This window comes from Pseudomonas sp. NY15181 (genome assembly GCF_048068055.1).
GTDB lineage: Bacteria > Pseudomonadota > Gammaproteobacteria > Pseudomonadales > Pseudomonadaceae > Pseudomonas.
Genome location: NZ_JBLUPT010000016.1, coordinates 1 through 85,198, shown reverse-complemented (window position 1 = coordinate 85,198; position 85,198 = coordinate 1). Strand labels below are relative to the sequence as shown.

Annotated in this window: 62 protein-coding genes, 2 pseudogenes and 1 riboswitch; of the genes and pseudogenes, 31 read left to right on the top strand and 33 right to left on the bottom strand. The window is 66.7% G+C overall.

Annotation, left to right across the window (positions count from 1 at the left end; translation table 11 throughout):
- The 8 genes from ACNFBT_RS26055 to pcaC all read left to right on the top strand — a co-directional run.
- Positions 1–151 (top strand): muconolactone Delta-isomerase family protein (locus ACNFBT_RS26055; RefSeq protein ID WP_416753124.1); only part of this gene is annotated, 151 nt, incomplete at its 5' end.
- A gap of 42 nt (positions 152–193) precedes the next feature.
- Positions 194–1,126: a catechol 1,2-dioxygenase gene (gene catA, locus ACNFBT_RS26050; RefSeq protein WP_416753619.1), complete on the top strand. Its 933-nt coding sequence runs from the start codon at positions 194–196 to the stop codon at positions 1,124–1,126.
- 309 nt (positions 1,127–1,435) lie between these two features.
- A complete protein-coding gene (locus ACNFBT_RS26045; RefSeq protein WP_416753617.1) occupies positions 1,436–2,284 on the top strand; it encodes a CoA transferase subunit A in 849 nt (282 codons plus the stop codon).
- Complete coding sequence (locus ACNFBT_RS26040) at positions 2,284–3,066, top strand: CoA-transferase subunit beta (protein WP_416753616.1); 783 nt, start codon at positions 2,284–2,286, stop codon at positions 3,064–3,066. Before ACNFBT_RS26045 ends, ACNFBT_RS26040 begins: the two co-directional genes overlap by 1 nt.
- Entirely contained in the window at positions 3,063–4,268 is a 1,206-nt protein-coding gene (gene pcaF / locus ACNFBT_RS26035) for a 3-oxoadipyl-CoA thiolase (protein WP_416753615.1), read from the top strand. The genes ACNFBT_RS26040 and pcaF overlap by 4 nt, the downstream gene beginning before the upstream one ends.
- Positions 4,269–4,479: 211 nt before the next feature.
- Entirely contained in the window at positions 4,480–5,838 is a 1,359-nt protein-coding gene (locus ACNFBT_RS26030; protein WP_416753614.1) for a 3-carboxy-cis,cis-muconate cycloisomerase, read from the top strand.
- Between the two features lie 21 nt (positions 5,839–5,859).
- Positions 5,860–6,648: a 3-oxoadipate enol-lactonase gene (pcaD, locus tag ACNFBT_RS26025; RefSeq protein ID WP_416753613.1), complete on the top strand. Its 789-nt coding sequence runs from the start codon at positions 5,860–5,862 to the stop codon at positions 6,646–6,648.
- Between the two features lie 182 nt (positions 6,649–6,830).
- Positions 6,831–7,229 (top strand): 4-carboxymuconolactone decarboxylase, encoded by a 399-nt coding sequence (gene pcaC, locus ACNFBT_RS26020; RefSeq protein WP_371228371.1) that lies wholly within the window; start codon positions 6,831–6,833, stop codon positions 7,227–7,229.
- 363 nt (positions 7,230–7,592) lie between these two features.
- Here pcaC and ACNFBT_RS26015 read toward each other — a convergent pair whose 3' ends face one another.
- The 11 genes and pseudogenes from ACNFBT_RS26015 to ACNFBT_RS25965 all read right to left on the bottom strand — a co-directional run bounded on the left by ACNFBT_RS26015 (position 7,593) and on the right by ACNFBT_RS25965 (position 22,322).
- Complete coding sequence (locus ACNFBT_RS26015) at positions 7,593–9,548, bottom strand: acetoacetate--CoA ligase (protein WP_416753612.1); 1,956 nt, start codon at positions 9,546–9,548, stop codon at positions 7,593–7,595.
- Between the two features lie 95 nt (positions 9,549–9,643).
- Positions 9,644–10,414, bottom strand: coding sequence for a 3-hydroxybutyrate dehydrogenase (locus tag ACNFBT_RS26010; protein WP_416753611.1), 771 nt, complete (start codon positions 10,412–10,414; stop codon positions 9,644–9,646).
- A gap of 58 nt (positions 10,415–10,472) precedes the next feature.
- The gene (locus tag ACNFBT_RS26005; protein WP_416753610.1) at positions 10,473–11,864 is read right to left on the bottom strand and encodes a GntP family permease; all 1,392 of its coding nucleotides are present in this window, start codon (positions 11,862–11,864) and stop codon (positions 10,473–10,475) included.
- 94 nt (positions 11,865–11,958) lie between these two features.
- Positions 11,959–13,209 carry an OprD family porin gene (locus tag ACNFBT_RS26000; RefSeq protein ID WP_416753609.1) on the bottom strand — a complete coding sequence of 417 codons (1,251 nt, stop codon included), beginning with the start codon at positions 13,207–13,209 and terminating at the stop codon, positions 11,959–11,961.
- A gap of 273 nt (positions 13,210–13,482) precedes the next feature.
- Positions 13,483–14,938: pseudogene (locus ACNFBT_RS25995) on the bottom strand (sigma-54 interaction domain-containing protein); the annotation flags it as partial.
- Between the two features lie 177 nt (positions 14,939–15,115).
- Positions 15,116–16,018, bottom strand: coding sequence for a hydroxymethylglutaryl-CoA lyase (locus ACNFBT_RS25990; RefSeq protein WP_416753607.1), 903 nt, complete (start codon positions 16,016–16,018; stop codon positions 15,116–15,118).
- 141 nt (positions 16,019–16,159) lie between these two features.
- Positions 16,160–18,121 carry an acetyl/propionyl/methylcrotonyl-CoA carboxylase subunit alpha gene (locus ACNFBT_RS25985; protein WP_416753606.1) on the bottom strand — a complete coding sequence of 654 codons (1,962 nt, stop codon included), beginning with the start codon at positions 18,119–18,121 and terminating at the stop codon, positions 16,160–16,162.
- Entirely contained in the window at positions 18,121–18,918 is a 798-nt protein-coding gene (locus ACNFBT_RS25980; protein ID WP_416753604.1) for a gamma-carboxygeranoyl-CoA hydratase, read from the bottom strand. Before ACNFBT_RS25980 ends, ACNFBT_RS25985 begins: the two co-directional genes overlap by 1 nt.
- 10 nt (positions 18,919–18,928) lie before the next feature.
- Positions 18,929–20,536, bottom strand: coding sequence for a carboxyl transferase domain-containing protein (locus ACNFBT_RS25975; protein WP_416753603.1), 1,608 nt, complete (start codon positions 20,534–20,536; stop codon positions 18,929–18,931).
- Positions 20,537–20,698: 162 nt separating this feature from the next.
- Positions 20,699–21,862 carry an isovaleryl-CoA dehydrogenase gene (locus tag ACNFBT_RS25970; RefSeq protein ID WP_024765596.1) on the bottom strand — a complete coding sequence of 388 codons (1,164 nt, stop codon included), beginning with the start codon at positions 21,860–21,862 and terminating at the stop codon, positions 20,699–20,701.
- Positions 21,863–21,917: 55 nt separating this feature from the next.
- On the bottom strand, positions 21,918–22,322 hold the full coding sequence (locus ACNFBT_RS25965) for a MerR family transcriptional regulator (RefSeq protein ID WP_416753602.1): 405 nt from the start codon (positions 22,320–22,322) through the stop codon (positions 21,918–21,920).
- A 251-nt stretch (positions 22,323–22,573) separates the two neighbouring features.
- Here ACNFBT_RS25965 and ACNFBT_RS25960 point away from each other — a divergent pair, with 251 nt between their 5' ends.
- The 5 genes from ACNFBT_RS25960 (at position 22,574) to ACNFBT_RS25940 (ending at position 29,035) form a co-directional block, all read left to right on the top strand.
- Complete coding sequence (locus ACNFBT_RS25960; RefSeq protein ID WP_416753601.1) at positions 22,574–24,472, top strand: sigma-54-dependent Fis family transcriptional regulator; 1,899 nt, start codon at positions 22,574–22,576, stop codon at positions 24,470–24,472.
- On the top strand, positions 24,472–26,199 hold the full coding sequence (locus ACNFBT_RS25955; RefSeq protein WP_416753600.1) for an ABC transporter ATP-binding protein: 1,728 nt from the start codon (positions 24,472–24,474) through the stop codon (positions 26,197–26,199). Before ACNFBT_RS25960 ends, ACNFBT_RS25955 begins: the two co-directional genes overlap by 1 nt.
- Complete coding sequence (locus ACNFBT_RS25950; protein WP_416753599.1) at positions 26,189–26,860, top strand: S8 family peptidase; 672 nt, start codon at positions 26,189–26,191, stop codon at positions 26,858–26,860. The genes ACNFBT_RS25955 and ACNFBT_RS25950 overlap by 11 nt, the downstream gene beginning before the upstream one ends.
- 226 nt (positions 26,861–27,086) lie before the next feature.
- Positions 27,087–28,403, top strand: a complete 1,317-nt coding sequence (locus ACNFBT_RS25945) for an NAD(P)/FAD-dependent oxidoreductase (RefSeq protein WP_416753598.1) — start codon at positions 27,087–27,089, stop codon at positions 28,401–28,403.
- 101 nt (positions 28,404–28,504) lie between these two features.
- Complete coding sequence (locus tag ACNFBT_RS25940; protein WP_416753597.1) at positions 28,505–29,035, top strand: DUF3828 domain-containing protein; 531 nt, start codon at positions 28,505–28,507, stop codon at positions 29,033–29,035.
- A gap of 103 nt (positions 29,036–29,138) precedes the next feature.
- Here the strand turns inward: ACNFBT_RS25940 and ACNFBT_RS25935 are convergent, their stop codons facing one another.
- Positions 29,139–29,846 carry a glutathione binding-like protein gene (locus ACNFBT_RS25935; protein ID WP_416753596.1) on the bottom strand — a complete coding sequence of 236 codons (708 nt, stop codon included), beginning with the start codon at positions 29,844–29,846 and terminating at the stop codon, positions 29,139–29,141.
- Between the two features lie 94 nt (positions 29,847–29,940).
- Complete coding sequence (locus ACNFBT_RS25930) at positions 29,941–31,326, bottom strand: NAD-dependent succinate-semialdehyde dehydrogenase (RefSeq protein ID WP_416753595.1); 1,386 nt, start codon at positions 31,324–31,326, stop codon at positions 29,941–29,943.
- A 142-nt stretch (positions 31,327–31,468) separates the two neighbouring features.
- On the opposite strand from ACNFBT_RS25930, the gene ptrR reads away from it, so the two are divergent.
- Together ptrR and ACNFBT_RS25920 are read left to right on the top strand one after the other, a co-directional pair.
- Positions 31,469–32,347, top strand: coding sequence for a putrescine utilization regulator PtrR (ptrR, locus tag ACNFBT_RS25925; RefSeq protein WP_416753594.1), 879 nt, complete (start codon positions 31,469–31,471; stop codon positions 32,345–32,347).
- A 194-nt stretch (positions 32,348–32,541) separates the two neighbouring features.
- Positions 32,542–33,456, top strand: a complete 915-nt coding sequence (locus tag ACNFBT_RS25920; RefSeq protein ID WP_416753593.1) for a hypothetical protein — start codon at positions 32,542–32,544, stop codon at positions 33,454–33,456.
- Between the two features lie 170 nt (positions 33,457–33,626).
- Here the strand turns inward: ACNFBT_RS25920 and ACNFBT_RS25915 are convergent, their stop codons facing one another.
- The 3 genes from ACNFBT_RS25915 to ACNFBT_RS25905 all read right to left on the bottom strand — a co-directional run bounded on the left by ACNFBT_RS25915 (position 33,627) and on the right by ACNFBT_RS25905 (position 36,539).
- The gene (locus ACNFBT_RS25915) at positions 33,627–35,168 is read right to left on the bottom strand and encodes a nucleobase:cation symporter-2 family protein (protein WP_416753592.1); all 1,542 of its coding nucleotides are present in this window, start codon (positions 35,166–35,168) and stop codon (positions 33,627–33,629) included.
- Positions 35,169–35,829: 661 nt separating this feature from the next.
- Positions 35,830–36,261 (bottom strand): hypothetical protein, encoded by a 432-nt coding sequence (locus tag ACNFBT_RS25910; RefSeq protein ID WP_416753591.1) that lies wholly within the window; start codon positions 36,259–36,261, stop codon positions 35,830–35,832.
- Positions 36,258–36,539, bottom strand: coding sequence for a hypothetical protein (locus ACNFBT_RS25905; protein ID WP_416753590.1), 282 nt, complete (start codon positions 36,537–36,539; stop codon positions 36,258–36,260). Before ACNFBT_RS25905 ends, ACNFBT_RS25910 begins: the two co-directional genes overlap by 4 nt.
- Before the next feature lie 560 nt (positions 36,540–37,099).
- On the opposite strand from ACNFBT_RS25905, the gene ACNFBT_RS25900 reads away from it, so the two are divergent.
- The 3 genes from ACNFBT_RS25900 to ACNFBT_RS25890 all read left to right on the top strand — a co-directional run bounded on the left by ACNFBT_RS25900 (position 37,100) and on the right by ACNFBT_RS25890 (position 40,415).
- Complete coding sequence (locus ACNFBT_RS25900; RefSeq protein ID WP_416753589.1) at positions 37,100–37,405, top strand: DUF1214 domain-containing protein; 306 nt, start codon at positions 37,100–37,102, stop codon at positions 37,403–37,405.
- A 437-nt stretch (positions 37,406–37,842) separates the two neighbouring features.
- On the top strand, positions 37,843–38,346 hold the full coding sequence (locus ACNFBT_RS25895; RefSeq protein ID WP_416753588.1) for a porin family protein: 504 nt from the start codon (positions 37,843–37,845) through the stop codon (positions 38,344–38,346).
- A 374-nt stretch (positions 38,347–38,720) separates the two neighbouring features.
- Positions 38,721–40,415 carry an amidase gene (locus ACNFBT_RS25890; protein WP_416753586.1) on the top strand — a complete coding sequence of 565 codons (1,695 nt, stop codon included), beginning with the start codon at positions 38,721–38,723 and terminating at the stop codon, positions 40,413–40,415.
- A gap of 220 nt (positions 40,416–40,635) precedes the next feature.
- Here the strand turns inward: ACNFBT_RS25890 and ACNFBT_RS25885 are convergent, their stop codons facing one another.
- The 5 genes from ACNFBT_RS25885 to ACNFBT_RS25865 all read right to left on the bottom strand — a co-directional run bounded on the left by ACNFBT_RS25885 (position 40,636) and on the right by ACNFBT_RS25865 (position 50,684).
- Positions 40,636–41,634: a GlxA family transcriptional regulator gene (locus ACNFBT_RS25885; protein WP_416753584.1), complete on the bottom strand. Its 999-nt coding sequence runs from the start codon at positions 41,632–41,634 to the stop codon at positions 40,636–40,638.
- Positions 41,635–41,712: 78 nt separating this feature from the next.
- Positions 41,713–43,134, bottom strand: coding sequence for a GABA permease (gene gabP, locus ACNFBT_RS25880; protein ID WP_416753583.1), 1,422 nt, complete (start codon positions 43,132–43,134; stop codon positions 41,713–41,715).
- A 378-nt stretch (positions 43,135–43,512) separates the two neighbouring features.
- Positions 43,513–45,006: an aldehyde dehydrogenase family protein gene (locus tag ACNFBT_RS25875; protein WP_416753581.1), complete on the bottom strand. Its 1,494-nt coding sequence runs from the start codon at positions 45,004–45,006 to the stop codon at positions 43,513–43,515.
- A gap of 229 nt (positions 45,007–45,235) precedes the next feature.
- On the bottom strand, positions 45,236–48,694 hold the full coding sequence (locus tag ACNFBT_RS25870; RefSeq protein ID WP_416753580.1) for an alkaline phosphatase family protein: 3,459 nt from the start codon (positions 48,692–48,694) through the stop codon (positions 45,236–45,238).
- A gap of 313 nt (positions 48,695–49,007) precedes the next feature.
- The gene (locus tag ACNFBT_RS25865) at positions 49,008–50,684 is read right to left on the bottom strand and encodes an MFS transporter (RefSeq protein ID WP_416753578.1); all 1,677 of its coding nucleotides are present in this window, start codon (positions 50,682–50,684) and stop codon (positions 49,008–49,010) included.
- 492 nt (positions 50,685–51,176) lie between these two features.
- Here ACNFBT_RS25865 and ccsA point away from each other — a divergent pair, with 492 nt between their 5' ends.
- The 5 genes from ccsA (at position 51,177) to peaD (ending at position 58,133) form a co-directional block, all read left to right on the top strand.
- Complete coding sequence (ccsA, locus tag ACNFBT_RS25860; protein WP_416753576.1) at positions 51,177–53,363, top strand: cytochrome c biogenesis protein CcsA; 2,187 nt, start codon at positions 51,177–51,179, stop codon at positions 53,361–53,363.
- 206 nt (positions 53,364–53,569) lie between these two features.
- Positions 53,570–55,138 (top strand): quinohemoprotein amine dehydrogenase subunit alpha, encoded by a 1,569-nt coding sequence (gene peaA, locus ACNFBT_RS25855; RefSeq protein WP_416753575.1) that lies wholly within the window; start codon positions 53,570–53,572, stop codon positions 55,136–55,138.
- Positions 55,139–55,214: 76 nt separating this feature from the next.
- Complete coding sequence (gene peaB / locus ACNFBT_RS25850) at positions 55,215–56,645, top strand: quinohemoprotein amine dehydrogenase maturation protein (RefSeq protein ID WP_416753574.1); 1,431 nt, start codon at positions 55,215–55,217, stop codon at positions 56,643–56,645.
- A gap of 1 nt (position 56,646) precedes the next feature.
- Positions 56,647–56,970, top strand: a complete 324-nt coding sequence (gene qhpC, locus ACNFBT_RS25845; RefSeq protein WP_152223974.1) for a quinohemoprotein amine dehydrogenase subunit gamma — start codon at positions 56,647–56,649, stop codon at positions 56,968–56,970.
- A gap of 29 nt (positions 56,971–56,999) precedes the next feature.
- Positions 57,000–58,133 (top strand): quinohemoprotein amine dehydrogenase subunit beta, encoded by a 1,134-nt coding sequence (gene peaD, locus ACNFBT_RS25840; protein WP_416753572.1) that lies wholly within the window; start codon positions 57,000–57,002, stop codon positions 58,131–58,133.
- A 67-nt stretch (positions 58,134–58,200) separates the two neighbouring features.
- On the opposite strand, the gene ACNFBT_RS25835 is transcribed toward peaD, so the two are convergent.
- Positions 58,201–58,368 (bottom strand): PSPA7_2676 family Cys-rich small protein, encoded by a 168-nt coding sequence (locus ACNFBT_RS25835; protein WP_416753571.1) that lies wholly within the window; start codon positions 58,366–58,368, stop codon positions 58,201–58,203.
- A gap of 341 nt (positions 58,369–58,709) precedes the next feature.
- Here ACNFBT_RS25835 and ACNFBT_RS25830 point away from each other — a divergent pair, with 341 nt between their 5' ends.
- Genes ACNFBT_RS25830 through ACNFBT_RS25815 form a run of 4 tightly spaced genes read left to right on the top strand, consistent with a single transcriptional unit; the run spans position 58,710 to position 64,595 of the window.
- Positions 58,710–60,104, top strand: a complete 1,395-nt coding sequence (locus ACNFBT_RS25830) for a diguanylate cyclase domain-containing protein (protein WP_416753570.1) — start codon at positions 58,710–58,712, stop codon at positions 60,102–60,104.
- Between the two features lie 3 nt (positions 60,105–60,107).
- A complete protein-coding gene (locus tag ACNFBT_RS25825) occupies positions 60,108–61,436 on the top strand; it encodes a glycosyltransferase family 2 protein (protein WP_416753568.1) in 1,329 nt (442 codons plus the stop codon).
- Positions 61,437–61,441: 5 nt separating this feature from the next.
- A complete protein-coding gene (locus ACNFBT_RS25820; RefSeq protein WP_416753566.1) occupies positions 61,442–63,547 on the top strand; it encodes a TolC family protein in 2,106 nt (701 codons plus the stop codon).
- 7 nt (positions 63,548–63,554) lie between these two features.
- Positions 63,555–64,595 (top strand): efflux RND transporter periplasmic adaptor subunit, encoded by a 1,041-nt coding sequence (locus tag ACNFBT_RS25815; protein ID WP_416753564.1) that lies wholly within the window; start codon positions 63,555–63,557, stop codon positions 64,593–64,595.
- A 99-nt stretch (positions 64,596–64,694) separates the two neighbouring features.
- Here the strand turns inward: ACNFBT_RS25815 and atzF are convergent, their stop codons facing one another.
- From atzF to ACNFBT_RS25780, 7 genes and pseudogenes are all read right to left on the bottom strand, one after another.
- Entirely contained in the window at positions 64,695–66,503 is a 1,809-nt protein-coding gene (gene atzF / locus ACNFBT_RS25810; protein WP_416753562.1) for an allophanate hydrolase, read from the bottom strand.
- 245 nt (positions 66,504–66,748) lie between these two features.
- Positions 66,749–70,543 carry a 5-oxoprolinase/urea amidolyase family protein gene (locus tag ACNFBT_RS25805; RefSeq protein WP_416753560.1) on the bottom strand — a complete coding sequence of 1,265 codons (3,795 nt, stop codon included), beginning with the start codon at positions 70,541–70,543 and terminating at the stop codon, positions 66,749–66,751.
- A gap of 261 nt (positions 70,544–70,804) precedes the next feature.
- The gene (locus tag ACNFBT_RS25800; protein WP_416753558.1) at positions 70,805–71,440 is read right to left on the bottom strand and encodes an urea amidolyase associated protein UAAP2; all 636 of its coding nucleotides are present in this window, start codon (positions 71,438–71,440) and stop codon (positions 70,805–70,807) included.
- Between the two features lie 12 nt (positions 71,441–71,452).
- Positions 71,453–72,172: an urea amidolyase associated protein UAAP1 gene (locus ACNFBT_RS25795; RefSeq protein WP_416753556.1), complete on the bottom strand. Its 720-nt coding sequence runs from the start codon at positions 72,170–72,172 to the stop codon at positions 71,453–71,455.
- 10 nt (positions 72,173–72,182) lie between these two features.
- Positions 72,183–72,989: an ABC transporter ATP-binding protein gene (locus ACNFBT_RS25790; RefSeq protein WP_416753554.1), complete on the bottom strand. Its 807-nt coding sequence runs from the start codon at positions 72,987–72,989 to the stop codon at positions 72,183–72,185.
- Positions 72,986–73,801: an ABC transporter permease gene (locus ACNFBT_RS25785; protein ID WP_416753551.1), complete on the bottom strand. Its 816-nt coding sequence runs from the start codon at positions 73,799–73,801 to the stop codon at positions 72,986–72,988. The genes ACNFBT_RS25790 and ACNFBT_RS25785 overlap by 4 nt, the downstream gene beginning before the upstream one ends.
- Positions 73,802–73,929: 128 nt before the next feature.
- Positions 73,930–74,991: pseudogene (locus tag ACNFBT_RS25780) on the bottom strand (putative urea ABC transporter substrate-binding protein).
- A 60-nt stretch (positions 74,992–75,051) separates the two neighbouring features.
- Positions 75,052–75,150, bottom strand: a riboswitch (guanidine-I (ykkC/yxkD leader).
- A 508-nt stretch (positions 75,151–75,658) separates the two neighbouring features.
- Here ACNFBT_RS25780 and ACNFBT_RS25775 point away from each other — a divergent pair.
- Positions 75,659–76,465, top strand: a complete 807-nt coding sequence (locus ACNFBT_RS25775) for an SDR family NAD(P)-dependent oxidoreductase (protein WP_416753549.1) — start codon at positions 75,659–75,661, stop codon at positions 76,463–76,465.
- A gap of 320 nt (positions 76,466–76,785) precedes the next feature.
- Here ACNFBT_RS25775 and ACNFBT_RS25770 read toward each other — a convergent pair whose 3' ends face one another.
- The 4 genes from ACNFBT_RS25770 to pbpG form a co-directional block, all read right to left on the bottom strand.
- Positions 76,786–77,352 carry a TetR/AcrR family transcriptional regulator gene (locus tag ACNFBT_RS25770; protein WP_416753548.1) on the bottom strand — a complete coding sequence of 189 codons (567 nt, stop codon included), beginning with the start codon at positions 77,350–77,352 and terminating at the stop codon, positions 76,786–76,788.
- Positions 77,353–77,612: 260 nt separating this feature from the next.
- A complete protein-coding gene (locus tag ACNFBT_RS25765) occupies positions 77,613–78,746 on the bottom strand; it encodes a thiolase family protein (protein WP_416753547.1) in 1,134 nt (377 codons plus the stop codon).
- Between the two features lie 27 nt (positions 78,747–78,773).
- Positions 78,774–79,307, bottom strand: coding sequence for a PaaI family thioesterase (locus ACNFBT_RS25760; RefSeq protein WP_416753544.1), 534 nt, complete (start codon positions 79,305–79,307; stop codon positions 78,774–78,776).
- 159 nt (positions 79,308–79,466) lie between these two features.
- On the bottom strand, positions 79,467–80,399 hold the full coding sequence (gene pbpG, locus ACNFBT_RS25755; RefSeq protein WP_416753542.1) for a D-alanyl-D-alanine endopeptidase: 933 nt from the start codon (positions 80,397–80,399) through the stop codon (positions 79,467–79,469).
- 551 nt (positions 80,400–80,950) lie between these two features.
- On the opposite strand from pbpG, the gene ACNFBT_RS25750 reads away from it, so the two are divergent.
- The 3 genes from ACNFBT_RS25750 to ACNFBT_RS25740 form a co-directional block, all read left to right on the top strand.
- Positions 80,951–82,630, top strand: a complete 1,680-nt coding sequence (locus ACNFBT_RS25750) for an AMP-binding protein (protein ID WP_416753540.1) — start codon at positions 80,951–80,953, stop codon at positions 82,628–82,630.
- A gap of 39 nt (positions 82,631–82,669) precedes the next feature.
- Positions 82,670–83,689 (top strand): AraC family transcriptional regulator, encoded by a 1,020-nt coding sequence (locus ACNFBT_RS25745; RefSeq protein ID WP_416753539.1) that lies wholly within the window; start codon positions 82,670–82,672, stop codon positions 83,687–83,689.
- A gap of 90 nt (positions 83,690–83,779) precedes the next feature.
- Positions 83,780–85,198 (top strand): HAMP domain-containing protein (locus ACNFBT_RS25740; protein ID WP_416753536.1); only part of this gene is annotated, 1,419 nt, incomplete at its 3' end.

The following is an 85,198-nucleotide window of genomic DNA, read 5'->3' as shown; positions in this document are numbered from 1 at the left end:
CGGGCACTACGCCAACTACAGCGTGTTCGACCTGCCCAGTGTCGAGGAGCTGCACGACACCCTGATGCAGCTGCCGCTGTTCCCCTACATGGACATCGAGGTCGACGGGCTGTGCCGCCATCCGTCCTCGATCCATGCCGACGACCGTTGATTCCCCCGTCTCTCACCACAAGAACAAGACCCGAGGTGCACCATGACCGTGAAAATCTCCCACACTGCCGACATCCAGAAGTTCTTCGAAGAAGCCAGCGGCGCCCTGAACGATGCGGGCAATCCGCGCGTGAAGAACCTCGTCCTGCGCATCCTGCAGGACACCGCCCGGCTCATTGAAGACATGAACGTCACCCCCGACGAGTTCTGGAAGGCCGTGGATTACCTCAACCGCCTGGGCGCGCGCCAGGAGGCCGGGCTGGTCGTTGCGGGCCTGGGCATCGAGCATTACCTAGACCTGCTACTGGACGCCCAGGACGCCGAAGCCGGTATCGGTGGCGGCACCCCGCGCACCATCGAAGGCCCGCTGTACGTGGCCGGTGCACCGCTGTCCGAAGGCGAAGCGCGCATGGACGACGGCAAGGACGCCGGCACCGTGATGTTCCTCTCCGGCCGCGTGTTCGACCCGCAGGGCAAGCCGCTGGCCGGCGCGGTAGTGGACCTCTGGCACGCCAACACCAACGGCACCTACTCGTACTTCGACAGCACCCAGTCCGAGTTCAACCTGCGCCGCCGCATCGTCACCGACGCCGAAGGCCGCTACAAGGCGCGCAGCATCGTCCCGAGCGGCTACGGTTGCCCGCCGGACGGCCCGACCCAGGAACTGCTCAATCAACTGGGCCGCCACGGCCAGCGCCCGGCGCACATCCACTTCTTCATCTCGGCGCCGGGTCATCGTCACCTGACCACCCAGATCAACCTGGCCGGTGACCAGTACCTGTGGGATGACTTCGCCTATGCCACCCGTGACGGGCTGATCGGCGAGGTGCGTTTCGTCGAGGACGCGGAGGCGGCCAAGGCGCGCGGTGTGGAAGGGCGCTTCGCCGAGATCGAGTTCGACTTCCAGCTGCAGCAGGCCGTCAGTGCCGACGCGGAAGACCGCAGCAATCGTCCCCGCGCACTGCAAAGCGCCTAACGCCAAACCTGTAGGAGCGAGCTTGCTCGCGAACCGAGTTACCTGGCCGCTCCAGTGCTGGGCGAGTTCGCGAGCAAGCTCGCTCCTACACGCCCACCCCGAATTACCACTGTAGGAGCGGGCCATGCCCGCCTTTCGCGGACAAGGTCCGCTCCTACGAAAGCGCGTTGCATCGAGTGCAAGACAGACGCTTAGTCCCCTAAGAGAAGTGTTCGATATTCGCACCAATAGTCGATTATCGCATTGTTCCCCCATCCCCCCGACGGTACTGTTTTCCCATCGGCACAGACCCCCAGAACGAGACCGAAAATGGCTGAACTCCTGACTCTCCGCGAAGCGGTCGAGCGCTTCGTCCACGACGGCGACACCGTCGCCCTCGAAGGCTTCACTCACCTGATCCCGACCGCTGCCTCCCACGAGCTGATCCGCCAGGGCAAGAAAGACCTGCACCTGGTGCGCATGACCCCCGACCTGGTCTACGACCTGCTGATCGGCGCCGGCTGCGTGCGCAAGCTGACCTTCTCCTGGGGCGGCAACCCCGGCGTCGGGTCGCTGCACCGCCTGCGTGACGCGGTGGAGAAGGGCTGGCCGCGCGAGCTTGAGATCGACGAGCACAGCCACGCCGACCTCGCCAACTCCTACGTGGCCGGCGCCTCGGGCCTGCCGTTCGCGGTGCTGCGCGCCTACGCCGGTTCCGACCTGCCGAAGGTCAACCCGAACATCAAGTTCATCAATTGCCCGTTCACCGGCGAACAACTGGCCGCCGTGCCTTCGGTTCGCCCGGACGTCACCGTGATCCACGCACAGAAGGCCGACCGCAAGGGCAACGTGCTGCTGTGGGGCATCCTCGGCGTGCAGAAGGAAGCCGCCCTGGCCGCCAAGCGCTGCATCGTCACCGTGGAAGAGATCGTCGACGACCTGAACGCGCCGATGAACTCCTGCGTGCTGCCGACCTGGGCGCTGTCCGCCGTCTGCCTGGTGCCCGGTGGTTCGCACCCGTCCTACGCCCACGGCTACTCCGAGCGCGACAACCGCTTCTACCAGGCCTGGGACCCGATCGCCCGCGACCGCGATACCTTCAACGCCTGGATCGATACCTACATCCGCGGCACGAAAGACTTCTCTGAGTTCAAAGCCAAACTCGCGGAGGCCAAGTAATGAGCGCCTACAGCACCAATGAAATGATGACCGTGGCCGCCGCCCGCCGCCTGAAGAACGGCGCCGTCTGCTTCGTCGGCATCGGCCTGCCGTCCAAGGCCGCCAACCTCGCGCGCCTGACCGCATCGCCGGACGTGGTCCTGATCTACGAATCCGGCCCCATCGGCGCCAAGCCCAGCGTGCTGCCACTGTCCATCGGCGACGGCGAGCTGGCCGAGACCGCCGACACCGTGGTGCCCACCGGCGAGATCTTCCGTTACTGGCTGCAGGGCGGGCGCATCGACGTCGGCTTCCTCGGCGCCGCCCAGGTCGACCGCTTCGGCAACATCAACACCACCGTCATCGGCGACTACCACAAGCCGAAAGTGCGCCTGCCCGGCGCCGGCGGCGCGCCGGAGATCGCCGGTTCCGCCAAGGAAGTGCTGATCATCCTCAAGCAGTCCCACCGCACCTTCGTCGACAAGCTGGCCTTCATCACCTCGGTCGGTTTCGGCGAGGGCGGCGACCATCGCAAACAGCTCGGCCTGCCAGGCAAAGGCCCGGTGGCGATCATCACCGACCTCTGCATCATGGAGCCGGAAGCGGGCAGCAACGAGTTCATCGTCACCGCGCTGCACCCGGGCGTGACCCGCGAGCAGGTGGTCGAAAATACCGGCTGGGCGATTCGTTTCGCCGAGCAGGTAGCCGAGACCGTCGCGCCGACCGAAGTCGAACTGGAAGCCCTGCGCGCCCTGGAAGCCCGCACCGCCGCCGCCCACGGCCAGCTGGGAGGTGAGGAATGAGCCGCGACGTCTTCATCTGCGATGCCGTGCGCACGCCCATCGGCCGCTTCGGCGGCTCGCTGTCCGGCGTGCGCGCCGACGACCTCGCCGCCGTGCCGGTGAAGGCGCTGGTGGAGCGTAACCCGCAGGTCGACTGGGCCGCGCTGGACGAGGTGTATCTCGGCTGCGCCAACCAGGCCGGCGAGGACAACCGCAACGTGGCGCGCATGGCGCTGCTGCTGGCCGGCCTGCCGGAAAGCGTGCCGGGCGTGACCCTCAACCGTCTCTGCGCCTCGGGCCTGGACGCGGTGGGCACCGCCTTCCGCGCCATCGCCAGCGGCGAGGCCGAACTGGTCATCGCCGGCGGCGTGGAGTCCATGTCCCGCGCGCCTTACGTGATGGGCAAGGCCGACAGCGCCTTCGGCCGTGGGCAGAAGATCGAGGACACCACCATCGGCTGGCGCTTCATCAACCCGCTGATGAAGACGCAGTACGGCGTGGACACCATGCCGGAAACCGCCGACAACGTGGCGGACGAGTACCAGGTGAGTCGCGCCGACCAGGACGCCTTCTCCCTGCGCAGCCAGCAGCGCGCTGGCGTTGCCCAGGCTTCCGGGTACTTCGCCGAGGAAATCGTCCCGGTGGTGATCAAGGGTCGCAAGGGCGAGACCGTTGTCGATACCGACGAACACCCGCGCCCGGACACCACGCTGGACGCGCTGGCCAAACTGAAGCCGGTCAACGGCGAAGGCAAGACCGTCACCGCCGGCAATGCCTCGGGCGTGAATGACGGCGCCGTCGCGCTGATCCTCGCCAGCGCCGAAGCGGTGAAGAAACACGGCCTGACGCCGCGCGCGAAAGTGCTCGGCTTGGCCAGCGCCGGCGTCGCACCGCGCGTGATGGGCATCGGCCCGGTACCGGCGGTACGCAAGCTGCTGGAGCGCCTGAACCTGTCGGTCAGCCAGTTCGACGTCATTGAGCTGAACGAAGCCTTCGCCGCGCAGGGCCTGGCGGTGACCCGCGAACTCGGCATCGCCGATGACGACGCGCGGGTGAACCCCAACGGCGGCGCCATCGCCCTTGGCCATCCGCTGGGTGCGAGTGGCGCGCGACTGGTGCTGACGGCAGTGCACCAGTTGCAGAAGACTGGCGGCAAGCTCGGCCTGTGCACCATGTGCGTGGGTGTCGGGCAGGGCGTGGCGTTGGTGGTCGAGCGCGTGTGATCAAGAGCCCCTCACCCTAACCCTCTCCCGGAGGGAGAGGGGACCGTTCGGCGTGGCGACAAGCGCGTGCACATCCTGAAGCTTCAGGATGCATGTCGGAATATCCTCTCGCAGCGGACGGCTCCCTCTCCCTCCGGGAGAGGGCTGGGGTGAGGGCAGCCCAACGCGCCATACTATCCCGACCAAACCGCCGATCTCCGGAGTCACCTGAGTGAGCACCAACCACCTGTTCGACGCCTACTTCACCCAGCCCGCCATGCGCGCCATCTTCAGCGACCAGGGCCGGGTACAGGGCATGCTCGACTTCGAGGCCGCATTGGCCCGTGCCGAGGCCCGCGCGGGCGTGATCCCGGCAAGCGCCGTGGCGCCCATCGCCGCCGCCTGCCGCGCCGAACTCTACGATTTCGATGCACTGGCCCAGGCCATCTGCAGTGCCGGCAATTCCGCGATTCCGCTGGTGAAGGCGCTGGGCAAGCGCATCGCCAGCGAAGACGCCGAAGCCGAGCGCTACGTCCATCTGGGCGCCACCAGCCAGGATGCGATGGACAGCGGATTGGTCCTGCAACTGCGCGCCGCCATCGAGTTGCTGGAAAGCGATCTCGCTCAACTGGCTGACGTACTCGCTATTCAGGCACAAACCCACGCCGGCACGCCTATGGTCGGCCGCACCTGGCTGCAGCACGCCACGCCCGTCACCCTCGGGATGAAGATCGCCGGCTGGCTGGGCGCGATCACCCGCCATCGCCAGCGCCTGAACGAACTCAAGCCGCGCCTGCTGTGCCTGCAGTTCGGCGGCGCCTCCGGCAGCCTCGCCGCCCTGGGCGAGCAGGGCTTTGCCGTGGCCGAAGCGCTGGCCGAAGAACTAAACCTGCAACTGCCCGAGCAACCCTGGCACACCCAGCGCGACCGCCTGGTGGAATTCGCCAGCCTGCTCGGCCTGATCGCCGGCAGCCTCGGCAAGCTAGGCCGCGACCTCAGCCTGCTGATGCAGACCGAGGCCGGCGAAGTCTTCGAGCCTTCCGCACCGGGCAAGGGTGGTTCGTCCACCATGCCGCACAAGCGCAACCCGGTGGGCGCTGCCGTGCTGATCGGCGCGGCCACTCGTGCGCCGGGACTGGTCTCGACGCTATTCGCCGCCATGCCCCAGGAGCACGAGCGCAGCCTCGGCCTTTGGCATGCCGAATGGGAAAGCCTGCCGGAGCTGTGTTGCCTCGTCTCCGGTTCCCTGCAACAGGCGCTGCTATTGGTGCCGGGCCTGGAAGTGGATGGTCAGCGCATGCTCGACAATCTTGACCTCACTCGCGGTCTGGTACTGGCCGAAGCGGTGAGCATCGCCCTGGCCCAGCGCATCGGCCGCGATGCCGCGCACCATCTGGTGGAGCAGTGCTGCAAGCAGGCGGTGAAGGAGGGCGCGCACCTGCGCGAGGTGCTGGGCGCGAATGCCGAGGTTGCCGCACAGCTCAATGCCGAGGAACTGGATCGCCTGCTCGATCCCGCACATTACCTGGGCCAGGCGCGCCGCTGGGTGGAGCGCGCATTGGCCGAACACCAAGAATTGTCTTTGCGATAACAGTCGCGATAGGAGCTTTGCATGCCTGCCGTACGTCTCGCCGATGGCGACCTGAATTACCTGCTGGAAGGGCCCGCCGGCGCGCCGGTGCTGGTGCTGTCCAACTCCCTGGGCACCAACCTGCACATGTGGGACGCGCAGATCCCAGCCTTCACCGAGCACTTCCGCGTGCTGCGCTATGACACCCGTGGCCATGGCGCCTCGCTGGTCACTCCCGGCCCGTACAGCATCGAGCAGAACGGCCGCGACGTGCTGGCCCTGCTGGACGCGCTGGACATCCCGCGCGCCAATTTCTGTGGCCTGTCCATGGGCGGGCTGATCGGCCAGTGGCTGGGCATCCATGCGCCGGAGCGCCTCTCGCGCCTGGTGCTGTGCAACACGGCTGCCAAGATCGGCACCCCGGAAGTCTGGAATCCGCGCATCGACAGCGTGCTCAGTGGCGGCGCACAAGCCATGCGCAACCTGCGCGATGCCTCGATCTCACGCTGGTTCACCGCCGACTTCGCGGAAGGCTATCCGGCCAAGGTCGAGCCCATCGTCGGCATGTTGGCGCAGACGTCGCCGGAAGGTTACGCGGCCAACTGCGCCGCCGTGCGCGATGCCGATTTCCGCGGCGAGATCGGTGCGATCACCGCGCCGACCCTGGTGGTTTGCGGCGGCGCCGACCCGGTGACCACTACCGAAGACGGCCGCTTCCTGCAGGCGCGCATTCCCGGTGCGGAGCTGGTGGAGCTTCGCGCCGCGCACCTGTCCAACGTGCAGGCCGGCGATGACTTCAGCCAGCGCGTACTGGCCTTCCTGCGCGGCTGATGACGCTCTTCCCGTAGAAACAACTACCTATTGGGCTCCCGCATTCGCGGGAGTGACGAGGGAGAGCATGTGCCTCACTCGTCATCCCCGCGAACGCGGGGACCCAGAAACAATGTAGGAGCGGACCTTGTCCGCGATCCGCGCCCATGGGGCGCTGCCACAGACTCACCCTGGAGTTTGATATGGACGAAAAAGAACGCTACGAAGCCGGCATGCAGGTCCGCCGCGCGGTACTGGGCGATGCCCACGTCGACCGCAGCCTGCAGAATCGCACCGCCTTCAACGAGGAATTCCAGGAAATGATCACCCGCCACGCCTGGGGTGACATCTGGACCCGCCCGGGCCTGCCGCGTCACACCCGCAGCCTGATCACCATCGCCATGCTGATCGGCATGAACCGCGAGGGCGAGCTCAAGCTGCACCTGCGCGCCGCGCGCAACAACGGCGTGACCCGCGAGGAGATCAAGGAAGTGCTGCTGCAGAGCGCGATCTACTGCGGCATTCCCGCTGCCAATGCCACTTTCCACCTCGCCGAGGCGGTGTGGGATGAGCTGGGTACCGAGTCGCTGGACGACGCCTGATCGTCGGCGTGGGCGCCGCCCGGACCACGCATCCGGGCGGTGCCTGACCTTTTGTCGGTGCAGGGTTCGCGAGCAAGCTCGCTCCTACGAAGAGCACGCCGGCGCAGACCTTAGGAGCGAGCTTGCTCGCGAACAGAGGCCGGCACGATGGTGCGGCCTGGAAACGATCGCGGACGGAGTCCGCTCCTACGAGATCAAGAGCCCCTCACCCTAACCCTGGCTGCGCGCCCCGCTCCTCCAGCGGGAGAGGGGACCGTCCGGTGCAGTGAGCGGCCATGGCGTCAGCCGGCACGATCTACCCCCTCTCCCTCCGGGAGAGGGCTGGGGTGAGGGGGAAGCACTGGCACCCATTTCCGGCGAACCTCAGCTCTCCAGCTCCTTCCGATCCCTGAACAACTCCAGCGCCTGCGGATTGGCCAGCGCATCGGTGTTCTTCACCGGTCGGCCGTGCACCACGTTGCGCACCGCCAGCTCGACGATCTTGCCGCTCAATGTGCGTGGAATGTCCGCCACTTCGAGGATCTTCGCCGGCACGTGGCGCGGGGTGGTGTTGCTGCGGATGGTCTGGCGGATGCGCTCCTGCAGGGTTTCGTCCAGCTCCACGCCTTCGCGCAGGCGCACGAACAACACCACGCGCACGTCACCCTGCCAGTCCTGGCCGATGGCGATGGACTCCAGCACCTGCTCGATCTTCTCCACCTGGCGGTAGATTTCCGCCGTGCCGATGCGCACGCCGCCGGGGTTGAGCACGGCATCCGAGCGGCCATGGATCACCAGGCCGCCGTGCTCGGTTTCCTCGGCGTAGTCGCCGTGGGCCCAGACGCCGGGGAAGGTGGCGAAGTAGGCATCGAGGAATTTCTCGTTGTTCTCGTCGTTCCAGAAACCCACCGGGATTGACGGGAAATGCCGCACGCAGACCAGCTCGCCTTTCTCTCCCCGCACCGGCTTGCCGGTGTCGTCCCAGACCTCGACCGCCATGCCCAGACCCTTGCACTGCAACTCGCCACGCCACACCGGCGCGCTCGGGTTGCCCAGGGCGAAGCAGGAGACGATGTCGGTGCCGCCGGAAATCGACGACAGGCAGAGGTCGGGTTTGATGTCGCGGTAGATGTAGTCGAAGCTCTCGTGGGCCAGCGGCGAGCCGGTGGAGAGGATGGCCTTCAGGCGCTCCAGCGAGTGGGTCTGGCGCGGCCGCACGTTGGCCTTCTCCAGCGCGGCGATGTACTTGGCGCTCGTGCCGAAGACGCTGATGCCCTCGGCGTCGATCAGGTCGATCAGCCGCTCCGGGCCGGGGTGGAAGGGCGAGCCGTCGTAGAGCACCAGGCTGGCGCCCTGGGCCAGGCCGGAGACCAGCCAGTTCCACATCATCCAGCCGCAGGTGGTGTAGTAGAACAGCGTATCCGAGCGGCCCAGGTCGGCGTGCAGGCCGTGTTCCTTCAGGTGCTGCAGCAGCACGCCGCCGGTGCCGTGGACAATGCACTTGGGCACGCCGGTGGTGCCGGAGGAGTAGAGGATGTACAGCGGGTGGTCGAAGGGCACCGGGGTGAACACCGGTTCGCCGCCGGGTTGGTAGAAGTCCTGCCAGAGGTCGACCCGCGCCAGGGTCAGGTAATCGCCTGCTCGTGCGTCGGGACGGGCGTAGGGGACGATCACCAGCTGCTCCAGGCTGTGCAGCTGGGCGAGGATTTCGTTGAGCTTGGTGGTCAGGTCCAGGGTCTTGCCGGCGTAGCGGTAGCCGGCGCAGGCGATCAGCACCTTCGGTTCGATCTGGCCGAAGCGGTCGATCACGCCCTGGGTGCCGAAGTCCGGAGAACAGCTCGACCAGGTGGCGCCCAGGCTGGTGGTGGCGAGCATGCCAACCACGGTTTGCCAGGTGTTGGGCATGAAGGCCGCGACGCGGTCGCCGACGCCCACGCCGGCCTCGCGCAGGGCGAGCTGCAGGCCGGCGACCTGGGCGGCCAGGTCGGCGTGGCTGAGCACCTCGCGGCGCTCGTCTTCGCTGATGGCGATCAGCGCGGGGTGGTGATCCCGGCGGCGCAGCAGGTGTTCGGCGAAGTTCAGCGTGGCGCCAGGGAACCAGTGCGCATCGGGCATCTCCGGGCCTTCCTCGAGCACCGCCGTGGGTGCTTCATGGAACTGCACGCCGAAGGTATCGACGATAGCCAGCCAGAAGGCTTCGCGCTCGGCGATGCTCCAGGCGTGCAACGCGGCATAGTCGGGCAGGTCGAGCCCGTGCTCCTGCGCCACCTTGCGGCGGAAGGCGTCCATCCGGGTGGCGGCGACGCGTTCGGGGGATGGGGTCCAGAGCGCCTGGTTCATCGACTACGACTCCAACTGTTCCAAGGGGGAGGGGACGCCGCCGACGAACGGCGTCCGGTCATCATGACGCGAGGTACTTTGGCAGACGCCGGGCGTTATTGCGCAACCCAGCCACCATCCATGTTCCAGGCTGCGCCCCGGACCTGCGCGGCGGCTTCACTACACAAGAATAGTGCCAGTTCGCCGAGCTGGTCAGCGGTGACGAACTCCAGCGATGGCTGCTTTTCCGCCAGCAGGTCGTGGCGTGCCTGCTCCGGGCTGGCGCCGGCCGCGACGCGCGCATCGATCTGCTGCTGGACGAGCGGTGTCAGCACCCAGCCGGGGCAGATGGCATTGCAGGTGATGGCGGTGGTGGCGGTTTCCAGGGCAGTGGTCTTGGTCAGGCCGATCACGCCGTGCTTGGCCGCCACGTAGGCGCTCTTGCCGGTGGAGGCGACCAGGCCGTGGGTCGAGGCGATATTGAGGATGCGTCCCCAGCCGCGCTGGCGCATGCCCGGCAGCGCCAGGCGCGTGGTGTGGAAGACCGACGAGAGGTTGATGGCGATGATCGCGTTCCAGCGCTCCACGGGGAAGTCCTCCAGCGCCGCGACGTGCTGGATGCCGGCGTTGTTGACCAGGATGTCGAGGCCGCCGAACTCGCGCTCGACGTAGGCGATCATCTCGGCGATCTGCTCCGGCTGCGCCATGTCCGCGCCGTGGTGGCCGATGCGGGTGCCGTGCAGCGACAGTTCGCGCACGGCCGCGTCGATGTCGCCGAAGCCGTTGACCACCACGTTGGCGCCCGCCGCCGCGAGCCGCTCGGCGATGCCCAGACCGATGCCGCTGGTGGAGCCGGTGACCAGTGCGGTCTTGCCTTTGAGTGTCATGCAAATCTCCTTTGAAACAGGGCGGCTGTACTCGTACGGCCGCCTGGAAGCGCCGGGATCAGACGATGCCGGTGGCGTAGAAGGTCCCGATCACCACGAACACCGCGAGGGTCTTGATCAGGGTGATGGCGAAGATGTCCTTGTAGGCCTCGCGGTGGGTCAGCCCGGTGACCGCGAGCAGGGTGATGACCGCGCCGTTGTGCGGCAGGGTGTCCATGCCGCCGGAGGCCATGGCGGCGACCCGGTGCAACACCTCCAGCGGGATGTTGGCGGCGTGGGCGGCTGCGATGAACTGCTCGGACATGGCCGCCAGGGCGATGCTCATGCCTCCCGACGCCGAGCCCGTAATGCCGGCCAGGCTGGTGACGGTGATGGCCTCGTTGACCAGTGGATCGGGGATCTTCTTCAGCGCATCGGCCAGCACCAGGAAGCCCGGCAAAGAGGCGATCACTGCGCCGAAGCCGTATTCCGACGCGGTGTTCATGGCCGCCAGCAGCGCGCCGGAAACGGCGGTCTTGCTGCCTTCGGCGATCTTGCTGCGAATGACCCGGAAGCTGCTCACCAGCACCAGCAGGATGCCCAGCAGCAGCGCCGCCTGCACCGCCCAGATGCCGGTCAGCTTGGCCACGTCGCTGGCCACCGGCGCGGCCATGCCGGCCAGCTGCAGGCTGTGGGTCTTGCCGTAGACCTGGGGAATCCAGTGGGTGAACAGCAGGTTGGCCACGCCCACCAGCACCAGCGGCGACAGCGCCAGCAGCGGGTTGGGCAGCCTGATGTCGTCGGCGGTCTCCGGCTCGTTGCGCAGCTCGCTGCCGTAGCCTTCGCCAGCGGCGCGCGCCTTGCCGGCCTGGCGGCGCAGGAACAGCATGCCGACGGTGAACACGAACAGGCTGCCGATAAGTCCCAGCCAGGGCGCGGCCCAGCCGGTGGTGTTGAAGAAGGCGGTGGGGATGATGTTCTGGATCTGCGGGGTGCCGGGCAGGGCGTCCATGGTGAAGCTGAACGCGCCCAGGGCGATGGTCGCCGGGATCAGCCGCTTGGGGATATTGCTCTGGCGGAACATCTCGGCGGCGAAGGGGTAGACCGCGAACACCACCACGAACAGCGACACGCCGCCGTAGGTGAGCAGGGCGCAGACCAGCACGATCACCAGCATCGCCTGGCTCGTGCCCAGCAGGCGGATGGCGGCGGCGACGATGGAGCGCGAGAAGCCCGACAGCTCGATCAGCTTGCCGAACACGGCGCCGAGCAGGAACACCGGGAAGTAGAGTTTGACGAAGCCGACCATCTTTTCCATGAATACGCCGGTGAAGGCCGGCGCCACGGCGGACGGGTCGGTCAGCAGCACCGCCAGCAGCGCCGCGATGGGGGCAAAGAGGATCACGCTGTAGCCGCGGTAGGCCGCGAGCATCAGCAGGGCAAGGGCAGCGAGGGCAATGACCACGCTCATGGGCGAATCTCCAGGTTGCGCGCGGCGGATGGCCGCGCGCTGTTTTTATTTGAGTGATGCTTGTTGTAGTGGCTGTCGATGACGAATGAAGCGCTTACCAGAGCGGCAGCACGTAGCTGAGGATCAGGCGATTCTCGTCCAGGTCATTTCCGAAATGACTTGAGCGCACGGTTGCGTTGCGCCATTTCACCCCGACGTTCTTCAACGGCCCGCTCTGCACCACGTAGCCGATGTCGGTGTCGCGTTCCCATTCCTCGCCTTCGGGTCTATTCGCGCCCAGGTCGATGTTGTCGCCGGACAGGTAGCGCGTCATGAAGGTCAGGCCGGGGATGCCGAGGGCTGCGAAATCGTAGTCGTAGCGCGCCTGCCAGGACTTCTCGTCGCGGTTGGCGAAGTCGCCGATCTGCACGAAGTTGACCAGGAAGGCGTCGGTGCCGCCGATGTAGGCAAAGCCGGTGTCGCCGCTCATGGACTGGTAACCGGCACCGAAGCCGTGGCCGCCGAGGGTGTAGGTGAGCATGGCGCCGAAGGCGCGGTTATCGACGTTGCTATGGCCGTCGTCGTCGGAGCGGGCGTAGCGCAGGTCGGTCTTCAGCGCTTGGCCGGCGGCGATGGGCAGCACGTGCACCAGGTTGACGATGTGCTGGTCGTAGAGGCCGTCGAGCTTGGCGTAGCTGTAGCCGGTGGTCAGTTGCGGCGTCCACTTGTAGCTCAGGCCGGCGAAGTCGAACTGGTCGCTGGTGTCGGTGGAGACGATGCCGCGGGCATTGCCTTTGGTGACGCTCATGTCCTCGCGGTTGGACGAGTCGCGCTGGCTCACCTGGCGCAGGCGGCCGCCATCGAAGGTCAGGCCGGCGAACTCGGTGGAATTCAGGTGCACGCCGTCGAAGGTCTGCGGCAGCAGGCGCGAATCGTTGGCCAGCACGGTGGGCAGCTTGGGCAGCAGGGTGCCGATCTTCAGCACGCTTTTCGAGGCGCGCAGCTTGGCGGTCAGGCCCAGTTCGCTGTAGTCGTCGGGGGCTCCGTTGACCTTTTCCTTGTCGCGCGGCAGCAGGCCGGAGCCGGCGCGGTCAGGGCTGGAGTCCAGCTTCACGCCGAGTAGACCCAGGGCATCGACGCCAACGCCGATGGTGCCTTCGGTGTAGCCGGATTCGTAGCGCAGCAGGAAGCCCTGGGCCCATTCGTCCTGCTTGGACTGCGGAGCGTTGTCCTGGCGGAAATCGCGGTTGAAGTAGAAGTTGCGCAGCTCGACGCTGGCCTTGCTGCCTGCTAGGAACTCGGCGAAGGCATGAGGCGAAAGAGCGAGGGTGGAACCCAGCGTGGCGAAAATGACGGCACGGCTCATCGGTGATCTCCTGGCGCGGCGCCGTGTGCGAAGCGGGACCAGCCGTGGTGTCCGCTTGGATGGGTTCGCGTTCGGGCAGCGTTGATTGTTGTTATGTCGGCTGTGCGGCCGGGGCCGCGACAGACGCTATAGCCAGGACTGTGCCAAGAATGTAACTAATTGATTTACAAGTCTTATTTTGAGATTTGCGGGAAGTGGTGCGGGCGCTGTTTCTCTATTTGGAGACTTTGGCGGTGGCCAATGGTGGCTACTGGCCGATTTCGTGACCTGTGGGGTTGTCTCTATTATGAGATTTGTCTCTATTTCAGGACGAGAGGCCCAGGGACGCCATCTTCTTGTACAGCGTCGAGCGCCCCAGGCCCAGGCGCTGCGCGGCCGCGTCGACGTTGCCGGCGTGCTCGGCCAGGGTGTTGGCGATCAGCTCGCGCTCGAAGGTGTCCCGCGCGGCGTAGAAGTCCTGTCCTTCGGCCAGCTTGGCTGGTGGCGCTGTCGAGGTGGCCGGCAGCGGTTGTAGCTCGCCCAGCGCCAAACGCAGGGCGGCGGCGTCGATCTGCGGGCGGTCGCCCAGCAGCACGGTGCGCTCCAGCAGGTTGCGCAGCTCACGCACGTTGCCCGGCCAGGCGTGCCGGGCCAGCAGGGCGAGGCCGCTGGCGTCCAGCTCAAAGAGCGCCTGGCGGTCGTGGCGCAGGTCGTCGAGAATGGCTTCGCACAGCGCCGGCAAATCCTCCAGGCGTTCGCGCAGCGGCGGAATCTCGATGGGCAGGACGTTGATGCGGTAGAACAGGTCGGCGCGGAAACGTCCCTCGCGCACGGCGGCGTCGAGGTCGATGGAGGTGGCAGCGATCAGGCGGATGTCGCTGCGCAGCACTTCGTTGGAGCCTACGGGCTCGAACTCCTTTTCCTGCAGCACGCGCAGCAGCTTGCTCTGCAAGGTCAGCGGCATGTCGCCGATCTCGTCGAGGAACAGCGTGCCGCCCTGGGCGATCTGCAGCTTCCCGGCGCGGCCCTTGCGGTCAGCGCCGGTGAAGGCACCCGGCGCGGTGCCGAAGAATTCGGCTTCCAGCAGGGTTTCGGGAATCGCCGCGGCGTTGATGCTGACGAAGGGCTTGTCGGCGCGCGGCGAGGAGGCGTGGATGGCGTGGGCCAACAGTTCCTTGCCGGTGCCGGTTTCGCCCAGCAGCAGGATCGGCGCTTCGCTGGCGGCGCCACGGCGGGCGCGGCGCTTCACTTCCAGGCTGGCCGGGCTGGTGCCGATGAAGTGGCCGAAGCTGTACTTGGCCTGGCGTGCCTGCAGCAGTGAGCGGGTGGAGGCCAGCTCGGCCTGCATGCGCTGGTAGCGGGTGAGCAGCGGCGAGAGCGCGCGCAGTTCGTCGAACAGGGCGAAGCCGATGCCGCCGATGACCGCGCCGGCGTCGTCGCGGATCGGTACGCGCATCACCACCAGCGGGTCCTTGGCCATGTCGAGGATGTCCAGCAGCATCGGCCGGCCGCTGCTGACCACTTCGCGCATCAGGCTGCCGGGAATCACCTGCTCCACCGGGCGGCCGATGGCCTGCTCGGCGCCGTCCAGGCCGAAGCGCTGGGCGTAGCGTTGGTTTATCCAGACAATGCGCGCCTCGCGGTCGACGATCAGCGTGCCTTCGCTGAACTGCTCGAAGATCTCGAACAGCGAGCGGATCGCCTGTTGGCGGACGCTGGGGTAGTCCTTGAGGCTGTCGGTGTCGGTCATGGGCGGGCCGTGCGCGAGGAGGGCAGAGGGCGCACTGTACCGGGATGTTGCGGATGGGTCAGCAGCGGGTCATGGGGGATTGCTTTTCGTAGGAGCGAGCTTGCTCGCGAACCGGGCCCGCAACGGGTTTTGTTCGCGAGCAAGCTCGCTCCTACAGGTTGTGATCGGCGCGCGCCATCAGCGTTTGGACAACTGCGCCTTGGCCACCCGCGAGCCGTTGGGCTTGTCGAGCACGGCGCAGATGCGCGCGCCGGCGTCGATCAGCTTGTCCAGGTCGATGCCGGTGTGGATGCCCAGGCCATTGAGCAGGTAGAGCACGTCCTCGGTGGCGACGTTGCCGGTGGCGCCCTTGGCGTAGGGGCAGCCGCCGAGGCCGGCGACCGAGCTGTCGAACACCGCGATGCCTTCCAGGAGGCTTGCATAGATGTTCGCGGTGGCCTGGCCATAGGTGTCATGGAAATGTCCGGCCAGTTGCGCGCGCGGCACGCGCTGGCCGACGACTTCGAACATGTGCCGGGTGGCGCCGGCGGTGCCGACGCCGATGGTGTCGCCCAGGGAGACTTCGTAGCAGCCCATGGCGTGCAGTTCCGCGGCGACGGCGGCGACCTGTGCCGCGTCCACCTCACCCTGGTAGGGGCAGCCGAGCACGCAGGAGACGTAGCCGCGCACACGCACACCGTGATGGCGCGCCGCTTCCATCACCGGGACGAAGCGCTCCAGGCTCTCCTTGATCGAGCAGTTGATGTTCTTCTGCGAGAAGGCTTCGGAGGCGGCGGCGAACACCGCGACTTCCTTGACCTGGGATTCCAGCGCGGCCTCGAAGCCCATCAGGTTCGGCGCCAGCGCGGCGTAGGTGACGCCGGCTTTCTGCTGGATACCGGCGAAGACTTCGGCTGAGCCGGCCATCTGCGGCACCCACTTGGGCGAGACGAAGCTGCCGACTTCGATGTAGGTCAGGCCGGCGGCGGTGAGGTCGTCCACCAGGCGTACCTTGTCGGCGACGGCGATGGGCTGTTTCTCGTTCTGCAGGCCGTCGCGCGGGCCGACTTCGACCAGGCGGACGGATTGGGGCAGGGTCATGGATTGTCCTCGTTGGGTTCGGGCGAAAGGCGGCTTTGGCTCTTCGTAGGAGCGAGCTTGCTCGCGAACGCATGGCACCCTGAATTACCGGAGTGCTGCGGGTTCGCGAGCAAGCTCGCTCCTGCAAGGGCGGCATCGGCGTCAGGCCGACGCTTCTTCCAGCTCCACCAGTGCCGTACCTTCCGACACCAGCTCGCCTTCGCTGCAATACAGCGATTTCACCACGCCGGCGTGCGGCGCGCGAATGCTGTGTTCCATCTTCATGGCTTCGAGCACCACCAGGGCGGCGCCGGCTTCGACGCTCTGGCCGGGTTCGACCAGGATGCGCACGATGCTGCCGTTCATCGGCGCGCCCAGGCCGCCGTGGTGGGCGTGGGCGGCTTCGGCCTCGGCAATCGGGTCGAAGCGCTGCACGCTGACCAGTTCGCCGTTCCATTCCAGGTAGAGGCTGTCGCCCCGGCGGATCACCTGATGCCGGCGGCGGATCTCGCCGTCCTTCACGTCCAGCCACTGGCCGTCGAGCCTGGCGATGCGCTGGCCGTCGGCATGGCGCAGGCGCACCACGTGGGATTCGCCCTTGGCCAGCAAGTGCAGGTCAGTTTCCCCCGGCAGGCCACTGCGCCAGCCGCTCTGGGCGGACCAGGGCGAATGGGCGTCGTCGCCGCGCACGCGGGCGGCTTCGCTCTGCACCCAGGCTTCTGCAGCGAGCTGCCAGAAACGCTCGGGCAGCGCGGCAGGGGCGGGCAGCAGGGTGTCCTGGTAGCGGCCGATGAAGCCGGTATCCAGCTCGCCTTCGGCGAAGGCTGGATGGGCCAGCACGCGGCGCAGGAACGCGAGGTTGGTCTTGAAGCCGCCGACGGCGGTTTCCGCCAGCATCGACAGCAGGCGCTGGCGGGCTTCCTCGCGGTTCTCGCCCCAGGCGATCAGCTTGGCCAGCATCGGGTCGTAGAACGGCGAGATGTCGTCACCTTCGCGGATGCCGCTGTCCGTCCGGCGGCCAGGGCCGGCGGCGGGTTCGCGGTACAGCGCGAGGTGGCCGCTGGCGGGCAGGAAACCGCCTTCGGGGTCTTCGGCGTAGAGGCGTACTTCGATGGCGTGGCCGTTCAGCGGCACCTGTTCCTGGCTGATCGGCAGCGGCTCGCCACGGGCGACGCGGATCTGCCAGGCCACAAGGTCGAGGCCGGTGATGGCTTCGGTGACCGGGTGTTCCACCTGCAGGCGGGTGTTCATCTCCATGAAGAAGAACTGGCCGCTGCCTTCGTCGTAGAGGAACTCCACGGTGCCGGCGCCGACGTAGCCGATGGCCTGGGCGGCGCGCACGGCGGCTTCGCCCATGCCCTGGCGCAGTTCGACGGAGAGGCCCGGCGCCGGTGCTTCCTCCACCACTTTCTGGTGGCGGCGCTGGATCGAGCAGTCGCGTTCGTTGAGGTACAGGCAGTTGCCGTGCTTGTCGGCGAACACCTGGATTTCCACGTGGCGCGGCTTGGTCAGGTATTTTTCCACCAGCATGCGCGAGTCGCCGAAACCGGACTGCGCTTCACGCTGGGCGGATTCCAGCGCTTCGGCCAGTTCGGCCTCGCGCTCGACCACCTTCATGCCCTTGCCGCCACCGCCGGCGGCGGCCTTGAGCAGCACCGGGTAGCCGATGCGCTGTGCCTCGCGCTGGAAGGTGGCGTAGTCCTGGGCTTCGCCGTGGTAGCCGGGCACCAGGGGCACGCCAGCGGTTTCCATCAGCGCCTTGGCGGCGGACTTGCTGCCCATGGCGTCGATGGCGCTGGCCGGCGGGCCGAGGAATACCAGCCCGGCCTCTTCGCAGGCGCGGGCGAAGCCGGCGTTCTCCGAGAGGAAGCCATAGCCGGGGTGGATGGCCTGGGCGCCGGCGGCTTTGGCGGCGGCCAGCACGGCGTCGGCGCGCAGGTAGCTTTCAGCGGGCTTGGCGCCGCCCAGGTCGATGGCGATGTCCGCCTCTTCGACATGGCGGGCGTTGCGGTCGGTGGCGCTGTGCACGGCCACGGTGGTGAGGCCCAGGGCCTTGGCGGTGCGCATCACGCGGCAGGCGATTTCGCCGCGGTTGGCCACCAGCAGGGTATCGATCTTGCTCATCAGACTTGCTCCTGCCAGGCCGGTTTGCGTTTTTCCAGGAAGGCGCGCAGGCCTTCCTGCCCCTCGGGGCTGATGCGGATGCGGGCAATCGCCGCTTCGGTGTAGCGGCGCAGTTCGGGGGCGAGTTCGCCGGCGCCGATTTCGTGGAACAGCGCCTTGCAGGCCACCAGCGCCGCCGGACTGTTGTTCAGCAGGTTGGCGATCCAGGCGTCGGCCTTCTCGCCCAGCTCGGCGGCCGGGAAGTGCTCGTCCACCAGCCCCAGCTCACGGGCGCGCACGCCGCTGAAGCGTTCGGCGGTCATGGCGTAGCGGGTGGCGGCGCGCTGGCCGATGGCCTTGGTGACGAACGGGCCGATGGTGGCCGGGATCAGGCCGATGCGCACTTCGGACAGGCAGAACTGCGCGTCCTCGGCAGCCAGCGCCATGTCGCAGCAGGCCACCAGTCCGACGCCGCCGCCAAAGGCCGCGCCCTGCACGATGGCCAGGGTCGGCTTCTTCAGCTGGTGCAGGTTGTAGAGCAGTTCGGCGAGCTGCTGGGCGTCGTTCAGGTTGCCCTGGTAGTCCAGCTGCACGGATTCCTGCATCCAGGAAAGGTCCGCGCCGCCGCAGAAGTGCTTGCCGCGCCCGCGCAGCACCAGCAGGCGCACGCGGTCGTCGCCAGCGACGATGTCGAGCGCGTGGATCAGCTCGGCAATGGTCTGGGCGTTGAAGGCATTGTTCTTGTCCGGGCGGTTCAACCAGAGGTTGGCGACGCCGCGCGGGTCGATGTCGAGCTGGATGTTCTGGAAGTCGGTCATGGCGGCGGCCTTACATGCGGAAGACGCCGAAGCGGGTCGCTTCGATGGGCGCGTTGAGCGAGGCGGAGAGGGCCAGGCCGAGCACGTCGCGGGTCTGGGCCGGGTCGATCACGCCGTCGTCCCACAGGCGCGCGCTGGAATAGTAGGGGTGACCCTGGCGCTCGTACTGTTCGAGGATCGGCGCCTTGATCTTCGCCTCGTCTTCGGCGGACAGCGCGTGGCCGGCACGTTCGGCCTGCTCGCGCTTGACCTGGGCGAGAACGCCGGCGGCCTGTTCGCCGCCCATCACGCCGATCCGCGCGTTGGGCCACATCCACAGGAAGCGCGGGTCGTAGGCGCGGCCGCACATGCCGTAGTTACCGGCGCCGAAACTGCCGCCGATGATCACGGTGAACTTCGGCACCTGGGCGCAGGCGACAGCCGTCACCAGCTTGGCGCCGTGCTTGGCGATGCCGCCGGCCTCGTACTTCTGACCGACCATGAAGCCGGTGATGTTCTGCAGGAACACCAGCGGGATGCCACGCTGGCAGGCCAGTTCGATGAAGTGCGCGCCTTTCTGCGCGGCTTCGGCGAAGAGGATGCCGTTGTTGGCGAGGATCGCCACCGGGTAGCCGTGCAGGTGGGCGAAGCCGCACACCAGGGTGGTGCCGAACAGCGCCTTGAACTCGTCGAATTCGCTGCCGTCCACCAGGCGCGCGATGATCTCGCGCACGTCGAAGGGCTGCTTGCTGTCCACCGGGATCACCCCGTACAGCTCGTCGCTGGCGTACAGCGGCGCGCGCGGGGCGAGGGTGTTGAGCTTGCCCTGCTTGGTCCAGTTGAGGTTGGCGATGCAGCGGCGGGCGATGGCCAGGGCGTGCTCGTCGTCCTCGGCGTAGTGGTCGGCAACGCCGGATGTCTTGCAGTGCACGTCGGCGCCGCCCAGGTCCTCGGCGCTCACCACTTCGCCGGTGGCGGCCTTCACCAGCGGCGGGCCGGCGAGGAAGATGGTGGCCTGGTTGCGCACCATGATGGTCTCGTCGCTCATCGCCGGCACGTAGGCGCCGCCGGCGGTGCAGGAGCCCATCACCACGGCGATCTGCGGGATGCCCTGGGCGCTCATGTTGGCCTGGTTGAAGAAGATGCGGCCGAAGTGCTCGCGGTCGGGGAACACCTCGTCCTGGCGCGGCAGGTTGGCGCCGCCCGAGTCCACCAGGTAGATGCACGGCAGGCGGTTCTGCTGGGCGATGGTCTGGGCGCGGATGTGTTTCTTCACGGTCAGCGGGTAGTAGCTGCCGCCTTTCACCGTGGCGTCGTTGCCGACGATCATGCATTCCACGCCTTCCACGCGTCCGATGCCGGCGACCACGCCAGCGGCGGCGACGTCTTCACCGTACACGCCATGGGCGGCCAGGGCGGAGACTTCGAGGAAGGGGGAGCCTGCGTCGAGCAGGCGGTTGATGCGCTCGCGCACCAAAAGCTTGCCGCGTGCGGTGTGCTTGGCCTGGGCGGCGGCGCCGCCGCCTTCGTGGACGCGGCCGAGCAGGGCGCGCAGGTCCTGGACGTTCTCCAGCATGGTCGCGGCGTTGGCGGCGAAGTCAGGAGAACGCGGGTTGATCTGGGTATGCAGGATGGCCATGGGTGGCTCCATCAGGTTGAGCTGGGCGCGGGGGCTTTCCCCTCACCCCGACCCTCTCCCGGAGGGAGAGGGGGCGCAATCGGAACGCTGGTGTTTCAGCCGGCACCGCCCGGTTCCCTCTCCCCCTGGGAGAGGGCTAGGGTGAGGGTGCCCTCAGGCCGCTCAGCGGGTCTCGTTGAACAGCTCGCGGCCGATCAGCATGCGGCGGATTTCGCTGGTGCCGGCGCCGATCTCGTAGAGCTTGGCGTCGCGCAGCAGGCGGCCGGTGGGGAACTCGTTGATGTAGCCGTTGCCGCCGAGGATCTGGATGGCGTCCAGGGCCATTTGCGTGGCACGTTCGGCGGTGTAGAGGATCACCCCGGCGGCGTCCTTGCGGGTGGTCTCGCCACGGTCGCAGGCCTGGGCCACGGCATAGAGGTAGGCGCGGCTGGCGTTGAGCTGGGTGTACATGTCGGCCACCTTGCCCTGGATCAGCTGGAACTCGCCGATGCTCTGGCCGAACTGCTTGCGGTCGTGGATGTAGGGGACGATCACGTCCATGCACGCCTGCATGATGCCGATCGGGCCGCCGGCAAGGACCACGCGCTCGTAGTCCAGGCCGCTCATCAGCACCTTCACGCCGCCGTTGACCGCGCCCAGCACGTTCTCTTCCGGTACTTCCACGTCATCGAAGAACAGCTCGCAGGTGTTGGAACCGCGCATGCCCAGCTTGTCGAACTTGCTGCCACGGCTGAAGCCCTTCCAGTCGCGCTCGACGATGAACGCGGTGATGCCGTGGGCGCCTTTTTCCGGCTCGGTCTTGGCGTAGATCACGTAGGTGTTGGCGTCCGGGCCGTTGGTGATCCAGGTCTTGCTGCCGTTGAGGACGAAGCGGTCGCCGCGCTTCTCGGCGCGCAGCTTCATCGAGACCACGTCGGAGCCGGCGTTGGGCTCGCTCATGGCCAGGGCGCCGATGTGCTCGCCGCTGATCAGCTTGGGCAGGTACTTGGCTTTCTGCTCGGCATTGCCGTTGCGCTTGATCTGGTTGACGCACAGGTTGGAGTGCGCGCCGTAGGACAGGCCGACCGAGGCCGAGCCACGGCTGATTTCCTCGATGGCGATGACGTGGGCCAGGTAACCCATGTTGGCGCCGCCGTATTCCTCCGCGACGGTGATGCCGAGCAGGCCCATGTCACCGAACTTCTTCCACATGTCCATGGGGAACAGGTTGTCGGCGTCGATCTGCGCGGCGCGCGGGGCGAGTTCGCTGGCGACGAAGCCCTGCACCTGCTCGCGCAGCATGTCGATGGTTTCGCCGAGGCCGAAGTTGAGGGAGGGGTAGCTCATGGGGTCACCTGTTGTACTTGTAATCGGATGAGGGAGAGCGGGCAGGGCGGCGAGATCAGCTCGTGACGCGCTGCTTGCGGGGTTTGTCGGTCTCGGCCATGGCCGCCAGGCAGCGTTCCTCGGCCGTGTCCAGTTCCAGTTTCATCTGCTCGATGTCGAGCAACTGCTGTTCCAGCTGCGCGCGGCGCGCGGTGATCTTGCCGAGGAAGGTTTCCAGCTGTTTGGTGTTGCCACTGCTGGGGTCGTAGAGGTCGATCAGCTCCTTGCACTCGGCCAGCGAGAAGCCGATGCGCTTGCCGCGCAGGATCAGCTTCAGGGCCACCAGGTCCTTCGGGCTGTAGATGCGCTCCTGGCCACGGCGCTCGGGGCTGAGCATGCCCTGTTCCTCGTAGAAGCGGATGGCGCGGGTGGTGACGTCCAGTTCGCGGGCCAGCTCGGAGATGGTGTAGGTCGTGGGCATGGGAATCTTCTTGCTCGGTCGTTTACCTTTACGTTAACGTAAACCTGCCTCGAGTCACTGTCAACACACCTCGAAGGCGGCGTAGGAAGGGTAGATGGCGCAGGAACTGCCTCGCGCTCGCATCTAACCTTTCCGACCGGGGGCTTCCCCTTTACTGACGCCGTCTGCGGGTGTACACAGCCCTGACCAGCCTGCGAGTTCCGCGCCCCGACATCTCTGAAAAGGGGGCACGGAACCAACCGGAGCGATGCATGACCACAAGAACAATAAGCAGCGACCTGCTGCGCGAAGCCCACCTGGCCCGTGAACGCCTGCAACAGGAGGGCGAAGTGCCCAGCGGCGTGTTGCGCGAGGAAATCGACGCCTCCTGGCGGCGTAGCGTGGACCACGGCCTGGACTGTGCCAGCGGCACTGAGCAGGGCCTCGACACGCGCATCAAGCCGGACGTACTGCTGGCCGGTAACCGCCTGCTGCTCGACGCCGCCACCCCTGAACTCGACTATCTGCAGCAGCGCCAGGGCCACGACGGCGTGATCATCCTGGCCAATGCCGATGCCACCATTCTTTCCGTCGAAGGCGCCCGCGATCACATGCAGAGCAAGGGCCTGGCCGACATCGTCCAGGGCGCCTGCTGGAGCGAAGCCGCCCGTGGCACCAACGCCCTCGGCACCGCCCTGGTGGAAAAGCGCGCCACCCAGATCGACTGCGGCGAACACTTCCTCGACCGCCTGAGCCGTTTTTCCTGCACCTCGGTGCCCATCGAAGGGCCGCAGGGCAACTTCCTCGGCGTGCTCGACATGACCCGCGAAGGCCCGCTCTCCGGCCCGCGGGAAAGTCTCTCGCTGCTCAGCCTCGCGGTGTTCCAGATCGAGGCGCGGCTGTTCGCCGTCAGCCATCCGGGGCAGGTAGTGATCGCCTTCCATTACCGCCGCCAGTACCTGGATTCCGCCTGGCAGGGCCTGCTGGCGCTGAGCCTGGACGGCAAGGTGCTGGCCGTCAGCGGCCAGGCCTGCCAACTGCTCGGCGCCAATCGCGAAAGCCTGGTCGGCCGGCGCAGCGAAGACTTCCTCGGCCTGCGCGGCGACCAGCTGCTCGGCCGGCTCTACCAGGGCGGCGTGGGCAGCCTGCAGACGCCCAAGGGCGAGCTGTTCTACAAGACCCTCCAGGCGCCGCTGCGCAGCCACGGGGTGCCGGTCAGCGCCCGCGCACCGCGCCCGGCCACTGGCCCCGACCTCGAAGCCCTGGCCGGCAACCACCCGCGCTACGCCCGCGCCCTGCGCATGGCGCGCCAGGGGCTGGTGAACGAACTGCCGGTGCTGCTGCTGGGCGAAACCGGCAGCGGCAAGGAAGTGGTGGCCCGCGCCCTGCACCAGGCCAGCGCGCGCAGCGACAAACCCTTCGTCGCGGTGAACTGCGCGGCGATTCCCGAAGGGCTGATCGAGTCCGAACTGTTCGGCTACCGCGACGGCGCCTTCACCGGCTCGCGGCGCGGCGGCATGGTCGGCCGCCTGCAACAGGCCCACGGCGGCACACTGTTCCTCGATGAAATCGGCGACATGCCGCTGGCCCTGCAAGCGCGCCTGCTGCGCGTGCTGCAGGAGCGCAAGGTGGCGCCGCTGGGCGCCGGCGAGGAGCAGGACATCGACGTCGCGCTGATCTGCGCCACCCACCGCGACCTCAAGCGCCTGGTGGAGGAGAAGCAGTTCCGCGAGGACCTCTACTACCGCGTCAACGGCATCAGCGTGAAGCTGCCGGCGCTGCGCGAGCGCGACGACCTCGCCGTGCTGGCCGCCGGGCTGCTGGCCCGCCTCGGCGCGCCGAAGGTGAAGCTCTCCGCCGAACTGCTCGGCCTGCTGCGCGAGTACCACTGGCCGGGCAACATCCGCCAGCTGGAGATGGTCCTGCGCACCGCGCTGGCCATGCGCGAGGAGGGCGAAGACGTGCTCGGGCTCGATCATCTGCCTGACAGCACCCTGGACGAACTCAGCGCCGGCGAACGCCCGCAGAGCGGCAGCATCCGCGAGAACGAGCTGGAACTGATCCGCCAGTCGCTGGAGCGCCACCAGGGCAACGTCTCCGCCGCCGCCGACGCGCTGGGCATCAGCCGCGCCACGCTGTACCGCAAGCTCAAACAACTCAAGGTGGGCTGATGTTCTTCACCCGCCTGATCGAGAGCGACGACCCGCAGGCGCTCAAGGCGTCGCTGCGCTGGCTGTACGGTTTCGTGCGCCCGCACAAGCTGGCCATCGCCGGCCTGCTCGGGTTGTCCTTCTGTGCCTCGCTGCTGGTGCTGGCGCAGCCCTGGCTGACCAAGACACTGATCGACGACGGCCTGCTGGCGAAAAACTTCCCGGTCCTGGTGATGGTGGCTGGGGCGATGATCGTCGTCGGCCTGGTCGGCACGGCGCTGTCCGGCCTCAACCGCTTCCTGCACACGCGGCTGTCCGGGCGCATCCTGTTCTCCCTGCGCGATGCGCTTTACCGCCACCTGCAGACGTTGTCGCCGAGTTTCTTCGGCCGCCGCCGCATCGGTGATTTGATGTCCCGGCTGGACGGCGACGTCGCCGAGATTCAGCGCTTCGCCGTGGACTCGCTGTTCTCCGCCGTCTCCAGCGTGATCGGCCTGGTTGGCGCGCTGGTGCTGCTGCTTACCCTGTCGTGGAAACTCTCGCTGCTGGTGGCGCTGCTGATCCCGCTGGACGTGCTCTGGCTGCGCTGGATGCGGCGCAAGGTGGAGCGCGAGGCGCGCGGCCTGCGCGAGCGCTCTGCGGACCTTTCGTCCTTCTTCGTCGAGACGCTGCCGGCGATGAAGTTCATCCAGTCCGCTGGCCAGCAGAACCGCGAAGCCGGGCGCCTGGAAGGGCTGGGGCAGGGCTACCTCGGCCAGTTGCTGCGCCTGCAGCTCACCGAATTCTTCACCCAGGCGGTGCCCGGCACGCTGATGTCGCTGTCCCGCGCCTGCGCCTTCCTGGTCGGCGGTTACTGGGTGGTGCAGGGGACCTGGCAGTTGGGTTCGCTGATCGCGTTTTCCACCTATCTCGGCATGGCCATCGGGCCGGTGCAGAGCCTGCTGGGCCTGTACGTTGCGCTGCAACGGATGACCGTCAGCCTCGGTCGGGTGATGGAGCTGCGCGGCGAGGAAGCCACCATTGTTTCACCCGCTGCGCCACGCCCGGTGCCGTCGATTGGCGAGCTGCGCCTGGAGAACCTGCACTTCGCCTGGCCGGGCCGTGCGCAGCCGGTTCTGCAGGATGTGCAGGCGGTGATTCCCGCTGGCCTCAAGGTCGCGCTCAGTGGCCCGTCCGGCGTCGGCAAGAGCACGCTGATCGACCTGCTGCAACGCTTCTACGACCCCGACCAGGGCCGCATCCTTCTGGACGGAATCGACCTGCGCGAGCTGGACCTGCATGCCCTGCGCCGGCGCGTCGCGGTGGTCAGCCAGGACATCGTGCTGTTCCGTGGCAGCCTGGCCGACAACCTGGCCTACAGCGCCCCCGAGTCCAGCCGCGACGCCATCGAGAAAGCCGCCCGCGCGGCACAGCTCGACAGTCTGGTCGCCAGCCTGCCCGAGGGTTTCGACAGCCCGCTGGGCGAACGGGGTCAGCAACTGTCCGGCGGGCAGAAGCAACGCATCGCCATCGCCCGCGCGCTGTTGCAGGACCCGTTGATCCTGGTGCTCGACGAAGCCACCTCGCAGGTGGACGAAAGCACCGAGCGGGAGGTGATCGCCGCCATCGACCAGCTGTTTGCCGGCCGCACGCGGCTGCTGATCAGCCACCGTACTTCGACGCTGGCCGCCGCCGATCTGCACCTGGAATTGCAGGATGGGCAGATGCGCGTGCGCGAGGCTCAGCCGGTGCAGCGTCATGAAGCCTGAGGTGCGCATTGGCGTGGTCGACAGTGGGCATGCCCATGAACAGGCGCGTTTCGTCGCCGGCGGGCGACGCTTCTGTCTGTCCGATGATGGATTGGACGAACTGCCACTGACGCATGACCTCCTCGGCCATGGCAGCGCCGTCTGCGGAGCGATACTTTCCCGGGCACCCGAGGTGCGCCTGTGCGTCGCCCAGGTCTTCGATCAACGCGGCGTGACCAGCCCGTTGCAGATCGCCGCCGCGTTGCGCTGGCTGGGCGAGCAGGGTGTGCGAGTGATCAACCTGAGCCTCGGCGTGCGGCAGGATCGGCCGATCCTGCACGATGCCGTGGCAGACCTGGTGGCGGCGGGCGTGCTGGTCTGCGCGTCAAGCCCGGCACAGGGGGAACCGGTGTTTCCGGCGAGCTACCCGGGGGTGATCCGGGTGACGGGCGACGCGCGTTGCCGCGAGCGGGAATGGTCCTGGCTGGACAGTTCGCAGGCGGATTTCGGCGCGGCGGTGAACATTGCCGGGCGCTCGGGCGCGAGCCTGGGATGTGCGGCGTTCAGCGGGCACCTGGCGTCGATGCTGACTGAGCAACCGGAGCTGTCGAACGTGGAGCTGATTGAGCAGATGCGCGAGAGGGCTCCTTATCACGGTATCGAGCGGAAGGTGGGGTTATGAGTAAAGGTCGAGCTCCTTACCCTCACCCCAGCCCTCGGCTTTGGCATCCTGCGTCGCCCTACCTCCTGCATCCATGCAGTCGTCTCCCGGAGGGAGAGGGGGCCGTCCTCTGCCGACGTCCAGTTTTGAAACTCTCCGGTAACTATCGGCGGGCTCGAAAATCCCCAAGCACGCCGAACTGTCTCCTCTCCCCCTGGGAGAGGGTCAGGGTGAGGGCCACCGAAGCATGACCGCAGCCCCCATCCTGATCCTCGGCGCCGGTCCAGCGGGAGCCGCCGTCGCTCTCGGCCTGAGCCGCCTCGGCCATCCCGTCACCGTCATCAGCGAATGGCGCCGCTTCGCCGCCGTCGAGGGTGTCTCCCAGCGCGTGCTCGAGGGCTTGCGCAGTGCCGGGCTGAACCACGCCTTGAACTGCGCCGCGCCACCGTCGCAGCGCCGCGTGCACTGGAACGGCGCGGAAAGCGCCCAGAACATCGAATGTATTCTCGACCGTCCGCGTTTCGACGCCGGGCTGCGCGAGGACCTGAAAGCGGCGGGCGTCGAGTTGATCGAAGCCCAGGTGCTGGCCGTGGATGCCGAAGGCCCCGGCTGGCGCGTGAAACTCGAAGGCGGCCGGGAAGTGCGGGGCGCCTTCCTCGTCGAAGCCCGAGGCCGCCAGGCGCCGTTGAACCAGAAGGGGATGAAGGCCCGGCGCGGCCCGGAAACCCTGAGCCTGCTCAACCGCTGGCAGGGCGAACCCGGCCCACTGGCCAGCGCGGTGGAAAGCCTGCCGGACGGCTGGGCCTGGATGGCGCGGCTGGCCGATGGGCGCTGCTATTGGCAACTGACCCTGGATGTTGTCAGCAGCCAGTTGCCGCCGCGTGATCAACTGCTCGACTACTGCCGCGAGCGCCGTGCTGCGTCGAAACGGGTACGGGAATTCTTCGGCACCGTCGAGGAGCGCGAACTGGACCTGCATGCCCGCAGCAGCACGGCGATCCTCTGCCTGGAGGCCTGCGGCGACAACTGGATTCGCGTGGGCGATGCGGCGATGGCGGTGGACCCGCTGTCCGGCAATGGCATCTTCCAGTCGCTGTCCTCGGCGTTGCAGGCGCCGGTGGTGATCAACACCCTGCTGCGTGCACCGGAGCATGCGGAACTGGCCAGGCGTTTCCACCAGCAGCGGGTCGAGCAGCTGTTCCTGCGCTTCGCCCGTGTCGGGCGGGACTTCTACGCCAGCGAAGAACAGTGGGGCGACCAGCCCTTCTGGCAGGCCCGCCGCGCCTGGCCGGATGAGCAGCCGAGCCATCTGCCGGCGGATTTCGCCAGCCTGCGCATCGAGCGCGCGCCGGTGCTGCGCGGGGATTTCGTCGATGAGGCCGAAGTGGTGGTCAGTGCCGATCAGCCGCTGGGCATCTGGCACCTCGACGGGCTGGAGCTGGCGCCCTGGCTGCGGCGTATTCGCGAGGAGCCGGAAGCCCAGGTACTGGGCGACCTGCCGCCGGAGCGGCGCCGGGTGTTCCAGGGGTGGTTGCTGGCGCAGGGGTATCGCCCAGGCTCGTAAACCGACGCAGGAGTCTGGTGCCGTCGGAACCGAAGGGACATGCTTAAACCACATCACCCATCGCCGAGCGATGATGCTCGATCGATCCACGGAGAAAACCCATGGTCTTCCTGCGACACAGTTTTGCGCTGTTGCTGACCCTGCTGACGTTGACCGATGCGTCGATTGCCGCTACCGCTCCCTCCGCGGCTGACAGCGCCAGTGCGGAGCAGTTTCTGCGCCAGGTCTACGCCAGCTACGCCAACGATGGGCCCGGTGTGCCGAACGACAAGCTGCAGGAGTCGGATGTCTATGACGCCTCCCTGATCGCCCTCATGGAGGCGGATCAGGACGCCGCCGATGGCGAGGTCGGCTTCCTTGATGGCGACCCCTTGTGCGATTGCCAGGACTGGGGCGATATCAAGATTCAGTCGCTGGCCTTTACCTCCGTGGAGGGTGACCGGCTGAAGGCCAGTCTGGTGCTCAAGGACGTGGCAACGGGGGAGGGACGCAAGCTCGGCCTGCTGCTGCACCGTACCGCCCAGGGCTGGCGGGTCGAGGATTGCATCAGCGGCCAGGGCAGTCTTGCCGAGAACTTGAAGCTCAATACCCGCAAATTGTTGCAGGAGAAGAAGGACGCGGCGCCGACCTGATCGGCGCGCCATTGAAGTAGGAGCGGACTCTGTCCGCGATGGGCTGTGTGCCGTGATTGATCGCGGACGGAGTCCGCTCCTACGAGAGCTGTCACGGCGCGAATCAGTCGTCCTTGCCCAGGCTCGCCGCCGTCTGCCCGAACAGGATCTTCCTGCCTTCCTCGGTCACCGCGGGCCGCGACTGGAAGGGCTTGCCCTGTTCGTAGGCGCGCAGGGTGGCGGGGCGGGCGGCGATGGTTTCGAACCAGTGCTTGAGGTGCGGGAAGTCGTCGAGGTTCTGCTGCTGGCGCTGCCACGGCACCACCCACGGATAGCTGGCCATGTCGGCGATGCTGTAATGCTCGCCACCGAGGAACGGCACCTTCTTCAGCCGCCGGTCCAGCACGCCGTACAGGCGGTTGGTCTCGTTGACGTAGCGCTGCATGGCATAGGGCAGCTTCTCCGGCGCGTACTGCACGAAGTGGTGGTTCTGCCCGGCCATCGGGCCGAGGCCGCCGACCTGCCAGAACAGCCATTCCAGCACTGTCTTGCGCCCGCGTACGTCGGCCGGCAGGAACTGTCCGGTCTTCTCCGCGAGGTAGACGAGGATGGCGCCGGACTCGAACACCGTGATCGGCTCGCCGCCGTCGGCGGGCGCGGTATCGATGATCGCCGGCATGCGGTTGTTCGGCGAGAAGGCGAGGAAGTCGGGCTTGAACTGGTCGCCGGCGCTGATATCGACCGGGTGGATGCGGTAGTCGAGGCCGGTTTCTTCCAGGAACAGGGTGATCTTGTGGCCGTTGGGAGTGGGCCAGTAGTACAGCTCGATCATGGAACCTCCTTGGGTGGAACGCCCCGACAGGGTGTCGGGGCGTACAACGCCCGCGCCGAGGAGAACGGCGTAGGGCGAGGCGTGAGGATAAGCCTTACTTGCGGTCGATCCAAACGGTCTGCGGGTTGAGGAACTCGCGCAGGCCGAAGTGCGACAGCTCGCGACCGAAGCCGCTCTTCTTCACGCCGCCGATCGGTACGCGGGGATCGGAAGCCGAGAAGCCGTTGATGAACACGCCACCGCTGACCAGGCGACGGGCCATCTGCTGGGCGCGGGTCTTGTCGGCGGTCCAGATGGCGCCGGAGAGACCGAACTCGCTGTCGTTGGCCAGTTCCAGGGCGTGCTCGGCGTCGCGGGCGACGATCAGCGAAGCCACGGGGCCGAAGATTTCCTTCTTGAACGCGGTGTTGCCCGGCTTCACGTCGGCCAGCACGGTCGGCGCATAGTAGTTGCCTTCGCCTTCGAGCTTGTGGCCGCCCAGCAGCAGGGTGGCGCCGTCGGCGATGGCCTGTTGCACCTGGCCGTCCAGTTCCTCGCGCAGGTCGAAGCGGGCCATGGGACCGACGAAGGTGTCGTCCGCCAGCGGGTCGCCGATCTTCAGGGCCTTGACCGCGGCCAGCAGCTTCTCGGTGAAGGCCGGAGCGATGGATTCTTCGAGGATCATGCGCTTGGCGGCGATGCACACCTGGCCGCAGTTGCCGAAGCGGCTGGCGACGGCGGCTTTGACGGCGGCGTCGAGGTCGGCGTCGGCGAGCACGATGAAGGCGTCGGAACCGCCCAGCTCCAGCACGCACTTCTTCAGCGCGGCACCGGCCTGGGAGGCGATGGCGGCGCCTGCGCCGACGCTGCCGGTCACGGCAATGGAGGCGATGCGGTCATCGGCGATGGCCTTGGAGACCAGCGGCGGCTCGACGTTCAGCACTTCGAACACGCCTTCCGGCAGGCCGGCCTGCAGCCAGGCGTCGCGCAGCTGGTAGGCGCAGCCCATGACGTTCGGCGCGTGCTTGAGCACGTAGGTGTTGCCGCCCAGGATGATGCTCACCGCGCCACGCATGACCTGCCAGGTGGGGAAGTTCCACGGCATCACGGCCAGCACCGGGCCCAGCGGCAGGTAGGAGATGTAGGCGCCTTCGATCGGGGTCTTCTCGTCTTCGAGCATGGCCGGGCCGTGTTCGGCGTACCAGTCGCAGAGGTTGGCGCACTTGTTGATCTCGCCACGGGCCTGGGTGATCGGCATGCCCATTTCCTGGGCTTCCATGCGGGCCATCGGCTCGACGTTGGCGCGCAGCACCTCGGCCATCTTGCGCAGCAAGGCGACGCGCTCGGCGATGCTGGTCTCGCGCCACTGGCGGAACGCGGCATCGGTACGGGCCAGCGAGGCTTCCAGCTGGGCGGCGTCTTCGAAGGTGTAGCGGGCCAGTTCCTGGCCGGTGGCGGGGCTGCGGGAGATGGCAGCGGGGATGGCGGCGATCTGGTTCATGGTGAGTCCTGCTTGTTCTGTGAGGCCGCAAGGCCGGTCGTTCGTCCGGGCGCACTGGCTCCGGGATGGAGCAGAAATTAAGATGCGGATTCATTCATGTAAAATGAATAATCAAGAAAGACTCTTTCTCTCGGAGAGAATCATGGACCTCACCCAGCTGGAAATCGTCCGCGCCGTCGCCCAGGAAGGCAGCATCACCGCCGCCGCGGCCCGTCTACATCGCGTGCCCTCGAACCTGACCACGCGGATCAAGCAGCTGGAAGCGGAGCTGGGCGCCGAGCTGTTCATCCGCGAGAAGTTGCGCCTGCGCCTGTCGCCCACCGGGCGCAGCTTCCTGGATTACGTCGAACGCATCCTCGATCTGGTGGAGGAGGCCAGGCAGGTGGCGGTGGGCGCCGAGCCACACGGCAGCTTCTCCCTGGGCTCCATGGAAAGCACCGCCGCCGTGCGCATCCCCGAGATGCTCGCGCGCTACCACCAGCATTGCCCGAAGGTGCAACTGGACCTGTCCACCGGCCCCTCGGGGGAGATGATCGACGGTGTGCTCTCCGGCCGTTTCATCGCCGCTTTCGCCGACGGCCCGGCCAACCACCCGCAACTGGATGGCCAGCCGGCGTTCCACGAGGAGCTGGTGCTGATGAGCGCCAAGTCGCACCCGCCAGTGCGCGACGCGCGGGACGTGGCGGGGGAGACGGTGTTCGCCTTCCGCGTCACCTGCTCCTACCGCAAGCGCCTGGAGGCCTGGTTCGCCGAGCACCGCGTGGTGCCGGGCAAGATCGTCGAGATGGAGTCCTACCACGGCATGCTCGCCTGCATCGCGGCGGGGGGCGGGGTGGCGATCATCCCCAGGGCAATGTTCGACAGCCTCGCCGGCGGTCGCAACGTGGCGATCCATCGCCTGGCGCCGCAGCATGCCGACGCCACCACCTGGCTGTTCTGGCGGCGCGGCACCGATACGCCGGCCCTGCGCGCTTTTATCGGACTACTGGACGAGGCGTCGCCCGAGGCTGAAGTGGCCTGAGGACGGGGCCTTGCGGGCGCTGTTTCAGCGCCGCTACGTATCATCGCGGAGACAGTCGCGAAATACTCGCAATTGCCTCTTGCAGAGCCATTACACTGCGCTAACGTGTCTTTCTCTGTCCGTCGTGCGAAGGCGGCAAACGCTGTTCGCGGCAGGGCGCTTTCCTCCCGTTGGGCCACTGCCCGGAGCGCATGATGGAGATACGCAGCAAGAGCCGCCGCGCCAATTCAATCCAGATCGCTGCCATGGGCGCGGGGTTGGTCTGCCTTGCGCTCCTGCTCGCCTGTCTGCTGGTCAGCCTGTGGCCGCAGTTCTACCCGAAATTCCCGCCGCCGGGCGCGGTCGGCGATCCGGGCGTGCAGTGCCTGGCCGGCTGGTGTCCGGGGCCGGACGCGCGGCTGCTGGCTATGGTCATGGTCGCCGGCGGGCTGGGCAGCATCCTGCACCTCGCCAAGTCCTTCGGCGACTTCGTCGGCAACGAACGCTTCATGGTCAGCTGGATCTGGTGGTACGTGCTCAAGCCCTTCATCGGCATGATCCTCGCGGTGGTCCTCTACCTGTTCATCCGCGGTGTCTTTCTCACCAGCAGCGCCAACGGTGAGCTGAGCAGCGTCAACCTGCATGTGCTGATCGGTATCGCCTGTCTGGCCGGCATGGTCTCCAAGCAGGCCACCGACAAGCTCGCGGAGCTTTTCGACGCCCTGTTCCGAACCCGCCAGGTGGCGGGCGACGCCCGGCGCAAGGACGAACTGGAAAACCCCGTCGCCTGCATCGCCGATGCGCAACCGCCGACCGCCGCCGCTCACTCCACCTACATCTGCCTGCGCGGGGCGGGCTTCGCCCGTGGCGCACAGGTGCAGGTAAACGGCGAGAGCCGCGAGACGACCCTTTCCGACAGCACCCGCCTGGCCTTCCAGCTATTGCCCGACGATGTGCGCGAGGCCGGGACACTGGCCGTGGTGGTGGTCAATCCGCCGCCTGGCGGCGGGCCTTCGGCGCCGCTGATGCTGGCCGTCGACGAGCCCGTGGCGGTGGTCAGCGTCGCGCCCCTGGTGGTCCTGAGGGCGCCGCCCGTCGAAGAGGACATGGTGGCTTACGATCATCGGTAGCACGAACGGCACGGCATCCCCGGACCTGTAGGAGCGAGCTTGCTCGCGAACCGCCCAGCGCCAAAGCCGCGAGTGAATCCGTTCGCGAGCAAGCTCGCCCCTACAAGGATCAACGAGCGGACATGAAAAAAGCCCCGCGGATGCGGGGCTTTTTCGTTTCTCTCGCCAGGTCAGACGTGGCTGTTCGCCGTCTCGCGCACCTGTCGCTTATGACCGGGGGCATGGTGGTCATCGTGATCGTCGTTGACCAGCGGGACCTCCTTGCCGTCGCAGTCATACAGCTTGCCATTCTGGAAGTAGTCACCCTCGTTCAGCGCGGCGATATCCTGGTAGCGCAGGATGCGCTCGCTGGCCGCGACGAACACCGACTGCTGGTCCGAGTTGCCGGTCTTGAGGTGGTTGAACAGCAGGTTCAGGCCGATGGCCATGATGGCCGCCGAGCTGATGCCCGAGTGGAAGATGGTGGCGAACCAGCTCGGGAAGTGCTCGTAGAAGCTCGGTGCGGCGATCGGGATCATGCCGAAGCCGAGGGAGGTGGCGACGATGATCAGGTTCATGTTGTTGCGGTAGTCCACGCTCGACAGGGTACGGATACCGCTGGCCGCCACGGTGCCGAACAGCACGATGCCGGCGCCGCCGAGGACAGGTGTGGGCACCGCAGCGATCACCCGGCCCATCACCGGCAGCAGGCCCAGGGTCACCAGGATCAGGCCGCCGGTAGCCACCACATAGCGGCTCTTCACACCGGTCACGGCCACCAGGCCGACGTTCTGGGCGAAAGCGCTCTGGGTGAAGGAGCCGAAGATCGGCGCGATGACACTGGAGGCCATGTCCGCGCGCAGGCCATTGCCCAGACGCTTGGAGTCGACCTTGGTGCCGATGATCTCACCGACGGCGAGGATGTCCGCCGAGGTTTCCACCAGGGTCACCATGATCACGATCAGCATCGAGATGATGGCGGCGATGTGGAAGGTCGGCATGCCGAAGTGGAAGATCGACGGAATCGCCACCATCGAGCCTTCGGTCACGCGGGAAAAGTCGGTCATGCCCAGTGCGGCGGCGATCAGCGTGCCGATCACCATGGCCAGCAGGATCGACAGGCGCGAAATGGTGGAACTGCCCAGCTTGCTCAGCAGCAGGACGATCACCAGGGTCATGGCCGCTAGGCCGATGTTGGCCATACTGCCGAATTCCGGCGCCTTGGGGTTGCCGCCCATGGCCCAGCGCGCCGCGACCGGCATCAGCGTCAGGCCGATGGTGGTGATCACGATGCCGGTGACCAGCGGTGGGAAGAACCGGGTGATGCGTGAGAACACCGGGGTGATCAGGAAGCCGATGAACGACGCCGCCATCACCGCCCCGAGCACGGCGGGCAGGCCGCCACCCTCATAGCCACTGGAGAGGATGGCGATCATGGTGGCCACACCGGAGAAGGACACGCCTTGCACCAGCGGCAACTGGCAACCGAAGAAGGGCAGGCCAAGGGTTTGCAGGAGGGTGGCCAGGCCACCGGCGAAGAGCGAGGCGGCAATCAGCATGCCGACCTCGCTGGGGGAGAGCCCGGCCGCCTGGCCGAGGATCAGGGGCACGGCGACGATACCGCCGTACATGGTCAGAACGTGTTGCAGGCCGTACGCCAGGTTGGCGCCGATTCCGAGGTTCTCGTCTTCCGGGCGTGCTCCGGATGACGCTACAGCTGAACGATCATTCATGGCTGAGGACTCGCTTGTTTTTGTTGTGCGAGCACTGTAGACAAAATCCGTGGGGAATATCCACTGATTTGTATACATGTTTTTGTCCGGTGGTCCGAAAGCTGACCGATCGGTTATGCGGCGATGAATTGCGGGTGGCTCTGGGGCGGGGTTCTTGCGGGAGTGGCGGTGTCGATTTGTGTGTGCACTATGTTTTTATGTTTTGCGACCAAAATCGAAGTTTTTTGAGTGCAAAATGTGACGGAGGGTGTGAGGGCGACTGTTTTCGGGGCCTGGAGGAGGGGCGGCGTCTCCTGACAGTGTTCCGTTGCGTGATCCGGCCCAGCGTCGCGGAACCTTGTGGTTTCAGCCTGTACCCACCGGGGAGCGACGGTTTCGGCACCCGTAGGGCGTACAACCGTTCGCGGTTGTACGCCGTTACACTTTGGTCTGCCGCTGGCGCCAGAACTCGGCTCGGAGCGCCCTGAACCTGGGCTGATCGGCGTATAACGCGGAGCGTTATACGCCCTACGTACTGTCCCGCGTTCGCGGGAGTGACGGTGTTGTGCACAGACCTCCGCACACGTCATCCCCGCGAACGCGGGGAGCCAGAAAACAGCGCAGGAACGGACTTTGTCCGCGATCTTCTTCCGCCGACGATCAGGGCTGCGCTCAGACGGCTTCAGCCGTCCGTTGGCTGCTCGGCACAGGCCTCGTGCAACAGCTGGAACATCCGCATCACGAAACCGCATTCGAAGCTTTCCCGCTGGTGCCCCTTGCCACGCTGATAGCGCCCGTACAACAACGCATTCCAGGGCGCGACGTCGCCTCCCTCGGCGAAGCTGCGTTCCGCGGCCAGCATGCCCTGGCGTAGTGCCTCGACATGGTTGCGCTGCATTGGCGCTAACGGAATGGCGCGGCAATAAGGCGTTGCCGCTACCGAGGCGCGGGTTACCCGTTGCCGCAGACGTGATTGCCAGAACGCCTGTTCCACATGCCCCCGGACCTCCTCCAACAGCGCCAGTTCGCTTGCCGGCAGGCACTGGCGGACCTGAGCGAGACCCGCCAGCGCCGCCTCGTAGTGCTGTTGTGCGGCGTCGCCGGTGTGCGTCATTGGGCGTGTCTCCGAGCGTCGCGCGCATGCTGGTCCCATGCCAGCTCGTAGAGTTGCCGCGCCTCGCTCACCAGTGGTGCCAGCGCCGAGGCCAGTCGGGCGGTGGCGTGGATCAGGCCGCGGTCGGTGTCATCCTCCATCAGCCGGAGGAGGTCTTCGACGGCGGTCAGCCGCCGCAGCGCGGTTTCGTGAAGGTGGTCGGGCGGCGCCGATGCGTTGACCAACAGCACGTCGTCATAGGGCTGGGTGGCCAGCGGAACGTGGCGGAAGTCAGGCATGGTGCACCGCCGGGCGGAGGTCAGGGGAAAAGCGAAGGAAAGGGTGGTGCACGAGGGTGAAAGGGGGAAAGTGCATCTCCATTGCTCCTTGGACGAGTCAGGAGCCGCAACCCTTCCGTTGCTACACGAAGAGGGAGGCGGGCCGCGCGGAGGTAGCAAACCGGTGTCCAAGGAACCCGGCCCAGACCGAAGTCCGGCTCCGGCGGCCCGCCATAGATACGCGAAGCCCTTGGAATGAAATCCCCAATGCTTCACGGCTACGACGCTACCGCGCCTTGAACAAGTTGCTCGGGTTGCTACGCCCGACCGCAGCAGAACTGCGGCGAGGGGAGACTATCGACGGCGCTCGTAGGCCCACAAGGGTAAAGGATCGTGGGAGATTTCGTATGTATCACCTGGAACCCTTTCTGTACTTGCGCACGAAAATGACGACAGAACAACGCTTCGCCGCGATTAGCGATTTCCTATGAGCGGCGGGAAAGGGCAGTGCCTGAATGAGAGGTGCTTGCAGCTCATTTTGCTGCGTCGCGCTGTGGGCGATCGAAAAGGACGCCAAGCCGATGCAGTTCCCCGACGCCAGCGGCAAGAACCTGAACATGATGTACCCCGTCGACAACACCGACGGCACCATGCGTGAAACCAAACAGTTGCTACCGTCCACCAACGGCTACTACAACATTCCCAAGCAGGCCGATGGCTCAATCGAGATCTGGTTCGCCCCGGAGAAGCCCAAGGAAGTGCCCGGCGCGGCCTTCATCCAAACCATTCCCGGCCGCAACTTCCTGGTCGCCCTGCGCCTCTATGGGACCGAGGATGCGCTCTACGACCAGACCTGGAAACCCGATGACGTCGTCAACGTGAAGTAAGTCCACTCGGTGGGCGGGTTGGGGGGCCGGGAAGGGCCTCGACTCGCCTGTCGGTGCCGCGAAGTTGCCGGGAAATATGTTGTAAAAGTTGGTCGCTTTTCATCTTTGCAGAAGTGATTTAGCTGCGCCGCGCTATTCCCATTCTTGTCTTTTCCCTCCTTATGAAAACTTCCCCAGCTTATAACTGCGATGCAGTCTGGAAGTGAGTATCGAGAATCTACGATAGGCAGCGAATTGCCCCGTTGGATTTAATTGCCCGGCCGCGTGTCGTGGATGAAGAAGTCGATCCAGACGGGTTCTTTCTGTTGCGGATTTTCATTTATTCCACTCTCGGCTGATAACGCGCTGATTCCCGGGTCGGGAAGTTCGTGCCTATCTCAATCTGCTCATTTCAAGTTTGTACTGGGGGTGGTTATTGCCTCTGGTAAGGAGTTTTCATGCGTGTCGCAAAAGTGATTTCCACCCTGTTCCTGCTGTCGGCCCCAGTGCTGGCGTTTGCCGATGACAGAGGTCTGTATGTGGGTGGCGGTGTCACGCAGGGCGAGATCGATGAGTCCCGATTCGACGACAAGGACAACAGCTACAAGTTTTATGCAGGCTATCGCCTGAACAACTACCTGGCGTTCGAAGGCGCGGTCGTCGATTTCGGCGAGATGAGTGACGGCGACAAGAAATTCGAAGGCCAGTCGGTGCAGGCCAACGTGCGTCTGGGCGTCCCGATCGGGGAGCGTATCCGCCTGTTCGGCACCGCCGGTGTGCATGGCTGGCGTTCCGATGACGATGACGTAACCGGCAACTCCGAGGATCTGGACGCCTTGTACGGTTACGGCGCCGAGATGGACGTGCTGGGCGGCCTGGGCGTGCGCCTGGAGCAGGAGACCCTGAAGGTCGGCGATGTCGACCTCGACCAGACCACCCTGTCGGCCTACTTCCGCTTCTGATCCGCAGTACCCGGCAGCGCTCGGCCCAGCGACGCGCTGACCTCCTTCCTCAAGGGCGACCCCCAGGCGCCCGCTTGGCCCGCCGATTCCCCTGTCGGCGGGCGTTTTTTTTAATTTACGCGTGTTGTGTATTCTGATCGGACGTGCCAGTGTGTGCGCCCTGGCGGCCTTATTCGCCTTCGTTGCCATACTTCAGTTCCCGGGCTGTCCTCCGGGCGCCGATGAATGCCGCCGGCCGACGGTACACTCACACCCGTCGCGTAACAGAAGTACAAGAGAATAGAGATGAACACGCATTTTCTGACTTGCGCCGTCTGGGTCCGTCGCGACGCAGACCTCCACCCCTCCAACAACCTTCAGCCGACGGTGACAGCATGATCGAGGTAACCGAAGTTTCCATTGCGCAGCTGCGTGAAGCCCTGGAGTCGGGCCGCACCACCGCGGTCGAACTGGTCAAGGCCTACCTCGCGCGTATCGATGCCTACGATGGCCCGACCAAGCTCAATGCCGTGGTCGTGCGCAACCCCGAGGCCCTGAAGGAAGCCGAAGCCTCCGACGCCCGTCGCGCCCGTGGCGAGACCCTCGGACCGCTGGACGGCATTCCCTACACCGCCAAGGACAGCTACCTGGTGAAGGGCCTGACCGCCGCCTCCGGCAGCCCGGCCTTCAAGGACCTGGTCGCCTACCGCGATGCGTTCACCATCGAGCGCCTGCGCGCCGGCGGGGCCATCTGCCTGGGCAAGACCAATATGCCGCCGATGGCCAATGGCGGCATGCAGCGCGGCGTCTACGGCCGTGCGGAAAGCCCTTACAACCGCAAGTACCTCACCGCGCCGTTCGCCTCCGGCTCCTCCAACGGCGCCGGCACCGCCACCGCCGCGAGCTTCTCCGCCTTTGGCCTGGCCGAGGAAACCTGGTCGAGCGGCCGTGGCCCGGCGTCGAACAATGGCCTGTGCGCCTACACCCCGTCCCGTGGCGTGATCTCGGTACGCGGCAACTGGCCGCTGACCCCGACCATGGACGTGGTGGTGCCCTACGCGCGCACCATGGCTGACCTGCTGGAAGTGCTGGACGTGGTGGTCGCCGAGGACAGCGACAAGCGTGGCGACCTGTGGCGCCTGCAGCCCTGGGTGCCGATCCCTGCCGTCTCCGAGGTGCGCCCGGCGTCCTACCTGGACCTGGCTGCCGGCCCCGACGCCCTGAAAGGCAAGCGCCTGGGCGTGCCGCGCATGTTCATCAACAAGGATGAACTGGCCGGCACCAGCGAGAAGCCCGGCATTGGCGGCCCGACCGGCCAGCGCATCAACACCCGCGCCTCGGTCATCGACCTCTGGGAACAGGCCCGCAAGGCCCTGGAAGCGGCCGGCGCCGAAGTGATCGAAGTGGACTTCCCGCTGGTCTCCAACTGCGAGGGCGACCGTCCCGGCGCGCCGACCGTCTACAACCGTGGCTTCGTCAGCAAGGAATTCCTCCATGACGAGTTGTGGGAGCTGTCGGGCTGGGGCTTCGACGATTTCCTGCGCGCCAACGGCGATCCCAAGCTGAACAAGCTGGCCGATGTCGATGGCCCGCAGATCTTCCCCCACGACCCCGGCACCCTGCCGAACCGTGAGGACGACCTGGTCGCCGGCATGGACGAGTACGTGAACATGGCCAAGCGCGGCCTGAAGACCTGGGACCAGATCGAGACCCTGCCGGACGGCCTGCGCGGCCTGGAGAAGACCCGCAAGCTGGACCTGGAAGACTGGATGGACGGCCTGAAGCTCGACGCCGTGCTGTTCCCCACCGTGGCCGACGTGGGCCCGGCGGATGCGGATGTGAATCCGGAGTCCGCCGACATCGCCTGGAGCAACGGCGTCTGGGTTGCCAACGGCAACCTGGCGATCCGTCACCTGGGCGTGCCGACCGTCACCGTGCCGATGGGCGTGATGGCCGACATCGGCATGCCGGTGGGCCTGACCTTCGCCGGTCGCGCCTATGACGACTCGGCGCTGCTGCGCTTCGCCGCGGCCTTCGAGGCCACCGGCTCCAGGCGCCTGGTGCCGCCGAGCACGCCGCCGCTGGCCTGATCGGTTCGTCGCTGAAGAAAATGCCCGCCTTGTGCGGGCATTTTTTTTGATGGTCCGGGGTGTTTCGGTGCGGGAGTTTGCCCCTCACCCCAGCCCTCTCCCCGAGGAGAGGGGGCCTTACGGTGTTGACGGCCAATACCGAGTCAACCGGCGAGCGTTATCGTTCCCAGGTGCTCGGAACAGTCCCCTCGTTAGGGTGAGGGGGCGAAGCCCGGGACCGTCACTTGGCCGACTTTACATTCCCGTACCGTACTTCCTTGGACGGCGAGTACCCGTAGAACGAGGTGTAGCACTTGCTGAAATGGCTGGGCGAGACAAAGCCGCAGGCCAGCGCCACCTCGTACATCGGCAGGGCGGAATGCTGCAGCAGGCGCCGGCTCTCGGTAATGCGCAGTTCGAGGTAGTAACGCACCGGCGTGGTCCCCAACTGCTCCTGGAACAATCGCTCGATCTGCCGCTTGGATCGGCCGACGTACTGCGACAGCTGGTCCTGGCTCAGGGGTTCCTCGATGTTCGCGCTCATCAGGTTGATCGCCTCGCGCAGCGGCTCGCTGAACTTTTCGTGCAGGGCGGGGCGGGTGCGGCGGAAGCGCGATTCCTCGAAGGCGAGGATGTCGACGATGGCGTCCACCAGTTCGCGGCCGTGGCGTGCGTTGATCCACTCCAGCACCAGGTTGAAGGCGCCGGTGGGGCTGGCGGCGGTCAGGCGGTCGCGGTCGAGCTGGTAGCTCTCGCTGGTGACTTCGCTGTGCCGGGCGATCTCCGCCAGGGCCGCGCGGTGTTCGGGGTGGATGGCGCAGCGGTAGCCGTCCAGCAGCCCGGCCTGGCCGAGGAACCAGGCACCGTTCCACAAGCCGGCGAGGGTGATGCCCCGGTCGGCGGCGATCTGCAGCAGGCGGGTGAGTTCGGGCATGGCGCGCAGCGGCGTGCGCAGGCCACCGCAGATCACCAGCAGGTCCAGCTCCGCGAGTTGCGCCGAGTTCAGCGCGGCGCCGGGGCAGATCACCAGGCCGAGGTCACTGGTGACCGACTCGCCGTCCAGGCTGAAGGTCTGGGTGGCGAAGGTCTCGGCACGGATCAGGTTGGCGGTGACCAGGGTATCCAGCGCCTGGGTGAAGGCCGGCAGGGAAAAGTGTTCGAGCAGCAGAAAACCCACCCGCGCCTGGCGGGTGGGCTCCTTCTGTTGCTCGGCGATGAAGCGCAGGTTGCGTCCCTGCATGGCACCACTGAATTGCCGCCGTTCGACCAATCGCCACCTCGCTCGTCAGTTGCCGCCTCGCGGCGAATCGTGCCCGGATCAGCCGCCGGTCGCGGCGCGCTGGCGGAGCGCCGTTTCGCGCTCGCCGTGGCCCGCCGTGCGGCGGCTGGTCTGGCTCAGGAGGATGATGATAACGGTCAGCGCCAGGGTCGAGCCGACTTCCACGCGGTGTGCCGGCATGATGAACATCACCACCAGGATGAAGCTGATGATGCCGATCACCAGCCAGGTCAACCAGGGGAACAGCCACATGCGGAACACCAGCTGGTGGTTGCGCCGCCGCAGGATGCCGCGCATGCGCAGCTGCGACACGGCGATGGCGAGGTAGACGAGCAGGGCGATGGAGCCGGAGCTGGCGAGCAGGAAGTCGAACAGACGGCCCGGGGCGAAGAAGTTCAGCAGGGTGGTGGCCATGCCGATCAGGGTGCTGGCGATCACCGCCGCGCGCGGCACACCGGCCGCCGAGGTGCGCTGGATGAAGGCCGGCGCGTCGTTGCGCCGGCTCAGCGAATAGATCATCCGCGAGGCGATGTAGATCGAGGAGTTCAGGCAACTGGCCACGGCAACCAGCACCACCAGGTCCATCATCAGCTTGGCGTGGGGGATGTTCATCAGCTCCAGGGCGCGCTGGTAGGAGCCCAGTTCGACCAGCCTCGGGTCGTCCCAGGGCACCACCGAGATGATCACCGCGATCGACAGCAGGTAGAACACGCTGATGCGCCAGATCACCGAGCGGGTGGCCTTGGCGATGTTGCGGCTGGGGTCGCTGGATTCGGCGGCGGCGATGGTCACCGCCTCGGTGCCGATGAAACTGAACAGGGTGGTGATCAGCGCGCTGAAGATCGCCGTCCAGCCGTTGGGCGCGAAGCCGCCGTGCTCACCCATGATCCTCTGCAGGCCGCTGACCTCGTGGCCGGGCAGGATGCCGAGCAGGGCCGCCGCGCCCAGGCCGATGAAGGCCATGATGGCGACCACTTTGAGCATGGCGAACCAGAATTCGAATTCGCCGTACTTGGCAACGCTGAACAGGTTGGTGACGGTGAGCAGGAGCGTCATCGACAGGGCGAAGACCCAGGTCTCGACCTGCGGGAACCAGGTGTTGAGGATCACCCCGGCGGCGATGGCCTCGATGGGGATGACCAGCACCCAGAACCACCAGTACAGCCAGCCGATGGTGAAGCCGGCCCAGCGGCCGATGGCCTGGTCGGCGTAGGCGGAGAAGGAGCCGGTGTCGGGGCTGGCCACGGCCATCTCGCCGAGCATGCGCATCACCAGCACCACCAGCAGCCCGGAGAGGGCGTAGGCCACTATGGCGGCGGGCCCGGCGGCGGCGATCGCAGGGCCGGAGCCGACGAACAGCCCCGCGCCGATGATTCCCGCGATGGAAAGCATGGTTACGTGGCGGGGCTTGAAGCCCTGCACCAGATCGCCGTTGGTGCCTTTCGGACTTGGAGCACTCATGTGTCGGCCTTCTTATTGAAATTGTTCTTATCGAAGTCGCTGGGTCGGGTGCGCAGCCGCGGGTCGGGGCGATGTGGGAGCTTGGGGGCGCCGCGCGGACCGGCCAGCATCATGCGGGGCTCAAGCTATGCCAGATGGGCCTTCCGCCAGTTGTTCAGGATCGCCACGGGGATGACAAAAAACGACATGGCGCGCCGCTGGGTAGTGGCCATGGGCCGCTCTGCGACGGACTTTTTGCCGTGGGAGAAGGTCCATGGGGTGGTCGTTATTGCGGGGCGCACTGCGTTGCAAACGGGCAAAAAAATCCCCCGGCCACTGTGGCAACCGGGGGATGCGAGGACCGGAGCAAGGGATATCCGGTCGAGGTAGACGCAGGTCTTACAGGCGGATCAGCACCGATTTCAGCTCGGTGTAGTGCTCGATGGCGGCGGCGCCCATTTCGCGGCCAAGGCCGGACATCTTGTAGCCGCCGAAGGGCAGCGCCGGGTCCAGCGCGCTGTGGCAGTTGACCCACACCGAGCCGGACTTGATGCGCGGCACCATGCGGTGCACCGCCGCCAGGTCGTTGGACCAGATGCTCGCGCCCAGACCGTAGGGACTGTCGTTGGCCAGACGCAGGGCGTCGTCGATGTCGTCGAAGGGCATGGCGACCAGGACCGGGCCGAAGATCTCCTCCTGCACCAGCGGGTTCTTCTGGTCGACGTCGACGATCACCGTGGGTTTGACGAAGTAGCCGGGGCCGAACTGCTCGCCGCCGCAGGCGATGGTGGCGCCTTTGTCGCGGCCCAGTTCGATGTAGTCGAACACGCGCTTCTGCTGCTTGGCGGAGATCAGCGGGCCCATGTCGATGCTCGGGTCCAGGCCGTTGCCCAGCTTCATGCCGTTGGCGATGCCGGCGATGTCGGCCACCACGTTGTCGAAGTGCTTGCGCTGCACGTACAGGCGCGAGCCGGCGCAGCAGACCTGGCCCTGGTTGAAGAAGATGGCCTGGGCGGCGCCGGCGGCGGCGGTGGCGAGGTCGGCGTCGGCCATGACGATGGTCGGCGACTTGCCGCCCAGCTCCAGGGTCACGCGGGTCATGTTGTCCATGGCCGCCTTGCCGATTTCCTTGCCCACTGGCGTGGAGCCGGTGAAGGTCAGCTTGTCCACCAGCGGGTGGTGGGAGAGGGCGGCGCCGGCGGTGATGCCGGTGCCGGTGACGACGTTGAACACGCCGGCCGGGTAGCCGGCTTCGAGCACCAGCTCGGCGAGTTTCAGGGCGGACAACGGGGTTTCGTCGGCCGGCTTGAGTACCACCGAGCAACCGGTGGCCAGCGCCGGGCCGAGTTTCCAGCAGGCCAGCAGCAGCGGGAAGTTCCAGGCGACGATGGCGCCCACCACGCCGACGGCTTCGCGGCGGATGTAGCCGTGGAAGTCGCCTTCGGGCATCAGCGGCATGGACACGTCCACGGTGCTGCCTTCGATCTTGGTGGCATAGCCGGCCATGTAGCGCAGGAAGTCGATGGCCAACTGCACGTCCATCACGCGGGCGACGGCGGCGCTCTTGCCGTTGTTCAGGCATTCGAGTTCGGCCAGCAGGTCGGCGTCGCGTTCCATCAGGTCGGCGAGCTTCCACAGCAGATTCTGCCGCTCGCGCGGGCGGGTACGGCTCCAGGCCGAGTCGTCGAAGGCCTGGCGCGCGGCGCGCACGGCGCGGTCGACGTCAGCGGCGGTGCCGGCCGGCACCTGGCAGAGTACTTCGCCGGTGGCCGGGTTGCGCAGGTCCATCAGGGCGCCGTCGCTGGCGGAGGTCCAGTCGGCGCCGATCAGCATTTTCGGCGCGCGCTGCAGGAAGGCGCGGGATTCGGGCTTGATGGGCAGGGAAGCGAGCATTGCGATTGCCTCTTGTTGGTCTGTTCATGCTGCTGAGTTACGAGCAGGTTGAGGCGGAGCATCGCAACGGCTGTGCCAAGGCTTGTTTTTTAATTCAACTCTATGAATTTAAAGGATTTATTTTATTCTGGCGGCAATCGCGGGAAGGCTCGCTGTCGCACATTGCGACAGCGAGTGAGACGCGGGCCGGCCCCATGGGGATGGGGTTGCCTCAAGCGCAGCCGCTTCTTCATTCCTCCTGCCTGAGCCACGGGCACGCCGAGTCGCGGACATTGCGCGGCCCCACCAGTTCGGGCGTCTGCCCTGGAGAGCGTGCGGCCAGCGTATTGCCCACGCGGGTTATCAGGTCTTCGAAACTCAGGGTGCTGCCTGCGGCCCTGGCCCCGCGCAGCTGCTCGACCAGCGAATAGGTGAAGGCGCCATAGCTGGCGGTCCCCGCCTCGTATTCGCTGGCCTTCTGGTTTTCCCTGGCGGCGAACAGGAGCAAGGGCAGGTAGGGGCCGTTATGACCGTAGAGACGCCCCTGTCGCAGGAGGTGTCGGGTGTCGTCCGGGCGCAGTTCGGTGGCGGTGCCCTGGGTGCGGCGCTGCCGCTGGGGCAGGCGCGTCCCCTCGGCGGTCGACCGGGTGAAGTCGCGACTACCATCGTCCTGGGCATAGGGGCGCTCGTCCCATGCGCCGGAGGTCTCGTCCCACAGCAGGGCGCGGTGACGGATGTCGCTGGGCGCGGTGATGCCGCGAACGCGCCCGGTGCCACGGGTCATGCCGCTGGCGTAGCAGCAGTCGAATATCACGTTGAGCCTGGCGCCGCGTCCATCCGCTGAAAACGGCAGGTGACTGTAGAACTGGCGGAAGAGCTTGTCGGTGAAGTGGCTGGCGGTGTCGTTCCAGTCGAAGTCATACAGCACCAGGGTTTCATCCATGCGGTCCGCTTCGCGGCTGTAGTTGCTGGCCGGCAGGCGGGCGCCGTGGCCCGAGTAGAAGATGAGACGCTCATCCCCGGAGCGGGTGCCCTCGACCAGCCACGCGAGACGCTCTTCGAAATTGGCCCGGGTCGCGCGGGCGTCATGCAGCAGGCGGATGTCGGCGGCGTCATAGCCGCTCTCCTGGAGCACGCGGCTGATCAGGTAGGTGTCGTTGATGCAGCCGTTGAGACGCATGTCCGGGTTGGGGTAGTCGTTGATGCCGACGACCAGGGCCCGGAGCTTGCGCTGTCCGCTGCGGGACAGGAAGGCGGGGATCTCCAGGGCGCGATCGGCCACCGTGCTGCGGGCCAGCTGGGGCCACAGGCTGGCCTGGCTGGTGTCATCGTTCAGATAGGCGGCGCCCGCGTGGTCGAGATCGAGCAGATCGTCGCGCAGGGGAATCTCGAACTCGGTGGTCAGATCGATGCGCGCGGAGTCCGGCGAGGTGATGGGACGGGTGAATACGGGGTCACGGGGGTTGTACAGGTTGTACCAGCGGCGGATGCCCTTGTTGTTGTCGTGCAGGCGCATGACACGGCCGCCCCACACCTCGCGCATGACCACCGGATGGGCGATCTGCGAGCCGAAGCTGACGAACACCCGGCCGTCGATGGTATTCAGCGCCGCGCCGGGCTTGGCTACTGCGCGACGGAAGGCGTCGTAACAGATCAGGCTGCCCAGGCTATGGGCGAGGATGATCTGCGGCTGGAACGTGCGCAGGCAATTCATCAGGCGGGTGCAGAGCTGGGTGCGAAGGTCCGCGTCCTCCAGCCACTGGACCGTCATGCCCACCGTCCAGCGCAGCATCTGGTCGACGGGCACGCCCCATGAGCGTGTGCCATCGCCGCCCCGTTCGCTGGTCTCGTCCAGCAGCATGGCGAGCCCACGGGCGATCTGGGCGAAGTCCGGGCCTTCGCCGAACAGGTCGTCATAGCGGAGAAACACGATGTCCTCCGGCGCAATGCCTCGGCCATTGTGTGCCAGGTTGGCGCTGATCGCGGAGCGCCATTGCGCTTGCCAGCCGGGCTCGACGGTCCACTCTTCCTGGCTGGCATCGCCGTGGCCGACTCCGTGCAGGCAGAGCACACGCAGTCGCGCGGCCTCTGTCTCGGGCTGCGCTGCCCTGGCGGTCAGGGTCCTCGGAACAGAGGGCTGGCCGGAGGTGTTGAGCATCAGGTCCTGCAAGCGCCGAAGCTTCGCCTCCAGCTTGTCCGGGCTCGCCATCGACCGTTCACCACGGGACAGGGGCTGGCTGATCCGGTCGGCGCTGTCCTTCCAGGCCTGTGTCAGGTTCTGCCCATCGAAGTAGGCCAGTACGGTATCCAGTACCTGGCGGATGCTGGTGGCCAGCGGCGTTTCCGTACTCGTGCGGTAGTCGCATTCCGGGGCCGGGGTCGGGGCGAGCCGGAACGACTTGTCGAGCACCGCCGCGCTTCTCCAGATATCGGCGTTGCCAAAGTGTTCCGCCTTCTGGACCCGTCCGCCCAGTTTCTCTCGCGGCAACTTGAAGTGATCGCACAGGAAGGCCAGCAGGCTGGTGTGGTCGTAGTGCGCCCGGTCGCCGTTCCACTTCACCAGGCCCGGCTTGAGCCACGGCGAGGCGAGGATCGCCGGTACGCGGACGCCCAGGCGGGTGAACGGGAGCTTGCCGGTCCAGGTGACGTCCGCCGGCCGGTCGTCCGGAGCTACGGTCTCCGGTGGCACCACGTGGTCGTAGAAGCCGCCGTGCTCGTCGTAGAGCAGCACGAACAGGGTCTTTGCCCAGACGTCCTGATTTGCCAGCAGCGCGTTGAAGACGTCCCCGATGAAGCGGTCGCCGATCCGCAGGTCTTCGGAGGGATGATGCGAGTCGTTCGGGCCGAGGGTGTCGTACAGCAGCCCGTAGCCCGGTTCGATCCAGGACAGTTCCGGCAGGTTGTCGGCGATGACATCCGCTTTGAAGGTGTCGATGGAGGCATGCCGCAGGCCTTCCTTGATCATGGCGGCAAGGGGGAGCTTGCCGTTGGAGTAGATACGCGCGTCGTGCCCGTTGGCCTTGAGCAGGGAGAAGATGCTCTCCTCGCCGAACTGTGCGATCAGGCTCTTGATGCCCGCGAGCAGGGTGCCGTCGCCCGGCATGGTGACCCGCCCATGGCTGCTGCCGAGCATGGCGAAGAAGCGATTGGGCCAGGTGGGGCCGGGCACCGAGGAGAACCAGCGGTCGCAGACAGTGAAGTGCCGGGCGAGGCCCTGGATGGCCGGCAAGGGGTCGCTTGCCGGATCGGCGCCGAAGGGAACGAAGTTCATCGCCCGCTGGGCCATCGATTGCGCGTAGACCTTGTGGACCTTCAGATCCTTCCTGGCTTTTTCATAGGCGTTCTGGGCGAACCCGCCCATGCTCGGAGCCGCCAGATCGGAAGACTTTCCGTCGGTGAGCTGTTTCACCACGTCGGCGTATTCGTGGCCGAGATCGACTCCCTCGCGGTCCGTGCCGGGGGCGAGTTTCTCGCAGGGGGGAGGCGCCCAGAGGCTGAAGTCAGTGGGCAACTCCGCGGACTGGGTGATTTCTATGGGGGCTCCGCCGCTGGCCAGCGTGAGGGCATTGCTGCGTGGGGGCTTGTTGCGGTCCACGCCGTCGCAGTTCGGGTCGAGGCTCTTGTAGTCCCCCAGCAGATGATCGAACGAGCGGTTTTCCATCATCAGCACGACGACGTGCTTGATCTGACTCGGCCATTGGCTTGCCATGATTCCCTTCCTCTATGGATGGATACGGCGTCTGCCAGCGATTACGTCAGCGGTACCGGCAACGCCTCGCGTAGATCAGTGGAGCGAAGTTGTCCGACAGGCGAATTCAGGGCGTCGTCGAGACGCCTGGGCCTGATTTTTCAAGAGGGGTTGGAAGCTTCACGCTAGTGACACATGGAAGTCCTGTCCAATCACCGCCCGCTCGCATTGCGCGGGCGTGCGGGCGGAAGCCGAATCGGGGGTATTGGAAAGCGGTGGAGCGGGCGCAGGGCGTACCGCCGTGAAGGCATGTACGCCCTGTGGGCGAACCGGCTCAGCCGTGGTGAATCTCCCGGTCCTTGGTTTCCGGGAGGAAGAGGGTGCCGAGGATCGCCGTCATCACGGCGATGACGATGGGGTACCAGAGGCCGTAGTAGATGTCCCCGGTGGCCGCCACCATGGCGAAGGCCACCGTCGGCAGGAAGCCGCCGAACCAGCCGTTGCCGATGTGGTAGGGCAGCGACATCGAGGTGTAGCGGATGCGCGCCGGGAACAGTTCCACCAGCCAGGCGGCAATCGGCCCGTAGACCATGGTCACGTAGATCACCAGCACGGTCAGGAGCAGCAGCATGGCCAGGTGGTTGATCTTCGCCGGGTCGGCCTTCTCGGGGTAGCCGGCGGCCTTGAGCGCGGTGCCCATCTGCGCGGTGAGCGCCTCGGACTGCGCCTTGAAGTCCGCAGCCGGCAGGCCACTGCCTTCGAAGCTGGCGATGACCTTGTCGCCGATGTGCACCTGGGCCACGGCTCCGGCATCTGCCTTGACGTTCTCGTAGGGGATGGCCTTCTTCGCCAGCAGGCTCTTGGCCAGGTCGCAGGAGCTGACGAATCTGGCCTTGCCCACCGGGTCGAACTGGAACGAGCACTGGGCCGGGTTGGCGACCACGGTCACCGGGTTCTTCTCCTGGGCGGCGAACACGTCCGGGTTACCGTACTGGGTCAGGGCGTGGAAGATCGGGATGTAGGTCAGCGCGGCGAGGATGCAGCCGGCCATGATGATCGGCTTGCGGCCGATCTTGTCGGAGAGGCTGCCGAAGAACACGAAGAACGGCGTGCCCAGCAGCAGGGAACCGGCGATCAGGAAGTTGGCGGTCTGCGCGTCGATCTTGAGAGTCTGCAGGAGGAAGAACAGCGCGTAGAACTGCCCGGTGTACCAGACCACGGCCTGCCCGGCGGTACCGCCGAGCAGCGACATGATTACCACCTTGAGGTTGTCCCAGCGGCCGAAGGATTCGGTCAGCGGTGCCTTGGACGCCTTGCCTTCTGCCTTGATGCGCTGGAACACAGGCGACTCGGAGAGTTGCAGGCGGATGTATACCGAGACGATCAGCAGCAGGATCGACAGCAGGAAGGGCACGCGCCAGCCCCAGGACTCGAAGGCCTCGGTGCCCAGCGCGGTGCGGCAGGCCATGATCACCAGCAGCGAAAGGAACAGGCCGAGGGTGGCGGTGGTCTGGATCCACGAGGTGAAGAAGCCGCGCTTGCCCTGTGGCGCATGCTCGGCGACGTAGGTCGCCGCGCCGCCGTACTCGCCGCCCAGGGCGAGGCCCTGGAGCATGCGCAGGGTGATCAGGATGATCGGTGCCGCCACGCCGATGGTGGCGTAGGCGGGCAGCAGGCCGACCACGGCGGTGGAGAGGCCCATGATCACGATGGTGATGAGGAAGGTGTGCTTGCGGCCGATCATGTCACCCAGGCGGCCGAACACGATGGCGCCGAAGGGGCGCACCGCGAAGCCGGCGGCGAAGGCCAGCAGGGCGAAGATGAAGGCGGTGGTCTCGTTGACCCCGGCGAAGAAGTGCTTGGCGATGATCGCCGCCAGTGAACCGTACAGGTAGAAGTCGTACCACTCGAATACGGTGCCGAGGGAGGAGGCGAAGATGACCTTGCGCTCCTCCTTGGTGATGCCGCTGTGAGGTGCGTTGCCCGCGGCCGGGATGTATGTCTGCGCCATGTTCTTCTCCGTCTTGTTCCTGTGAAAGGCCGGAGTCCCTCCCTACCGTTGCCGCACTCAGGCCCTGGGGCTGATGCCATCGCCATACGGATTGCGCGAAGCGTGAAAACAGGCGGCCCCGCCATGCGGCAAGGTCATGAAAAAAGCATAACCGGCATGACCCGGATATCCACTTCCATGGCCCGCAAACCCACGGCTGGTGCGGATGATGGCGTTATTTCCGACGCACGGGGTCGGATAAGGGCGCAGCGGGAGGCTTTGCAATGCCCGCAGGGCGGTGTTCGCGCTCGGGGCAGCCGGCCATCGTCTACAACTGTCCGGGATGTCTCAGGCTGATACAGCAGTCGCGAATTGCCACGCTCCCGCGCCCCTGCACATGGGCCAATGGATTGTTTCCCAAGGGGTTTCGCCGCTGGCACGCAATGTGTGAGGGCAAGACTCCGCACGCCTGCCATGCCAGGCGCCGTCAGAAGGGAGGTTCGCTTGAAGAGGATGTCGTCATCGCTTGCCGGACTGTGCGCCGCGCTCTCGGCTTGCGCGCTGCTCTGGCTATGGCCGTCGCTGGGTAATGGCGTGCTCTGGGCGGTCGCCGCGCTGATCGCCCTGGGGGCGCTGCGCCCGGGCCTGCGCCTGCCGGGCTGGCCGCTGGCGCTGGGGGTGTTGTGCGGGGCCTGCCTGGCGCTGGCACTGCACCTGGTGGCCGATCACTTCCAGCTGCGCTACGCGTGGCTCTACAGCAGCGCGGCGCTGCCGGCCTACCTGAAGTTCTCCAACCTCTGGGGTGGCGACGAGGGCACGGTGCTGCTGCTCGCCACCTTCTGCATGGTCGCCGCCCTGGGCGGCCGCCAGCTGGACGGTTGGGCCGGACGCGGGATGGCGCTGATCGCTGCCTGGTATGTGGCCACTGCCGCCTGGCTCGGGCCGTTCAGCGCTACGCCCGCCGACTGGCTGGCGCACCAGCCCAGCCAGGGCATGAACGCGCACCTGCAGACCTTCTGGATGTCCTTCCACGCGCCGCTGATTCTCTGTGCCTACGCCTGGGCCCTGGCGCCCGCCGGCGCCGCGCTCGGCGCGCTGGGGCAGGGCGGCAGCGCCTATGCCTGGGTAATGCCGCGCTACAGCCGGCGCGCCTGGCTGGTGCTCAGCGCCGGCATCGGCGCCGGGATGGCCTGGGCGATGGAGGATTTCACCTTTGGCCAGCTCTGGCATTGGGACCCGGTGCAGACCTCGGCCTTCGTCATCTGGGCGCTGCTCGGCGCGGTGCTGCACGGCGCCCGCCGCTGGCGCGCCGACGGCGCCAATCGCCGCCTGCTGCCGCTGCTCAGCCTGCTGGCGGCGGCCATGGCCTGCGTGGCGATGGCGGTGACCCGCAGCACGGTGCTGGCCAGCTCGCACCGCTACATCGGCACGACGTCATGGCTCAGTCACCTGGCACTGGCCTTGATCCTGCTGATCCTCGCGGCCGTCTACCTGGTCGCCGGGCGTCACGCGCAAGCCGGCCCACCGGGAGAGAAAACGCGTCGGCGCGGGCCGTCGGACTGGACGCTGGACGTGGCCATCTACCTGTTCGCCGGCACCGGGCTGCTGGCACTGGGGGCGCTGGTCCAGGCGCATCTCTACGAGTGGCTTGGCCTGGAGCGGCCGAGCGAGCTGAAACCCTTCTTCGAGACGCTGACCGCCTGGGCCACCACCCAGGAGATGGACAGCCTGCGTCGCGCCTTCGACCAGTGGGACGTCAATGGCTACGGCCTGGCAAGGTGGCTGCTGCCATTGCTCGGCGCGCTTGGCCTGATCGGTGGCTACAGCTTCCTGCGCCGTTGCGTTCGCCCCCGGCCGGCGCTATTGGCGACCCTGGCGATGGCTGGCGTGATGCTCTGGATCGGCTGGCGCGGCGGCTGGCTGAGCGCTGGCTACAACGGCGAGGGCATGCTCTCGCAGAGCGTGGTGGCGGTGCTGCCCTGGCTGGACGCGGCGCTGCTCGGCGGCGCGTTCCTGATGGGCTGCTGCCTGCTCTGGGGCGTGCTGAGCCTGTGGCGCAGCCGGCGCCTGGGCAACCTGCGCTACAGCGGCGGGCTGGCGCTGGTGCATGGCGGCGCGGTGATCGCCCTGGTGGGTGGATTGGCGGCCACGGCACTCAATACCTACCAGCAGATCAGCATTACGCCCGGCACCTCGTTCGAGCAGTGGCACGCGGTGATCGGCGGGATGCAGGTGCGCGTGCTGCCCGATACCAGACGCCCGGACTTTTCCGGCTACCACGCGGTGGCGAAGGTGGAGTTGCGCGACGGCGACCGTACGCTCGCCGGCCACGCGCTGTTCCAGGACAGCCGCGGCAACCCGCCGGCCTACCAGGGCCCGGTGCGCCAGCTCTGCGAGATTCTCGACTACCACTACGCGCGCTTCGCCTCGGACCGTGGCTACGTGCTGCACCCGTTCATCGTGCGGGGCTGGAGCGGCGACCTGCAGGTCTGGGTGCCGGCCTCGGCGCGCTTGCTGAAACAGCCCGACGACGAGATCGAAAGCGTGGTGGTGGTCCGCCGCTACCCGTTCCTCTCGCTGGTCTGGGTCGGCCTGCTGGCGATGTTGTTCGGCGCCTTGTTGCTGCCGGCGGGCGGCGCTTTGCCAAAGCGCGGCCATACTGCTTCGGACGGCATCTCAGAGGCCGTGTCTCAGAGTTAGACAGCAATCGCGAAATTAGACGCATCGAACCTCGGCCGGAGTGCCGCAGGGCTTCGGAAATCCTGGCGCAAGCCAGATGCGGCGGGGCCTGCCAAGGACTGGCACACAACCTGCTAAATCGCTACCAAGCGTTCGACGCAATCGCGCTTAGCCCATCGGTGGGCACGAATAACCAACAAGAATACCGAGGAGGCCTGACCTTGAAGATGACACGACTTCGGCACTGTCTGGGTGCCGGAACCCTGGCCGCTCTGGCCCTAGCGCTGCACCAGCCGGCCAACGCGGCCGATGGCCAGGCGATCATCAACGCCAAGTGCCAGGCGTGCCACACGCCCGAAGGCAACAATTCCCTGAGCCGCATCAGCCACCAGCGCAAGACCCCCGAGGGCTGGCTGATGAGCATCGGGCGGATGCAGGTGATGTACGGCCTGAAGATCACCGACGACGAACGCCGCTCGGTGGTCAAGTTCCTCGCCGACAAGCAGGGCCTGGCGCCGAGCGAGACCGACGGCGTGCGCTACGCCATGGAGCGCCGGCTGAACACCGTCGAGAAATTCGATACCAACTTCGAGCAGATGTGCGCCCGCTGCCACTCGGGTGCGCGCATCGCCCTGCAGCGCCGCCCGGCGGCGGAGTGGGAGAAGCTGGTGAACTTCCACCTCGGCCGCTGGCCGTCGCTGGAGTACCAGGCCCTGTCCCGCGACCGCGACTGGTTCGACCTGGCGAAGAAGGACATGGTCCCGGAACTGGCCAAGCGCTACCCGCTTGACAGCAAGGCCTGGAACGACTGGAAACAGAAGCGTCCGAAGGCCGAGTCGCTGGCGGGCGAGTGGAGCTTCGCCGGGCACATGCCGGGCAAGGGCGACCTCGCCGGCACCATGAGCGTGGCCAAGAGCGGCGACGATGCGTTCAAGGTCAGCGTGAAGGGCCAGTACGCCGATGGCGAGGCGTTCAACGGCGAAGGCAGCGCGGTGCTGTACAACGGCTACGAGTGGCGCGGCAACGTCACCGTCGGCGACCTGAGCATGCGCCAGGTGTTCGCCGCACTCGACGGTCAGATGCAGGGCCGCATGTTCGACAAGGCCCACGATGAGCGCGGCCTGGACTTCGTCGCGGCGAAAAGCGGCACCAGCCACGTGCTGGGCGTGCAGCCCGCTTACATCAAGGCCGGCGCGGAGACCGAGGTCACCGTGGTCGGTACCGGCCTGAAGGGCAAGCCGTCGTTCGGCAAGGGCGTGGAGGTGGTCTCGCTGGTTTCGCAGACGCCTGAGCGCGTGACCGTCAAGGTCAAGGCCGGCGATGCGGCGGCGGTCGGTGAGCACGATGTCACCGTCGGCACCGCCAAGGGCGGCAACCTGGCCGTGTACAAGGACATCGCCGAAGTGAAGGTGGTGCCGGAGTTCTCCGTCGCCCGCATCGGCGGCAATGGCGGCTCCACGCCGAAGGTCCAGGGCAGCTTCGATGCCGAGGCCTGGGGCAAGGGCGCCGACGGCAAGCCGTTCCGCATCGGCGTATTCCCTGCGCAGTGGTCGGTGGAGCCGTTCGACGACCGCGCCAAGGAAGACCAGGACGTGAAGTTCGCCGGAGAGATGGACGCCGACACCGGCATCTTCACCCCGGGCGACGCCGGCCCCAACCCGGCACGCAAGATGATGACCAACAACGCCGGCAACCTGAAGGTGATTGCCGCGGTGGACGACGCGGGCCAGTCGCACAAGGGCGAAGGGCACATGATCGTGACCGTGCAGCGTTGGAACAACCCGCCGATCCCGTAACCGTCGGAATCGGATGAACTGAACGCGTGAGTCCCGCCTTCGGGCGGGTTTACCAAGCAAGTTCCGGGAGGTCGCCATGGGCGCCATCTTGAATCTGGTCGAACGCAACCTGCACGAAGTGCGGGTGGACGCCGACCGCCTGTTGTTCCACATCCCCAGCTCCTCGCTGTTCGCCAGCGACGAGCTGACCGGTGGGATCATCGACGCGCTGCGCGGGCACTCCTGCTCGCCGGACGAGCTGACCCAGCGCCTGGGCGGGCGTTTCGCCGCCGAGGAAATCGACGAGACCCTGCGCGAGCTGATCGCGCTGGAGCTGGTCAGCGACGGTTCGCCGCTGACGCCGGAAATCGGCATCAAGAAAGTCGACCGCACCGCGCTCAACACCGTGGTGCTGAACGTCAACACCGGCTGCAACCTCAGCTGCACCTACTGCTACAAGGAAGACCTGGACAAGCCCTCCGCCGGCAAGAAGATGGGCGCGGAGACTGCCGAGGCTTCGGTGGAAATGCTGATCAAGGAGTCGCCGGACGAGCAGCGCTACACCGTGGTGTTCTTCGGTGGTGAACCGCTGTCCAACCGTCCGCTGATCGAGCACATGGTTGCCTACTGCGAGCGACGCTTCGGCGAGCTGGGCAAGACGGTGGACTTCGTCATGACCACCAACGCCACGCTGCTGACCGAAGAGATCGTCGATTGGCTCAACGCACATCGCTTCGGTCTGTCCATCAGCATCGACGGGCCGAAGACGGTGCACGACCGCAACCGCATCACCGTGGGCGGGCAGGGCACCTATGACGTGGTGCGGCGCAAGGCCGACATGCTGCTGTCGCGCTACACCAGCCGTCCGGTCGGTGCGCGGGTGACCCTGACCACCGGCGTCACCGACGTCGAGACCATCTGGAACCACCTGTTCAACGAGATGGGTTTTGCCGAGGTCGGTTTCGCGCCGGTCACTTCGGGCGACATCAGCAGCTACAACCTCACCGGGGACGAGCTGAAGGATGTCTTCGCCAACATGAAGGCGCTCGGCCGGCGGTACCTGGACGAGGCGCTGCAGGGGCGCAACATCGGCTTCTCCAACCTGCACCAGCTGATCACCGACATCCACGAAGGGCAGAAGAAGGCCCTGCCGTGCGGCGCCGGGCTGAAGATGCTGGCGGTGGACCACAAGGGTGAGCTGAACCTCTGCCACCGCTTCACCGGCTCCTCCTTGCCGACCTTCGGCAACGTGCATGAAGGGGTGAAGCAGGCCGAGCTGAACGACTTCCTGTCGCAGCGCCTGGACCGCACCGACACCGGCTGCGCCAGCTGCCGCATCCGCAACCTCTGCTCCGGCGGCTGCTACCACGAGAGCTACGCCCGCTACGGCGACCCGGCGCATCCCACTTACCACTACTGCGAACTGATGAGGGACTGGGTCGACTTCGGCATCGAGGTCTACAGCCGGATCATGGCTTCCAACCCCGGCTTCATCGACCGCCACATCACTCCGCGGAAGGCGCACTGACATGAAACATCTGAAAGCCATCAACAACAAAGCACAGAAGCTTGAACAGGCCGCCGCCGAGGATCGCATCGAGGACGTGGTGGCGATGAACTCCGTGGCCGGCTGCGCCTCGACCACCGACCCGGGCTGGGAAATCGACGTGTTCGGCGGCGTGTCCTCGCTCTGCCAGCCGATGGAAGCGGACCTCTACGGCTGCTCCGACCCCTGCTGGTGGCCGGCTCAGGTGCCGGACATGATGAGTACCTACCCCGACTGGAACAAGGATGCGCAGGCCTCGGCCGAGAACTGGCGCAACCTCGGCACCGTATTCCCGGACGACAAATGAGCAGACAGAAGAACAAGAGGAAAACCTGCATGTCCAGAAAAGCATTCGCCGCCGCCCTCGGCGGCCTCTCGCTGGCCTGCGCGCTGCAAGCCGTCGCCGCCGATGCCGGCTCCGATGTCGGCAAGGCGCTGGAAAGTGGCCACGAGTACCTGATCAGCACCAACTACCCGAACAACCTGCACGTCATCGACATGCAGACCGACAAGCTGTTCAAGACCTGCACCATCCCCGGCGCCTATGGCCCGGGCATGACCCAGCTGTCACCGGACCGCAAGGTGGTGTACATCCTGAGCAACCACTACGCGGACATCTACGGCATCCAACTCAGCGACTGCCAGCCGGTGTTCCACGCCACCATCGCGCAGAAGCCGGGCGAGAACGCGCGGTCGATGTTCTCCATGACCGTCAGCCATGACGGCAAGGAGATCTACGCCATCGCCAACCCGACGCAGATCCTCGCCGAGCACTACGAGGTGCAGCAGCCGCGCCTGCAGGTGTACTCGGTGGCCGACGGCATGAACGCCAAGCCCGTGCGAACCTTCCCGGCGCCGCGCCAGCTGACCATCATGCAGACCGGCGACGACGGCACCCTCTACGTGGCGGGCCCGGACATCTACAAGGTGGACGTGAAGACCGGCAAGTTCGACGTGGCCATCCCCAGCCGCAACTGGAAGCGCCCGAACTACGCGCCGCCAGATGTGCTGTACGTGTGGAACCAGCAGACCTATCCGCGTGACTTCTCGCTGTTCTACACCACCGCGAAGTTCAAGGACGCCAAGCAGGACCCGGCCACTGCCGACTTCATCTATGGTTTCTTCAACATCGACCTGGCCACCGGCAAGACCGAGACCGTCGACTTCGGCCCGGTCACCGAGGTGTACTTCAGCGGCATGCGCTCGCCGACCGACCGCAACGTCATCTACGGCGTGCTCAACCGCCTGGTGAAGTACGACATCCAGTCGCAGAAGCTGATCAAGGCCGCCAACCTGGACCACTCCTACTACTGCCTGACCGTCAACAAGGCCGGCAACAAGCTGTACCTGACCGGTACCTTCAACGACGTGGCGATCTTCGACGCCAACAGCCTGGAGCGCCTCGGCGATCTGAAGCTGCCCGGCGGCGACATGGCGATCACCACCAGCCAGGCCTTCGTGGCCAACTGATCGTTACCTGGCAACGCCCAAATGCCCGGAGCACCTGTGTGCTCCGGGCATTTTCTTTTGGTGGGCGTCAGATTTCCGGCTCGGTGCTCAGCCTTTTTGCCGCCAGTCTCTCTATCGCCAGGTAGCGCTGGGCCCCGCAGCGCGCACAGCGCTGGCACAGCATCGGTACATGCCCGACCTCGGTCAGACTCCCTTCATCCCACAAGCATCCCAGGAAAAAGCAGCGCAATTGCATATGTCCTCCTCCGGGTATTCCCGGTGCGTAGACAGGCAGAAAGTGCAGGTGACGCTGCTGGATTGTTCTTGTGCGCAGGCGGGTAGCAGACTCGCGCCGGCCGTCTAGAATGGACAATCTAAAGTGCTGGGTGGTCTCGGGGGCCTGCCGTTCATGCTTCGAGCAGCGGGGCCGTATCAAGCGGCAGCGTTCAGGGTTTGCAGGGCTTTGCGTCAAGTTATTGTCAATAATTTGACGAAATATTGATATGTGACAATTATTGCGACAAATTAACGCCGCGATCCTGATGCTTTTTTGCTATGATTGACTCCCAGGTTAAGGACAACTCGCAGAGATTTTCCATGAATACCGCGTCACCCCTGACCGCAGTTATTGGCACCGCTTCTTCCCGTTACAGCGGCAGCGAACTGGATCATTTCGCCGATCTGGCCAGCCTGCAGTCTGCATCGACCTACGATGTGCTGCTCCTCGATCTGCCCGGCGTCCAGGCTGGGCAGATGCTCCGTAGCCTGCGCCAGGACCCTCGTTATCGCTTCGCCCTGATCTATTGCTGCCAGGACCTCGAGCCCTGGTGCGTAGCGCTGGGCGATGGCGCGCCGCCGACGGAAACGGGCGCCATCACGCCGCTCTGGCGCCTGTGGCGCGAGCGCTTCAGCCTGTTCAACCGCGGGCAGGCGCCGGCGCGCTTCGAAGAGCGCGTGCTGGCCTGGCTCTGGCTGCGCTCGCGCGGGGACGTGCACGCCGTGCGCGATACCGCCGTGCCCCAGCATTACCGTTATCCGATTCTCGAGGCCCTGAGCGACAGCGAGGAGATCAACCCGTTCTCCTGGCTGCAGTTGATGGGGCAGCAGGGCTGGCTGGAAGAGGGCGAGCTGCTGGACCGCCTGCGCCTGTGCACCGGCTGTGGCTCGGGGCGCCTGAACTATGTGGATGTGTGCCCGGAGTGCCAGGCCCTGGACATCGGCCGCCAGCCGTCGCTGCACTGCTTCACCTGCGGGCACGTCGGCCCCCAGGAACACTTCCTCAAGGATGGTCTGCTGCTCTGCCCGAACTGCCTGACCCGTCTGCGCCATATCGGCAGCGACTACGACCGTCCGTTGGAGAACTACCGCTGCCGCAGCTGCCAGGCCTTCTTCGTCGACGCCGCCGTGGAGGCGCGTTGCCTGGATTGCGGGCAAACCCATGACCCGGACAAGTTGCGGGTGCGCGAGGTGCGCCACTTCCGCATTGCCGAGGCCGGGCGCCTGCGCTGCCGTGAGGGCTTTGCCGCCACCTCGGCGAACATGGAACGCTTCGGCAGCCTCAGCCTGCTGCCGCGCCAGGCGTTCCTGGACCTGCTCACCTGGCAGCTGCAACTGACCACGCGCCATCGCAATCCGCCGTTCTCCCTGCTCGGCCTGCGCTTCGTCAACCTGCTGGAAACCCTCGCCGAACTGGGCGAGATGCGTGGCCACGCCCTGGTGGACGGGCTGGTTGAGCGCCTGCAGGAAGCCGTGCGCGAGACGGACCGCTGTTCGCGCATGAGTGAGGAAGTGCTCTGGGTGCTCATGCCCCACACCGACGCCGCCGGGCTGGAAGTGGTGCGCCAGCGCCTGGCCAAGGGTGCCGAGCGGCTGACCCAGGAGAAGGCGACGCGTATCGAAGTCCGCCTGGCGGGCTTTACCGCACCGGACGACCAGCTGGAGCAGGAAGACGCCGCCTTGCTGCTGGCCCGGTTGGGCGGACAACTCGGCTGAAGCATGGAAGCGTTCATCGAACAATGGCTGTTGCTGCTCGGGGAGTTCGCCCGTAGCGACGGGTTCTTCCAGGCCGCCTTCATGCTGCTGCCAGCCTTCCTGCTGCTGGAGGTGCCGCTCAACCTGATGGTGCTGCTCGGCGTGCTGCGCTGGTTCATGCGCAAGCCGTTCGAGCTGCCCAAGGACAATGGCTACCGTCCACGGGTGTCCTGCATCATCACCTGCTACAGCGAAGGGCTCGACGTGCAGAAGACCCTGCTGAGCCTGTGCGAGCAGACCTATCCGGGCTACATCGAAATGATCCCGGTGGTTGACGGCGCGGCGGTCAACAAGCCCACCATGCAGGCGGTGCGGGACTTCCGCGTCGATCCGGCGCTGCATCCCCGGCGCCTGCTGCGGCCCATCGCCAAATGGCAGCGCGGCGGCCGGGTGTCGTCGCTCAACGCCGGTCTCGCCCATTGCACGGGCGAGATCATCATGGCGCTGGACGGCGACACCTCCTTCGATAACGACATGGTCAGCCGCATGGTCCGCCATTTCGCCGACCCGGATGTGCCGGCGGTGGCGGGCAGCCTGCGGGTGCGCAATGCCTGGGCTTCGCTCACCACGGCGATGCAGGCGCTGGAGTACCAGCTGTCGATCCACATGGCCAAGATCGGCCTCAGCGAATGGAACCTGGTGAACAACGTGTCCGGCGCCTTCGGTGCGTTCCGCCGCAGCTTCCTCGACAAGATCGGCGGCTGGGACACCCACACGGCCGAAGACCTGGACATCACCCTGCGGATCAAGAACTACTTCGGCCGCCGGTCCCTGCGCATACCGTTCGAGCCTGGCGCCATCGGGCATACCGATGCGCCGGTGAAGTTCCTGCAGTTCCTCCAGCAGCGGCTGCGTTGGGATGGCGACCTGTACTTCCTCTATATCCGCAAGCACCGCCACAGCTTCAACCCGCGCCTGCTGGGCTGGCCCAATTTCCTGATGACGCTGGTCACCGGCTTTTTCTTCCAGCTGGTGCTGCCGTTCATCATCTTCGGTTACTGCGTGATCGGCCCCCTGGTCGTGCCCTTGCCGCGCTTCCTCGCCCTGGCGTCGCTGATCTACCTGGTCTACCTGGGCATGACGTTGTTGCTGTACCTGGCCATGCTGGTCCTGGTTTCCGAACGTCCGCGCCAGGACCTGAAGCTGTTCCCGGTGGTCTTCGTCTTCCCCCTGTTCATGCTGGTCATGCGCCTGTGGAGCGCGGTGGCCATGCTCAACGAGGCCCTGCGCCGCGGCCATGAAGAAACCAGCATGGCGCCCTGGTGGGTGCTGCGTAAGGCAAAGAGGTTCTGATTTTGATGATGCGTTCCCTGCTCCTTGGCTCCCTGCTGCTGGCTGCCGGCCTGTCCCAGGCCGACGTGCTGCCGCTGTCGCGGGTGCTCGATAGCGCCGACGACAGTGCCGTCCTGCAGGCCAACGGCGCCGAGCTGCGGGCCCTGGACGCGCTCAAGGAGCAGCGCGAGGCCGAAGCGGGCTGGCAGTGGTACGGCGCGGGCAGTGCCGGGCACTACCGCGAGCTGGTGACCGAAGACGTGATCGACACCTACTACGGGCGCAGCCTCGCGCTGGGCTTGCGCCACCCTCTGCTGGGCAGCCTGCGGCGCCAGGTGCAGGCGGTTTCCGCTGTCGAGCTCGAACAGCAGAGGCAGCAGTCCCGCCGCCTGCTGCAGAAGGCCGAACAGCGGTTGGCGCTGCGCAGCGCCTACGCTGACTGGTGGCGCGCGGAAGAAGAGAACCGCTGGTGCCAGGCCTTGCTGCCCGACGCGGCCAGCGCCCGCGAGCGCCTGGCCCTGCGTCAGCGCCAGGGCTGGCTGTTGCCGTCCCAGGCACGACTGCTGGACGGCCGCTGGCAGACCTTGCAGCGACGTTGTGCATCCAGCGCACGGCTGATGGATGACACCCGCGCCAGCCTGGCCGAGCTCTCCGGCCTGGAGATCACCCCCAGCCAGCAGGCCCGGGCGGAAGCGCTGGCGGCGCAGGTGCAGCCCCTGACCAGCTGGCGCCAGGCGCTGGAAGGCCATCCGCGCCTGCAGGAGCGCCGCGATGAACTGCGCCAGGCCGAGCAGAATCGCAAGTCGCCCTGGTACGACAGCATCGATTCCAGCTTCAGCGTCGGGCAGAGCTTCGAGGACCGCAGCGGGGCGACCAGTACCGGCAATGGCCTGGTCGCCAGCCTCAATTTCTCTACGCCGTTCGACCTGATGTCCTACGGTCAGGCCCGTGGGCGGGAAGGGGAGGCCCGCCACCAGGCGGCCCAGGCCAAGCTGAATGCCGAGCGCCAGCAGTTGCTGCAGGCCCTGGGCAAGGCGCTGCAGGGCCAGCGGCAGGCGGTGGAAGACCTGGAGCGCGAGCGCGAGCAGCTCGCCGTGTCGTCGGTAGCCCTGCGCGAGCAGCGGCTGCGTTCGGAGCGTTCGGTCGAAGGCTCGCTGGGCGAGGAGCAGGCCGTGGAGCTGGAACGCTACGACAACGGCCTGCGCCTGATCGCGGCGTGGCACGCCGCCTGGTTGCGCGAAGCGTCCTTGCGGATGTTCGTCGACGATGACCAGACCCTGAGCCCGTTGCTCGGCGCACAGAGCCTCAGCTGGCAGCCGCCGGCGGGCGCCCAGGCCAAGACCCAGGTCAACGCCCCGGCGAAGGCCAGCACGTCGCAGGACTCGGCCTGGAACCAGGGCGTCTACCTGTGGAAGAGCCAGGCCCTGCTGCAGCCCGATACCCGGCCTGCCGAGCTGAAGGCATTGCGCAGCGCCGGCATGCAGCGCCTGTACGTGGGGCTCGACGCCCGCCAGGTGGCGGATATCCCGGCGCTGCGCCAGCAGCTCCAGGGCGCCCTGGCCGATGCCCGTGCCCAGGGCATGCAAGTGGTCCTGCTGCTGGGCGACCCGGCGTGGCTGTCGGCCGGCGGGCGCAAGGACCTGCTGGCGCTGCTCGGCCAACTTCGCGACGTGCGTTTCGACGCCGTGCATCTGGACCTGGAGGTCGAGCAGCTTGGCTGGCCGGTGCCCGACAGCCGCCTGCAGGACTGGCTGGACACGCTTGGCGCGGTTGCCCAACTCGGTTACTGGCCGCTGGAGCTGTCCAGCCACCCGCGCTGGTTCGCCGAGTCCAACGGCGGCCCCTGCGTGCCTTGTGCCTTGCCCAAGCGTGGCGTACGCCAGGTCAGCCTGATGATCTACACCCGCAATCCCGAACGCAGCGCGGATCTTGCGGCGTCCATTGCCCGGCGTTGGCCTGAGCTGCGTTTCCGGCTGGCGCAGAGCGTCGAGCCGCAATTGCCGGCCGAGGAATCCTGGGCCGGAGTGTCGAGCACCCAATTACGGCAGCAGGTGGAGCGCTGGCGTACACGTCTGCAGGCGGCCGGAGTTTCCGGTATCGACTGGCAGGACTGGTCCCATTACCCGCATTGAGCATCCCATGAAGATTCGATTTTCCAGCCCCAAGGAACAACAGCCCACTCAGGAGCAGGGCCTCAAGGTGCTTTACGCGCCGGGCAAGCGCATGGCGTTCAAGCTGCGCTGGTATCTGATCCTGTTCGTGGTGACCAGTCCGCTGCTGTTCCTGGTGGGGCGCGAAATGCTCAGCCTCTGGCTGATCGAGGCTCCCGCGCAGTTGCACCTGCCGTCCAGCGAGTTGCGCGCCCGTGAGGCGGGGCAGGTGGGGCAGGTACTGGTGCGGCCCGGCGACAAGGTGGAAGTCGGCCAGTTGCTGATGCGGATGGACAATCCCGAATGGCGCGCGCGACTGGCCCTGCTGGCCGATCCGTCGAAGGCGGCGCCCGCGGCACCGGGTCGGCGGACTCTCAGCGAACGCGAGCGCGAGCCTCTGGTGCGCCTGCTCGCGAGCGCGGAAAGCCGCCTGCAGCAACTGCGCGGCCTGCTCGCCGCCGGCGCGGCGACCCGGGGTGAGGTGCAGCTGGCCCAGGATGAACGTGACCGCCGCCAGCGCGACCTGGTGGAGTTCGACCGGCGCGAGGCGCAGCCGGGCGATGACACGCTGGATCGTCAGCGTCGACTGGAAAGCGACTGGCTGCAGTCGCGCCTGCAAGGGCTCGACCTGAAGGCCAACGACGCCGGGGTCATCAGTGAAGTCCTGGTGGGCGAGGGCGAGAACGTCGGCCCCGGCACCCTGCTGATGCGCCTGCAGCGCCTGGGCGATGCTGAAATCTGGATCTACCTCGATCCGCGCTTCGCCGCCTACGCCTCGCCCGGCCAGCCGTTCCGGATCCGCCTGCCGGACGGTAAATGGCTACCGGCGGAGGTGGTGCGCATGGTGGAAGACGCCGCCCCGGTGCCGGTGGAACTGCGCGAGGCCTTCAGCGCGCCGAACCGCAACCTGCGCCTGCTGGCTCGGGTCAAGGGCGAATGGCCAGCGTTCTGGCGCGTCGACCGCCTGGGCCTGAAGGCACGCTTCCCGCATCGCTGGAACTGGCTCAACCGCTGGGCGGTCCAGGAGTAAAACCGGCCGGGCGTTGGCTTCGCTGACCCGTCCGGCGCTGCATGCCGGCCCGTAATGGGTCGGCAGGGCAAGCCTGCGGCAACGTCGCGAAAGCAAATCTCAACCGCGATTTGTCAGCCATGCCCGCCAGCCGCCGAAGTGGCTGATGTCTTCGGCACCGTCCAGGCCCCAGGCGTCGCAGATGAATCCGGTTTCCCAACTGCCATCCTCCAGTTGCACCTTGCCCAGTCCCAGTGGAGCGGGGATGCCGGTGAGGAAGGAGCCCAGTTCGGCGCTGGGCAGCTCCCAGACCTCCACTTCTATCGCCACGCCGCCTTCGGCCACGCGCAGCATGCCGGGTCGCAGCGGCGGGCCGCCAGCCAGGGCGTAGAGCTTGTAGGTCGGGGCGCTCCAGGTGGCGCGCAGCAGGCGGGCGCCGCGCTGGCGCAGTTGCCCGTTCAGCGCCAGGCCGTCCAGGTGCGCGCCGCACACCACCAGGCGCGCGCGGTCGCTGCGCGCGGCGTTGGCCGAGGACGCCGGGGCGATGGCGTTGCCGCCGGTGAGCGGCAGGTTGTGCCGGCGCTGCAGGGCGTCGGCCACGCCGAGCAGGTACTGGTCGGTGAAGGCGCGGCCGAACAGCGTCACGCCCCAGGGCAGGCCGTTGTCCATGATCGCGCTGGGCACGGCCACGGCGGCGTAGTCCAGCAGGTTCATGAAGTTGGTGTAGTAGCCCAGGTCGGAATTGCGCTTCACCGGCTCGGCGTGCAGTTCGTCCAGCGTCACCGGGCGGCCGATGGTGGGCGTCAGCACGCAGTCGAGGTTGGCGAGGATCGCGTCGCACTGTGCCTTGAGCTCCTGCAGTCGATACTGCGCGCGGAAGGCCTGCACGGCAGTCGCGCCGGGAGCCTTGGCCAGGACATCGCGGATCACCGGCAACACGGCCTGCGGGTCGCGCTCGATCAGCTCTCCGGCCACGCTGTAGCGCTCGGCGACCCAAGGGCCTTCGTAGAGCAGGCGCGCCGCTTCGAGGAAGGGCGCGAAGTCGATTTCCCGCGCCTCGCCGCCCAGCGCTCTGAGCTGGTCGATTGCGTCGGTGAACAGCACCGGGCCTTCGTGGCAGCCGAAGAATTCCAGCTGGTCGGCGCGCGGCACGCCGAAGCGGAAGGGTTTGGGCGCACCGAAGGCGCTGGCGTCGTTCCAGGCTGGGTTGGCGCGGCTGTAGCCGTCCTGCGGGTCGAGGCGGGCGCTGAGGGCGAGCAGTTCGCTGGCCTCGGCGGCGCTGGCGGTGAAGTAGGTGATGCAGTCCAGGGTGCGGCAGGCCGGCACCAGGCCGTGGTTGGACAGCAGCCCCTTGCTTGGCTTGAGTCCCAGCAAACCGTTGAGCGCCGCCGGTACGCGGCCGGAGCCGGCGGTGTCGGTACCCAGGGCGAAGCTCGCCACGCCCAGCGCCACGGCCAGCGAGGAACCGGCGCTGGAGCCGCCCGACGGATATTCCGGCAGCACGCTGTTGCGACATTCGCCGTAAGGCGAGCGGGTGCCGTTGAGGCCGGTGGCGAACTGGTCGAGGTTGGTCTTGCCCAGCGGGATGGCGCCCAGGTCGATCAACTGCTGCACCAGTGTCGCGGAGGTTGCCGGCGTGTAGGCGAAGGCCGGGCAGGCGGCGGTGGTGGGGATGCCGGCGAGGTCGATGTTGTCCTTGATGGCGAAGGGGATGCCGTAGAGCGGCAGTGCTTCGGGGGATTTTTCGTCCAGTGCGGCGAGGTAGGGCTCCAGTTCTTCTGGGGTCAGCAGGTGGATGAACAGGTGGTAGTCCGGGTTCAGCGCAGCGGCCTTGTTGCGCAGCTCGGCGAACAGCTGGCGTGGGGTGGCGCGGCCTTCGCGGTAGGCAGCGCGCAGGGTGGCGAGGCGGAGGTCGAAGGTAGTGGGCATGGTCGAGATTCCTTGGGGCCTGTCAGTTATTCGCTCGGATTGCCCTCACCCCGGCCCTCTCCCGGAGGGAGAGGGGGAAGAGCAGTCCGGCGCGGTAACCACGACCCTGCAAGCGATGCGTGTCGTGGCTTCAGGTTGTGTCCAGTGCCGAGCCCCGCTCCGAACAGTCCCCTCTCCCGTGTGCGGAGCGGGGCGCGCAGCCAGGGTCAGGGTGAGGGGCTCTGCGCAACGGCGGTTATGTCGGTTCAGGCTTCTTCCATCACCACCACCCGTTGCCCCGCACGCACCGGCGAACCCGGCTGCACGCGGACCTCGCGCACCACGCCGTCGCGCGGGGCGGTGAGGGGAATTTCCATCTTCATGGATTCGAGGATCACCAGGATGTCGCCGGCCTTCACGCTGGCGCCGGCTTCCACCTGCACCTGCCAGAGGTTGCCGGCGATATGGCTTTCGACGGCGTGCTGGCCGGCGCCGAGCGGGGCGTCCTCGCCAGTGTCGACGGCGGCTTCGTCGCTTTCGAAGTGCGCCTGGCCGGAGGCGATCCAGCGCTCGCGCTCGGCATCGAAGGCGGCCCGCTGGTGGTTGCGGAAGGCGGCGATGCTCTCGGCTTCCTCGGCGAGGAACTGCTGGTAGTCGGCCAGGCGCAGCTCGCTGTGCTCGATGCGCAGCGGGTAGCGGCCGAGCGGGAAGTCGCGGCGGATGCGCAGCAGCTCCTCGGCGGACACCGGGTAGAACCGCACCTGGTCGAAGAAGCGCAGCAGCCAGGGTTTGCCGTCGAACGCCGCGACCTCGCGGTAGCGGTTCCACATCTGCAGGGTGCGGCCGACGAACTGGTAGCCGCCGGGGCCTTCCATGCCGTAGACGCACAGGTAGGCGCCGCCGATGCCCACGGAGTTTTCCGCGGTCCAGGTACGCGCCGGGTTGTACTTGGTGGTCACCAGGCGGTGGCGCGGGTCCAGTGGCGTGGCCACCGGTGCGCCGAGGTAGACATCGCCCAGGCCCATCACCAGGTAGCTGGCCTCGAACACGGTGCGGTACACCGTTTCCAGGTCCGGCAGCTCGTTGATGCGGCGGATGAACTCCAGATTGCTCGGGCACCAGGGCGCATCCTTGCGCACGGTGGTCATGTACTTCTCGATGGCCAGTTGGCAGGCCGGGTCGTCCCAGGACAGCGGCAGGTGCACGATGCGCGACGGCACCTTGAGGTCCTGCGCGGCGCAGACGGCGTCCCAGAGGCCGGCGACGGTCTCCAGCAGGCTCTGCAGCGGCAGCGTTTCCGGCTGGTAGTGCACCTGCAGCGAGCGGATGCCGGGGGTGAGGTCGATCACGCCGGCGAGGTCCTTCGCTTCCAGCGCCTGCATAAGAGCGTGGGCGCGGAAGCGCAGGACCAGGTCGAGCTCGGGCTGGCCGATTTCCAGCAGCAGGTGGGTGTCGCCGGAGAGGCGGGCGACCAGGCGGGTGTCGTCCTGGCCGAGGTCGAGGACCACAGGGGAGGTGAGTGCGGTGCTCGGGCTGCCCTCACCCCCCGCCCTCTCCCGCAAGCGGGAGAGGGGGCTGTCTGTGCTACCGGCAAGCGTTGTGCTCGCAGGCGATGCCGAACTGCTCCCTCTCCCTCCGGGAGAGGGCTGGGGTGAGGGGAAAACGGCAGCGCCGATGCTGGGCTGTGCCTGTGTAGGAGCGAGCTTGCTCGCGAATCCGACCAGATCCTGGACCTCCGGCAGAAAGCGTTCGCGAGCAAGCTCGCTCCTACGAAGAGCCGCAAAATGCCGCGCTTCGGAGATGGATACCGGCAGGAACCGCACCTTGTCCCCCGCCTTGAGCTGGCCGAGCTGCCAGAGATCGGCCTCGATCACCGTCACCGGGCAGACGAAGCCGCCCAGGCTCGGGCCGTCCGGGCCGAGGATCACCGGCATGTCGCCGGTGAAGTCCACCGCGCCGATGGCGTAGGGGTTGTCGTGGATGTTCGATGGGTGCAGGCCGGCCTCGCCGCCGCTCTCGCGGACCCATTCCGGCTTCGGCCCGATCAGCCGCACGCCGGTGCGGCTGGAATTGAAGTGCACTTCCCAGTCGGTGGCGAAGAAGGTGTCGATGTAGGCCGGGGTGAAATATTCCGGCGCGCCGTGGGGCCCATAGATCACGCGGACCTGCCGCACGTCTGGCAGCTCGGTGCGCAGTTCGGGCGGCAGGCTGGCGCCGTGATTGTCGTCTACCAGCTCCGCCAGGTGCAGCACATCGCCGGCACGCAGGGCACGGCCGCCGTGGCCGCCGAACTGGCCGAGGGTGAAGGTGCTCTTGCTGCCCAGGTAGTCCGGCACCTGCAGGCCGCCGCGAAGGCACAGGTAGCTGCGCGCGCCGGAGCCGCCGACCGTGCCGAGGCTGAGTGTGGAACCGGCAGGGACGAACAGCGACCTGTCCATCGGCTGCTCGACGCCATCCAGGCTGATCGGCAGCGCCGCGCCGGTGACGGCCACCACCGCGTCGGTGTTGAAGCGCAGGGTCGGGCCACTCATGGTGATTTCCAGCGCAGCGGCGCCTTCGGGGTTGCCCAGCAGGACGTTGCCCAGGCGCAGCGCACGGCTGTCCATCGGCCCGGACGGTGGCACGCCCACGGCCCAGTAGCCGAGGCGGCCGGGGTAGTCCTGCACGCTGGTCTGGGTGCCGGCGCTGACCACTTCGAAGGTATGGGCGCGATAGCGCAGGCCTTCCAGGCAGCGCGTCCAGGGTGAGCCGCTGGCGAAGGGGGCATCCGCCAGGATCTGCCGCAGGTAGTCGCGGTTGCATTCCACGCCGTAGAGCAGGCTCTCGGACAGTGCGCGGTCGAGGCCGTTGCTGGCCTGCTCGCGGGTCGGCGCCCAGGCGATGAGCTTGGCGATCATCGGGTCGAAGTAGGGCGGAATCTCGCAGCCGGCCTCGACCCAGGTGTCGATGCGCAACGCCCTGCCGTCGGCCGGCGGGAACTGCACGGCGGTGAGCAGGCCGGGGCAGGGCTGGAAGTCGCGGCCGGGGTCTTCCGCGTAGAGCCGCGCCTGGATGGCGTGGCCGCTGGGCTTCAGCGCGGCGGCCAACTCGGCCAGGGGCGGCAGATCGCCGGCGGCCAGTTCGATCATCCAGCGCACCAGGTCGACGCCCCAGACCTGCTCGGTGACGCCGTGCTCCACCTGCAGGCGGGTGTTCACTTCGAGGAAGTAGAAGCGCTGCGCCTGGCTGTCGTAGACGAATTCCACGGTGCCGGCGCTACGGTAGCGGACGGCTTTCGCCAGCTGGATCGCCGCCGCACACAGGGCCTCGGCCATGCCGGCGGGCAGGTTGGGCGCCGGGGTCTCCTCCAGCACCTTCTGGTTGCGCCGCTGCACCGAGCAGTCGCGCACGCCGAGGGCGATCACCTCGCCCTGGCCGTCGCCGAACACTTGCACTTCCAGGTGGCGGGCGCGCTGGATGTACTTCTCGATGAATACGCCCGAATCGCTGAAGTTGTTCTGCCCCAGGCGCTTCACTGCGTCGAATGCGTCGCGCAGGTCGTCCGCCGAGCGGCATACGCGCATGCCGATGCCGCCGCCGCCGGCGGTGCTCTTGAGCATCACCGGGTAACCGACTTGCTCACCCGCGAGCAGGGCGGCCTCGAGGTCGGGCAACAGATCGGTGCCTTCGAGCATCGGCACGCCCTGTTTGCGGGCCAGTGCGCGGGCGGTGTGCTTGAGGCCGAACAGGCGCAATTGCTCCGGCGTCGGGCCGACGAAGGCGATGCCGGCGGCTTCGCAGGCTTCGGCGAAGGCGGCGTTCTCGGAAAGGAAACCGTAGCCGGGGTGGATCGCCTGGGCGCCGCTGTCGCGGGCGGCCGCGAGGATTTTCTCCACCACCAGGTAGGTGCTGGACGCCGGGCCCTCGCCGAGGCTGATGGCCTGGTCGGCCTGCTGGAGGTGCAGGCTGGCGGCGTCGGCTTCGGAGTAGACGGCCACGCCGCCTATGCGCAACTCATGAAGAGTACGCAGGATGCGGCAGGCGATGGCGCCGCGGTTGGCAATCAGGAGCTTGTCGAACATGAGGAAGTCCCCATGGGGTGGCGGGCCGTCCCGCCGTCATTCGGTGTGCGCCAGGGTCGTCCATGGCGCAGAAGCTTTGTCTGTTCTGTAGGAGCGAGCTTGCTCGCGAACCCGCTTAGCGCCGGCGTGTCAGGGGATCTTGTTCGCGAGCAATAACGATGGCGTCCCCCTCGCTCCTACACGAAGAGCCGCACAGTGTCGGGCTGCATTGGGCGCTGCGGCTCTGGCAGAGCGTGAACAGCAACTGGCGCAGACGCGCGGTCAGTCCCATACCAGCAACTCCGCCGGGGTCGGGTTCCAGCCGTTGCAGGGGTTGTTGAGCTGCGGGCAGTTGGAGATCAGGACGATGACGTCCATGTGCGCGAGCAGCTCGACGTACTTGCCGGCGCCGGAGATGCCGTCCTCGAAGGTCAGGCCGCCTTCGGCGGTGACCGGCACATTCATGAAGAAGTTGATGTTGTGGCTGATGTCGGCCTTGGTCAGGCGGCCGTCGTGCAGGCTGGCGCGCAGGAAGTTGTCGCGGCAGCTGTGCATGTAGCGCTTGTCTAGGGCGTAGCGCACGGTGTTGCTTTCCTGGGCGCAGGCGCCGCCGAGGGTGTCGTGGCGGCCGCAGGTGTCGGCGGTGATGCTCAGCATCGGGTTGCCGAGGTTGGACCAGAGCACGCTGCCGGCGCTGAGGTAGACCTGCCCCTGCTTGCGCAGGGTGCGCTGCACGTCGTAGCGCTCGCGCGGGTTGGCGGCGCTGAAGAACAGCGTGTCCACCGCCTGGTTGCCTTCCAGGTCGAGGATGCGCAGGGTCTGGCCGGCCTTGAGTTCGGTGAGGCTGGGCTCGCCAGCGGGAATCAGGGTGCGCGACACGCAGGCTTCGGGGTGTTTGTCGCTGGGGACGATGGGCATGTTCGCGCTCCTTCAGATGAACAGGCGTTCGGTGTTGTGGAAGCCGCGGCCGTTCTCCGCGCGCGAGGTGCGGCAGAGCACGCTGATGCCATCGGACGCGACCTGCTGCCAGGTCAGGCCGATGGGCTTGGGGGCGTACTGCGGGTTCGGGTCCAGCGGGTGCTGCAGGGCGGTGAGCACGACGAGGGTGTCCATCGGCGCGTAGAGCTCGACATGGTCGCCGGCCCTGGAATTGCCCTGGGCAAAGCGGAAGCAGCCGTCGGCGTCGACGTCCACGCGGCTGAACAGGTTCAGGCACATCAAGAGGTCCTGCAGGCGCATGTCCCACTTGCCCATTTCCACCAGCAGGTTGTCCACGCCGTTGCGGTAGAAACCGTTGCGCAGCTCCTGGTAGCGACCCTCGCCGTATTTCTCCCGGACCTCGGCGGCGTTCAGCACGCCGCCGAAGCTGTCGTGCCAGCCGCAGCTGTCGGCGGTGATGGCGGCGAGCACGCGGCCCATGTCCGAGTAGAGGCAGTGGCCGGCGGTGAGCCTGGCGGTGTGCTGGCACTTGAGGCTGTCGGGCAGGTTCAGCCGCTCGCTTTTCTCGGCGGCGTTGAACAGCAGGACGCTGGCGTTGCCGCCGCCTTCCAGGTCGGTCAGGCGCAGCAGCTGGCCGCGCTTGAGCACGAAGGAGGTGTGGCCGCCGCCGGGGACGATTTCTTCATAGAGGGGGGTGCGCAGTTCGTTCATGTCGGATTCCTCAGTAAGCCGGCGTGAGCAGCGGCGCGGCGGTTGCTTCCAGGCGCGCAGCGAGCGGTTCGGGCAGGGCGGCGCGGGCGGCCTTGCGGTCGGCGTTGAGCGGGATGTCGTAGGTGATGCGGGCGCCGTAGGCACTCGGCGCCTGCGGGTCGTGGCGGACCTTGTCGAAGACCAGCAGGCGGGTGCCCAGGCTGAAGCCTTCGGCCAGGTCGTGGGTGACCATGAACACGGTGAGCCGGGTTTCCTGCCACAGCTCCAGCAGCAGGGCGTGCATGTCCTTGCGGATGCCCGGGTCCAGCGCGCCGAAGGGTTCGTCGAGCAGCAGCACGCGCGGCTTCATCACCAGCGCCTGGGCGATGGCCAGGCGTTGCTGCATGCCGCCGGAGAGGGCGCTGGGATACTGCTTGAGCGCATGGCCGAGGCCGACCCGTTCAAGCAGGGCGGCGGCCTGTTCGCGGGCTTCGCGCTTGGCTGCGCCGAACAGCCGGCCGAGCAGCGGCGAGCGCGGCAGTTCCAGGCCGAGGGCGACGTTGTCGAGCACGGAAAGGTGTGGGAACACCGAGTAGCGCTGGAACACCACGCCACGGCTCGGATCGGGTTCGCCCGGCAGCGGCCGGCCTTCGAGCAGCAGCGCGCCACGGCTGGGGCGCTCCTGGCCGAGGAGCAGGCGCAGGAAAGTGGACTTGCCGCAGCCGGAGGCGCCTACCAGGGTGCAGAACTCGCCTTCCTTCACCTCGAGATTCAGGCGTTCGAGCACCACGTTGCCCTCGTATTCCTGCCAGACATTGCGCACGGAAATGAAGCTCATGCCTTGCCTCCTTCGTACCAGGGGAAGGCGCGCCGGGTGAGCGCGCGCAGCGCCCAGTCCATCAGCCAGGCCAGCGCGGTGATCCACACCACGTAGGGGAGGATCACGTCCATGGCCAGGTAGCGGCGCACCAGGAAGATGCGGTAGCCCAGGCCGTCGGTGGAGGCGATGGCCTCGGCGGCGATGAGGAACAGCCAGGCCGAGCCGAGCATCAGGCGCAGGGAGATGAGCAGGCGCGGCATCAGTTGCGGCAGCACCACGCGCAGGATCAGCGTCCAGGTGCTGGCGCCCAGGGTCTGCGCCTTGATCAGCAATTCGCGGGGGATTTCCCGGGCGCGTTGTTCGATGTCGCGGGCGATGCAGGGGGCGACGCCGATGACGATCAGCACCACCTTGGACAGCTCGCCGAGGCCGAAGACGATGAACAGCACCGGCAGGATCGCCAGCGGCGGGATCATCGACAGCACGGTGAGCAGCGGCGACAGCGGCGCGCCGAACAGCGGCACGCTGCCAGCGGCGATGCCCAGTACCAGGCCGAGCAGGGCGGCGATGGAGAGGCCCACGCCCAGGCGTTGCAGGCTGGCGCCGGTGTCCTGCCAGAACAGCACTTCGCCGGTGCGCTTGTCTTCGCTGAAGGCCAGGCGGTTGACCGCGTCGGCCATCTGCACGGCGCTGGGCAGCAGCTTGTCGTTGGGGTTCTCCGCCAGCCGCGATGTGGAGCCTGCGAAATAGGCGAACAGCAGCAGGGCGAAGGGCAGAAGCACCAGGAACAGGCGGCCGCTGCGGTCGGGGGTTCGGTTGATCAGGCGCATGGTTCTTACCTGTGGGTCGATAACCTGTAGGAGCGAGCTTGCTCGCGAACCCGCTTGATGCCTTGGGTGCCGGCGAGATTGTTCGCGAGCAAGCTCGCTCCTACGAAAAGCCAAGGAGCCGCAGGGCGTCAGAGCTTCCCTTCCGCCGCCATCTGCACGTAGGTCGGGTCGAAACGCAGCTTGAGGTTCTGCGCATCGCCGGTGGCGATGCCCTTGGCGAAGCTCATGCCGACGGCTTCGGCGCTTTTCGCACCCTCGCCGAGCAACCCGTGGGCGAAGGAGAAGGCCGCGACCTTGTCCATGGTCGCCGGCAGCTTAGGGCTGGTGGCGAAGGCCAGCGCCTCTTGCGGGGTCGCAAAGAGCTTGGTGGTGGCGAGCTGGCTCTGGTAGCCGGCCAGATCGGTGCCCGAGGCCTTTGCCATGTGTTCCAGCGCGGCGCGGGTTTCGGCGCTGTCGCCCTGCATCAGCGCGACGGTTTCGAACCAGGCACCGGTCAGGGCTTTGCCCAGCGCCGGGTTGTCTTTCAGGACGGCGCTGTTGACCACCATCATGTCCATGATCTCGCCGGGGATCTGGCTGGAGTTGAACACCTCGGTGGTGCCCGGCTTGGCGCGGGCTTCGGAGAGCATCGGGTTCCAGGTGGTCACCGCCTGCACCTCGTCGGTGTTGAAGGCGGCGATGTCGGCGTCGGAGGTGTTCACCGTCTTCACGTCCTTCTCGGTCAGGCGGGCGTTTTCCAGCGCGCGGGCGAGCAGGTAATGGGAGACCGAGAGTTACACCAGGTTGACGTTCATGCCCTTGAGGTCGGACAGGGATTTGCCCGCGCCCTTGAGGACGATGCCGTCGTTGCCGTTGGAGAAGTCGCTGACGATCAGCGCGGTGGAGTCCACGCCGCCGGCCGCGGGGATGGTCAGGGCGTCCATGTTGGTCATGGTGCAGCCGTCGAACTGGCCGGCGGTGTACTGGTTGATCGACTCGATGTAGTCGTTGAGCTGGGTGACCTTGATCTCGATGCCGTACTTCTTCGCCCACTTGTCGACGATGCCGTGGCTGGCTGCGTATTCCCAGGGCATCCAGCCGGCGTAGATGGTCCAGCAGAGGTTGAAGCTGTTCTTCGCGGCGGCGCTGGCGCCGAGGCTGAAAGTGGCGAGGCCGGCGGCGAGCAGGGCGGTCAGAAGGGACTTGCGCATGGACAATCTCCAGGTCGGTTGTCGGGCGGGCAGGAGTCGGGCGGCACTGGTGGCGCTCGCATCTCCCGGGCTTTTGTCCCGCCGTGTAACCTCGCTGGAGGTCGATGACTCTCGGACCAGCCACTCGCCGCGCGAGCCGGAACCCTAGTCATCCATTGTCAGATTGTGGTGCCGCTTTCCGGTGGTCCGGATGACTCCTGCACGCATCGGTAATAGCGAATGCCGTGCCAATTCCGGAGAACCGCCATTTTCCGGGGGGTTGCAATGAACTCAGGTGATTCATGAGCCTTTTTTTGCACGATCTGCGCTCATAAAAGAGTCGGGACGCTGCTTTCTGGTGCGCTTCCGCTGTAGCGCACCGCCCTTGCCTTCAAGGGACTGGCATCGTTTGTCGGTCCATTTCGAAAGCCGTATTTATACGTTCCAGCTCAATCATGAGCTTTTCAGCGAATGAAACCGGCCAGAGATGCGGGCTTTGTCTGGGTACGACCTTCGTTCTTCCTATGACACGCAGACTTCGGATGAGCGGCGTTGACAGATAATATTATGAGCATAATATCTGTCGTCAGATGACGGCTGTAATTCAATTGGGCCGGACATTCCCGATGGCCCACGGGCCTTGATCAGCCTTGCATGCGGGGGCGCTTCGCCCCACTGGAGAAGAACCATGAATGCCAAATCCGAACTGGGCCGCGCACTGATCACCGGTGCCTCCTCCGGCATCGGCGCCACCTACGCCCAGCGCCTCGCCGCCCAGGGCTACGACCTGCTGCTGGTGGCCCGCGACCAGCAACGCCTGGATGCCCTGGCAGCACGCCTGGGCGAGCAATACGGCGTCTCGGTGCAGGTGCTGAAGGCCGACCTGACCCGCAGGGAAGACCGCGCCCGCGTCGAAGCCCGCCTGGGTGAGGACGAAAGCATCAGCCTGCTGCTGAACAACGCCGGCGTGGCAATCAACGGCACCCTGCTGGACACAGACCTGGACCGCCTGGAAAGCATGATCGAGCTGAACGTCACCGGCACCGCACGCCTGGCCGGCGCTGCCGCCAAGGCTTTCGCCGGGCGTGGGCGCGGCACCATCATCAACGTCGCGTCGGTGCTGGCCCTGGCGCCGGAGCTGTTCAACGGCAGCTACAGCGCCACCAAGGCGTTCGTGCTCAACCTGACCCTGTCCATGCAGCAGGAACTCTCGCCCCTGGGCCTGCGTATCCAGGCCGTGCTGCCGGGGGCCACCCGCACCGAGATCTGGGAGCGTGCCGGCACCGAGATTTCCGCGCTGCCGCCGGAAATGCTGATGGACGTGAACCACATGGTGGATGCCGCACTGGCCGGCCTGGCCCAGGGCGAAGTGGTGACCCTGCCGGCACTGCCGGATGCCGGCGAGTTCGACGCCTTTACCGCCGCGCGGCTGAAGATGGCGCCGAACCTGTCCCGCAGCCTGCCGGCGCAGCGCTATGGCATAGCCGTTGACTGAATGATTCGTTGAGTGGCGAAAAGCTTGCCCCGGCCTGGTGCCGGGGCTTTTTTATGCGCGGAGTTTTTTGCAGGAGCGCGCCATGCGCGCGATCGCAGGCATGGCCCGTTACGTGGTTTCTGGATCCCCGCATTCGCGGGGATGACGTGTGCGGGAGGGCGATGCATTACACCGTCACTCCCGCGAACGCGGGACAGCGCTTGCGCTGAACGCACTTCAGTGCGGCCCGAAGGGTGAGCGCAGCGAATAGTCCAAAAGATAGTTGCTCTGAATAGGTGTCCGCCGCTGCCAGGCTGGCATGCACGCCGGCAACCAATGGCTCACTCCGCCGCGCCGATCTCGCGCTTGAGATGCCGGCGGGTGCTTTCCAGGATGCGATCGGACAACTCCGGATCGGCCACGCTGCGCGAAAGCACCAGCGCACCGACCAGGGTGGCGAGCAGGGCGACGCTCTCGTCCTCGGCATGTTCCGCCGGCAGTGCGTCCTCGATGGCCGACATGCGCGCGCGGACGATGGCATCGGTGGTCGGGCTGGCATGGCCACGGGCGCCCAGTTCGGCGGACATGGTCGGCAGCGGGCAGCCCTTGCCCGGCGCGGCGCGATGTCCGACGGAGAGGTACTGGTCGATGAAGCCGGGCAGCGGGTTCTCCTGCTCGAACTGCTGGTCGACCCTGCTGCGCAACTGTTCGGCGGCTTGCTGCAGGGCGATCTCCACCAGCTCGTCCTTGGACTTGAAGTGCGCGTAGAAACCGCCGTGGGTCAGGCCCAGCGCCTTCATCAGCGTCTGCAAACCGGTGGCGTCGACGCCTTCGCTACGGAAACGCTGCGCCGCCTCGTTGATGATGCGCTCGCGGGTCTGGGCCTTGTGGTCTTCGGAGTAACGCATGACCGGGTGTCTCCTGCGGATCATGGAATGCTGGATGTCATTCTAACGCAGGGCGGGCGAGGGGAGGTGATTCATGGCAGGGCGGTGGTATGCCTTGCAGCAATGTTCACCTCTGTCGCTCCCGTAGGGCGTACAACCGTTCGCGGTTGTACGCCGATACACCATGCCTCATCGGCGGCTCCGGGGTTGATCCCGGCGTGCATTGGGGAGAGGGTCAATCGGCGTATAACGCGGAGCGTTATGCGCCCTACGTTCGCCGCTCAGCGTACGGCTTCGAGCAAAGTCGCCACCCCCTGCCCACCACCAATGCACTGGGTCGCCACCGCATAGCGCCCACCGCTTTCCTTCAGCAGCGCCGCCGCCTTGCCGGTGATCCGCGCGCCGGTGGCGCCCAGCGGATGCCCGATGGCCATGGCGCCGCCGTGCAGGTTGACCCGGTCGATATCCAGCTCCAGCCCGCGCAGGCAAGCCAGGGCCTGGCTGGCGAAGGCTTCGTTGATTTCCATCAGGTCGATATCGGCCATGCGCAGGCCGGCGCGGTCGAGCAGTTTGCGGGTGGCGTAGAGCGGGCCCATGCCCATGATTTCCGGCGGGCAACCGACCACGGAAACTGCCTTGATCCGTGCCAGGATGTTCAAGCCGTGTTCACGGGCGAAGTCCTCGCTGCACACCAGCACGGCCGCCGCACCGTCGGTGAGTGGCGAGGCGGTACCGGCGGTGACGCTGCCGCCGAAGGCCGGCTTGAGCTGGGCCAGGGCTTCGAGGCTGGTGCCGGGGCGGATGCAGCCGTCTTCGCCGACCACGCCGTTGGGCGTGTCGATCCGTACGATTTCCGCAGCCAACTTCCCCTGTTCGCGGGCACGCGCGGCCTTGGCGTGGGACTCCACCGCCATGGCCTCCTGTTCGTCGCGGGAGATGCCGAAGCGTTCGGCGACGATCTCGGCGGTCTGCCCCATGGGCATGTAGGCCTGGGGAAACTCCTCCAGCAGGCGCGGGTTGGGCGAGATGTTGAAGCCGCCCATGGGTACGCGGGTCATGGACTCCACGCCCGCGCAGATGAAGGCATCGCCCGCGCCCAACTGGATCTGCCCGGCGGCGAAGTGGATGGCGGTCATGGACGAGCCGCAGAAGCGGTTCACCGTGGCGCCGGCCACAGTCTCCGGCAACCCGGCGAGGAAGCCGGTGATGCGCGCCAGGTTCATGCCTTGTTCGGCCTCGGGGTAGGCGCAGCCCATGATCAGGTCCTCGATCAGCCGGGCGTCCAGGCCGCTGCGTTGGACCAGGCCCTTCACCGTCTGCGCGGCGAGGTCATCCGGACGCACGTCAATCAGCGCGCCCTTCTTGGCGAAGTGGAAGGGGGAGCGGGCATAACCCGCGATGACGACGGAAGTCATGGTCGGTCTCCTGGAACGAAGGGTCTGTCAGCGCCCGAGGATCAGGCAGGTGGTGGAACCGGTGGCGTAGAGGCGGCCGTCCACGTCGTAGAGGCGGCCCTCGGCCAGGGCGGTGGAGCGGCCGAGATGGATCAGCGTGCCTTCGGCGCGGATCGGCCCGGTGTCGCGCGTCAGCGCGCGGATGTAGCTGATGCGCAGGTCGGTGGTGGTGTAGCCCAGGCCTGGTTCGAGCATCGTGTGCACGGCACAACCCATGGCCGAATCCAGCAGGGTCGCCGCATAGCCGCCGTGCACCGTGCCCAGCGGGTTGTAATGGCGCAGGTCCGGGGTGCCCTGGAAGATGAAGCGGCCCTGGCCCCATTCCATCGGGACGAAGCCGATCAGCGCATTGATCGGTGGGGCGGGCAGTTCGCCCGCGCCGATGCCGTCGAAGAACTCCTGGGGCGTCTTGCCGCGCAGCTCCTGCAGTGGAATCACGCCGGGTTCGGCCAGACGTTGGCGCATCTGCGCGGCGGCCGCCTCCCAGACGGCGATCTTCTGTTCACGGCTCAGGTCATTCATCGCAAGGCTCCGGCAGTCCATAAAATATTACAAGCGTCATACTAGCATTGAATGATGATTGACATATAAGTGGCGAAAACGCCATCCCATAGGGTGGAAGCGACAGGGCGATGGGGGAGGAGAGGCGGCTGGCGGAGTGGGCTCCGCCAGCCGAGGGGCTTACTCGGCGGTAGCGGTGACGCCGGCCGCGCGGGCCTGGCTGCGCTGAGCCTTGTACTGCAGGGCGACGGCGGGTACCGGCGAGGCCTTGCCGGTTTCCACCCAGCGGCGGATGCGGCCGGCGTCGGCCACGTGGGTGTGCTTGCCGAACGCATCCAGCAGGGCCAGGGCGACCGGGCGGCCGTTCATCATGGTGATCATCACCAGGCAGTGGCCGGCATCGTTGGTGAAGCCGGTCTTGGTCAGGCGGATGTCCCACTTGCCACCGCGCACCAGCGGGTTGGTGTTGAAGAAGCTCAGCGAATAGCCAGGCTTGCTGAAGCGCGCATCGCTGGTCGCCGTGGTGCTCATCTGGCGGATCTGCGGGTAGGTGTAGGCGGCCTTGGCCAGGCGGATCAGGTCCTCGGCGTTGGAGGTGTTATGGATCGACAGGCCGGTGGGTTCCACGTAGTGGGTGTGGTTCATCCCCAGGGACTTGGCCTTGGCGTTCATCGCCGCGACGAAGGCCTTGGAGCCGCCCGGATAGCTGTGCGCGAGGCTGGCGGCGGCACGGTTCTCGGAGGACATCAGCGCCAGCAGGAGCATGTTCTCGCGGCTGATCTGGCTGCCCAGGTGCACGCGGGAGAACACGCCCTTCATCTCGGCGGTCTCGGAGATGTCGACGGTGACCATCTCGTTCATCGGCAGCTTGGCGTCCAGCGTCACCATCGCGGTCATCAGCTTGGTCACCGAGGCGATGGGCACCACCAGGTTGGGGTTGCTGGAGTAGATGACCTTGTCGGTCTGCAGGTCGACCACCAGCGCGCTGCCGGAGGCCAGGACCAGTTGATTGGGTTGTGCCGCCTTGGCGGGCGTGGCGGCGAAGGAGTTCGATGTACAGACAACAGCGGCGCAGGCAAACAGCAGGCTCAGTATCGAACGGCGACTAGTCATGAATGTGATTCGCAGGCGTGAGTGGGAAATTCTCTACATCCATGTAGGTAATTTCGCGGGATTTTAATTCATGCCCCGGTCCAGCGCACCTGGCGGCGTGAGGAACCTGCTGTATCACTTTGCGACGGCTTGAGACAGCACGCTCGACAGGCGGGCGGGTGCGCGGATGGGCAGTGCCAGCGCAGGGGCGGGCAGCGTTCCAGCTGTTGCGAAATGCAACCGGCGCAGGATAGTTCCCGGTAGTTGAAAAACGTGTCAAACCCTCGCCAGCTATGGGCTTTCCATCTGATGGCACGCTTTGTGACTGGCTATCCTCCCATGTACGGATTGCCTGCATCGTGGCGATGGCGAAGCCTCGGGGTTGCGTTTACCTTTACGTTAACGTAAACATGGTCCGCAGTCCGCAGTCCGCAGTCCGCAGTCCGCAGTCCGCGACCGGTCGGTCAGACCGAACGCCGGCCTGTAAGCAAGCCCGGCCACAGACGCTCCGCGTCGCTGCCGTGGCCGAACGTTCAGCGTTGATCCCAGAACAAGCACAACAAGGGAAAGCCATGAACCACCTGAGTTACACCCGCGGCCGCCAGGACAAACCCCTGCTGGCCATGACCGTCGGTGCTGCCTTCGATGCCACGGTCGAGCGATTTCCGCAGCGCGAGGCCCTGGTCGTGCGCCACCAGGACCTGCGCTACACCTGGGCCGAACTGGCCGAGGTGGTCGATGGCATTGCCCGCGCCTTCCTCGCCCTGGGCCTGCGCCCCGGCGACCGCCTGGGGATCTGGGCGCCCAACTGCGCGCAGTGGTGCGTCACCCAGTTCGCCAGCGCCAAGGTCGGCGCCGTGCTGGTCAACATCAACCCGGCCTACCGCAGCAACGAGCTGGAGTACGCGCTCAAGCAGTCCGGCTGCCGCTGGCTGGTGTGCGCCGATGCATTCAAGACCTCCGATTACCACGGCATGCTCGCCGGCCTGCTGCCGGAGCTGGGGCAGGGCCGCCCGGGCGAGCTGTCCAGCGAGCGCCTGCCGGAGCTGCGCGGGGTGATCAGCCTGTCCGACCAGGCCCCGGCCGGCTTCCTGCGCTGGAGCCAGCTGGCGCCGCTGGGCGCCGCGATCTCCGCCGCCGAGCTCGCCGAGCGCCAGGCGCTGCTGCAGTTCGACGAGCCGATCAACATCCAGTACACCTCCGGCACCACCGGCTTCCCCAAGGGCGCCACCCTCAGCCACTACAACATCCTCAACAACGGCCTGATGGTCGGCGACAGCCTCGGCCTCACCGAGCACGACCGCCTGGTGATCCCGGTGCCGCTGTACCACTGCTTCGGCATGGTGATGGGCAACCTCGGCTGCCTGACCCACGGTTCCACCATGATCTACCCCGCGCCCAGCTTCGAGCCCGAGGCGACCCTGGCGGCGGTGGCGGAAGAGAAGGCCACCGCGCTCTACGGCGTGCCCACCATGTTCATCGCCGAGCTGGACCACCCCAATCGCCGCGACTTCGACCTGTCCAGTCTGCGCACCGGCATCATGGCCGGCGCCACCTGCCCGATCGAAGTGATGCGCCGGGTCATCGACGAGATGAACATGGCCGAGGTGCAGATCGCCTACGGCATGACCGAGACCAGCCCGGTGTCCCTGCAGACCGGCCCGGAGGACGACCTGGAGACCCGCGTCACCACCGTCGGCCGCACCCAGCCGCACCTGGAGAGCAAGATCATCGACGCCGACGGCCGCATCGTCCCGCGCGGCACCATCGGTGAACTGTGCACCCGTGGCTACAGCGTGATGCTCGGCTACTGGAACAACCCGCAGGCGACCATGGAATCCATCAGTCCGGCGCGCTGGATGCTCACCGGCGACCTGGCCCAGATGGACGAGGCGGGCAACGTGCGCATCGTCGGCCGCAGCAAGGACATGATCATTCGCGGTGGCGAGAACATCTATCCGCGCGAGATCGAGGAGTTCCTCTACACCCACCACGCCGTGGCCGACGCACAGGTGATCGGCATCCCCGACGAGAAATACGGCGAGGAGCTGGTGGCCTGGGTCAAGTTCCACCCCGGCCACAGCGTCGAGGAGGACGAGCTGCGCGCTTTCTGCAAGGCCGCCATCGCCCACTTCAAGGTGCCGCGTTACTTCCGCTTCTGCGACGAGTTCCCGATGACGGTGACCGGCAAGGTCCAGAAGTTCCGCATGCGCGAGATCAGCATCGACGAGGTGCGCAGCAAGCGTGGCTGATCGACCGATGCACCCTTACGCCCATGACCGCGAGGCGGCATGGGCGTAGAGAAGGGGACCATTTCCATCCGCCTGGTCAGCGAGGCGCTGGCCGAGTTTCGTCGCCACGGCGGGGACGAGAGTCCGCTGCTGGTCGCCGCCGGCATCCCCGCCGAGCTGTTCGGCAAGCCCTATGCGCGGGTTTCCAGCCAGGCCTACGCACGGCTCTGGCGGCACCTGGCGCGGGCGATGGACGACGAATTCTTCGGCATGAACGCCCGGCGGATGAAGTCCGGCAGCTTCAACTTCATGGCGGCTGCGGCGATCCGCGAGCCAACCCTGGATGCGGCGCTGAACGCCGCGTTGCGCTTCATGGGCCTGATCTTCGACGACTTCACCCCGCACTTGACCCGCCAGGACGGCCTCGCCGCGATCGTCCTCGACGAGCCGGACGGCCCGGCGCCGCGCGCCTTCTGCTACTTCACCCTGTGGCTGATGCTGCATGGGCTGGCCTGCTGGCTGGTGGGGCGGCGCATCCCGATCCTCGCCATCGAACTGCGCTGTCCGCAGCCGGACTATCTCTCGGACTACCGCGTGATGTTCACCGAGAACCTGCTCTTCGCCCGCCGCCAGTCGCGCCTGCTGTTCAACGCCGAGGCCCTGGACCTGCCGGTGCGCCGCGACGAGCGCGAGCTGCGCCGTTTCCTCGCGGGCGCGCCGGCCAACATCCTGGTGCGTTATCGCGACCCGCAGAGCCTCGCCGCGCGCACCAAGGCCTACCTGCGCAGCCTGAAGTTCGAACGCTGGCCAGACCTGGACGCCCTCGCCGGGCACTTCTACATGGCGCCCTCGACCCTGCGTCGCAAGCTGGCCGCCGAAGGGCAGTCCTACCAGGCGCTCAAGGACCAGCTGCGCCGCGATCTCGCCATCGCCCGGCTGGACAGCGGCGACGGCAACTTCGCCGACCTCGCCGAGGAACTGGGCTTCGCCGACACCAGCGCCTTCTACAAGGCCTTCCGCAAATGGACCGGCTCCACGCCGGGGCAATACCGCGCGCTGATGCGCCAGGAACCCGAGTAACGCCACGAACCTGCATTTAAGGGTTCAAGAATGACCGTTCGTCGCCGATACATTGCGCAGAATCGCACCTCTTCCAAGGACGCCCATCCCATGCCCCTGTCCCGTCTTTCGATCCAGTGGAAAATCACGCTCCTGACCGGCCTGTGCCTGCTCTGCATCGTCAGCCTGCTGGTCGGCCTCTCGTTGCTGCGGATGAACCATGACGCCCAGATGATCAAGACGGCCAACGCCGACATGCTCAAGGATGCGGCCAAGGCGCGGATGCAGGCGCGCAGCGAACAGCAGGCGGAGATCATCCAGCGCTTCTTCACCGACGTGTACCACTTTGGCAACCAGTTCTCCCGCCAGGTCAGCCAGTTGCGCGAAGAGTCGGCCAAGCACGGCGCCGACGCCGCGAGCGTGCGCAAGGACCTGAACCTGCTGGTGCGCGACAGCCTGAAGAGCAACCCGAACCTGCTCAGCCTGTACGTGGTCTTCGAGCCGGATGCGCTGGATGGCCAGGACGCGCAGTTCCACGGGCAGTCCGACGCCGGCAGCAACGACAAGGGACGCTTCGGTGCCTATTGGGCGCAGAAGGCCTCCGGTGAAATGACGGGGCTTGCGGTGAACGAGGACATGATCGCCGATAGCACGCCGATGCTCGACGGCAGCCCGTTCAATACCTGGCAGACCTGCCCACTGCAGAGCCGCAAGGCCTGCGTGCTCAACCCGTACTTCGACAGCGCCTCAGGCTCGCCGGTGCTGATGACCACCGTGACTTTCCCGCTGATGGACCAAGGCAAGGTGATCGCCGTGATCGGCATCGACATCAGCCTCAGCCGCCTGCAGCAGCTCAGCGCCGATGGCAACCGCCAGCTCTATGACGGCGCCGGCAGCGTCAGCATCGTCAGCCCGGCGGGGCTGCTCGCGGGCTATAGCCGTGACGCAGCGCTGCTCGGCAAGCCGCTGGAGAAGGCCTTCCCCGGCCAGGCCGCCGAACTGCTCGGCGTGCAGACTGCCGGCCAGCCGCAGGTACTGGAGAAGGACGGCCAGCTGCGCGTGGTCCAACCGCTGCTGCCGATTCCGGAGGCCACCAAGCCCTGGGCCGTGGTGCTCGACGTGCCCCAGGATGTCCTGCTGGCGCCGGCGCTGCAGCTGCAGAAGCAACTGGATGAACGCAACTCCAGCAGCGCGCTGTGGCAGACCCTGTTCGGCCTGATCGCCGCCGTGGTCGGCCTGCTGCTGGTGTGGCTCACCGCCCGTGGCGTGACCCGGCCGATCCTCGGCGTCGCCGCCATGCTGCGCAACATTGCCAGCGGCGAAGGCGATCTGACCAAGCGCCTGGACTACGCCGGCAAGGACGAGCTCGGCGAGCTGGCCGGCTGGTTCAACCGCTTCCTCGACAAGCTGCAGCCGATTATCCGCGACGTGAAATCCTCGGTGCATGACGCCCGCGCCACCGCCGACCAGTCCTCGGAGATCGCCAGCCAGACCAGCGCCGGCATGCAGCAGCAGTTCCGTGAGGTCGAC

Bases quoted from the DNA above. Each gene is read 5' to 3' on its own strand.
- catA (WP_416753619.1), top strand. From the start codon at position 194: ATGACCGTGAAAATCTCCCACACTGCCGACATCCAGAAGTTCTTCGAA.
- ACNFBT_RS26045 (WP_416753617.1), top strand. From the start codon at position 1,436: ATGGCTGAACTCCTGACTCTCCGCGAAGCGGTCGAGCGCTTCGTCCAC.
- ACNFBT_RS26040 (WP_416753616.1), top strand. From the start codon at position 2,284: ATGAGCGCCTACAGCACCAATGAAATGATGACCGTGGCCGCCGCCCGC.
- pcaF (WP_416753615.1), top strand. From the start codon at position 3,063: ATGAGCCGCGACGTCTTCATCTGCGATGCCGTGCGCACGCCCATCGGC.
- pcaD (WP_416753613.1), top strand. From the start codon at position 5,860: ATGCCTGCCGTACGTCTCGCCGATGGCGACCTGAATTACCTGCTGGAA.
- pcaC (WP_371228371.1), top strand. From the start codon at position 6,831: ATGGACGAAAAAGAACGCTACGAAGCCGGCATGCAGGTCCGCCGCGCG.
- ACNFBT_RS26015 (WP_416753612.1), bottom strand. From the start codon at position 9,548: ATGAACCAGGCGCTCTGGACCCCATCCCCCGAACGCGTCGCCGCCACC.
- ACNFBT_RS26010 (WP_416753611.1), bottom strand. From the start codon at position 10,414: ATGACACTCAAAGGCAAGACCGCACTGGTCACCGGCTCCACCAGCGGC.
- ACNFBT_RS26005 (WP_416753610.1), bottom strand. From the start codon at position 11,864: ATGAGCGTGGTCATTGCCCTCGCTGCCCTTGCCCTGCTGATGCTCGCG.
- ACNFBT_RS26000 (WP_416753609.1), bottom strand. From the start codon at position 13,209: ATGAGCCGTGCCGTCATTTTCGCCACGCTGGGTTCCACCCTCGCTCTT.
- ACNFBT_RS25990 (WP_416753607.1), bottom strand. From the start codon at position 16,018: ATGACCCTGCCCCAATCCGTCCGCCTGGTCGAAGTCGGCCCGCGCGAC.
- ACNFBT_RS25985 (WP_416753606.1), bottom strand. From the start codon at position 18,121: ATGAGCAAGATCGATACCCTGCTGGTGGCCAACCGCGGCGAAATCGCC.
- ACNFBT_RS25980 (WP_416753604.1), bottom strand. From the start codon at position 18,918: ATGACCGACTTCCAGAACATCCAGCTCGACATCGACCCGCGCGGCGTC.
- ACNFBT_RS25975 (WP_416753603.1), bottom strand. From the start codon at position 20,536: ATGGCCATCCTGCATACCCAGATCAACCCGCGTTCTCCTGACTTCGCC.
- ACNFBT_RS25970 (WP_024765596.1), bottom strand. From the start codon at position 21,862: ATGAGCTACCCCTCCCTCAACTTCGGCCTCGGCGAAACCATCGACATG.
- ACNFBT_RS25965 (WP_416753602.1), bottom strand. From the start codon at position 22,322: ATGCCCACGACCTACACCATCTCCGAGCTGGCCCGCGAACTGGACGTC.
- ACNFBT_RS25960 (WP_416753601.1), top strand. From the start codon at position 22,574: ATGACCACAAGAACAATAAGCAGCGACCTGCTGCGCGAAGCCCACCTG.
- ACNFBT_RS25955 (WP_416753600.1), top strand. From the start codon at position 24,472: ATGTTCTTCACCCGCCTGATCGAGAGCGACGACCCGCAGGCGCTCAAG.
- ACNFBT_RS25950 (WP_416753599.1), top strand. From the start codon at position 26,189: ATGAAGCCTGAGGTGCGCATTGGCGTGGTCGACAGTGGGCATGCCCAT.
- ACNFBT_RS25945 (WP_416753598.1), top strand. From the start codon at position 27,087: ATGACCGCAGCCCCCATCCTGATCCTCGGCGCCGGTCCAGCGGGAGCC.
- ACNFBT_RS25940 (WP_416753597.1), top strand. From the start codon at position 28,505: ATGGTCTTCCTGCGACACAGTTTTGCGCTGTTGCTGACCCTGCTGACG.
- ACNFBT_RS25935 (WP_416753596.1), bottom strand. From the start codon at position 29,846: ATGATCGAGCTGTACTACTGGCCCACTCCCAACGGCCACAAGATCACC.
- ACNFBT_RS25930 (WP_416753595.1), bottom strand. From the start codon at position 31,326: ATGAACCAGATCGCCGCCATCCCCGCTGCCATCTCCCGCAGCCCCGCC.
- ptrR (WP_416753594.1), top strand. From the start codon at position 31,469: ATGGACCTCACCCAGCTGGAAATCGTCCGCGCCGTCGCCCAGGAAGGC.
- ACNFBT_RS25920 (WP_416753593.1), top strand. From the start codon at position 32,542: ATGGAGATACGCAGCAAGAGCCGCCGCGCCAATTCAATCCAGATCGCT.
- ACNFBT_RS25915 (WP_416753592.1), bottom strand. From the start codon at position 35,168: ATGAATGATCGTTCAGCTGTAGCGTCATCCGGAGCACGCCCGGAAGAC.
- ACNFBT_RS25910 (WP_416753591.1), bottom strand. From the start codon at position 36,261: ATGACGCACACCGGCGACGCCGCACAACAGCACTACGAGGCGGCGCTG.
- ACNFBT_RS25905 (WP_416753590.1), bottom strand. From the start codon at position 36,539: ATGCCTGACTTCCGCCACGTTCCGCTGGCCACCCAGCCCTATGACGAC.
- ACNFBT_RS25900 (WP_416753589.1), top strand. From the start codon at position 37,100: ATGCAGTTCCCCGACGCCAGCGGCAAGAACCTGAACATGATGTACCCC.
- ACNFBT_RS25895 (WP_416753588.1), top strand. From the start codon at position 37,843: ATGCGTGTCGCAAAAGTGATTTCCACCCTGTTCCTGCTGTCGGCCCCA.
- ACNFBT_RS25890 (WP_416753586.1), top strand. From the start codon at position 38,721: ATGATCGAGGTAACCGAAGTTTCCATTGCGCAGCTGCGTGAAGCCCTG.
- ACNFBT_RS25885 (WP_416753584.1), bottom strand. From the start codon at position 41,634: ATGCAGGGACGCAACCTGCGCTTCATCGCCGAGCAACAGAAGGAGCCC.
- gabP (WP_416753583.1), bottom strand. From the start codon at position 43,134: ATGAGTGCTCCAAGTCCGAAAGGCACCAACGGCGATCTGGTGCAGGGC.
- ACNFBT_RS25875 (WP_416753581.1), bottom strand. From the start codon at position 45,006: ATGCTCGCTTCCCTGCCCATCAAGCCCGAATCCCGCGCCTTCCTGCAG.
- ACNFBT_RS25870 (WP_416753580.1), bottom strand. From the start codon at position 48,694: ATGGCAAGCCAATGGCCGAGTCAGATCAAGCACGTCGTCGTGCTGATG.
- ACNFBT_RS25865 (WP_416753578.1), bottom strand. From the start codon at position 50,684: ATGGCGCAGACATACATCCCGGCCGCGGGCAACGCACCTCACAGCGGC.
- ccsA (WP_416753576.1), top strand. From the start codon at position 51,177: ATGTCGTCATCGCTTGCCGGACTGTGCGCCGCGCTCTCGGCTTGCGCG.
- peaA (WP_416753575.1), top strand. From the start codon at position 53,570: ATGACACGACTTCGGCACTGTCTGGGTGCCGGAACCCTGGCCGCTCTG.
- peaB (WP_416753574.1), top strand. From the start codon at position 55,215: ATGGGCGCCATCTTGAATCTGGTCGAACGCAACCTGCACGAAGTGCGG.
- qhpC (WP_152223974.1), top strand. From the start codon at position 56,647: ATGAAACATCTGAAAGCCATCAACAACAAAGCACAGAAGCTTGAACAG.
- peaD (WP_416753572.1), top strand. From the start codon at position 57,000: ATGTCCAGAAAAGCATTCGCCGCCGCCCTCGGCGGCCTCTCGCTGGCC.
- ACNFBT_RS25835 (WP_416753571.1), bottom strand. From the start codon at position 58,368: ATGCAATTGCGCTGCTTTTTCCTGGGATGCTTGTGGGATGAAGGGAGT.
- ACNFBT_RS25830 (WP_416753570.1), top strand. From the start codon at position 58,710: ATGAATACCGCGTCACCCCTGACCGCAGTTATTGGCACCGCTTCTTCC.
- ACNFBT_RS25825 (WP_416753568.1), top strand. From the start codon at position 60,108: ATGGAAGCGTTCATCGAACAATGGCTGTTGCTGCTCGGGGAGTTCGCC.
- ACNFBT_RS25820 (WP_416753566.1), top strand. From the start codon at position 61,442: ATGATGCGTTCCCTGCTCCTTGGCTCCCTGCTGCTGGCTGCCGGCCTG.
- ACNFBT_RS25815 (WP_416753564.1), top strand. From the start codon at position 63,555: ATGAAGATTCGATTTTCCAGCCCCAAGGAACAACAGCCCACTCAGGAG.
- atzF (WP_416753562.1), bottom strand. From the start codon at position 66,503: ATGCCCACTACCTTCGACCTCCGCCTCGCCACCCTGCGCGCTGCCTAC.
- ACNFBT_RS25805 (WP_416753560.1), bottom strand. From the start codon at position 70,543: ATGTTCGACAAGCTCCTGATTGCCAACCGCGGCGCCATCGCCTGCCGC.
- ACNFBT_RS25800 (WP_416753558.1), bottom strand. From the start codon at position 71,440: ATGCCCATCGTCCCCAGCGACAAACACCCCGAAGCCTGCGTGTCGCGC.
- ACNFBT_RS25795 (WP_416753556.1), bottom strand. From the start codon at position 72,172: ATGAACGAACTGCGCACCCCCCTCTATGAAGAAATCGTCCCCGGCGGC.
- ACNFBT_RS25790 (WP_416753554.1), bottom strand. From the start codon at position 72,989: ATGAGCTTCATTTCCGTGCGCAATGTCTGGCAGGAATACGAGGGCAAC.
- ACNFBT_RS25785 (WP_416753551.1), bottom strand. From the start codon at position 73,801: ATGCGCCTGATCAACCGAACCCCCGACCGCAGCGGCCGCCTGTTCCTG.
- ACNFBT_RS25775 (WP_416753549.1), top strand. From the start codon at position 75,659: ATGAATGCCAAATCCGAACTGGGCCGCGCACTGATCACCGGTGCCTCC.
- ACNFBT_RS25770 (WP_416753548.1), bottom strand. From the start codon at position 77,352: ATGCGTTACTCCGAAGACCACAAGGCCCAGACCCGCGAGCGCATCATC.
- ACNFBT_RS25765 (WP_416753547.1), bottom strand. From the start codon at position 78,746: ATGACTTCCGTCGTCATCGCGGGTTATGCCCGCTCCCCCTTCCACTTC.
- ACNFBT_RS25760 (WP_416753544.1), bottom strand. From the start codon at position 79,307: ATGAATGACCTGAGCCGTGAACAGAAGATCGCCGTCTGGGAGGCGGCC.
- pbpG (WP_416753542.1), bottom strand. From the start codon at position 80,399: ATGACTAGTCGCCGTTCGATACTGAGCCTGCTGTTTGCCTGCGCCGCT.
- ACNFBT_RS25750 (WP_416753540.1), top strand. From the start codon at position 80,951: ATGAACCACCTGAGTTACACCCGCGGCCGCCAGGACAAACCCCTGCTG.
- ACNFBT_RS25745 (WP_416753539.1), top strand. From the start codon at position 82,670: ATGGGCGTAGAGAAGGGGACCATTTCCATCCGCCTGGTCAGCGAGGCG.